Annotated in this window: 105 protein-coding genes and 2 pseudogenes (2 of these 107 only partly in view); 64 read left to right on the top strand and 43 right to left on the bottom strand. The window is 50.0% G+C overall.

The window, feature by feature from the left end; all coding sequences use genetic code 11:
* Positions 1-456: the 5' end (the start) of an MlaE family ABC transporter permease gene (locus tag O4H47_RS13960; RefSeq protein ID WP_269394616.1), read on the bottom strand. It extends 702 nt beyond the left edge of the window; the window shows 456 of its 1158 coding nt (coding positions 1-456); its start codon is at positions 454-456; its stop codon lies beyond the left edge, outside the window.
* A gap of 617 nt (positions 457-1073) precedes the next feature.
* Between O4H47_RS13960 and O4H47_RS13965 the strand changes: the two genes are divergently transcribed.
* Positions 1074-1523, top strand: coding sequence for a MarR family winged helix-turn-helix transcriptional regulator (locus tag O4H47_RS13965; protein WP_269394617.1), 450 nt, complete (start codon positions 1074-1076; stop codon positions 1521-1523).
* A 23-nt stretch (positions 1524-1546) separates the two neighbouring features.
* A complete protein-coding gene (locus tag O4H47_RS13970; RefSeq protein WP_269394618.1) occupies positions 1547-4765 on the top strand; it encodes a reductive dehalogenase in 3219 nt (1072 codons plus the stop codon).
* A 51-nt stretch (positions 4766-4816) separates the two neighbouring features.
* On the opposite strand, the gene hpt is transcribed toward O4H47_RS13970, so the two are convergent.
* The 3 genes from hpt to O4H47_RS13985 all read right to left on the bottom strand — a co-directional run bounded on the left by hpt (position 4817) and on the right by O4H47_RS13985 (position 7589).
* On the bottom strand, positions 4817-5359 hold the full coding sequence (gene hpt, locus O4H47_RS13975) for a hypoxanthine phosphoribosyltransferase (protein ID WP_331283684.1): 543 nt from the start codon (positions 5357-5359) through the stop codon (positions 4817-4819).
* An 82-nt stretch (positions 5360-5441) separates the two neighbouring features.
* A complete protein-coding gene (locus O4H47_RS13980) occupies positions 5442-6662 on the bottom strand; it encodes a TIGR03862 family flavoprotein (protein WP_269394619.1) in 1221 nt (406 codons plus the stop codon).
* 54 nt (positions 6663-6716) lie between these two features.
* Positions 6717-7589, bottom strand: a complete 873-nt coding sequence (locus O4H47_RS13985; RefSeq protein WP_269394620.1) for a MurR/RpiR family transcriptional regulator — start codon at positions 7587-7589, stop codon at positions 6717-6719.
* 121 nt (positions 7590-7710) lie between these two features.
* Here O4H47_RS13985 and O4H47_RS13990 point away from each other — a divergent pair, with 121 nt between their 5' ends.
* From O4H47_RS13990 to O4H47_RS14020, 7 genes are all read left to right on the top strand, one after another.
* Entirely contained in the window at positions 7711-8505 is a 795-nt protein-coding gene (locus O4H47_RS13990; RefSeq protein WP_269394621.1) for an N-formylglutamate amidohydrolase, read from the top strand.
* A 2-nt stretch (positions 8506-8507) separates the two neighbouring features.
* Entirely contained in the window at positions 8508-9011 is a 504-nt protein-coding gene (locus O4H47_RS13995; protein ID WP_419719635.1) for a TRAP transporter small permease subunit, read from the top strand.
* The gene (locus tag O4H47_RS14000) at positions 9012-10334 is read left to right on the top strand and encodes a TRAP transporter large permease (RefSeq protein ID WP_269394622.1); all 1323 of its coding nucleotides are present in this window, start codon (positions 9012-9014) and stop codon (positions 10332-10334) included.
* 57 nt (positions 10335-10391) lie between these two features.
* Positions 10392-11423: a TRAP transporter substrate-binding protein gene (locus tag O4H47_RS14005; protein ID WP_269394623.1), complete on the top strand. Its 1032-nt coding sequence runs from the start codon at positions 10392-10394 to the stop codon at positions 11421-11423.
* A 75-nt stretch (positions 11424-11498) separates the two neighbouring features.
* The gene (locus O4H47_RS14010; RefSeq protein WP_269394624.1) at positions 11499-12863 is read left to right on the top strand and encodes a glutamine synthetase family protein; all 1365 of its coding nucleotides are present in this window, start codon (positions 11499-11501) and stop codon (positions 12861-12863) included.
* A gap of 2 nt (positions 12864-12865) precedes the next feature.
* Positions 12866-14248 (top strand): aldehyde dehydrogenase family protein, encoded by a 1383-nt coding sequence (locus tag O4H47_RS14015; RefSeq protein WP_269394625.1) that lies wholly within the window; start codon positions 12866-12868, stop codon positions 14246-14248.
* 5 nt (positions 14249-14253) lie between these two features.
* A complete protein-coding gene (locus O4H47_RS14020) occupies positions 14254-15399 on the top strand; it encodes an iron-containing alcohol dehydrogenase (protein ID WP_269394626.1) in 1146 nt (381 codons plus the stop codon).
* A 234-nt stretch (positions 15400-15633) separates the two neighbouring features.
* Here the strand turns inward: O4H47_RS14020 and O4H47_RS14025 are convergent, their stop codons facing one another.
* The 6 genes from O4H47_RS14025 to O4H47_RS14050 form a co-directional block, all read right to left on the bottom strand.
* Positions 15634-16488 (bottom strand): ABC transporter permease, encoded by an 855-nt coding sequence (locus tag O4H47_RS14025; RefSeq protein ID WP_269394627.1) that lies wholly within the window; start codon positions 16486-16488, stop codon positions 15634-15636.
* A 1-nt stretch (position 16489) separates the two neighbouring features.
* On the bottom strand, positions 16490-17353 hold the full coding sequence (locus O4H47_RS14030) for an ABC transporter permease (protein ID WP_269394628.1): 864 nt from the start codon (positions 17351-17353) through the stop codon (positions 16490-16492).
* A 1-nt stretch (position 17354) separates the two neighbouring features.
* A complete protein-coding gene (locus O4H47_RS14035; protein WP_269394629.1) occupies positions 17355-18473 on the bottom strand; it encodes an ABC transporter ATP-binding protein in 1119 nt (372 codons plus the stop codon).
* A 68-nt stretch (positions 18474-18541) separates the two neighbouring features.
* Positions 18542-19609 (bottom strand): extracellular solute-binding protein, encoded by a 1068-nt coding sequence (locus O4H47_RS14040; protein WP_269394630.1) that lies wholly within the window; start codon positions 19607-19609, stop codon positions 18542-18544.
* Between the two features lie 305 nt (positions 19610-19914).
* Entirely contained in the window at positions 19915-20994 is a 1080-nt protein-coding gene (locus O4H47_RS14045; RefSeq protein ID WP_269394631.1) for an ABC transporter ATP-binding protein, read from the bottom strand.
* The gene (locus O4H47_RS14050; RefSeq protein WP_269394632.1) at positions 20991-22013 is read right to left on the bottom strand and encodes a substrate-binding domain-containing protein; all 1023 of its coding nucleotides are present in this window, start codon (positions 22011-22013) and stop codon (positions 20991-20993) included. Before O4H47_RS14050 ends, O4H47_RS14045 begins: the two co-directional genes overlap by 4 nt.
* A 325-nt stretch (positions 22014-22338) precedes the next feature.
* Here O4H47_RS14050 and O4H47_RS14055 point away from each other — a divergent pair, with 325 nt between their 5' ends.
* The 6 genes from O4H47_RS14055 to O4H47_RS14080 all read left to right on the top strand — a co-directional run bounded on the left by O4H47_RS14055 (position 22339) and on the right by O4H47_RS14080 (position 31147).
* Positions 22339-24030 carry an alpha-glucosidase gene (locus O4H47_RS14055; RefSeq protein ID WP_269394633.1) on the top strand — a complete coding sequence of 564 codons (1692 nt, stop codon included), beginning with the start codon at positions 22339-22341 and terminating at the stop codon, positions 24028-24030.
* A gap of 31 nt (positions 24031-24061) precedes the next feature.
* Positions 24062-25237, top strand: coding sequence for a maltose/maltodextrin ABC transporter substrate-binding protein MalE (malE, locus tag O4H47_RS14060; protein ID WP_269394634.1), 1176 nt, complete (start codon positions 24062-24064; stop codon positions 25235-25237).
* Between the two features lie 60 nt (positions 25238-25297).
* Positions 25298-26875: a maltose ABC transporter permease MalF gene (gene malF, locus O4H47_RS14065; protein ID WP_269394635.1), complete on the top strand. Its 1578-nt coding sequence runs from the start codon at positions 25298-25300 to the stop codon at positions 26873-26875.
* Positions 26872-27762: a maltose ABC transporter permease MalG gene (gene malG, locus O4H47_RS14070; RefSeq protein ID WP_269394636.1), complete on the top strand. Its 891-nt coding sequence runs from the start codon at positions 26872-26874 to the stop codon at positions 27760-27762. The genes malF and malG overlap by 4 nt, the downstream gene beginning before the upstream one ends.
* 47 nt (positions 27763-27809) lie before the next feature.
* Positions 27810-29195, top strand: a complete 1386-nt coding sequence (locus tag O4H47_RS14075) for a flavin monoamine oxidase family protein (protein WP_269394637.1) — start codon at positions 27810-27812, stop codon at positions 29193-29195.
* Between the two features lie 269 nt (positions 29196-29464).
* The gene (locus tag O4H47_RS14080) at positions 29465-31147 is read left to right on the top strand and encodes a DUF4214 domain-containing protein (protein ID WP_269394638.1); all 1683 of its coding nucleotides are present in this window, start codon (positions 29465-29467) and stop codon (positions 31145-31147) included.
* A 59-nt stretch (positions 31148-31206) separates the two neighbouring features.
* Here the strand turns inward: O4H47_RS14080 and O4H47_RS14085 are convergent, their stop codons facing one another.
* On the bottom strand, positions 31207-32379 hold the full coding sequence (locus O4H47_RS14085; RefSeq protein WP_269394639.1) for a hypothetical protein: 1173 nt from the start codon (positions 32377-32379) through the stop codon (positions 31207-31209).
* A 222-nt stretch (positions 32380-32601) separates the two neighbouring features.
* On the opposite strand from O4H47_RS14085, the gene O4H47_RS14090 reads away from it, so the two are divergent.
* Positions 32602-33282 (top strand): YczE/YyaS/YitT family protein, encoded by a 681-nt coding sequence (locus O4H47_RS14090; protein ID WP_269394640.1) that lies wholly within the window; start codon positions 32602-32604, stop codon positions 33280-33282.
* A 32-nt stretch (positions 33283-33314) separates the two neighbouring features.
* On the opposite strand, the gene O4H47_RS14095 is transcribed toward O4H47_RS14090, so the two are convergent.
* From O4H47_RS14095 to O4H47_RS14115, 5 genes are all read right to left on the bottom strand, one after another.
* Positions 33315-34238 carry an ABC transporter ATP-binding protein gene (locus O4H47_RS14095; protein WP_269394641.1) on the bottom strand — a complete coding sequence of 308 codons (924 nt, stop codon included), beginning with the start codon at positions 34236-34238 and terminating at the stop codon, positions 33315-33317.
* Positions 34239-35045, bottom strand: coding sequence for an ABC transporter ATP-binding protein (locus O4H47_RS14100; RefSeq protein WP_269394642.1), 807 nt, complete (start codon positions 35043-35045; stop codon positions 34239-34241).
* Positions 35042-35956 carry an ABC transporter permease gene (locus O4H47_RS14105; RefSeq protein ID WP_269394643.1) on the bottom strand — a complete coding sequence of 305 codons (915 nt, stop codon included), beginning with the start codon at positions 35954-35956 and terminating at the stop codon, positions 35042-35044. The genes O4H47_RS14100 and O4H47_RS14105 overlap by 4 nt, the downstream gene beginning before the upstream one ends.
* 3 nt (positions 35957-35959) lie before the next feature.
* Positions 35960-36937, bottom strand: coding sequence for an ABC transporter permease (locus O4H47_RS14110; RefSeq protein ID WP_269394644.1), 978 nt, complete (start codon positions 36935-36937; stop codon positions 35960-35962).
* Positions 36938-37042: 105 nt separating this feature from the next.
* Positions 37043-38695: an ABC transporter substrate-binding protein gene (locus tag O4H47_RS14115; RefSeq protein WP_269394645.1), complete on the bottom strand. Its 1653-nt coding sequence runs from the start codon at positions 38693-38695 to the stop codon at positions 37043-37045.
* A gap of 292 nt (positions 38696-38987) precedes the next feature.
* Between O4H47_RS14115 and O4H47_RS14120 the strand changes: the two genes are divergently transcribed.
* From O4H47_RS14120 to cueR, 4 genes are all read left to right on the top strand, one after another.
* Positions 38988-42347 carry a response regulator gene (locus tag O4H47_RS14120; RefSeq protein ID WP_269394646.1) on the top strand — a complete coding sequence of 1120 codons (3360 nt, stop codon included), beginning with the start codon at positions 38988-38990 and terminating at the stop codon, positions 42345-42347.
* A 130-nt stretch (positions 42348-42477) separates the two neighbouring features.
* Entirely contained in the window at positions 42478-44853 is a 2376-nt protein-coding gene (locus O4H47_RS14125) for a heavy metal translocating P-type ATPase (RefSeq protein ID WP_269394647.1), read from the top strand.
* A 25-nt stretch (positions 44854-44878) separates the two neighbouring features.
* The gene (locus tag O4H47_RS14130) at positions 44879-45004 is read left to right on the top strand and encodes a hypothetical protein (protein WP_269394648.1); all 126 of its coding nucleotides are present in this window, start codon (positions 44879-44881) and stop codon (positions 45002-45004) included.
* Positions 45001-45402, top strand: a complete 402-nt coding sequence (gene cueR / locus O4H47_RS14135) for a Cu(I)-responsive transcriptional regulator (RefSeq protein ID WP_269394649.1) — start codon at positions 45001-45003, stop codon at positions 45400-45402. The genes O4H47_RS14130 and cueR overlap by 4 nt, the downstream gene beginning before the upstream one ends.
* Here the strand turns inward: cueR and O4H47_RS14140 are convergent.
* Positions 45388-46686: an NAD(P)/FAD-dependent oxidoreductase gene (locus O4H47_RS14140; RefSeq protein WP_269394650.1), complete on the bottom strand. Its 1299-nt coding sequence runs from the start codon at positions 46684-46686 to the stop codon at positions 45388-45390. The genes cueR and O4H47_RS14140 overlap by 15 nt on opposite strands.
* Before the next feature lie 15 nt (positions 46687-46701).
* The gene (ltaE, locus tag O4H47_RS14145; protein ID WP_269394651.1) at positions 46702-47754 is read right to left on the bottom strand and encodes a low-specificity L-threonine aldolase; all 1053 of its coding nucleotides are present in this window, start codon (positions 47752-47754) and stop codon (positions 46702-46704) included.
* A gap of 226 nt (positions 47755-47980) precedes the next feature.
* Here ltaE and O4H47_RS14150 point away from each other — a divergent pair, with 226 nt between their 5' ends.
* The 6 genes from O4H47_RS14150 to O4H47_RS14175 all read left to right on the top strand — a co-directional run bounded on the left by O4H47_RS14150 (position 47981) and on the right by O4H47_RS14175 (position 52555).
* A complete protein-coding gene (locus tag O4H47_RS14150; protein ID WP_269394652.1) occupies positions 47981-49012 on the top strand; it encodes an AbrB family transcriptional regulator in 1032 nt (343 codons plus the stop codon).
* Positions 49013-49075: 63 nt separating this feature from the next.
* Positions 49076-50092 (top strand): P1 family peptidase, encoded by a 1017-nt coding sequence (locus O4H47_RS14155; protein ID WP_269394653.1) that lies wholly within the window; start codon positions 49076-49078, stop codon positions 50090-50092.
* Complete coding sequence (locus tag O4H47_RS14160; RefSeq protein WP_269394654.1) at positions 50089-50418, top strand: ArsC/Spx/MgsR family protein; 330 nt, start codon at positions 50089-50091, stop codon at positions 50416-50418. The genes O4H47_RS14155 and O4H47_RS14160 overlap by 4 nt, the downstream gene beginning before the upstream one ends.
* A gap of 87 nt (positions 50419-50505) precedes the next feature.
* Complete coding sequence (locus tag O4H47_RS14165) at positions 50506-51105, top strand: sigma-70 family RNA polymerase sigma factor (protein WP_269394655.1); 600 nt, start codon at positions 50506-50508, stop codon at positions 51103-51105.
* A complete protein-coding gene (locus O4H47_RS14170) occupies positions 51102-51791 on the top strand; it encodes a ChrR family anti-sigma-E factor (protein WP_269394656.1) in 690 nt (229 codons plus the stop codon). Before O4H47_RS14165 ends, O4H47_RS14170 begins: the two co-directional genes overlap by 4 nt.
* Before the next feature lie 2 nt (positions 51792-51793).
* A complete protein-coding gene (locus O4H47_RS14175) occupies positions 51794-52555 on the top strand; it encodes an SDR family NAD(P)-dependent oxidoreductase (protein ID WP_269394657.1) in 762 nt (253 codons plus the stop codon).
* 32 nt (positions 52556-52587) lie between these two features.
* On the opposite strand, the gene O4H47_RS14180 is transcribed toward O4H47_RS14175, so the two are convergent.
* Together O4H47_RS14180 and O4H47_RS14185 are read right to left on the bottom strand one after the other, a co-directional pair.
* The gene (locus O4H47_RS14180) at positions 52588-53373 is read right to left on the bottom strand and encodes a DUF1365 domain-containing protein (protein ID WP_269394658.1); all 786 of its coding nucleotides are present in this window, start codon (positions 53371-53373) and stop codon (positions 52588-52590) included.
* The gene (locus O4H47_RS14185) at positions 53370-54698 is read right to left on the bottom strand and encodes an NAD(P)/FAD-dependent oxidoreductase (protein WP_269394659.1); all 1329 of its coding nucleotides are present in this window, start codon (positions 54696-54698) and stop codon (positions 53370-53372) included. Before O4H47_RS14185 ends, O4H47_RS14180 begins: the two co-directional genes overlap by 4 nt.
* A gap of 126 nt (positions 54699-54824) precedes the next feature.
* On the opposite strand from O4H47_RS14185, the gene O4H47_RS14190 reads away from it, so the two are divergent.
* The 4 genes from O4H47_RS14190 to O4H47_RS14205 all read left to right on the top strand — a co-directional run bounded on the left by O4H47_RS14190 (position 54825) and on the right by O4H47_RS14205 (position 58737).
* The gene (locus O4H47_RS14190; RefSeq protein WP_269394660.1) at positions 54825-55232 is read left to right on the top strand and encodes a DUF2177 family protein; all 408 of its coding nucleotides are present in this window, start codon (positions 54825-54827) and stop codon (positions 55230-55232) included.
* Positions 55233-55378: 146 nt separating this feature from the next.
* Positions 55379-55921, top strand: coding sequence for an RNA polymerase sigma factor (locus O4H47_RS14195; protein ID WP_269394661.1), 543 nt, complete (start codon positions 55379-55381; stop codon positions 55919-55921).
* Between the two features lie 4 nt (positions 55922-55925).
* Complete coding sequence (locus O4H47_RS14200) at positions 55926-57875, top strand: vWA domain-containing protein (protein ID WP_269394662.1); 1950 nt, start codon at positions 55926-55928, stop codon at positions 57873-57875.
* Between the two features lie 88 nt (positions 57876-57963).
* On the top strand, positions 57964-58737 hold the full coding sequence (locus O4H47_RS14205; protein ID WP_269394663.1) for a pentapeptide repeat-containing protein: 774 nt from the start codon (positions 57964-57966) through the stop codon (positions 58735-58737).
* Between the two features lie 5 nt (positions 58738-58742).
* On the opposite strand, the gene O4H47_RS14210 is transcribed toward O4H47_RS14205, so the two are convergent.
* The 3 genes from O4H47_RS14210 to O4H47_RS14220 all read right to left on the bottom strand — a co-directional run bounded on the left by O4H47_RS14210 (position 58743) and on the right by O4H47_RS14220 (position 61962).
* Positions 58743-59969 (bottom strand): MFS transporter, encoded by a 1227-nt coding sequence (locus tag O4H47_RS14210; protein WP_269394664.1) that lies wholly within the window; start codon positions 59967-59969, stop codon positions 58743-58745.
* A 90-nt stretch (positions 59970-60059) separates the two neighbouring features.
* Positions 60060-61217 (bottom strand): N-methyl-L-tryptophan oxidase, encoded by a 1158-nt coding sequence (solA, locus tag O4H47_RS14215; RefSeq protein ID WP_269394665.1) that lies wholly within the window; start codon positions 61215-61217, stop codon positions 60060-60062.
* Positions 61218-61266: 49 nt separating this feature from the next.
* A complete protein-coding gene (locus tag O4H47_RS14220) occupies positions 61267-61962 on the bottom strand; it encodes a cyclic nucleotide-binding domain-containing protein (RefSeq protein WP_269394666.1) in 696 nt (231 codons plus the stop codon).
* A 258-nt stretch (positions 61963-62220) separates the two neighbouring features.
* Between O4H47_RS14220 and O4H47_RS14225 the strand changes: the two genes are divergently transcribed.
* The 10 genes from O4H47_RS14225 to O4H47_RS14270 all read left to right on the top strand — a co-directional run bounded on the left by O4H47_RS14225 (position 62221) and on the right by O4H47_RS14270 (position 75333).
* Complete coding sequence (locus O4H47_RS14225; protein WP_269394667.1) at positions 62221-63636, top strand: MFS transporter; 1416 nt, start codon at positions 62221-62223, stop codon at positions 63634-63636.
* Positions 63637-63719: 83 nt separating this feature from the next.
* Positions 63720-65336 (top strand): antiporter, encoded by a 1617-nt coding sequence (locus O4H47_RS14230; RefSeq protein ID WP_269394668.1) that lies wholly within the window; start codon positions 63720-63722, stop codon positions 65334-65336.
* A gap of 69 nt (positions 65337-65405) precedes the next feature.
* Positions 65406-69143, top strand: a complete 3738-nt coding sequence (locus O4H47_RS14235; protein ID WP_269394669.1) for a nitrate reductase subunit alpha — start codon at positions 65406-65408, stop codon at positions 69141-69143.
* Positions 69143-70672, top strand: a complete 1530-nt coding sequence (gene narH, locus O4H47_RS14240; protein ID WP_269394670.1) for a nitrate reductase subunit beta — start codon at positions 69143-69145, stop codon at positions 70670-70672. Before O4H47_RS14235 ends, narH begins: the two co-directional genes overlap by 1 nt.
* 13 nt (positions 70673-70685) lie before the next feature.
* The gene (gene narJ / locus O4H47_RS14245) at positions 70686-71390 is read left to right on the top strand and encodes a nitrate reductase molybdenum cofactor assembly chaperone (protein WP_269394671.1); all 705 of its coding nucleotides are present in this window, start codon (positions 70686-70688) and stop codon (positions 71388-71390) included.
* Between the two features lie 11 nt (positions 71391-71401).
* Complete coding sequence (gene narI / locus O4H47_RS14250; protein ID WP_269394672.1) at positions 71402-72097, top strand: respiratory nitrate reductase subunit gamma; 696 nt, start codon at positions 71402-71404, stop codon at positions 72095-72097.
* Between the two features lie 61 nt (positions 72098-72158).
* Positions 72159-73028 (top strand): peptidylprolyl isomerase, encoded by an 870-nt coding sequence (locus O4H47_RS14255; protein ID WP_269394673.1) that lies wholly within the window; start codon positions 72159-72161, stop codon positions 73026-73028.
* Positions 73029-73032: 4 nt separating this feature from the next.
* A complete protein-coding gene (moaA, locus tag O4H47_RS14260; protein WP_269394674.1) occupies positions 73033-74043 on the top strand; it encodes a GTP 3',8-cyclase MoaA in 1011 nt (336 codons plus the stop codon).
* A 4-nt stretch (positions 74044-74047) separates the two neighbouring features.
* Positions 74048-74575 carry a molybdopterin adenylyltransferase gene (gene mog / locus O4H47_RS14265; RefSeq protein ID WP_269394675.1) on the top strand — a complete coding sequence of 176 codons (528 nt, stop codon included), beginning with the start codon at positions 74048-74050 and terminating at the stop codon, positions 74573-74575.
* Between the two features lie 17 nt (positions 74576-74592).
* Positions 74593-75333, top strand: a complete 741-nt coding sequence (locus O4H47_RS14270) for a phosphotransferase enzyme family protein (protein WP_269394676.1) — start codon at positions 74593-74595, stop codon at positions 75331-75333.
* Here O4H47_RS14270 and O4H47_RS14275 read toward each other — a convergent pair.
* Positions 75330-76292: a DUF2332 domain-containing protein gene (locus tag O4H47_RS14275; protein WP_269394677.1), complete on the bottom strand. Its 963-nt coding sequence runs from the start codon at positions 76290-76292 to the stop codon at positions 75330-75332. The genes O4H47_RS14270 and O4H47_RS14275 overlap by 4 nt on opposite strands.
* 121 nt (positions 76293-76413) lie before the next feature.
* Between O4H47_RS14275 and O4H47_RS14280 the strand changes: the two genes are divergently transcribed.
* Both O4H47_RS14280 and O4H47_RS14285 read left to right on the top strand, forming a co-directional pair.
* Positions 76414-77334 (top strand): carbohydrate kinase family protein, encoded by a 921-nt coding sequence (locus O4H47_RS14280; protein ID WP_269394678.1) that lies wholly within the window; start codon positions 76414-76416, stop codon positions 77332-77334.
* A 144-nt stretch (positions 77335-77478) separates the two neighbouring features.
* On the top strand, positions 77479-77901 hold the full coding sequence (locus tag O4H47_RS14285; RefSeq protein ID WP_269394679.1) for a hypothetical protein: 423 nt from the start codon (positions 77479-77481) through the stop codon (positions 77899-77901).
* Here O4H47_RS14285 and O4H47_RS14290 read toward each other — a convergent pair.
* From O4H47_RS14290 to sseA, 4 genes are read right to left on the bottom strand one after another with little or no spacing between them, the layout of a single operon-like run.
* Complete coding sequence (locus O4H47_RS14290; RefSeq protein WP_269394680.1) at positions 77898-79382, bottom strand: ArnT family glycosyltransferase; 1485 nt, start codon at positions 79380-79382, stop codon at positions 77898-77900. The two genes, O4H47_RS14285 and O4H47_RS14290, sit on opposite strands and share 4 nt — an antisense overlap.
* A 10-nt stretch (positions 79383-79392) precedes the next feature.
* Positions 79393-80301 carry a pseudouridine-5'-phosphate glycosidase gene (locus tag O4H47_RS14295; protein ID WP_269394681.1) on the bottom strand — a complete coding sequence of 303 codons (909 nt, stop codon included), beginning with the start codon at positions 80299-80301 and terminating at the stop codon, positions 79393-79395.
* 1 nt (position 80302) lies between these two features.
* A complete protein-coding gene (locus O4H47_RS14300) occupies positions 80303-81400 on the bottom strand; it encodes a PfkB family carbohydrate kinase (RefSeq protein ID WP_269394682.1) in 1098 nt (365 codons plus the stop codon).
* Positions 81401-81455: 55 nt separating this feature from the next.
* The gene (gene sseA / locus O4H47_RS14305; protein WP_269394683.1) at positions 81456-82301 is read right to left on the bottom strand and encodes a 3-mercaptopyruvate sulfurtransferase; all 846 of its coding nucleotides are present in this window, start codon (positions 82299-82301) and stop codon (positions 81456-81458) included.
* Positions 82302-82387: 86 nt separating this feature from the next.
* Here sseA and O4H47_RS18180 point away from each other — a divergent pair.
* From O4H47_RS18180 to O4H47_RS14320, 5 genes and pseudogenes are all read left to right on the top strand, one after another.
* Positions 82388-82819, top strand: a pseudogene (locus O4H47_RS18180) (ATP-binding cassette domain-containing protein); the annotation flags it as partial.
* A 39-nt stretch (positions 82820-82858) separates the two neighbouring features.
* Positions 82859-83674, top strand: a pseudogene (locus O4H47_RS18185) (ATP-binding cassette domain-containing protein); the annotation flags it as partial.
* Between the two features lie 189 nt (positions 83675-83863).
* Positions 83864-84196, top strand: a complete 333-nt coding sequence (locus O4H47_RS18190) for an ABC transporter C-terminal domain-containing protein (protein ID WP_419719636.1) — start codon at positions 83864-83866, stop codon at positions 84194-84196.
* Positions 84197-84326: 130 nt separating this feature from the next.
* Complete coding sequence (locus tag O4H47_RS14315; protein ID WP_269394685.1) at positions 84327-84860, top strand: response regulator; 534 nt, start codon at positions 84327-84329, stop codon at positions 84858-84860.
* A gap of 51 nt (positions 84861-84911) precedes the next feature.
* Complete coding sequence (locus O4H47_RS14320; RefSeq protein ID WP_269394686.1) at positions 84912-85853, top strand: DMT family transporter; 942 nt, start codon at positions 84912-84914, stop codon at positions 85851-85853.
* On the opposite strand, the gene O4H47_RS14325 is transcribed toward O4H47_RS14320, so the two are convergent.
* Positions 85850-86242 (bottom strand): DUF3224 domain-containing protein, encoded by a 393-nt coding sequence (locus O4H47_RS14325; protein WP_269394687.1) that lies wholly within the window; start codon positions 86240-86242, stop codon positions 85850-85852. The two genes, O4H47_RS14320 and O4H47_RS14325, sit on opposite strands and share 4 nt — an antisense overlap.
* A 77-nt stretch (positions 86243-86319) precedes the next feature.
* Between O4H47_RS14325 and O4H47_RS14330 the strand changes: the two genes are divergently transcribed.
* Positions 86320-87126 (top strand): AraC family transcriptional regulator, encoded by an 807-nt coding sequence (locus O4H47_RS14330; protein ID WP_269394688.1) that lies wholly within the window; start codon positions 86320-86322, stop codon positions 87124-87126.
* Here O4H47_RS14330 and O4H47_RS14335 read toward each other — a convergent pair.
* Positions 87123-88280 carry a trans-sulfuration enzyme family protein gene (locus O4H47_RS14335; protein WP_269394689.1) on the bottom strand — a complete coding sequence of 386 codons (1158 nt, stop codon included), beginning with the start codon at positions 88278-88280 and terminating at the stop codon, positions 87123-87125. The two genes, O4H47_RS14330 and O4H47_RS14335, sit on opposite strands and share 4 nt — an antisense overlap.
* Before the next feature lie 259 nt (positions 88281-88539).
* Here O4H47_RS14335 and O4H47_RS14340 point away from each other — a divergent pair, with 259 nt between their 5' ends.
* The 4 genes from O4H47_RS14340 (at position 88540) to O4H47_RS14355 (ending at position 91588) form a co-directional block, all read left to right on the top strand.
* The gene (locus O4H47_RS14340; protein ID WP_269394690.1) at positions 88540-88707 is read left to right on the top strand and encodes a hypothetical protein; all 168 of its coding nucleotides are present in this window, start codon (positions 88540-88542) and stop codon (positions 88705-88707) included.
* A gap of 71 nt (positions 88708-88778) precedes the next feature.
* Positions 88779-89690: a polysaccharide deacetylase family protein gene (locus tag O4H47_RS14345; protein WP_269394691.1), complete on the top strand. Its 912-nt coding sequence runs from the start codon at positions 88779-88781 to the stop codon at positions 89688-89690.
* A 49-nt stretch (positions 89691-89739) separates the two neighbouring features.
* Positions 89740-90255, top strand: coding sequence for an adenylate kinase (locus O4H47_RS14350; RefSeq protein ID WP_269394692.1), 516 nt, complete (start codon positions 89740-89742; stop codon positions 90253-90255).
* Between the two features lie 49 nt (positions 90256-90304).
* A complete protein-coding gene (locus O4H47_RS14355; protein ID WP_269394693.1) occupies positions 90305-91588 on the top strand; it encodes an MFS transporter in 1284 nt (427 codons plus the stop codon).
* On the opposite strand, the gene O4H47_RS14360 is transcribed toward O4H47_RS14355, so the two are convergent.
* The gene (locus O4H47_RS14360; protein ID WP_269394694.1) at positions 91585-92244 is read right to left on the bottom strand and encodes an RluA family pseudouridine synthase; all 660 of its coding nucleotides are present in this window, start codon (positions 92242-92244) and stop codon (positions 91585-91587) included. The genes O4H47_RS14355 and O4H47_RS14360 overlap by 4 nt on opposite strands.
* On the bottom strand, positions 92241-92810 hold the full coding sequence (locus O4H47_RS14365; protein WP_269394695.1) for a gamma-glutamylcyclotransferase family protein: 570 nt from the start codon (positions 92808-92810) through the stop codon (positions 92241-92243). The genes O4H47_RS14360 and O4H47_RS14365 overlap by 4 nt, the downstream gene beginning before the upstream one ends.
* Positions 92811-92928: 118 nt before the next feature.
* Between O4H47_RS14365 and O4H47_RS14370 the strand changes: the two genes are divergently transcribed.
* Complete coding sequence (locus tag O4H47_RS14370) at positions 92929-93774, top strand: AraC family transcriptional regulator (protein ID WP_269394696.1); 846 nt, start codon at positions 92929-92931, stop codon at positions 93772-93774.
* 5 nt (positions 93775-93779) lie between these two features.
* Entirely contained in the window at positions 93780-94427 is a 648-nt protein-coding gene (locus tag O4H47_RS14375) for a GyrI-like domain-containing protein (protein WP_269394697.1), read from the top strand.
* A gap of 3 nt (positions 94428-94430) precedes the next feature.
* Here O4H47_RS14375 and O4H47_RS14380 read toward each other — a convergent pair whose 3' ends face one another.
* Positions 94431-94706: a MazG nucleotide pyrophosphohydrolase domain-containing protein gene (locus tag O4H47_RS14380; protein ID WP_269394698.1), complete on the bottom strand. Its 276-nt coding sequence runs from the start codon at positions 94704-94706 to the stop codon at positions 94431-94433.
* 144 nt (positions 94707-94850) lie between these two features.
* Here O4H47_RS14380 and O4H47_RS14385 point away from each other — a divergent pair, with 144 nt between their 5' ends.
* Positions 94851-96131 carry an MFS transporter gene (locus O4H47_RS14385; RefSeq protein WP_269394699.1) on the top strand — a complete coding sequence of 427 codons (1281 nt, stop codon included), beginning with the start codon at positions 94851-94853 and terminating at the stop codon, positions 96129-96131.
* A gap of 41 nt (positions 96132-96172) precedes the next feature.
* Here the strand turns inward: O4H47_RS14385 and O4H47_RS14390 are convergent, their stop codons facing one another.
* Positions 96173-97201 carry a dipeptidase gene (locus O4H47_RS14390; RefSeq protein WP_269394700.1) on the bottom strand — a complete coding sequence of 343 codons (1029 nt, stop codon included), beginning with the start codon at positions 97199-97201 and terminating at the stop codon, positions 96173-96175.
* 144 nt (positions 97202-97345) lie between these two features.
* Here O4H47_RS14390 and hemN point away from each other — a divergent pair, with 144 nt between their 5' ends.
* Positions 97346-98695 (top strand): oxygen-independent coproporphyrinogen III oxidase, encoded by a 1350-nt coding sequence (hemN, locus tag O4H47_RS14395; protein WP_269394701.1) that lies wholly within the window; start codon positions 97346-97348, stop codon positions 98693-98695.
* A gap of 470 nt (positions 98696-99165) precedes the next feature.
* On the opposite strand, the gene acs is transcribed toward hemN, so the two are convergent.
* The 6 genes from acs to O4H47_RS14425 form a co-directional block, all read right to left on the bottom strand.
* Positions 99166-101106 carry an acetate--CoA ligase gene (acs, locus tag O4H47_RS14400; RefSeq protein WP_269394702.1) on the bottom strand — a complete coding sequence of 647 codons (1941 nt, stop codon included), beginning with the start codon at positions 101104-101106 and terminating at the stop codon, positions 99166-99168.
* Positions 101107-101233: 127 nt separating this feature from the next.
* Entirely contained in the window at positions 101234-101998 is a 765-nt protein-coding gene (locus tag O4H47_RS14405) for an ABC transporter ATP-binding protein (RefSeq protein WP_269394703.1), read from the bottom strand.
* Complete coding sequence (locus tag O4H47_RS14410) at positions 101998-102768, bottom strand: ABC transporter ATP-binding protein (RefSeq protein WP_269394704.1); 771 nt, start codon at positions 102766-102768, stop codon at positions 101998-102000. Before O4H47_RS14410 ends, O4H47_RS14405 begins: the two co-directional genes overlap by 1 nt.
* A 20-nt stretch (positions 102769-102788) precedes the next feature.
* The gene (locus tag O4H47_RS14415; protein WP_269394705.1) at positions 102789-103952 is read right to left on the bottom strand and encodes a branched-chain amino acid ABC transporter permease; all 1164 of its coding nucleotides are present in this window, start codon (positions 103950-103952) and stop codon (positions 102789-102791) included.
* 4 nt (positions 103953-103956) lie between these two features.
* Complete coding sequence (locus O4H47_RS14420; RefSeq protein ID WP_269394706.1) at positions 103957-104985, bottom strand: branched-chain amino acid ABC transporter permease; 1029 nt, start codon at positions 104983-104985, stop codon at positions 103957-103959.
* A 103-nt stretch (positions 104986-105088) separates the two neighbouring features.
* Entirely contained in the window at positions 105089-106435 is a 1347-nt protein-coding gene (locus O4H47_RS14425) for a substrate-binding protein (protein ID WP_269394707.1), read from the bottom strand.
* 201 nt (positions 106436-106636) lie between these two features.
* Between O4H47_RS14425 and O4H47_RS14430 the strand changes: the two genes are divergently transcribed.
* From O4H47_RS14430 to O4H47_RS14445, 4 genes are read left to right on the top strand one after another with little or no spacing between them, the layout of a single operon-like run.
* Positions 106637-108274 carry a helix-turn-helix domain-containing protein gene (locus O4H47_RS14430; RefSeq protein ID WP_269394708.1) on the top strand — a complete coding sequence of 546 codons (1638 nt, stop codon included), beginning with the start codon at positions 106637-106639 and terminating at the stop codon, positions 108272-108274.
* Between the two features lie 57 nt (positions 108275-108331).
* Positions 108332-108709: a response regulator transcription factor gene (locus tag O4H47_RS14435; RefSeq protein WP_269394709.1), complete on the top strand. Its 378-nt coding sequence runs from the start codon at positions 108332-108334 to the stop codon at positions 108707-108709.
* A gap of 7 nt (positions 108710-108716) precedes the next feature.
* Positions 108717-108965 (top strand): hypothetical protein, encoded by a 249-nt coding sequence (locus tag O4H47_RS14440; protein ID WP_269394710.1) that lies wholly within the window; start codon positions 108717-108719, stop codon positions 108963-108965.
* Positions 108962-111685: an ATP-binding protein gene (locus O4H47_RS14445; protein WP_269394711.1), complete on the top strand. Its 2724-nt coding sequence runs from the start codon at positions 108962-108964 to the stop codon at positions 111683-111685. The genes O4H47_RS14440 and O4H47_RS14445 overlap by 4 nt, the downstream gene beginning before the upstream one ends.
* A 7-nt stretch (positions 111686-111692) precedes the next feature.
* Here the strand turns inward: O4H47_RS14445 and O4H47_RS14450 are convergent, their stop codons facing one another.
* Complete coding sequence (locus tag O4H47_RS14450; RefSeq protein WP_269394712.1) at positions 111693-112340, bottom strand: YitT family protein; 648 nt, start codon at positions 112338-112340, stop codon at positions 111693-111695.
* Positions 112341-112445: 105 nt separating this feature from the next.
* Complete coding sequence (locus tag O4H47_RS14455) at positions 112446-112682, bottom strand: hypothetical protein (RefSeq protein ID WP_269394713.1); 237 nt, start codon at positions 112680-112682, stop codon at positions 112446-112448.
* Positions 112683-112777: 95 nt separating this feature from the next.
* Here O4H47_RS14455 and O4H47_RS14460 point away from each other — a divergent pair, with 95 nt between their 5' ends.
* The 4 genes from O4H47_RS14460 to O4H47_RS14475 all read left to right on the top strand — a co-directional run bounded on the left by O4H47_RS14460 (position 112778) and on the right by O4H47_RS14475 (position 114795).
* Positions 112778-113671, top strand: a complete 894-nt coding sequence (locus O4H47_RS14460; protein WP_269394714.1) for a LysR family transcriptional regulator — start codon at positions 112778-112780, stop codon at positions 113669-113671.
* Between the two features lie 137 nt (positions 113672-113808).
* Positions 113809-114012, top strand: coding sequence for a hypothetical protein (locus O4H47_RS14465; RefSeq protein WP_269394715.1), 204 nt, complete (start codon positions 113809-113811; stop codon positions 114010-114012).
* 63 nt (positions 114013-114075) lie between these two features.
* On the top strand, positions 114076-114285 hold the full coding sequence (locus tag O4H47_RS14470) for a hypothetical protein (RefSeq protein WP_269394716.1): 210 nt from the start codon (positions 114076-114078) through the stop codon (positions 114283-114285).
* 81 nt (positions 114286-114366) lie between these two features.
* Complete coding sequence (locus O4H47_RS14475; RefSeq protein WP_269394717.1) at positions 114367-114795, top strand: hypothetical protein; 429 nt, start codon at positions 114367-114369, stop codon at positions 114793-114795.
* Here the strand turns inward: O4H47_RS14475 and O4H47_RS14480 are convergent.
* A protein-coding gene (locus tag O4H47_RS14480) for a helix-turn-helix domain-containing protein (RefSeq protein ID WP_269394718.1) crosses the window boundary here: on the bottom strand, positions 114780-115343 show its 3' portion. 852 nt of this gene lie beyond the right edge of the window; only the last 564 of its 1416 coding nucleotides appear in the window; its start codon lies beyond the right edge, outside the window; the stop codon is at positions 114780-114782. The two genes, O4H47_RS14475 and O4H47_RS14480, sit on opposite strands and share 16 nt — an antisense overlap.

The raw sequence follows: 115343 nt of genomic DNA on the forward strand, positions 1-115343 counted from the left end.
CGAGACGATAATTTGACCTTGCACCGTGACAAAGTCGACGCCCTCTTTTCCCGCCTCAACGATAATGCGACCCAGCGTGTCAATTGGCAGGGTGCGCCGCACATTTTTTACAGGCTCTGGGGCTTTATCCAGTTCGATAAGCTTTTGAACGAGTTCCAAGTGGCGGTGTTCACCGCCTTCAAATGTAATGGAATAGCCCAATTTGCTCAGTTTTTTGTACTGTGCTGCCAAGGCAGTTGCGCCAAATGTGTCTAGTTCGGCGACGTTGGAAAAGCTCCAAACCAACGCTGTTGGTTCGTTTAGATCTATTTGAAGAAGTGCGCCAGGCAATTTTGGTTGCGTGTTGACCAACTCATTTGCGGTCCAAGCGCCAACAATGCCGAGCTCGTTATTTTTCAGCGATCCAAAGCTTGGCTTTGGTCCGCTTGGCATTTTGTCATTTGATGTATGTGACAATTCTTTTTGCTCAACTTCACTTGGTGCCCAAAATGGGGCGTTTCTTAATAACACCTAAACGCAGAAGAATAAAATGATTAATCCTTACGCGGCTAAGGAATTTCGTCGATTGTTGGCGACTGACTTTTGTTTGAAAATGGCATTGTCTGGAAACTGAAATGGAAAGCGAACTAGGGCTTTTTTAGAAGCAGTAGTTCCATTGTAATGTGTCTATTCCGCTAGTTCTTTTAGCAACTTAGTTGTTGCCATAATCCCTTTAGCAACCGTGCCATTGTTTGGAATTTGATTGGCGGGAATGCCTTTTGGTATTTCAATAAGGGCGCGGGCGAGACGTTTTTTGATGTTGCACGCAGTTTCGCGACCTCGATTGGCGCGGCGTTTCGCGCGCAAATCTATGTCGGGAACAATTTGTTCGGCTGCAAGGTGGCTCTGTTTTCACCGTTCACTATGAGCTTGGAAGGGTCACAGCCATAAAGGCAGAACCAGCATTTTTCGAACGCGGTTTTCGCTTGTTCCCCGACTGTGAGTTCAATTTACTTAACATTGATAGTTATCTATGTTAATTATATATCCTCATGTGCTATGGTGTCTTACTAGGTGATCGGTGGAGGCACGTTTTGGCTAAAGAATTTACACTGCACAATCGGGTTGGTTTTAAGGTGACACGGTTGGCTCGGATAATGGAGGCGCGGCTAGAAAAGCAGCTGTCAGTTCATGGCGTCACACGACAAATGTGGTGTGTATTGCGTGGGGTGGGCATGGAAGATGTCAACACGCCTTCTGGTTTGGCGGATTATGTTTGTATTGCGCGGCCGGCTGTCTCTCGACTGCTAAAGCAGATGGAAGCGCGGGGATTCGTGGAACGCAGTGGCATTTACGATGACAAACGGTACACCGAGGTCGTGCTAACGGAATTGGGCGAAGAGAAAATGAAGGTGTGCCATGTTTTGGTGCGCGAACTCAATGACCACTTCGCCAATAAGTTGGACGCCAATACCTATGACATTTTGATGGATGCCATTGATGTTTTGACAGACGGTGAAGACGTAAAACTGATGCGTCTCTAGTTGCGAACTCGGCTTGGGGAACTGTGAAACTTTTTTCTGATAAAAATCGACCCGTCCACTTGGGGCCTTATCCGCTTGAGCGGTTGATACGCCGCGAAGATGGCGCGTTTGACTATGTGAACACACCTGCATTTGAGCAGTTGAGTTTTGATAATCAAAAATCCCCGCAAAATATTGTGAACGCCATGAGTGAGGCTCAGGCAATGCTTGACGCTATTCGTGACGGCTTAATCAATAGGGCCGTGGCGCAGGTGTCGGATGATTTAGTGGAGCGGCAGAACCATTTGAAAGCTTTTGGCTATTTTTCCGATGTTTCGATGGCTGCGAGCTGCGCCCTTCGCCCAGAAATGATTTTGGATCAGCCATTTAGAAATCCCAATATTGATGATCTGGCGCACAAATTGCGCACGCAGCAGACTAAATCGTTAGCCTCTGGGGTCGATATGATTATGGCGGATTTGCGTGACGCAATGAATGCGCCGCCAAAGCATATGCATGGGCATAAGCACGCATTCGTGTTTTTGGTGGAGCAACCGCGTGACGCAAGAAAAGACGAACCTGGCTATGATTGGCTTAGCGGCGCAAATCACCACCGCTCAGCATTAAGAGCTATGGAAGCCGCTGTCGTGATTGCCCAATATATTCGTTTGTTGGGCCATGAAGCGCGGGCGCACAGCCATTCCACCTCAGACGTAGACCTTAATCATTTGGCTGTTGCTTCGGGTTTGGCGACGGTCGAAAATGGTGAGCTGTTCAACCCATATCTTGGTACGCGCTTCTCCATAGCGGCAGTTACGACTGAGTTTGAATTTGCTCATGACTTGCCATTGGTTCCATTTGATGTGCAGCCGAAATCTAAAACCCATGGCATTGCTTGGCAATTGGGGGCAGGCACTGCAAAAAGTGCGCAAAATATTGACCCTTATAAAAACAGACGGTTTGTTGATGGGGCGCATCCGTTTGAAACGCTCAAGCGGATAGATAGCCCAACAACTTATATTGATGAAGATCGCGTGCCTAGGGTGCCAAAACGGACCGATATGTTTGCGCGTTCTTTGTTTGGCGATATGGGACCCAAAAACCAGCAGGCGTCGCGCAATGGTCAATATGTGCGCAAATCTGCACCTTCTATGGCGCAACGGCGCGGGCTCGGCGCTTTCGTTTTGCTGCAGGATGGGGGGCAAGAAGCCAAGGCATCGGCTGCAACAAATGATCCGCACACCAACGCTGAAAACATCAAAGCCATGTCCCATTTTTTGGGCGTGGATGCGGTGGGCATTTCGCGTTGCCCAGATTGGACTTGGTATTCGCACGATGCGACGGGTGAGCCGATTGTGCCGCCCCATGATCAAGCAATTTCGATGGTGATTGATCAGGGGTATGAAACCATGGAAGGGGCGTCGGGCGATGATTGGATCGCTGTTTCCCAATCTATGCGCGCTTACCTCCGGTTTTCAATATTTGGAAGCATTGTTGCCAAACAAATCAGACGCCTTGGCTATAAGGCCAAAGCCCATACGGTGATGGACGGTGAGGTGTTGCAACCACCGCTTTTGCTGTTGTCTGGGCTTGGCGAAGTGAGCCGTATCGGGGAGGTGATTCTGAACCCATTTCTTGGGCCACGCCTAAAGTCGGGTGTGGTGACCACCGACATGCCGATGGCGCATGACAAACCGATTTCTTTCGGTTTGCAGCAGTTTTGTGAAAGCTGCAACAAATGTGCCCGCGAATGCCCTTCGGGTGCGATTACCGCGGGTCCGAAGTTAATGTTCAACGGCTATGAGATTTGGAAGTCTGACAGCCAAAAATGCACCACCTATCGCATTACCAACGAAGGGGGGGCGATGTGCGGAAGGTGCATGAAAACTTGCCCGTGGAATTTGGAAGGCATTTTTGCTGAAGCGCCCTTCAGGTGGGCGGCGATGAATGTGCCCAAAGCCGCACCCATTTTGGCAAAGCTTGATGATGTGGTGGGAAATGGTGAACGAAACCTCGTCAAGAAATGGTGGTGGGATCTCGAATTATCGGACGATGGTGCCTATCGCCCAACCCAGCACAAGGTCAATGAACGTGATTTGCAAAAGGATTTGGACCTGAAGTTTGAGGATCAGACCTTAGCGGTCTATCCGGCGAACTTGGCGCCGCACCCTTGGCCTTTCCCATTTCCTATGGATAGAGAAAAAGGCATCGAAGCTTATCAGGCGATGATTACTGCTGATCAATATAAAGCCAAACTTGCGATCGGTGAAACAGAGGGCTTGGCGCACGAATATAAGATTGAGGGCGATGCCCCAGTGGTGCGCGTTGAGATCACCAAAGTTGAGCCAATGAGCGAGGGTGTAACGAAGTACGAGTTTTCTTCGATCATTGGCGAAGATTTGCCTGAATGGACAGCCGGGGCGCATTTGGACATTGTGGTGGCGCCGGAATTCTTGCGCCAATACTCGATGAGCGGAGATCCGGCCGACCGGTCAACGTACCAAATTGGTGTGTTGCGGGAAGATCAGGGGCGCGGTGGCTCGCAGCTCTTACATCGGATTTTCACGTTGGGGCGCAAGGTTTTCATTTCCAAGCCAATCAATCATTTTTCATTGGAAGAAGATGCTAAAAAGACGTTTCTGATGGGGGGCGGTATCGGCATTACCCCCATGATCGCGATGGCACATCGATTGCATGCAATCGGCGCCGATTTTTCGATGCATTACTCTTGTTCGTCGCGGGCGAGTGCTGGGTTTTTAGACGACCTATCTAGATTTGAATGGGCCGATAGGGTTCATTTGCACTTTAGCGATGAGGGCAGTCGCGCGGATTTGAACGCGGTGCTTGGCGCATATGAGGATGGTTGTCATGTTTATACCTGTGGGCCAGAGCGGTACATGCAGTCTGTAATGGAGGCAGCAGAGCGACAGGGTTTTACTGACGATGAACGACATATTGAATATTTCAATGTGCCAGAGTTGCCTGAATATCAAAATCACCCTTTTGCGCTAAAACTTGCGCAATCGGGAAAGGTCTTGCAGGTGCCTGCGGACAAAACTGCAACTGATGTTTTGGCCGAAAACGGTATTCATATTGATGTGAAATGTTCGGATGGCATTTGCGGAGTGTGCAAATGCGGTTTGATTTCGGGTGAGGTTGAACACCGAGACTTTGTTTTGTCGAAAAAGCAAAAAGAGAACTCAATCATTCTTTGTCAGTCGCGTGCAGCGGCACCTGGCGCAGAAATTGAAATTGATTTGTAAGCAAGCGCAAAGGTTTCGTTCGGCGTTCAAAAGAACACCACAGGACGGCCCTTATTCTGAAAGGAAGCGCACCTTGCCAATGTAAGGCAAATTGCGGTTGCGCTGCGCGTAATCAATGCCGTAACCAACCACGAATTCATCGGGAATTTCAAAGCCAGTCCATGTGGCTTTGATGTCGACTTCGCGGCGCGAAGGTTTGTCGAGCAAGGCACACACCTCAAGTCGCTTGGGATTGCGGGACTTTAAAAGGTTGGTCACATGGGTCAGGGTGTACCCTGTGTCAACGATGTCCTCGACCACCAAAACGTCGCGACCTTCAATTTCCCCGCGCAGATCTTTTAGAATGCGCACTTCACGAGAGGATTCTGTGCTGTTGCCATAAGAGGATGCTTCAAGAAAGTCGACTTCAACGGGTAGTTCCAATTCACGCACCAGATCAGAGATGAACACAAAAGAGCCGCGCAGAAGCCCCACAACGATCAATTTGTCGGTATCAGCAAATTTCTCAGAGATTTCCGCCGCCAAATCTTCAACGCGGGCCGCAATCGATTTGGCCGAAATCATTTGATCGATGACGTAGTTTGAATGGTCCATGCATTTTCTCCAACCTGCGAGCTGAACTTAGCAGCAAAAATGTGAATGCCACGAGGGCGCTAAAGGGCAATGTGGCAGTTGCTCACAGATCGTTTGTTTGGGTGAGCCAATTCTTGGCGCCTGCGCCTGCTGCGCGGCCGGTTGCTAAACATGCGGTGATCAAATAGCCGCCGGTGGGGGCTTCCCAATCAATCATTTCCCCCGCAACGAATACGCCAGGCATCTGCTTGAGCATATAATTTTCGTCAATTTGGTCCCAAGCGACGCCACCCGCGGTTGAAATGGCTTCATCGATTGGTCGGGTGCGCAAAAGCGGCAATTCTAGCGCTTTAAGGCGCTGCCCCAACTCTTCTGGTGTGGCTTTGTTTGCTTCTGGGTAGAGTTCGCGCACGAGTGCCGCTTTCACCCCGGTCAATTTTGCGCCCTTGCGCAATCTATTTGAAAGGCTGTGTTTTGGGTTTTGGCGGGCAAGCGCATCGGCGATCTGTTCAGCTGTTTTGCCCGGCACCAGATCAAGCTGCAATGTGGCTTGATTATTGGTCTCTAGCTGATCGCGCAATTGGGCGGAAAAGGCATAAATCAAGCTGCCTTCGACACCGCTTTTGCTAATGACAAATTCACCTTTGGTTTTTTTGTCACCCAATGTGATCTCAACTGTTTTAACCGGTGCGCCCGCAAATTTTTCTACTAAAAATTCACTCCATTGCACGTCAAATCCACAGTTTGCAGGTTGAAGCGGGGCAATGGTGACGTTGTTCTTGGTGAGGTGCTTTTCCCATTCAGCCGTTGAGCCAAGCCGTTGATAGGATGCACCACCAAGCGCCAAAATCACAGCGTCAGGTTTTATGTTGATTGTGCCGTCCTGCGTTTCGAACATGAGCTGATCACCGTCAAATCCACACCATTTGTGGCGGGTTTTCAGCTGCACACCCGCCGCTTCAAGCTCTGCAAGCCAAGCGCGCAATAGCGGAGACGCCTTCATTGCTTTGGGAAAAACGCGACCCGAAGAACCTATGAATGTCTCAACACCCAGTTGTGTGGCCCACGCTCGAATGTGATCTGGTGTGAATTGTTCGAGTGCTGTGGAAAGGCGCGCATTTGCGGCACCGAACCGGGTTTGGAATGTTTCAAATTGCTCAGCATGGGTGATGTTGAGCCCTGATTTTCCGGCCCACAAAAACTTGCGCGCCGGCGTTGGCATTGCTTCGTAAATGGTAATGTCGTGCCCGAGCCCCGAGAGGGCTTGGGCCGCTGCCAATCCCGCGGGACCGGCGCCAATGATTGCAATCTGCTTTTTTGTCATGGGCGTGGTGGTGCCACATACACGCAATGTGCGCAATTGGTGGCTCGGGTTTTCTTATGTGAATTTTCTAAAGAAGCGGGTGCGATCAAACATCACTTCAAGTTCTTCCATACGCTCGCGAGTTTCAGGCCAAGTGCGTTTTTGCACGTCAGCGATGATGGTTTCCACCAACAGCATTGTGGTGACAGAACTATCCCACGCCGAAGGCACAACGATTTTTAGACTGAATGTATGATGGGCCAATTTGCTGATCGGCGACAACCATTGATCGGTAAACAGGATGATTTTTGCACCGGCTTCGGCGGCCATTTCGGCAAGTTTTAGGGTCGAGTTCTCATATCGACGCACGTCGAAAATGACAACCACATCGTCTTTCTTGATGTCCAACAGATAGTGTGGCCATGCGTTCGAAATTGACTGGATATGGGTAACGTCTTTGCGCAAGACTTGCATGTGAAGGAAGAAGTAATCGGCCATCGCACGGGTGATCCGGCCGCCAACGATAAACAACGAGCGGTTAGTGTCCGCCATCAGTTCACAGGACTTTTCGAACGTATCGATATCCAGTTGCCCAAGCGAGTGGCGGATATTGTCGATCACCGCTTCGGTGAATTTATTGACGATATGTTCGTTCGGCGCCTGATCTGCCCATGTCTCGTGTTTGGCGATCGGGTCAGAAATTGTGGCTTCAACTTCCTTGCGCAGGGCGGCTTGGAATTCTGGGAATCCTTTAAAACCGATCTTCTGCACCATGCGGGCCACCGTGGGCGTGGAAACGCTTGCGTTTTGGGCAACGGTCGTGATCGAGCCGAGGCCCGAGACGGGATAATTTTCCATCAATGAATGCGACAATTGCCGCTCGGCGCGGGTGAGGTTGTCAAAATTGCTTTGCAGTAATTCCGCAACGGTGCTGGCGTTTTCGGACAATGTTAAGTCTCCAATTTGTCTCGGTTTACCAACAATTTGAGCAAATATGAAGAAAAAGTTTCAGAAATGATATTGACAGGCCGATCCATTCTGAAGAAATATGTACAAAACGGGAGGGGTTGTGAATATTTCTACAGAACAGTCAAAAATGCAGAGTGAAAAATTCGCCGCTGTTGAGTTGCTCAACCAAAGCGGCGTTTCGCCTGTTCTGTTGATTTGTGAGCATGCATCAAACTTTATCCCAGCCGAGTATGCCGATCTTGGTCTGACCGAGGACGTGCAAAAAAGCCATATTGCATGGGACCCAGGTGCGCTTGGGGTGACCCAACATTTGTGCGAGATGCTGAACGCACAAGCTGTTGTGGGACGTGTGTCGCGATTGGTTTATGATTGTAATCGCCCGCCGCACGCAGTTGATGCGGTGCCTGCACGCAGCGAGATATTTGACGTGCCAGGAAATGCTCACCTGTCTCCAGAACAGTATCAGCATCGTGTGGATCAATGTTTTGTGCCCTTCACCGAAATGTTGGCCAAGACGATCCGCTGGAGCCAAAAGGCCCGCGTATTGGTGACCCTGCACAGTTTTACGCCAATTTATAACGGCGAAAAACGGGATACAGATATTGGCATTTTGCACGACACGGACAGCAGATTGGCTGACGCAATGCTGGACGCCGCTGCCAAATTTACAAATTTGAGAATTGAACGGAACAAGCCCTATGGACCTGAAGATGGCGTCACCTATACGCTGAAGGCTCAAGGGATGGAAAACGGGCTTCTTAACGTTATGATTGAGGTGCGCAATGATTTAATTGCCACTCCAGAGCAACAAAAAGATATCGCAAAGCTTTTGTGCGACATGCTCAATCACTCCCTTGCAACGCTTGATGCAATCAGCAGCGGGGGGGGAAACTAGTGCTGTCTTTTATGGGCAAATATGTCCGAATAGTTGATGCGGTCAATTACCGAATGGGCCGGATCATGATGTATTTCATTTTTGTGATGGTCGCGATCCTCTTGTGGTCGTCTATTTCCAAAACATTCTTTTTGCCGTCTTTGTGGACGTTGGAAATCGCGCAGTTTGCGATGGTCGCTTACTACGTGTTGGGTGGACCATATTCCATGCAGCAAGGCTCACATGTGCGTATGGACCTGTTTTACGGGGCATGGTCAGACAAAAAGAAAGCGCAGATCGACGCGATCACGGTGCTGTTTTTGATCTTTTATCTCGGGGTCATGTTGTACGGGGCCTATGACAGCACCAGCTACTCCTTCCAATATGGTGAGCGCAGCCCAACGGCTTGGCGACCTTACTTGTGGCCAATCAAAGTAATCATGTGTTTCGGCATCTTTATGATGCTTTTGCAATCGATCTCTGAGTTGTTCAAAGACATTGCCACACTCAAAGGGGTGGACCTGTAAATGTCTTATGAAATGATCGCACTCTTCATGTTTGCATCGATGATGTTGATGATGTTTACCGGACAACGTGTTTTTGCCGCCATTGGCGCGGTCGCGGCTGTCGCTGCCATTTTCCTTTGGGGAACTGGTGGTTCTGATATTCCGTTTTCATCCGCCATGAAGCTGATGAAATGGTACCCACTTTTGACGCTGCCCATGTTTATTTTCATGGGCTACATCTTGTCTGAGAGCAAGATCGCGGACGATCTTTATAAGATGTTTCACGTTTGGATGGGTCCGGTACATGGTGGCTTGGCCATCGGCACTATCGGGTTGATGGTTTTGGTTTCTGCCATGAACGGCTTGTCTGTTGCTGGCATGGCCATCGGTGCAACGATCGCTCTGCCAGAATTGCTGCGCCGAGGCTACGACAAACGCATGGTCACGGGGGTTATTCAAGCGGGGTCTTCGCTTGGGATTTTGGTGCCGCCATCAGTGGTGCTTGTGCTGTACGCAATGATCGCGCGCCAACCTGTTGGCCAGCTGTGGCTCGCCGGGGTGTTCCCTGGGCTTTTGATGGCCGCACTGTTTATTCTTTACATCTATATCCGCTGCAAAATCCAACCTGAACTCGGGCCGGTGTTGCCAAAAGAAGAACGTAATGTGCCAACTGGCGAAAAGCTTCGTTTGCTTGGTGCGGGCATTCTGCCACTTACGATTTTTGCAGCCATGATGGTGCCTTTCATCAACGGTTGGACCAGCCTTGTTGAAAGCTCAGCAATTGGCGCGATGACTGCCTTTGTGGCTGCTGTCCTTAAGGGCCGGATGAACCGCAAAGTGTTCGAAGTCTCTGTGCGCCAAACACTTCTGATCTCGTGCATGTTCATGTGGATCATTCTTGCGGCACTTGGTTTTGGAGCCGTGTTTGATGGTTTAGGTGCAGTGCGTGCAATCGACAATCTGTTCACTGATCAATTGGGACTGAACCCATGGGTCATCCTGATTTTGATGCAGCTTTCGTTTTTGATCATGGGCACGTTTCTTGATGATACCGCGATGTTGGTCATTGTGGCCCCGCTCTACGTGCCACTTGTCCACGCGCTTGGTTTTGATCTGATTTGGTATGGCGTTCTTTATACGATTACCACGCAGATTGCTTATATGACGCCGCCATTTGGCTACAATCTATTCCTGATGCGCGCGATGGCGCCGCCAGAGATCACTCTCAAAGATATTTACGGCTCCATTTTGCCGTTCGTATTGGTGATGCTCTTTGCGCTGACGCTCATAACCCTATTTCCGCAGATTGCGCTCTGGTTACCCAACACAGTTTACGGAAAATAAATCCACAAAAAGATCCAAGAAAATTGGGCAAGAAACGCTATACACAAGGAGAAGGAAATGACGACTAGACGTAAGTTTTTGACCGGCGCTGCACTGGCCCCGGCCGCGGTACTTGCCACTCCGGCGATTGCCCAATCCAAAATCCGTTGGCGGATGCAAACATATGCGGGCTCAGCGTTGGGCGAGCATGTGATTAAGCCAGCCATCGACAGCTTTAACAAAATTGCTGGCGATGAAATGGAAATCGAACTGTTCTATGCTGATCAGTTGGTGCCAACTGGCGAGTTGTTCCGTGCCATGCAAAAGGGCACAATTGATGCCGTGCAGTCAGATGATGATTCAATGGCATCGCCAACCGAGGTAACGGTGTTTGGTGGGTACTTCCCATTCGCAAGCCGCTATTCGCTTGATGTGCCAGTATTGTTCAACCAATATGGTTTGAATGAAATCTGGGACCGCGAATACTCCAAAGTTGGTGTTAAACATTTGTCTGCTGGTGCATGGGATCCATGTCACTTTGCAACCAAAGACCCAATTCGTTCCCTTGCCGATCTTAAAGGCAAACGCGTGTTCACATTCCCAACAGCTGGTCGTTTCTTGAGCCAGTTCGGTGTTGTTCCCGTAACACTGCCATGGGAAGACATTGAAGTTGCAGTGCAGACCGGCGAACTCGATGGCATTGCGTGGTCAGGCATTACAGAAGATTACACTGTTGGCTGGGCCGATGTGACCAACTACTTCCTCACCAACAATATTTCTGGTGCTTGGGCTGGGTCATTCTTTGCCAATATGGACCGCTACAACGAGCTGCCACCACACCTTAAAGAGTTGCTTCAGTTCGCTATGGACAGCTCACACTACTACCGTCAGTGGTGGTATTGGGGTGGTGAGGCTTCACTGCGGGTCAATGGACCTAAGATGGAACTAACTTCAATTCCTGATGAAGAATGGGCAACAGTTGAAAATGCTGCGCATAAATTCTGGGATGAAATCGCTGCGGAATCTGAAACCAAAGCAGAAGTTGTGAACATCTTCAAAAAGTACAATGCGGACATGCAAAAAGCTGGCCGTCCGTACCGTTACAGCTAATATAACTGGTCTCGGGATGGCCTTAGGGCTGTTCCGAGACATTTTTGACAACTGAATTTAAATTGGACGACGTCTATGCCGGGAAATCTCTCTTTTGAAGACCTAAAGAGCCAAGTGCAACGCGGCGAAGTGGACACCGTTTTGGTGACCTTCCCCGATATGCAGGGTCGTCTGATGGGTAAACGTTTTCACGCTCAGCATTTTGTGGATAGCGCATGGGAAGAAACCCATTGCTGCACCTATTTGCTGGCGACAGATTTAGAAATGTACACGGTTGAAGGGTATGCTTCGACGAGCTGGCAGACTGGTTATGGCGACTATGTAATGAAGCCTGATTTGACCACGTTGCGGCCTGTGCCTTGGCTTGATGGCACCGTAATGGTTTTATGCGATGTGCTTGACCATAAAACCCACAAGGAAGTGCCCCATTCGCCACGTGCGATGCTTAAGAAACAAATCGCTCGCCTGACCGAATTGGGTTTTGATGCGATGATGGCCACAGAGCTGGAGTTCTTTTTGTTTGAAAAGAGCTTTGACGAAGTGCGAAAATCTGGGTTTCGCGATTTAGATCCGATCAGCGGATACAACGAAGATTATCATATTTTGCAGACCACTAAAGAAGAGGGTGTGATGCGCCCCTTGCGCAACCATCTTTATGCTGCTGGGATCCCCATTGAAAATTCGAAGGGCGAAGCCGAAGCGGGTCAAGAAGAATTGAATATCCGCTACGCTGCGGCATTGGATTGCGCGGACAACCACACGATTGCCAAACATGCGACCAAAGAAATCGCTTGGCAACAAGGGCGGTCTGTAACGTTTTTGCCCAAATGGCATAGGGATCGTGTCGGCAGCTCATCCCATGTGCACCAATCGCTTTGGAAAGACGGGAAAAACGCATTTTTTGATCCTGACGCTGAATTGGGCATGTCGGAGATGATGCGGCATTATATGGCTGGGCTTATCCATTATGCGCCTGATTATACCTATTTCCTTGCGCCATACATCAATAGCTACAAACGTTTCCAAAAAGGCACTTTTGCGCCAACCAAAACGGTGTGGTCGGTGGATAATCGCACGGCGGGCTTTAGGCTTTGTGGCGATGGCACCAAGGCTGTGCGCGTTGAGTGCCGCATTGGCGGTTCTGATCTTAATCCACATCTTGCGCTGGCTGTTCAATTGGCCGCAGGCATTAAAGGGTTGGAAGAAAAGCTGGAATTGGCTGCCCCATCAACGGGTGACGTTTATGCCGATAAAGACGCCCGTGAGATTCCGCAAACGCTGCGTGATGCTGCGGTGACTCTGGGGAATTCGGATATGCTGAAACAGGCGTTTGGCGAAGAAGTTGTTGCCCACTATGTCCATGCGGCGAATTGGGAGCAGGAAGAATTTGACCGGGTTGTAACCGATTATGAAATCGCCCGGGGATTTGAAAGAGCTTAAGAATGACAGATAGTGTGAAATGTATCTCACCCATTGACGGGTCCCTTTATGCTGAGCGCGAAACGCTGAGCGAAGTCGATGCAACAGCAGCAGTTGAGCGCGCAAAGTCGGCGCAGGTGGCGTGGGCCGCCCGTCCTCTGAATGAGCGGATTGCGTTGGTGCGGGCCGGCGTTGAAAAAGTCGGTCAGATGAACGAGAAGATTGTAGAAGAGTTAGCTTGGCAGATGGGTCGCCCTGTACGTTATGGTGGCGAGTTTGGTGGTTTTAACCAACGTGCCTCGCATATGGCAGACATAGCAGAAGACGCATTGGCTCCGATCGTGGTTGAAGATAGTGGTGAGTTTAATCGCTATATCAAACGCGTGCCGCATGGCGTTGTGTTGGTGGTTGCGCCTTGGAATTATCCCTATATGACAGCGATTAACACTGTCGCTCCGGCATTGATTGCGGGCAATAGTGTTTTGCTCAAGCATGCGTCGCAAACACTATTGGTTGGCGAGCGTTTGGCCGAAGCCTTTCACGCAGCGGGCATTCCGGCGGATGTGTTCCAGAATGTGTTCTTAGATCACGGCACAACCTCTGCGCTAATTGCGGCAGGTTCGTTTGGTTTTGTAAACTTCACCGGATCTGTTGGTGGGGGACAAGCAATGGAACGTGCCGCTGCCGGCACCTTCACCGGCGTTGGCACAGAATTGGGCGGCAAAGACCCCGGCTATGTGATGGATGATGCGGATGTTGATGCGGCGGTTGAAACGCTGATCGATGGCGCCATGTTCAACTCGGGCCAATGTTGTTGCGGCATTGAGCGGATATATGTTGCTGAAAACCTATTCGATGAGTTTGTGGCAAAGGCTGTGAAAATTGTTGAAGGCTATAAGCTTGGCAACCCGCTGGATAAAGAGACCACGATTGGCCCTATGGCCCATGTGCGTTTTGCCGATGAAGTGCGCGCGCAAACCAAGGAAGCGATCGCCGCTGGTGCAAAACCTTTGATTGATCCGGCACTGTTCCCACAAGACGATGGTGGCGCTTATTTGATGCCGCAAATACTGGTGGATGTGGATCATTCAATGCGCGTGATGCGGGATGAAAGCTTCGGCCCAGTTGTTGGTATCATGAAGGTCAAAGATGACGCTGAAGCAATCAGCTTGATGAACGACAGTGAGTTTGGCCTAACCGCATCATTGTGGACCAAAGATGTGTCGCGTGCGCAGGCAGTTGGCGATCAGATTGAGACCGGAACGATCTTCATGAACCGCTGCGATTATCTTGACCCGGCTTTGTGCTGGACAGGGTGCAAGAACACCGGGAAGGGTGGCGGTTTGTCCGTCATTGGCTATCACAACCTTACTCGACCAAAATCATATCATTTGAAGAAGGCGTAACGACGATGTTGTTGCAAGGAAATTGGAACTATCCGACCCCGATCCGTTTTGGCGCTGGTCGCATCTCAGAAATTGCTAACGCATGTGCCGCAGTTGGCATCAAAAAACCCTTGCTCGTGAGTGACAAGGGCTTGGCCAATTTGCCGATCACCACCAGCACGCTTGATCTGCTGGAGGCTGCAGGCCTTGGCCGTGCGATGTTTTCTGATGTGGATCCAAACCCTAGCGAATTGAATGCTGAGGCTGGATTAAAGCAATATCGCGAAGGCGGCCACGATGGCGTTATTGCGTTTGGCGGTGGTTCTGCCCTGGATTTGGGTAAAGTGATCGCCTTTATGTCTGGTCAAACCCGCCCCCTTTGGGACTTTGAAGATGTGGGTGACTGGTGGACGCGCGCTGATGTTGATGGCATTGCGCCCATCGTTGCGGTGCCAACGACAGCGGGCACTGGATCTGAAGTTGGCCGTGCCTCAATCATCACCAATTCGGTGACACATGAGAAGAAGATCATCTTCCACCCAAAAATCCTTCCTGGTGTGGTGATTTGTGATCCCGAGCTTTCAGTAGGTATGCCTAAGTTCATTACGGCGGGTACCGGCATGGACGCGTTTGCCCATTGTTTGGAAGCATTTTGTTCGCCCCATTATCACCCCATGAGCCAAGGTATTGCGCTTGAAGGTCTGCGGTTGGTGAAGGAGTATTTGCCACGAGCATACGCAGACGGATCAGACATTGAAGCGCGCTCGCATATGATGTCGGCAGCGGCGATGGGCTCAACCGCCTTTCAAAAAGGCTTGGGCGCGATCCATGCACTCTCTCATCCGATTGGTGCAGTGCACAACACCCATCACGGCACAACCAATGCTGTGGTTATGCAACCGGTTTTGACCTTCAACCGTTCAGCCGTTGAAGGTCGATTGACCGACGCTGCGAATTATCTTGGTATCGCTGGCGGCTACGAAGGTTTCTACAATTATGTTGGCGAATTGAACGACAGCCTCGGTATTCCAAAAAATCTCACAGAATTGGGCGTGACAAATCCGGATATGGATCAACTCACCAAATCAGCGCTACAAGACCCGAGCACGGGCGGTAACCCCATTGAAATGAATTACGAAAACACGTTGCAGTTGTTGAAAGCTTGTTTCTAGTCAATATCCCTGGTCGTTTCCCTTAAACGACAAACTTGAAGCCGATCCGTTTTGGATCGGCTTTTTTTGTGCGGTTTACATGTCGACAGAAATGAGCAGATCGGCAGGGTTTGCGCTTGCTGCATCTGTGGCCGTGCAATCCAAGCTTGGATGCATTTTCTCGGATTGCGACGTTGCTTAAGCCCAATGTGAAGGCAGCTGGAATTGGGTGGTGGTGAGCTGACGCAAGGAGCGTCAGCCCTCTTTCTTTTGAAACAAGAGCGATGCGATGCCCAACAGGGCCGAAACCACAATCAGCAACAGTGATACCGCGTTGAGCACTGGTGTTGAACCTTGCTTCAAACGGTCAAACATAGTGATGGTTAGCGGTGCATCGGAGCCAACGAGCATCAGTGTTGTGTTGAAGTTTTCAAAGCTCATCAAAATTGCAACCACAGCGGCGCCTGCGATGGCGGGCATTAAAAACGGCAAAGTGATCTGACGGACAGCGCCCCATTTGCTCGCGCCTAGATTTAGGGCCGCTTCTTCAAGCGAGCGGTCGAATTTTTCAAGTCGCGCCGAAATAACCAGCGTTGCAAAGGTGGCGATAAAGCTGAATTGGCCAAGGATAACCAGCGGTAAACCGGGGCGTAGCCCATCGAACCACATGCCCGTTGCGTCTTCTAAATTGTTGGCGACGGTGTTGGAGAACACCAGAATTGATATGCCCAAAATGATGCCGGGAATGATGAGCGGTAACAGCATCAAAATGTACAAAAACTCTTTGAACTTAAAGTCGTAGCGTACGAACAGAAATGCGTTGGAGGTGCCAACCGCGATCGAGAGCATTGAAACCCAAAAGGCGACAAATAGTGATGTGCCTATCGACTTTATGATCGAGCGTTCGTTGAAGACGCCGATATACGGTGATTCATCACCAAAGAACCATGCCCATGTGAACCCTTCCCAAGGAAGGGATGGGAACACACTATCATTGAAGGCGAACGCGCAAACAACTGTTAGCGGCAGTGCCAAATAGATGAAGAACAGGGTGACATATACGCGATATGTCCATTTGAACGTTTTGGATTGTGGGATCGTTGCTATCATTTTACCGCCCCACTGTATCGGTTAAGGATTGGCGTGAAAGCTTAAGCCCTGCCCACACAATGGCCGACGATAGACCTAGCAACAAGAAGCCAAAGGCGGAACCCAACTCCCAGTTAAAGCGCGTGATGAATTGGCTATAAATCAAGCCCGTGAACCACAGGCTATCTTTACCGCCCAGCAGGATGGGCGTGAGGTAATTGCCAAGCGAAAGCATGAACACCACGATACAGCCCGACACAATGCCGGGCATGGCGTGGGGGATGATGATTTCGCGCAAGATTGAAATGCCATTGCCGCCCAAATCGTAGGCGGCTTCGATGTAGCTATCATCAAGGCTATCAAGGGTTGTGACCAGCGGCACCACCATGAACAACATGGATGTGTAAACCAACCCGATCATGATCGCGGCATCATTATAAAGGAATTCAACCGGGCCTGAGAGCACACCGATATATTGCAGAAAGCTTGAGAATATCCCGGTTTCCCGGAGCAAAATCATCCAGCCAAATGTGCGCACAAGTTCGCTGACCCAAAAGGGGATCAGGCACATCAAAAACAGAGTGGTTTTGGTGCGGCCACGGGTAAGTTTGGCGATGTAGTAGGCAACAGGAAAGCCGACCACCAAAGTCAGGAACGTTGCGGCGATGGACATAAAGGCGGTGCGGGCAAATGTGTTCCAATATAGGGGTTCGGTGAAGAACACCATATAGTTGCCCAGGCCCGTCACATATTGGCGAACCCCGGTTTTAACGCTGATGGAAACCAAAAACATGCCGATATGCGGCACAATGATCAGGAGCAAAAGCCAGAGCATTAGCGGCGTCATCAACAGATAGAGGCCGAGGCGAGATTGGGCTTGCGTCATCTTATGCTCCCGCCGCGTAGCAGCGGGTTTGTGCCGCTTCCCAGCCGATAAATATTTTGTCGCCTTTGTTCAGATCGCGGAACTCGCCGGTTTGGGGAATAGCGACATTCATTTCGCCGCCAGACTTTTCTTCGCGTAAAATGATGTGGCTGTTCGCGCCGTTAAACAGGATGTTTTCAACAATGCCGGTGTTTAGGTTTTCAATGCCGCCAAATTTATCGGCTTCTGTTGCAAGTCGCACCGCTTCTGGACGCACGAACACTTCTGCCTTATCGCCTTTTTGCATTTTGGCGACTGGGCTGATGCCTTTGAGTTCCATACCGTCTTGGGTAACTAAGGTTACCGCGTCGCCAAAGGCAGCGTCTACGGTTGCCGTGAACTTATTGGCTTCGCCAACAAAGCCGGCCACAAATGCGGTGTTGGGGGCATAGTAGAGTTCGCGGGCGCTGCCCACTTGCTCAAATTCACCATGGTTCATCACCGCAATTTGGTCGCTCATCACAAGCGCCTCAGATTGATCGTGGGTGATGTAAACAAAGGTGGTGTTGAACTCTGATTGTAAGGTTTTCAACTCAATTTTCATGTGTTCGCGCAGCTTTAAGTCAAGCGCGCCAAGCGGTTCATCGAGCAGCAAAACATCGGGTTCTAGAACCATGCAGCGGGCAATGGCCACGCGCTGTTTTTGACCGCCAGAAAGCTGGCTGATTTGGCGTGATCCAACACCGGGTAAGCCGACCCGGGCAAGCACGGTTTCAACCCGTTTGGCTATCTCTTCACGCGGGACACCTCGTTGACGCAGGCCGAAACCCACATTTGCTTCGATGTCCATCATGGGGAACAGTGCTAGATGTTGAAACACCATAGAGACTGGTCGCTTGTTGGGGGGCACCCCAATCATTGAATTGCCTTTGATCAGCAAATCGCCGCTTGATGCTTCTTGAAAGCCAGCGATCATGCGCAAAAGTGTGGTTTTGCCACAACCTGATGGGCCTAAGATGGAGAAAAATGTGCCTTTTGGCACGCCAAAACTTACGTCTTTTACGGCTCTGAACCCGCTAAAGTCTTTGTTGAGTTTGCGGCATTCAAGATCGAATTGTGCGTCAGCGTCCGTCTGGGTCATTTGTGCTCCAACAATATGAGAAGAGGCGCGAAATCGCGCCCCTTCAATTGGTTTGCCTGAAAGTGAGGTTACTTGGCCGCGTTAACGCGATCAAGCACTGCACCTTCGAGCGTTTCAAGATTTGCTGGAACTGTTGGGTACCACTTGATGTTGTCGATTGCCGCTTGTGGGAAGCTTGCTTGGTAACGGGCTTTAAGTGCCTCATCCACGCCTGCATCGCCACCCTGAGAAGCGGTGAAATTGCCTGCAGCTGTTGTGATCATTGCAGCAATTTCAGGTTGCATTACAAAGTTGATCCAAGCGTATGCAGCTTCATCTGCGCGGCCACGTTTTGGCATTGCAAATGTATCGATCCAACCCAAAGCACCTGCAGTTGGTGCAACAAAGGTGATGTCAGCATCGTCTGCATTCAAAGACCAACCGCCTGTATCCCAAGCCATGGCTGCAACCACTTCGCCTGAGCGAAGAAGGTTTTTGATCTCGTCGCCGCCACCCCAATAGGTTTTGACGTTTGACTTACATTCGATCAATTTTGCTTCAACTTGAGACAGGATGTCTTTGTAAGCTGCTTCGTCATTATAGGCTGCGAATGGGTCAAGACCCATTGAGAATGCAAAGCCGATCAGTGTTGGGCGCTTCAAGCGATAAGACACTTTGCCGGCAACAGAGGCGTCACAAAGATCCAAATAGTCTTTAACTTGACCAGCTTTTGCGGTGTTGACCACAAGGCCAGATGTGCCCCAAACGTGTGGTACGCCATATACATCGCTGCCGATCATGGTGTTGCCTTTTGTGGCTTCCAACATGGATGGGATGAATTGGCTTGCATCGATTTTTGAAAGGTCGATCGGTTTATAAATGTCGAACTCGGCTTGTGCGCCAGCAATTCGGTCTTGGCTAGGCTGAGCAAGGTCAAAACCGCCGCCATTGGTTGCGCGCAGCTTTGCGACCATTTCTTCGTTGTTTGATTTGGTCACTTCAACAGTGTGGCCGGTTTCTGCTTCAAACAATGCAACAACATTTTCAGGTGCATAGCCGCCCCAGGTCAAAAGACGCAATGTTTCCGCTTGTGCGGCTGATGCACTCAATACACCAGCGGCAAGCAAGGCGATGCCTGATGATAGAATCTTGTTCATGATTTCACTCCACTTAGGTCAGGCTTTCAACGCTAGGCAGAATTGCCGCGCGAGCCCCTTTTTGTTCTCGTTGCGCCACTTGAAGCGCGGGTGGAGAGATAAACTTCTACCTTTGCACTTTTGTGACAATCTGAAGAGTTTCATTCAAGTATCTGTGTGTTGTCAAGAATTTATCAGAACTTTCTCTACAGAACCTGTGGTTGTGTTCAATTTGTTTCAGGAAACTGAGTGTTTGGACAAACAAAAAGGGAGGCCGCTGAAAATCAGCGCCTCCCATTGCGTCTTTTCGTTTTGATTGATTTTACTTAATTCAGCCGAAGGCCACTTTTGGCATCAAACAGGCTAATCGCGTCTTGGTCGAAATCAATATTGAACTGATCGCCAACCTCAACGCGTTTGCGGGCGGCTTCGCGGATGGTGAAACTATGTTCGCCAACCTTTGCGGTAATATATGTGTCTGATCCGGTGCGCTCAATGGCTGTTGCTGTGACGGGTTGGCTGAGCATTCCCTTGTCTTTTGCAACAACACGGATTTCTTCGGGCCGAATGCCCAAAATGGCCTCGCCATCAAAACTGAGATCGGCTTTAGATAGCTGGCTGTCGTCTCCAGCAATAGAAATTTTGTCAGCGCCTTTTGACACGACTGGTAAAAGGTTCATCGGCGGTGAACCCATAAAGCCAGCTACATAGGTGTTTGCTGGCTTATAGTACACCTCGTCTGGGGTGCCGATCTGTTGGATATGCCCGTCTTTTAGAATGCAAATGCGGGTGGCCAGTGTCATGGCTTCGATTTGATCGTGGGTCACATAAACAATTGATGCGTTGACGCGTTGGTGCAGGCTTTTGATTTCGGCGCGCATTTCAACGCGCAGTTTTGCATCCAAGTTGGAAAGCGGTTCATCGAACAGATAAAGCTTTGGGTTCCGCACCAGGGCGCGGCCCATGGCGACGCGTTGGCGTTGGCCGCCGGAAAGGGCGCTTGGTTTGCGGTCGAGCAGTTGGTCGAGCTGTAAAATCTCAGCGACGCGCTGCAGCTGCTTTTGCTGTTCTTTTTTAGCAGTGCCGCGCACTTTCAGGCCAAAGGTGATGTTTTCGCCAACCGACATGGTTGGATAAAGCGCATAAGATTGAAACACCATGGCAATGTCGCGTTCGCCCGGCGGGGTTTGCGTCATGTCTTTGCCGCCAATTTTGATCGCGCCTTCATTGATCGTTTCAAGGCCCGCAATGCAATTGAGCAATGTGGATTTGCCGCAGCCCGAAGGTCCCAGCAGGACTAAAAACTCGGCTTCTTCCATCTCAATATTGATATCGTGTAGCACTTCAACTGAACCATAGTTCTTTTTGAGGTTGCTGATTTGCAGGACCTTTTTGGGATCGCTCACGATCTGCTCCTTTTTGGGGCGCTGGTTGATGTTCTGACGATCAGATCAACCGGTACGACTTTTTGCAATTGGTCAATTGGGGTGCCGCGGATCAGATCAATCACCATTTTGGCGATTTCTGTACCTGCGTCGCGAATGGGTGCGCGCGTAACCGTCAGGGCAACCGAAAAGTTCTCGGTTTTTAGCGAGGACAGTCCATCGTCGTGGGTGATGATGGAAATGTCTTTGCCAATTTCCAAGCCCATTTCGCGGATGCGGCGCTGTGCGCCAACTGTGACCAGCGTTGAAGAACACAAGAATGCAGTTGGCCGGTCATCAAGTTCGAGCAAGGCTTGGGCATGGCGGTAGCCATATTCCTCAGTCATGTGATCGTGATGAATGAGCTGCGGTGTGGTTTTGAGGCCAAATTCTTTGTGTGCACGCGTATAGCCGTCCAAACGTTGCTTGGCGAACATCAAATCCGCCGCGCCGTTTAACAAGCCGATGCGCGTATGCCCCAATTCGAGCAGCAGTTTTGTCGCATCATAAAACGCGCCTTCATTGTCGATGTCGTAGAAGCCATAAGGCAGGTCGGTTTCGCAGCGACCATGTACAATAAAGGGGAAGTTGAGTTTTGATAGAACTGCAATGCGTTCGTCGTGTGCTTTTGGCGCGGAAATCACAAAACCATCTACTTTGCCGATTTGGGCAAAGCGCTGATAGGTTTGTGGGTTGTCTGCTGCGGTTAGCACCACATCATTGTCGTAGGTTGCGAGCTTTTTGGTGAAGGCGGCAAGGAAATCGGCAAAGTGCGGATCAACCAGCAAATCGTCGTGGTGGGGCAAAACAATGCCGATGGCATCGGCGCGGCCTGTGGCCAAACGCCTGGCGCTTGAATTGGGTCGATAGTTGAGCTTTTGCGCCGCTTCAAGCACCCGCGTGCGGGTGGCTTGATTGACCGTAGAATAATTGTTCAACGCCCGAGAAACCGTGGCCTGCGAAAGGCCAAGATGTTCTGCCAGTGATTTTAGATTTGCCACAACGTCCTCCTTCCTCCACGACTCCCATTTGGCGATCAATTGCGCAATCATTGAAAGCGCTTTCTAAGCCATTTCATATTTCTGAATTGTTGTTTTGGCAAGCCCCGACAAATGTCAATTTTTGATCCTATCTGAATTTTTGTAAAATTAGATTGTAAAATCAACATTTTATCGAATTCATATCTAGTTGTTCATGATTGTGTTCTCGGACAAGATGAAAATTCCTTCTTGACAGAAATGGATTCATTTACAATTGTTGAAAGCGCTTTCAATGATTGTTTGGCCGAATCCATTTGCGGGTTTGGAAATTTGAGTAGGGATGAGAATGAGCGAAGCACTTGCTGTCAAAAATGTTGGAACTGGCGCAGCTGAAGGATTGGATGCGCAGCAGGATTGGTGGCGCGGTGCGGTGATCTATCAGATTTACCCGCGTTCTTTCCAAGACAGCAATGGCGACGGCATTGGCGATTTGGTCGGCATCACCGAGCGCTTGCCCTATATCGCCGACCTTGGCGCAGACGCGATTTGGCTATCGCCGTTCTTTAAATCCCCCATGAAAGACATGGGATATGACGTTTCAGACTATTGTGACGTTGATCCAAGCTTTGGCACGTTAGAAGATTTTGATGCGATGACGGCCCGGGCGCATGAGCTTGGTCTAAAGGTGATGATTGACCAGGTATTGTCGCACACTTCTGACCAACATGTTTGGTTTGAACAAAGCCGTAAAAGCCGCGATGGCGACATGGCTGATTGGTATGTTTGGGCAGATGCGAAGCCAGATGGCACGCCGCCAACCAATTGGCAGTCTGTGTTTGGTGGGCCCGCTTGGAGCTGGAACCCAAAGCGGCGCCAGTATTATTTGCACAACTTCCTCCCCAGCCAGCCGGACCTGAATTTCCACTGTGAGGCGGTGCAAGACGCTTTGTTGGAAACGGTTCGGTTTTGGCTTGAGCGTGGGGTGGATGGGTTCCGTTTGGACACGGTGAACTTTTATGTTCACGATCAAGAGTTGCGTGACAATCCGCCGGTCACCAGTGGCGGGTCAAATGATGTGCCGGACCTTAACCCATACGGGTTCCAAGAGCATATTTATGACAAAACGCGACCTGAAAATATCGGGTTCTTGGAAAAGTTCCGCGCTTTGCTTGATGAATACCCCGGTGCGTCGTCTGTTGGTGAAGTGGGGGATGGCGACCGATCGTTGCGCACTATGGCTGAATATACAGCAGGCGATGATCGCCTACACATGTGTTATTCGTTCGATATGCTTGGCCCCGACTTTTCGGCGGCGCATTTCAAAAAGTGCATCACAAAGTTCGAAGATGCATCTCAAGAATTTGCGCAGGGCAACAGTTGGCCGTGCTGGGCATTTTCCAACCACGATGTGAACCGCCATATGACCCGCTGGGCGGATTTGGCGAACGACAAACAACAATTTGCAAAACTGGCTGGCGCATTGCTGTTGAGCCTTAAGGGGTCCGTTTGCATTTATCAGGGCGACGAACTTGGTTTCACAGAAGCCGAAGTCGCTTTTGAAGATTTGACCGACCCTTATGGCATTACCTTCTGGCCCGAGTTTAAAGGGCGGGACGGGTGTCGCACGCCTTTTGCTTGGTCTTCAACCGCGCAAAATGCTGGGTTTTCAACTGCTGACAAAACATGGCTTCCCGTGGCACCCGATCACCAGGCAACGGCGGTAGACCTGCAAGTGGCCGACGACACTTCTGTCCACGCGCAGTTCAAACGTTTTTTGACGTTCCGCAAGCAGTTGCCAGCTTTGATTTCTGGCGAACTTACGTTTTTGGAATGGAATGTTGAGGGGCTGGCATTTGTGCGCGGCAGCGGCGCAGACGCGGTGCTGTGTGTCATCAATTTGAGCAATGATGCTGTGACATATGAATTGCCCGCAAACATGAGCGCAACAGCTTTAGAAAATCACGGATTTGAATTTGGGTTTGACGGTAAAACCGTCAGCCTTAATGGCCATCAGGCCTTTTTTGCTGCTTTGGCTTAAGCAGATAATCGGTAGTCGGGAGGATTACGACATGAAGAAACTACTCACCCTTGCAGCAAGCGCAATTGCGATTTCTGCGGCTTCAATTTTGCCAACATATGCGTTGGAAGAAGGCAAACTTGTCATCTGGATCAATGGTGACAAGGGCTATAATGGCCTTGCTGAAATTGGCGCTAAATTTACGGAAGAGCTTGGCGTTGAAGTGATTGTTGAGCACCCAGAAGGTGTTACAGACAAATTTCAACAAGCTGCGGCCAATGGCCAGGGCCCTGACATTTTTATCTGGGCGCACGATCGTTTTGGCGAATGGGCTGCAGGCGGTTTGATTACGCCGGTCGATCCAAGCGATGCGGTGAAAGCCAACACATTTGATTTTGCTTGGGATGCGGTAACATCTGACGGCAAAATTTGGGGTTATCCCGTTGCTGTGGAAGCGGTTGGCCTGATCTACAATAAAGACTTGATCCCAACACCGCCTACAACGTTTGAAGAAATTGCCGCCATGAAAATCGACGGTATCGAGCACCCCATCATGTGGGATTACAACAACACTTACTTCTCTTTCCCATTGCTCATGGCTGGCGGCGGTTACGCGTTTGAGAAAAAAGACGGTGCTTATGATGCCACCACAACCGGTGTTGCCAATGCCGGTGCGATTGCTGGTGCGTCCATGATTAAGTCTTTGATTGATGGCGGCGTGATGCCAAGTGGTGTTGATTATGGTGTGATGGATGCAGCGATCAACAAAGGCGAAACAGCCATGGTGATCAACGGTCCTTGGGCTTGGTCAAACCTTAAAACATCAGGCATCAACTTCGGTGTTGCACCAATTCCATCTGTTGATGGCAAACCAAGTAAAGCATTTGTTGGTGTGTTGGCTGCAACTGTTAATGCGGCAAGCCCGAACAAAGATATCGCCAAAGAATTCATCGAAAGCTACATGCTTACTGATGATGGCTTGAAAACAGTGAATGACGATGTGCCTTTGGGCGCGGTGACCTCTGTTTCGTTTGCGAAACAAGTTGAAGCTGATGCGAATATCGCAGCGACTTTGGCCAATGCGCAAACCGGCATTCCAATGCCATCAATCCCTGCAATGGGCAAATTCTGGGCAGCAATGGAGCCGGCCCTACGTTCAATCACCAACGGCCAATCTTCTGTTGAAGATGCTTTGGCTGGTGCTGAAACGCGTATCTTGGCAGAATAATTAAGTTCGGGGCATCGCCAGAATTGGCGGTGCCTCACCAAAATTGCAAAGGCCAGCGCCATGTCTGTTATGACTGATGATCGTGATCCACAATCCAATTTGGTGGAAAGCTCTATGATCCGCACTGTCTATGAAACGGTAAAACCGTTCATTCGACTTGCCAGTTTAACCGCCATCGCCCTAGCCTTTTTGTATGTTATCTGGGGTCTCTACCTTGCAGGGGAACCCATCTTTGCCGTTGTGGCTTTCGCCATTGGCATTTCAATTGTCATTCTGTTCGGCTGGGCGCGGTTTTACACGTGGCGCTTTGTCTTTCCCGGTGTGGCGGCGATTGCGGTGTTCATCGTTTTGCCGGTTCTTTATACCTCGGGCATTGGTTTCACCAACTATAGTGCCTCCAACATTTTGCCGTTTGAGCGGGTGCAGCAAATCCACTTGGATAAGATGGTCAAAGCGCCAGATAGTGGAAGACCTTTTGCCCTCACGTCAGATTCTTCATTGTTCTTCCCTGCAGACAGTGGTCGGCCCGCGCTGATCACAGCGCCGATTGGCGAAGCTGTTGATGGTCGTTTAGTCGCAATGGTTCATCAAGGGGGTACGCCTGAAACGCTTAGCGTAAAGGCGGTTTTGCAAAATCGCGCAGCTTTGCAACAGATTAGTATTGACCTGCCTGAGGGTGGGGCATTGACCATGGATGGGCTGCGCGAATTCGCATCGTCTGCGCCATTTTACACGTTGGAAGAAGAGGATGTCCTTGTTGGTGCGGACGGCACGAAATTGGTGCCAAATCACGAAAAAGGCTTTTATCAGGACGATGCGGGCGAGCTGGTGACACCGGGATGGCCAGTGGGTGTAGGCTGGGCGAACTTTACCAAGGTTTTGTTTGCAGATGGCATTCGCCAGCCCATGCTTGAGATCTTTATTTGGACTTGTGCCTTTGCGTTTTTGTCGATGATTTTTACGTCTGGTTTGGGCACTGCACTGGCTGTGGTTTTGGAGTGGGAGCATCTGGCGCACAAAGGTATCTACAAGCTCTTCCTGATCTTGCCCTATGCTGTTCCGGCCTTTATTTCGATCTTGGTTTTTCGGGGCCTTTTCAACCAAAACTTTGGTGAGATCAATTTGATCTTGGGCGGTTTGTTTGGGCTGGAGCCGGACTGGTTTACCAACCCGACATTGACCCGATCCATGCTGTTGTTGGTGAACACCTGGCTTGGTTTCCCCTATTGGATGTTGATTTCAGCCGGATTTCTGCAAAGCGTGCCGCGCGACCATTTCAAAGCCGCCGCGCTTGAAAACTCAGGTCCAGTGCGCAACTTTTTTGCGATCACCTTGCCGCAAATTATGCCGCCGATGGTGCCGTTGCTGATTGCCAATTTTGCCTTCAATTTCAATAATATCGTACTTGTGCTGCTGCTTACGCGTGGTGGGCCGGACATTCCCGGCACCATCATCCCGGCAGGCTCCACTGACTTGCTCGGCTCGTTTACGTTCCGTATTGCGTTCCAAAATTCTGGGCAAGATTTTGGCTTGGCCGGTGCCATTTCGACGTTGATCTTTATCATCACGGGCATTATCGCCTTTGTGAATTACCGGGCCATGCAAAAACTGGCTGCCAAAAGGAGTGCACGCTCATGATGGTTGAAAACAAACGGTCTCTGTTTTGGCGTAAGGTTGCGGCACACACATTTCTAATCTGTTTTATCGCACTGATTTTGTTCCCATTTTTGATGGTCTTGTCGATTTCCTTTCGCGAAGGGAATTTTTCGACGGGAAGCATTTTCCCCGAACGGCCAACGCTTGAACATTGGGCTTTGGCGCTTGGGTTTGAATATACACGGGCCGATGGCACCGTTATTTTGCCGCCATATCCGGTTTTGCTGTGGCTGTGGAATTCGGTCAAAATCTCCATCATTGCCTCTGTCGGCATCTTGGTATTGTCGACCACTTCTGCTTTTGCGTTTGCGCGGATGCAGTTTAAGGGCCGGGTTGGCTTGCTCGACACCTTGCTGATCGTTCAAATGTTTCCAGCGGCTCTAACGGTTATCGCCGCCTATGCGATTTTTGATGCTTTGGGCCGTGTGGTGCCTTGGCTCGGGATCGATAGCCACCCGGCGTTGATCTTGTCCTATCTATCTGCAATCACACTACATATTTGGACTATCAAGGGCTATTTTGACAGCGTTGACCCGGCGCTGGACAAAGCCGCAATGATTGATGGGGCTACCCCTTGGCAGGCGTTCCGCTTTATCTTTTTGCCTTTGTCAGTGCCGATTTTGGCGGTGGTTTTCGTGCTGTCCTTCATCTTTTTGATCAATGAATATCCGGTCGCTTCTGTTTTGTTGCGCAATACCGATCAGATGACATTGGCGGTTGGTGCGCGGCAATATCTGTATGAACAGAAGTATCTTTGGGGCGATTTCGCTGCTGCTGCTGTGCTGTCTGGTTTGCCTATTACCATTATCTTTTTGTTTGCGCAGCGCTTCTTGGTGTCAGACCTTGGTGATGGCGCTGTAAAAGGATGACGAAGTCATAATTGCAATGTAACCTCCGAGCTGAAACGGGAGGGATTATGTCAGACACAAGCAAGCGGAATGGCCTTGGAACGCGACGCAGTTTTCTGAAGAAGTCAGTTGCAACGGGCCTAGGGGCTGGGGCTGTAGCTTTGACAAAGGGCGCTTTTGCAAGTGAGAAAACCGACTTTGATGTCATAATTGTTGGTGCAGGTATCGCCGGGCTAACCGCTGCCAAACTGTTGGTGGGCTGGGGCTATGAAGTTGGCGTTTTGGAAGCGGATCGTGAAATCGGCGGTCGGATTAAAACGGACAATTCGTTGGGAGCCGCATTCGACCTGGGTGCGGCTTGGGTTCATGGCCCAGATGGCAATCCAATTTCAAAACTTGCGCAGAGTGTTAAGGCCGATACATATCTGACAGATGACGACAGCTATAGAGTTTTTGATGCATCAGGTAGTGTTGTGCCAAAAGCGAAAATTGCTCGTTATTACAAAGATTTGCAAGAGATTTTTGGTCGCGTAGATGCTGCTTTCGACAATGATCAGCCGTTAACCGACGCCCTTAAAAAGGTTTCGCCTGGCATTGAAAATGACGAAGTGTTGCAGTGGATGCTTTCTGCTTATACGGAGTTTGATACTGGCGGTCCATTGGACAAATTGTCGGCATATTACTTTGATGAAGACGAAGCTTTTGATGGTGAAGACGTTGTTTTTTCAAAGGGTTATGCGCCCATATTGAAACCTTTGGCCGCCGGACTAGATGTGCGGTTAAACGCTCAAGTGGACAGAATAGAATATGAAAAGGGAGAGGGTGCCTACGTCTATGTCGGCGATCAACGATTTGAATCGTCTTTTGTTGTTTGCACCGTTCCACTGGGTATTCTGCAGCAAGAGAAAATTGAATTTGAGCCCGCTTTGCCAAAAAAATTGCGGAGTTCGATCGACAAAATTGGTATGGGGAATGTGACCAAACTCGCCTTAAAGTTTGACGCGGCGTTTTGGCCCGAGGACATACAATATTTTGGGTTGATGAATGAAAAAAGAGGGCGTTGGAATTACTTCTTAAACTACCGTACTTTTTCCAGCCAAAACATATTGGTCGGGTTTTGTTTTGGCGATCATGCCAAGCAAGTTGAAGCACTTGACGACACTGATACGCTGGCAGATTGCATGGATGCGGTGCGCACCATGTTTGGCGATCAAGTACCTGAACCAACAAAGATTTTACCAACAAGATGGTCGAAAAACTCGTTCAGCGGTGGTGCGTACTCTTATTCAAAAGTCGGGGTGAAACCGGCAGATTTTGACGGGCTGGGTACACCGATCGAAGATGTTATTTTGCTAGCGGGTGAACACACAACGTTTAAGCATCACGCAACAACGCATGGCGCATATTTGAGTGGCATTCGTGCGGCACAATTGATCGAAGAGAAATTAGCTTAAGGGCAAGTCTTTGGCTGGCGTGACCGGGGATAAATTGGGTGAAATGTGCCTGTTTGTGCCGGGTCTGTCCCAACTTGTTTCACGATTGTGCCAAGACAGTGCCATAGTGTTGCAGCGTTAGTGATCTGGATGGTGTTTATTCGCTGTTTCAAGTCACAGCGACTTGCGGGATGGGTGAGTTTTCTTGGCTTGTCACTGGACCAAACCAATTCTGTGTGTTTTGATTTTGAGGAACCTTTCATCCCAAATGCCGTTAGGGGAGGAAACACATGGCATTTCCGACAGCGACCGAACAATATATGCTGGAGCTTATCAACAAAGCTCGGAGCGACCCGAATGCAGAAGCGGCGCGCTTGGGTATTGACCTCAACAAGGATTTGACCCCCGGAACGATCAACGGAAATGCGAAAGCACCTTTGGCATTTAGTACGTTTTTGAATGTCTCTGCTGACAAGCATTCAGTATCGATGATCAACGACAATTACTTTAGTCACACAGGAAGCGACGGAACCTCACCCACCAACCGGATGTTTGCTGCAGGGTGGACCAGCTCGAACGGTGGATACAGTACTGGTGAGAATATTGCCGGGGCGTTCGGTTCGATTTACGGATATAACGCTTTCACAATGGGTGTTCATCATGACGGACTTTTCAAGTCGTCGGGCCACCGTAAAAATCTGATGTCCGAAACATTTTCCGAAATTGGTATTGGTCAATTTGTTGGCGCCTATAGTGATGCTCAAATCAGTGTAAATACCGCTTCAATGGTTACACAAAACTTTGCTCATGGCGGGCGAACGTTTTTAACTGGCGTGGTGATCAATGATGCGGATGGCGACAATTTTTATGACATTGGTGAGGGACAAGGGGCGGTTAGCGTAAAGGCGGTGGGCGCCAACGGCACTTTTTCGACCATGACCTGGGATGCGGGTGGCTACAGTCTGCAGGTGCAAGCAGGCACTTACGAACTTGAGTTTAGCGGCGGTGGTTTAAACGGTACCATCAAAAAAACAGTGACCGTGGGCGCGGCTAATGTGAAAGTTGATGCGCGTACCGCCGAAGCAGTTGTTGATGGCAATAAAACCATCAACGGAAATGCAAGTTCTGAAGTGCTTTTGGGGGGTGAGGGGAACGATACCATCACCGGTGCTGGTGGCAACGACACAATTAATGGTGGTGCTGGTGTGGACACGGCCAAATATGCCGGTGCAGCGACGCAATTCTCTTTAACAATAACCAAAGGTGCGGCGACCACAGTGCAGGACCGTAAAGGCACTGAAGGTGTGGACAGCCTGACAGGTATTGAGAATATTGATTTTTTGACGGGCACCAAAGACGTCAATTTGGATGCGCTTGATGGGGTGGTCAATGTTTCCGCTGCGGATCTGACCGTTTTCATTGAGATGTATATTGCCTATTTCAACCGCGCACCGGATGCTGAAGGTCTGTTCTATTGGGGAACCCGTTTGAGCGAGGGTATGCAGCTGAGCCAAATTGCCAAAAGCTTTTTTGTTCAACCTGAAACGGTGGCGCTTTATCCTGATCCAAATGATACGACTGGGTTTGTGACTGCGGTTTACAACAATTTCCTTGGCCGTGCGCCAGACACCTCAGGGTTTAACTATTGGGTGAGTGAACTGAATTCGGGTTCTGTTTCTCGCGATGTCTTTATGCTGGCGATTATTAATGGCGCCAAAGCTGCAACGGGCAACCCAAATGATGTTGATTACATCACAGGCAAGGCCAAGATTGGCACTTATTTCTCCGTAATCAAAGGGATGGGCGACAAAGGCAACGCTAAATCTGCCATGGCTTTGTACGATGGCAGTGATGCAGGACTAGCTGCGGCGAAAAACGCTGTGGACGCTCAATATACAGCTGCGCTTGACCCGAATAGCGGTGAGCTTCTGATCAATCTTGTTGGCGTTATGGACGATCCGTTTACAATTTAAGAGAGTACGCCGCCCTGTGGGGCGGCGCTTCTGATTTCATTGGGTTTTAACCAGCTGCTCTATGCCAGCCGATCAACCTCGGCGGCCACGTCTTCGTGGAACTGTTTGTTGATCGTGCGGCCAACATAGGCGAACAGGATGCCGCCTAAGCCGATAAAGCCGATTAACAGGCCGATCAGCCAACCAATGAAGGGGATGAGCCCCAGGATGAAGGCAAGGATGATGCCGGCGACCATGGCAATGGCGCGTTTGGCCAATGTGTCACCTTCAAAGCCAAAGGCTTCAAGCACCCTTGCGGCAAGGAACCATGCACCTGCGATATAGCCCAAAAACACAGACACGATCATCATAACAATAGCGACTGGGATCAGTGGGATTCCGATGAGGGTTACGCCCAAAACTGGAATGAGACCGATGAACATGGCTACGCCCAACATGCCAAAGAAGATGGATTTGAACGGTTTGGCGATGGCCACTTCATAAGCGATTTGGCTGCGTTTGGGAAATAGTGCCAACCAGATTATGCCAACGATGGGCAAGATCAACAGCAACAGCATGGCAGACACCCATGCGATCAGCAAGCCTTGGGTGGTTTGTTTGGCCACATCGCCCATACCGGACACCATTTCTGGCTGGGTGATTTTTTCAATGGTGACCCGGTCGGCCGAAGCGACAGAGGCGGGCACTTTGATGTCGTCTCGTGTGGAGCGAATGGTTAGGGCGCCATCAACTTTCGCCCCCTCGCCAAAACTTATCCGGTCACCAGAAAAGCTGACGTCGCCTTTAACATTTGCATTGAGGTCAAAACGTGCAGCGCCGATCAAAACCGAACCTAAAACGGGGGCATTGATGGTCACGTCCGCGCCCGCTGCGCGCACATTACCGCCCACTTCACCGTCAATCCGAACGCTTGAGCCGGACGAGGTAACGTCTTTGGCCGTTGCGCCATTGATGCGAACCATATTGCCAAAGGCATAGGTGTTGCCCATGACGTCGCCATCCACGATAACTTCAAAGCCTGCGGCATGCACATCGCCGTTTACGGTGGCGCTAACGGTGGGTTTGTAGCCTGTGGCAAAAACATCATTGGCTACAGTATTTGTAATTTCGGGGCTTTCAGCGCCGATATAAATATCACCGCCGAAATCTAGTCGTTCTTCTTTGGATTCTTGGGCAAGTATTGGGGTGATCAATATTGCCAGAAATGCCAGTATTAAGGAGGTAAATCGCATGATCGTCTTCCCTGTTTTTTAAAGAGTGCAAATTTAAGACTAATCATGGTGCGGCCAAGCGCCTTGATCAAGATCAGGATGGTAAATAAATCCCTAATTGATGTCTTGTACTTTAGGTTATCAGTTGCATCATCAAAGCAATTGCTGGTTTCGCCAAAGGTTGAAAAGCTGTAACAAGCATAGCAGAACGATAAGCATCAACCTTCCGCGGGAACATTTCCAATGCGCATGAATCTGAAGTTTCTTTCCGTGAAGGAAGTCCCACGGCTTTTTTGGAGTGCGCCCAAAGCCCTAACGTTTCGGCCGCCAGCCATTTCTTTGGCTTTTTTGGTTGTTGGATTATTTCTGTTCGGGCTTGGTGAAGCACTTATTATTGCTGGGGCTGTTGGGCTTAGCCCATGGACGGTTTTTGCGGAGGGTGTAACCAAAATCACCGGTTGGGATATTGGGCTCGCCAGTTTTGTCATCAGCGTTGGTGTGCTGATTTGTTGGATTCCACTAAAGCAAAGCCCGGGCATTGGCACCTTGTTGAATGCGATCATTATCTCGCTGGTGCTTAGTTTTGTGCTGCCGCATTTGCCAACCTTCGACAATATTTTTCTAAAGGTATCGGAGGCCGTGTTTGGCTTGTTGGTCACAGGCTTTGGTGGAGCGCTTTATTTGATCGCCAATTTGGGGCCGGGCCCGCGCGACGGATTGATGACCGGTTTGCAAAGGATCACCAACTTGCCCATTGCCTGGGTACGTAGCGGCATTGAACTTGGGGTGATTGCAATTGGCTGGAGTTTGGGCGGTGGTGTTGGCTTTGGTACCGTCATGTTTGCTTTGGGCATTGGCCCATCGGTTGCGTTGAGTATGTACGCGCTTATGCAAATTTTTGGCCGTGCTAAGGTTCCATCCTAAATTCACGGCCGGCAGAAGAATGTGCAAACGCGCTAACTTCTCATCATGCGCCCTTCGCCGATGCTGGCCAAGGGCGCTGTGCTGGCTGCCGTGGCTTTTCGCACTTCATCAGCGAAGTTTGAAAAGTCTTTGGCATGTTCAAAATTCGCGTCAATTTTTGTTTTGGCGCTGGGGACTGAGGAAAGCAACAGCTTTGAATAAGCGTGTTGTGGATCACGCACGATTTGGTCGGACGGGCCATATTCAACGATGCGGCCGCCAAACATAACGGCTGTGTTTTCCGTTAGATAGTGGGCCGTTGCGAGATCGTGGGTGATATAAAGAAACGTGATGCCGCGCTCGTCTTTTAAGCGTTTCATTAGGTTCAAAATAGAGCGGCGGATGGACACGTCAAGCATCGAGGTTGGTTCATCCGCGATGATCAATTCAGCCCCCACGGCCAAAGCACGGGCCAAGTTGATGCGTTGGCGCTGACCGCCGGAAAGCTCGTGCGGGTATTTTTCTAACGTGGCTGCTGGGTCCAGCTCAACATCGGTCAAAGTGCGGTGCAGTTCGTCTTCTAGCGTGGAATCTGCTGGCACGCGCTTGTGTAGTTTTAGGGGCCGTTCAAGGTGGTGGCGCACGGTGTGCGTGGGGTTCAGCGAAGCGAATGGGTCTTGGAAGACCATTTGCACTTTGCGGGCGGTTTCACGCTTTTCTTTCGAGGTGTGCGCTGTGGCGATGGGTTTGCCTTCAACGCAGATTTTTCCGCTGTCGATTTGGAACATGCCCGCCACGGCGCGGCCACAAGTTGATTTGCCTGATCCGCTTTCGCCGACCAGCGCGAGGGCTTGGCCTTTTTGTAGCGAGAAGGAAATATCTTGCAGTGCTTTAACCTGTTTGGTGGGGCCAAACATGGTTTTAAGCGTGTAGGTCTTATGGACCTGATCGAGGGTTAGAAATGCTGGTGCTGACATTTACGCCACTCCCTTTGTATCATCAAAACTGGGCATCGCTTCCCATAGTTTCTTGGTGTAGTCGTGCTGCGGGTTATTGACGATTTCTTGTGTGTCGTTCACCTCAACAATTTCGCCTTCCAGCATGATGGCAATTCGATCGGCGAACTGGGCCATGAGGGCCAGGTCGTGCGTGATGAAGAGGATTGAAAATCCGAATTTGGCTTGCAAACCAGCGATTTCCTGCAAAATTTCACGTTGCACCACCACATCAAGCGCCGTGGTTGGTTCGTCCATGATGATCATTTGCGGCTCAAGAATGAGGGCATTGGCCAGCACCACCCGTTGGCGCATGCCGCCAGATAGTTGATGTGGGAAATCGTCCAAACGGGCAGGGTCAATGCCCACAAGCCCCATCAGTTCGATTGCACGGGCGCGCGCTTCGGCCGTAGATTTACCTGTGTGGCGGTGGTAGACGTCCCGGAATTGCTCAAAGATGGTGAGCACAGGATTGAGTGCATTCATGGCGCTTTGAAACACCAAAGAAACCTTGCTCCAACGCCATTGGTTCAGTGTCTCTTCGTCAAAGGCCAACACATCTTCACCGTCTACGGTGATTGAGCCACCAGAAATGAATGCGGGGGGACGGTGCAGGCGCATCAAAGCATAGGCAATGGTTGATTTCCCGCAGCCGCTTTCGCCGGCAAGGCCGAGCACCTCGCCTTTGTTGATGTGTAGATCGACGGTTTTGACCGCGCGGAATGGGCCGTCCAACGTCATGTAATCAACCTCAAGGCCTTTAACGTCTAGGAACCGATCTTCACTCATGAGGTGGCCCCTTTTGCGTTCTTGTAGTTCTGGTCGAATTTCTTTTGCGCTTTCACGGCTTTGTTGATGGCGCCTAGGGTGCGCAGGCGTGGGTTGGACATTTCGTCGATGCCAAAGTTGAGCAGCGACAAGCCAACACCAATCACCACAATGGCCATGCAAGGGGCAAAGACTTCCCACCATGCGCCAACCGCGATGGCGGACGAGGTTTGTGCGTTATAAAGCATTGTGCCCCAAGAGACGGCGAGCGGATCACCAAGGCCTAAGAATTCAAGCGTTGCTTCGGTGATGATGGTGTAAACCACCGAACCGATGAAATTAAAGCCGATGATCGACAAAAGGTTTGGCATCAATTCAACACAAATGATGCGCCAGCTGGGTTCGCCGATTTGCTCGGATGCTTCAATGAAGTCGCGTTTGCGCAGGGTCAGGGTTTGAGCGCGGGTCACCCTTGCCCCCCACGCCCAAGACGTGAGGCCGATAATCATGGCGATCATAAAGGGATCGGATTGCCCAATGAAGGCGGCAAGCACCAACAAAAGCGGCAGTTGGGGGATGACCAAGGCTATGTTGGTGATGAAGTTGAGCGTTTCATCAATCCAGCCCCCGAAATAGCCAGCGGTGACGCCGATCAGGGTGCCAATGACCGTGACGATCAGCCCGGCGGCAAAACCGACGATCAGCGAGGTGCGGGTGCCCCACACAAATTGGGTGTAGACGTCGCGGCCCATGCGGGTTGAACCCATGGAATGCTCAACAGTTGGCGCTTGGTGGGGGCGGGCGACGCGTTTGAGCGGATCGTGACTGGTGATCAGCGGCGCGGCCAAGGCAATGCCGATATAGGCCAGAACGATCAACATGCCGGCGGTGGCTTTTTTGTTGCGCAGAATAATCGAGAAGAATTTGAGCATGGTTTAAGCCTTCCGCAGCCGTGGATCGAGGAAGATATAGATGAAGTCGATGAGCAGATTTGCGGTCAGCATGGCCAAGGTCATGATGATCAATTGGCCTTGGATCAGCGGATAGTCACGCGCGATAATGCCTTGAAACAAGAGATTGCCAAGGCCGGGATAGTTGAACACGATTTCAATAATCAGCGACCCACCCATGACAGAGCCCAGACTAAGCGCAAATGCGGTCATTGAAGGCAAAAGCGCATTGCGAGCGGCGTAATTGTAGCGCACGCGGCTGTCTGTTAGGCCCTTCGCGTGGCCCATAACCACATGTTCTTCTCCCAGCTGCCCAATCATATTATTGCGCATGGTGATCAAGTAGCCCCCGAGCGACACAAAGGCGAGGGTGCCGACGGGCATGATGGCGTGATAGGCGATTGAGCCGAAATAGGACCAGGTCCAACCCGGATCAAGCGCTGGCGCATAGGCGTATCCCGTGGGGAGCCATTGCAGCACAAGGCCGAAAACGTAAAGCGTTGTAATGGCGACCACAAGGGCTGGCACAGATTGCACCGCAAGCGCGGAAGGGGACACCAAACTGTCGAACCAGCTGCCCCGTTTCCACGCGGCATAAACGCCCAACATGGAGCCAATGCAAAAGGCCAAAATGACGGAGGTGCCAGCTAGGAACAGGGTCCAGGGCAAGGCCATCATCAAGACGTCGAGAACGGTGAGCGGGTAGTACTTGATGGAGATGCCAAAATCCCAAGAAAAGACGGACTTTAGATAGATGAAATACTCTTCGTACAGCGGACGTTCCACAAAGCCGAACGTTTCAGCGAGCGCTTTTTTCGCTTCAGGTGGCAATGTATTGCCTGCATTGGCGAACATAATGTCGATGGGGTTGCCGGGCATCAGGCGGGGCAACATGAAGTTGATAGATGCGGCCACCAAAAAGGCAACGATGTAAAAGAGAATGCGACGCAGAATAAAAGACATATGTTCACCCAAGATTTAGAGAATGGGCGACGCTATGCTGTGCGCCGCCCACCTGTTCATGCTTTCAACCGGGAGGGACTAAGCCCTCAAGGCTAGTGTCAGGATCTAGCTTTTGGGCTTTATTGAAAGCAGGTGCAGAATACGTTCTGGGTTGCCATCGTGTACGGTTGGTACAGCTTGGTCGTTGTCGGCAGAGAAGAAGCCTTCAAAACGTTTCGTTGAATATTGGTACCAATATGGGTTGTTGAACACAGCAACGTGCGGCATATCTTTTGACAAAATCATTTGCACGTCGTTCATGATGGCACGCTGTTCGGCTTCATCAGATGTTTTGAAGAAGCTATCAAGCAACCCGTCCAACTCTTCATTGGTGTAACCAGTTACTGAGAAGCGGCTTGAGCCCACTTTTGACGAATGGAACGTATCGAACGCCATGTGTGGTGTAACGCCGACAACCAAAGCGTTGATACCGGCTTGGTAGCTGCCATCAAGCAAGCTTTGTGTCCATGCAGCAGCTTCAGGGGTTGCAACACGCGCATTCACGCCGGCTTCATGCAGCCCTTCAACAGCCAATTGCACGGTGTTCACCCAGTCAGTCCAGCCGTTTGGCACGATCAGATCAAACGAGATTTGTTTGCCTGATGGTGTTTCAACAAAACCGTCACCATCGGTATCTTTGTAGCCAGCTTCTGCCAACAATGCTGCTGCAGCTTCTACATTATATTCGGTGAACTTGCCATATTGTGCATCAGCTTCTGGATTGTTCCAAGCGTGGTAACCACGGCCAAGACCAGATGGATATTGGTTGATTGTTGGGTAACCGTAACCTGCAATATCAACCATTGCTTGGCGATCCATTGACATGGAGAACGCGCGACGGAAATTAACGTCGTTAAAGGCTTCTTTGTTGCCCTCTTCGGTTGCATTCATGTTCATGTTGAAAATGACCAACGAGCCACCAGGGAACCAGTATTTGTGGTTTTCTGGGTCTTTTGCAACGTAGGTTTTTTCAATGTCGGGCAGGAATGAGCCAAACCAATCCAACTCGCCTTTTGCGGCTGCTGTTAGGGCTTGGTCGTTGTTGGCGATTTGTGGGAAGCGCATGCAGTCAACTGCAAGATCGTCATTCTGGAAATAGAACGGGTTGCGACACTGCACATATTCTTGCGGTGTAAAGCGACGGATTTCTGTAAGCGGACCAGAACCAACCGGGTTCAAGTTCAAGCTGCTCACAGGATCTTCAATTGATGACCAAATGTGTTCAGGCACCGTGTGCAAACGTGCCACATCAAAGATCAGGCCAGTGCTTGCTTCTTTGTAGTTCACTTTGACAGAGGTGGCGTCGACTTTTTCAACACTATCCAATTTTTCCCAAATCGCACGAACGTCGAGCGCTGGGTGTTCTTTGATCAGGTTGAAGGTGAATACCACATCGTCAGCGTCAAGCGCTTCGCCGTCCGACCATTTTAGGCCATCGCGAAGCTTGAACGTTACTGACTTAAGATCGTCAGAATATTCAAAGCTTTCTGCCAAACGGTATTCAGCGCGGCCACCTTGGATGCGGTTGAAGACAACGAGTTGCTCGTACATGAAGTCACGTACAGAGCGCAAAACAGTTGTTTGGTTGAATGGGTTGTAGTTTTCGATGTGCGCCGTAGTTTGGTGCGGCACGGCTGTCAAAATCGCTTCGGCTTGAGCACCTGCTGTTGTCAGCATAAGCGCAGACGCAATTGCGGGCAAAATCATGCTAGAACGCATGGGGTTTCCTCCTAAAAATATTCCTCATAATCTGCAACATCATTGATTGCGCTGCAAATCCCTCGTTCCGGATCGGTGCCAAAAATGAAACTTGACCTGGCCATCAATACCGGAAATCCTATACAGAACCAATTTAATACCTAGAGTCACTTCAACGGTTCTGAAAAATGTGCCGTAAAATCGTCAAAAGTGATGGTTGTCTTGTTATTGGGATAGAGAACAAGAGACGAAGTTGGGCAAAGTTTGGCTGGGACAAAAAGGGCGCTTTGGCGTTGTTTTGAGGGAGTATTAGGTGAATTATTTCGGCATCGACATTCTGGCGCCCAAAGGTTTGCATGCGCGCCTTTTACTGGCCTTTGCAGGCATATCGTTGATCCCCTTGCTTATCGTCAGCGCGACTTTCTTCTACGTGCTAATCCGCAATGTTGAAGGGGAAAATTTTGCCAAACTTGAATTTGTAAACGAAGCAAAACGTTCCGAGATCAGGCAATATATTCAGTTCGCTTCACGCCAAGCCGACAGCCTGAGCCAGACCAATATTGTGCGCTATTCAATTGGCGAATTTTACGGTTTTAGCTACGGGTTTCGCGAAATATCTACCGAGCCAGAAGAAGCTGCACGGATATTGCGCGGCGCGTTTGGAATCGGCGCCGGTGAAAATGCCATCAGTCGTGACGATCTAATCAGTTCTGCGTTGATTTACGACAATATGCATACTCAGTTCCACGGCGAATATGAGGCTTTTTTGGCCTCCTCAGAATATGACAATCTTTATCTCGTGAATAATGGTGGCCGCATTGTCTATTCGGTTGAAAAAGACAATTACCTTGCGACCAGCATATCCGGGGCGGTGTCCAATTCGCCTTTGGCAAAGGTTGCCCATGAGGTGTTGAACGGGGAAACTGATCAAGGCATCGTTTTTGGCGATTTTGAACATGACCCCGTGACTGGTGAGTTTGTTGCCTATGTGGCGGTTAAGGTGCGGTTTTATTCACGCCCGAGCGGGGCCGTGATCTTCCGGCTGCAAACGGATGGAATTGAGCGGATCGTGCAATCTGAAACGCGAGAGGCGGGGCAAATCTATTTGTTGTCCTCGCGTCGGCAGGTGCTGAGCCAGCCCTTGGATGGCATATATGCGATTGGGGAAAGACCGGCGATTGATCGAGCGACATTACCAAATTCGGGGACCGCGAAAATTGACCGGGGTCTTTCGAGCAGTGCGGCTTTGGCGGCCTTTGGGGATGTGCCCGTGTTCGATGCGAACTGGCTATTAGTGAGTGAAGTGCCGTCGGCCCAAGCTTACTCAACGGCCAATACTCTAATTGGGACTGTGACAACCATTGCCCTTTTGGCGATCCCCATATTGTTTTTGATTGCGGCGCGGCTGGCACGCAGTGCCACCAATCCAATTTTGCGGATCACAAACACCGCTGAAGCGATTGCGGCAGGGGACCTTAATCGCTCGATGCCACGGATTGAGAAGCCAATCGAGTTGAAACGGTTAGCGGACAGCTTTGGCCGCATGCGCGATGCCGTGCGCGAACAGCTTAGCCAAATCAATGCCAACGTTGAGGCGATTGGCGAAAAAAACGCGCAGCTTGAAGAAGCTGACCGGATGAAGGACACGTTTTTGGCCAATACTAGCCACGAGTTGCGCACCCCTCTGAATGGCATTGTTGGTATATCCGAAACCTTGTCCGCTGGTGTGGCTGGGGACTTGAGCGAGCGACAGCGCAGCCAGTTGCAGCTTATAACGTTTAGTGCGCGAAAACTGTCGCGCTTGGTTGATGACCTGCTCGACCTTTATCGTATTCGGCAAGGGCGAATGCGGCTGGATATGCACCCGGTTGATGTGGCAACAAGTGTGCGCAATGTTTTGCAGCTGTCTGAGCCTTTGTTGCAGGGCGAACCGGTTACCTTGCGGGTGGATATTGAAAAGGATACGCCGTTGGTGATGGCTGACCCGGTGCGGCTTGAGCAGATTTTGCACAACCTTGTTGGCAACGCGATCAAATATACTGAAGCTGGCTCCATCCGCATTTTTGCAGAGGCAAAAGACGACTGGGTGGATATTTCAATTGTTGATACCGGCGTTGGCATTTCGCAAGAAGATTTGGGCCGCATGTTCCAGCCGCTGGAGCAGGCCGATGATGGGGTCGATACGGCACGCAAAACTGGAGGCACTGGGTTAGGGCTGACCATTGCGCGCCAGCTGGCGACCATACTTGGTGGACGGTTAACTGCCACAAGTGCATTGGGTGAAGGGTCCAATTTTTCACTGAGGTTGCGGTCTGCCACGCAACAAGATTTTGAACATGAAGGCGTGCCCGTGGTGGCGGGATTAGAAGATGGATATCATGAAACGCTAAACAGTTTGGACAATCTGGCCCTGACTTATGAAGCGCCCAAGAAAAAGGGTGCGCCGGACATTTTGGTGGTGGATGACGAACCCATTAATTTGCAAGTTTTACGCAATGTTTTACTGCCCCAAGGATTTGGCGTTCGCACTGCAGACAGCGGCAAAGCCGCGCTTGAGATGATTGAAGCCGCGCAACCACAGTTGATTATTCTGGATGTAATGATGCCCGATTTGAGTGGGCTTGAAGTGGCGCGACGATTGCGTGAACGGTTTGACCGGTTGGAACTGCCCATTATTATGGTCACGGCACGTAGTCGAACGCGCGATATTATTGCAGGGCTTGAAGCAGGGGCAAACGATTATGTGGTGAAACCGTTCGTCAAGGACGAACTGCTGGCCCGGATCAGTACGCTTTTGGAAGCGCAAAAAGCGCGCCAAGCAACGGCAGAAAACGCGAAATTGCACAATGAAATGCAGCGTCGCATTCAGGTGGAAGATGCATTGCGTTTGTCACAAAACCGAATGGCTGGGTTGTTGGATACGCTCAATGTTGGTCTTTGGTGTGTAGATGAAAGTGGGCGTTTGACCTATGCGAACCGATTTGCGCTCAATTGGATTGGCACCGATGTTGAAGGCGTAGATATTTCATCGCGCATGCCAGCGGGATTCTTTCACTCCCTACTTGAGGACTGCAATGCTAACGGGCAGGCGGAGCCCAGAACCCTTTCAATGGCTGGCGTTGGTGAGGTCACGGTTTTTGCGTTTGAAATGGACCAAGAAGCCGGTGGCGGGTTGAGTTTGGTTTTGGTTCCAGAACAGAGCAACGAGACTGGTTCGAAAACGGCCGATATTGCAGCACTGCAAAAAGCACTGGAAACAATTGAAGTGCCAATGGCTTCTGTGCCGCCAAGACTGTCCATGGTTTCAGCAGTTGATGATCAACCCGACCGCGTTCACTATCGCAAAACCACAGTTCGTTTAATGAAAAGCGTGCTTTGTGTGTGGCAAGACCATACGAAATCCAACAAGTTTGAATTTGCGGAAAAAAGCGGGATTTGGCGTGTTCATTTGGATCGTTCTTCGCTGCAAACGCGAACGCTTGATAAGTACTTCAGTGTTGAAACCTTGCCAACTCATCCGCGTTGGCGTGATGTTGTGGCAAGTGCTGAATATGTGCTCGAGCACTGCGCGGACTACGAGGACCAAGCGGAATTAGACAAGTTGAATGACTTGCGACAGGAGTTTGTGCAATTGGTGCGCGATGGCGCTGCAAAGTGGGGCGATAAGTCTTAGCCTTGCACTGTTCAATATTTTTTGGTGCCAGATGTTCCTAAATGTCGCAGCTGCTATGCGTCCTTGACCTTCCAATTACTGTAAGGTTTATATATGCTGTCAAGTTCAACAATTGACGGTGGATCGCCCAATGTCCGAGACGACAATCGATAGCAAATCTAATGAAAAAACATGCGGTTGCGGGCATGATCATGCACACGAAGGTGGAATCACACCTGATAGCGTGATTGACCCAGTATGTGGGATGACGGTGAAATTGGGTGCGGGTAAGCCACATTTGACCCATGAGGGAAAAGAATATCACTTCTGTAACCCTAAATGTCATGCCAAATTTGAGGCTGATCCATTCTTCTATTTGTCAGGTGCGAACAAACGAAAAGCGAAAGCTGCGCCCAAGACGGCAATGTACACTTGCCCAATGGATCCTGAAATTGTGCAAGAAGGGCCGGGGACGTGCCCGATTTGTGGGATGGCGCTTGAACCAATGGATGGGGTGCCAGAGGGGGAAAACCACGAGTTGGTTGATTTCACCCGTCGGCTATGGGTCAGTATAGCGGCGGCTATTCCTTTGTTGATATTGACTATGGGACCTATGGTTGGTTTGCCGATCCGGCATTGGATTGGCGAAAACATCGCGGTATGGATTGAACTTGCGTTGGCGACGCCTGTTGTCTTGTGGGCGGCATTCCCGTTTTTTGAACGGGGTTGGATGTCTTTGCGCACCGGCAATTACAACATGTGGACGCTGATTATGCTCGGCGTTGGAGCTGCGTTTGGGTTCAGCGTTGTGGCGACAGTGGCGCCGCAAATCTTCCCGCCTGAAGTATTGATGGGCGGACATGCGCCAGTTTATTTTGAAGCGGCGGTGGTGATTATTGCGCTGGTATTCGTGGGCCAGGTTTTGGAACTGCGGGCGCGTGAGCGCACCGGCGATGCGATTCGGGCTTTGCTTGATCTCGCGCCAAAGAAAGCGCGTCGAATAAATGCGGATGGTTCTGAGTATGATGCTCCGCTCGAAAACATTCTGTCCGGCGACAAATTGCGCGTGCGTCCAGGTGAAAGCGTGCCCGTAGATGGGGTCGTGCTTGAAGGCAAAACCAATATTGATGAGAGTTTGATTACTGGTGAACCGGTGCCGGTTGAAAAGACCATTGGCGCATCGGTAACTGGCGGAACGATCAACAAGAATGGCTCGATTATCATTGAAGCCAAAAAAGTTGGCGACCAGACAATGCTTGCAAAAATTGTGGCGATGGTTGCAGCTGCACAACGTTCTCGTGCACCCATCCAAGGCTTGGCCGATAAGGTTGCTGGCTATTTTGTGCCAACGGTGGTTGGCGTGGCAGTGATTGCGTTTTTTGTTTGGCTATTTGTTGGGCCACAGCCCGCAATTGTTTTTGCAACGATAGCGGGGGTTTCAGTGCTGATTATTGCGTGTCCTTGTGCGCTTGGTTTGGCGACGCCTATGTCGGTGATGACAGCAACAGGACGCGGTGCGCAAGCTGGGGTTTTGGTGCGTGAAGCTGAAGCACTTGAGCGCATGGCCGAAGTGGATGTTGTGATTGTTGATAAGACCGGAACGCTTACCCAAGGGCAGCCGCACTTGACCGATATTTTGCCAGCACCAGAGGTTGATGAAGAGCAACTGCTCAGCATTGTTGGGTCGCTCGAGAGCGGCTCTGAACATCCGCTTGCCGAAGCAATATTTGAGGCGGCGAAAGAAAAAGGTGCTCAAATTCAATCTGTTGACGGATTTGAGGCGATCACCGGTAAAGGTGTTGCGGGCAGCATTGAGGGAAAAGCTGTGTTGTTGGGCAATCAGGCGCTTATGGATGGCGCTAAGGTAGATGTAGCGGCAATGGCGGATGCGGCAAATGAGCTTCGTTCAAAAGGCAAAACTGTGATGTTTGTTGCTGTTGAAGGTCAATATGCTGGCATGATTGCGGTGGCTGATCCGATAAAACCCACAACCAAACAAGCAATTGATGAACTTCATCGTCAGGGCCTCAAAGTGGTTATGGCCACGGGTGATAATGAAGCGACCGCAAAAGCTGTTGCGGAACAATTGGGCATTGATGAAGTTTATGCTGATGTGTTGCCTGAAGGTAAAAAGGATTTGGTCGAAGCTTTTCGTGCGAAAGGCCATAAGGTGGCGGTTGCGGGCGATGGGGTAAATGATGCGCCCGCTTTGGCCGCTGCCGACGTTGGTTTGGCCATGGGAACGGGCGCGGACGTGGCGGTTGAAAGCGCGGGGATTACCCTTTTGAAGGGCGATCTGGTGGGCATCGTGCGGGCCCGCAAGCTGTCCAAAGCAACCATCAACAACATCAAGCAAAATCTGTTTTTTGCCTTTGCTTACAATACCATTGGTGTGCCGATTGCCGCGGGTGTTCTGTTTCCGCTAACGGGGGCTTTGTTGTCCCCCATGCTGGCGGCCGCTGCCATGAGCTTGTCATCGGTTTCTGTTATTTCAAACGCACTAAGATTGCGCGGGCTAAAGCTTTAGCCGCAAGAAAGAGAAGGAAACACACATGTGTCCTGTTGAGAAAAAAGAGTTCGAGCATATGATCGAATTGGCGCAAAAAATTGGGTTTTCGGAAGAAGACATCAAAGAATTGGTGGCCACCTATGGATGCCGTGAAAAGGCCAAGCGATGAATATTGGTCAGGCAGCGGATCGTTCGGGTTTGCCCGCTAAAACGATCCGCTACTACGAAGAGATTGAGCTGGTTCGCCCTAGTCGGGCGGACAATGGCTATCGCGACTATTGCGAAGAGGACATTCATCGATTGTGCTTTTTGCAACGTTCGCGCAGCCTCGGGTTTACCATTGAAGAGTGCCGCGTGTTGCTTTCGCTTTATAACGATGAGCAACGCGCTAGCGCCGATGTGAAAGTTATTGCCAAGAAAAAGATCGCATTGATTGAGCAAAAGATCAAAGAACTCAATTCTCTCAAGTCAACCTTGTCGGTTTTGATCGACAATTGTCATGGGGACCACCGGCCAGATTGCCCAATTTTAGATGATTTGGCGGGAAAGCGCTTAGCGTCCGATTAGGCTGCGCCCTGCGGCAAACGAAGCGTGGGTGAGAACTGATCCTGTTTCGTAATAAAGACCTGCCATTTTGGTGAATTGCTCTGAGTATTCGCTAATAGGGGGCATCGGCAGGTGGGTTTCGTCGCCTGTGGCAATCATTTGTGCCAGTGATGTGCCAAAAACAGTGCCAGGGCCAATGCCCCGCCCTGAATAGCCAAATACGGAATAGGCGTTGGGGCCAAATTCGACCAGTTTTGGCAAATGATCGTGAGTCATGGCAATGCGCCCATGCCAGGCATGATCAAGCTTTTTGTGGGCGAGTTGAGGGTAAATCGCAGCCAATTTCTTTTGCGCCCAAAACTCGTGGGTTGTAGAGGCGGCGTGGTCCAATGAGCCAACAGAGCCAACCAACAGCCTGCCATCTCGATCATAGCGGAACGAAGACATGACCAATGCGGTGTCCCAACAGCCCTCAAGGTTTGGCAGAACGGTTTCGCGTTCTTTGTCAGTTAAAGGTTCAGTTGCGAACTGAAAATAATGAACAAGTGTAAAGCGGGCTTGTTGGCCGAGCAGTTGATCGTTTGAATAGGCGTTGGTGGCCACGATCAGGTTTGGTGCTGTTGCCATTCCGTTTTGGGTTTTTACCTGCCATTGTTCGAGTTGTCGTTCAATGGAAAGGGCTGGGCTGTTCTCAAACAGTTTGGCGCCCTTTGTGATGGCGGCTTGCGCTAATCCTTGACAATAGCTCAAGGGCTGAATAGTGCCCGCACGCGGATCAAACAGAGCCCCTTCAAAAGTGTCGCTGCCGGTGCGTTGGCAGGTGGCGTCTCTACTGATCAATTCAACTGGGGCGTTGCGCTTTTTTTGTTGGGTAAACCGGGAGTGTAAGTCTTTCAAACCGGGTGATGAATGCGCACAATGCAGGGTGCCGTTGCGCACAGCGTCGCAGTTGATTTGGTGCTTCTCGATTAGAGAAAACACCAAGTCGGGGGCGCTGGCGAGAGCGGCGTTTAGCTTTTGTCCTGCCGCTTGTCCCAAAGTGCTTTCAACATCGTCTGGCGGGGTCCAGAGCCCTGCATTGACCAGTCCAACATTGCGGCCAGAGCCGCCATATCCGATGGATTGTGCCTCTAATAGAACAACGGACAGGCCCCTTTGTGCCGCTTCGAGCGCTGCAGCGCACCCGGTAAAGCCGCCACCAATGATGATGAGGTCAACGTTCAGTTCACCCGTGAACGCGTCGAGCGCCAAGGGTGCAGCTGCTGTGTTGGTCCAAAGGTTGTTGTTGTATTTTGGCGCGATCATTTGGGGTCTCTGAAATTAGCTGTAATAGCTTTTGAACCCATCGATAATGCGCGTCAATCCGTCATCGTCAATATCCAAATGCATTACAATGCGGACGGGGCTGCCGCCACCCATATTGATGCCTCGCTCGCCCAGATGTTGGCGCAAGGGTTCAATATCTTTTGCCGCTGGTTCAATATAGACCATGTTGGTTTGATTAGCTTGATAGGTAACTTTGAACTTGTTCAGTGCAGTTAACTCATTTGCCAAAGTGGCAGCGCGATCATGGTCGTCTTTTAAGCGGCGAACGTTTTTGTCGAGCGCATAGATGCCTGCCGCTGCGATCAGCCCAGCTTGCCTCATGCCGCCACCGAGCATTTTGCGCCAACGGCGCGCAGCAGCAATGGTAGCTGCTGAGCCAACCAGCACCGCGCCAACTGGTGCGCCAAGGCCCTTGGATAGGCAGATGTTGATGCTGTCAAAACGGGACGCTAAGTCGGTGGGAGAAATGCCAAGTTTTGTGATCGCATTGAAAAAACGGGCGCCGTCCAAATGTTTGGTTAGTCCGTGCTTATCTGCCACATCAAGACATGCGTTGATGCGGTCTAAGGATACCGCTTGGCCAGTGTGGGTGTTTTCAAGGCTTAAGACGCGCGACATGGGAAAATGTGGGTCGTCAGGCTTAATTGTTGCATCAATGTCATTTGGCTCTAGGCCGCCGTCCAACGCCACTTCTAATGGATATGGAAATGCGCCGCCCAAAACTGACGAGCCGCCCGCTTCATATTTGAAGATGTGGTAACCGCGGCCCACAATGATCTCTTCGCCGCGCTGGGTGTGGGCCATCATTGCAGCTAGGTTCGACATGGTGCTTGAGGGTAAAAACAACCCGGCTTCTTTGCCCAGCAGTGCTGCAGTTTTCGCTTCAAGCGCGTTGATGGTCGTGTCATCGCCATAGACATCATCACCGACTTCAGCATCCATCATAAAGGCGCGCATAGCGGGGCTGGGTTGGGTGACCGTGTCGGAGCGCAGGTCAATCACGCTCAAGTTGGATTGGGCGGCAAGGCCTGACATATTCTGGTACATTTAGTCACCTTTTTGAGGCATTTGTGCGTTTTGGAGGGATCTGCAGGTTGGCACATTCTGATTTTTTCGCCAAGTGACAAGATAAGTCGGATTTGCAGAAAAATGATCTTGTCGTTTCGCTTTTATCTGCTTAATCTTTAAAGACTTAACTCGTTGAGTCTTGCCAATCGTCCCACACATGTTCGGCACACGCGGGTTATCGTTCGAACAGTTTGTGGTGAATTATATGACAGATTTCGCATTGTGGCGAAAAACCGCGCTTGCGCTTGCCATTGGTGGTGTTGGTGCGCTTATTGCGTTTTGGATCAACTTGCCGGCCCCAGCGCTAACAGGCCCTTCAATTGCGGTTACCTTAGCAGGTTTATTGGGCTTGGACTTGGCGTTTGAAACGCGGGTGCGCGACGTTTCATTTTTGGTCATCGGTCTATCAATGGGGACCAGTGTAACTCCTGAGGTTTATCAAACGGCCAAACAGTGGCCATTGAGCTTGATCGCTGTAGTTTTGGCGGTGACTTTGGGGTTCTTTTTAAGCCAATTTGTGCTGAAACGATTTTGGAAATATGACGCGAAAACAGCCGTGCTTGGGGCTTCGCCCGGGCACTTGAGCTTTGTGATTGGGCTTGGTGTAGATTCGGGAGCCGACATAAGACTTGTTGCAATTGTTCAGAGCATCCGTGTGTTGGCACTTACCCTTGTGGTGCCGATGTTGGTGGTGTGGTCTGGCTTGGCTGCAAACGGATTTGTTGTTCCCACCACGTTTATGGATTTGCGTTGGGTGGCCTTTAGTTTGGCCATGGCTGCGCTGGTTGGTTTGGCGTTCAAAAAATTTAGGGTGCCAGCCGCATTTGTGTTGGCGGGCATGATTGTTTCGCTCATTTCCCATTTGTCAGGTTTGGTTTCGGGGCATATGCCGCAATGGCTTACTTTGCCGGCGCTCACGATTTTGGGGTCAATGATTGGCACACGGTTTTCTGGCGTTTCTTTGGCTGAATTGCGCAAAGCGTTTGGGGCTGGCATGGCGATCACATTGGTCGGCGTGTTCGCTGCCATTCTTTTTGCGGTGTTGTTGGCGCAGCTAATTGATTTGCCAATTGCCCAACTGGTGGTGGCATTTGCACCGGGGGGCGTTGAAGCAATGGCGGCGATGGCCTTTGCGCTGAACTTGGACCCAACATTTGTCGCGACACACCATATTGCACGCTTGTTCTATCTTAGTTTTTTCATGCCCTTCGCTTTGATGTGGTGGGGAAAAGACTAATTGGTGATTGCATGTGATGGTGTTGGTCTTCAGCATGCACGCACTAATTTGGATGGATCGAGTATGCGGAACAACACATTGTTTGAACAATTGAGCGGTGGCTGGTGGACATTGCCATGCGGTGGGCTGAATTTGATTTCAGATGTGGCTGGGGTAACCGTTGGCCATGCCACAATGCTCGATGGAACGGCCCGAACTGGGGTAACCGCGATAAGGCCACATGCGGGTAACCTATTTACCAACAAGGTTGAAGCAGGTGTTGCAGTGCTAAACGGTTTTGGCAAAAGCGTTGGCTTGGTGCAGCTTGAAGAATTGGGGCAACTTGAAACGCCAATTCTGTTGAGCAACACATTTGCGATGCCGGTTTGCACGACCACCTTGATCAAGCGCGCTATTGATGAGAACCTAAAAATTGGCCGCGGGTTACCTACGGTGAATGCGGTTGCGCTTGAATGCAACGACGGGCAATTGAACGATATTCAAGCATTTCACGTGACTGAAGAATTGGCGCGCGTGGCGCTTGATACCACAGACGTGGAGTTTGCTTTGGGTTCAATCGGTGCGGGCACCGGCATGAAGAGTTTTGGGTATGCAGGGGGGATTGGCAGTGCGTCACGGCTCGTTGAAATCGGTGACGATCGATTTACTTTGGGCGCTTTGGTGCTCTCAAACTATGGCGCACAATCAGAGTTCCGCTTTTGTGGGAAAAAATTGTCGGCAAATAGCGATCACACACAAAGTCCGGACAAAGGATCTATTATTATTGTGTTGGCAACAGATGCGCCATTGGACGCACGACAGCTAAAGCGGGTCGCTAAGCGTTCTGGGGCGGCGTTGGGACGAACCGGTAGTTATTTGGGAAATGGCAGTGGCGATATTGCCGTGGCGTTTTCAACGTCGGGACCTTTAGGAACCCGTTTAGACGAAACTTTGTTGGACGGCTTGTTTTTGGCGGCTGTTGAGGCAACAGAAGAAGCCATTTTGTCAGCCATGTGGCACGGTGTTTCGCGCAAGGGATATGATGGTCTGGTTCTACCATCACTTTATGAGAAACTACAAAAAAGGGGAGATTTAACATGAAACTCTACGGTTTGAAAAACTGCGACAGTTGCAGGAAAGCCAAGAAGACGCTTGAAGCTAATGGCAACACTGTTGAGTTTGTCGATGTGCGTCAAACCCCCTTGGATGATGCGGCTTTGTCTCGTTTTCTGCAAGAGTTTGGTGAAGAGAAATTGGTGAACAAAAAGTCCACCACCTGGCGCCAGCTTGATGAGGCTTCGCGCGCTTTGCCTGCGATGGAGTTGCTCAAAGCCAATCCATCATTGATGAAACGGCCAGTGCTGCAAACTGAAGATGGCTTGTTTTTGGGGTGGGCGAAAGACGTTCAGGCCCATTTCGAGCAATAAGTCCTACGTAATTTCAACTATTTTTGAATTGCAGTAATCCACTCGACGTTCCCATGCGTAACGCTTATACAATTGGGAGACTGCAATATGCGAACGGCGTTAAAACTTGTGAGTAACAACGACCACAATACCGCTATTGAACTTGCGAAGCATCATCGGCATTTGATTGCCTTGGTGGGTTCTAAGCAAGATCGTGCCGCATTTCAGGCTCTCTTCGAACATTTTGCACCCCGTATCAAAGCCATGATGCTTAAAGGGGGTGTGAACATGATGCAGGCAGAGGACTTGATGCAAGACGTAATGATGACGGTTTGGAGAAAATCATCTCAGTTTTCGCCCGACCGCGGCACCGTTGGTGCTTGGATTTTTACCATCGCGCGGAACGCGCGGATTGATCTGTTTCGCAAGGCATCGTCACGTCCATATGATGATGTGTACGAAATGGAAATTGCGGATGATGGGCAATCCAGCGACGATGCAATGTTGCAGGTAGAACGCGAAGAATGCGTGAGTGCTGCCATGAAAGAGTTGCCGCAAGACCAACGCGACGTCATTCAATTGGCGTTTATTGCGGACATGAGTCAAAGCGAAATTGCTAAAAAGCTATCGCTGCCCATTGGCACGGTTAAATCAAGGATGCGACTTGCCTATGGCAAGCTAAAAGGAAAATTGGAGGCGGTGCGATGAAACTCACTCATCACCTCGACGATGCGACATTGGTACGTTACGCCGCAGGCGATTTGGATGAAGCCTTTACGGTTATTGTCGCCTCACATATCGCGATGTGCCCACAATGCCAAAAAGCGTCCCATAATGCTGAAGAGCTTGGCGGACAATTGCTCGAAGCAGCTGAAGAAGTCGCAGTTGAACAAGATGCTTTTGCCAAATTAATGGGCGCAATTGACAATCAAAACAAAGCGAACTTCGACGGTGTAGATGCGCAGAATGTGCACCCATTCCCTAAACGGCGCGCAAAGATTGCCGGGGATGTGCCTTTGCCATTACAACGGTTTCTTGGTGCACAAGTTGCTGATATTGAATGGAAAAAGGTTGCGCCTGGTATCTCGAAACATGACATTGTTTTGGACAAAGATGTGCCATCTTCGCTTTATCTTTTGAATATTGCTGAAGGACAGGCCGTGCCAGAACATGGGCATGGCGGTATGGAAATGACGCTGATTTTGTCTGGCGCCTACAATGATCGGTTTGGTCGGTTTGGGCCAGGTGATATTGCGGATTTGGATGAGCATGTGGAACATCAACCAATTGTTGAGCCAGGTGGTGGCCCATGCATTTGTTTGGTCGCGACGGAAAAACCGACCAAATTCAAAGGAATTATTGAACGTCTTTTGCAGCCGATTATCGGGATATAATCATGGATCATCATCATCACGACGAGAAGCGCCGGATATGGATTACCGGCGCTAGCTCGGGCATTGGCTACGCTTTGGCCGAACGATTGGCCGGGCAGGGTGACAGTGTTGCGATTTCTGCGCGTTCAGAAGGTAAACTCAACGAGTTGGCGAGCGCTAGCTCAAACATTGCTGCCTACCCGTTGGACGTTACCGAGCAAAAGCGCGTGCATGAAGTGATCGAGGCTATAGAAGCCGACGGTGCAATTGATATTGCTGTTCTAAACGCCGGGGCTTGGGCCTTGATGGATGCGGATGAAATGGACGTTGGCAAAATCCGCAACGGCTTTGAGGTCAATTATATGGGCGTAATTTATGCGCTGGAAAAATTGATCCCCCTGATGAAGGCACGCGGCCACGGGCATATTGCTATTATGGCTTCTGTGGCTGGGTTTCGCGGGCTTCCTCGTTCTATGGCTTATGGGCCAACAAAGGCTGCGCTGATCAACTTGGCTGAAACGCTAAAGCCGGAATTGGAAAAGTTCGGCATACATGTGACGGTGATTAACCCTGGGTTTGTGGATACGCCGGCAACCAAAGACAATCCGTTCCCGATGCCAGACCTTATTACAGCGGATGAAGCGGCGCGTTTTATTGCTGAAGGGCTGGACAAGCAAAAGGTGGAGATCATCTTCCCCTGGCGGTTTGCCTTGATTATGAAGGCATTACGGGTATTGCCCTACCGCCCATTTTATTGGGCGATGCGACGGATAATGGGGCAGTAGAGCCCCATTTCTTTTGTGTAAATCTGCTGATTTTATTCGGCGGGTTCGGTTTTCTTTTTCACAAACTCGATCGCACTGTTAGGCGCATCAGGGCGTGGTTTTAACTTCACGCCTTTCACCCAAAGTTTGAGCGCCTCTAGGTGAATGCCAAGCATTACCTTGGCGGTCATCCAGCCGGTGCCGACGATCGCCTTTATCAATTGGCTATCTGTGAGCTCTTGCCGTTGCCCTGCAAAAAAGGCGTTGAGCAGCGGACCCTCGTCATCGCGCAGCGCGACACCGACAGTTAGTTTTTCACTAATTGGGGTGACGTGAAACGTGTAGTTGCCGCTAACATCGTTGAAGGGCGACACATAAAACTGCTTGTCGCAATTTTGCCAGATCATGCCGTCTTCGCGTTGTTCTGCGGGGATCACATAGGTATGGCGCTGCCCAAAGGTATTATTGACCTCATAGATCATCAGGCGGGTTTTACCTGCCTCATCCAGCCCGAAATAGACTGTAATGGGGTTAAACGCGTAGCCAAAAATGCGCGGGTAGGTAAGCATCTTGAACTTCGTTATCGAAAGGTCAGGCACAGCCTTTTGGGCAAGCGTTTGCAGATAAGCCTTGATGTTTTTGCTATCGCCAAAGTCTTTGTCGTAAAGGCTGACAATGTTTGGCTTGTTGTGAGAAAAGAACTTGAGCTTTTTAGCCAGCTGTTCAATTTCATCGCAATCTACAAGCAAGTTGAACACACCATAGCTCAGCCCATGTTTAATGGGGCGGAGCCGCTTGTGTGTTACTGTGCCTTTGTAGATTGCATTGGGGATCGTCATTGGGCGGCCACAGTTTCTTTGGGTGTTTGGACGTGAATGCGTCCAGACTGTTTTGGGACAGTCCAAGGGCGTCGTTCCCCACCAAGTTGTTCAGCAACCGCGAGGCCAGATTGAATGCCATCTTCGTGGAAGCCATAGCCAAAGTAAGCACCACAGAACCATGTGCGGTTACGGCCTTGCAACGACCAAAGCGACTTTTGCGCTTCGATGGCGTTGGCATCAAAAACAGGATGCATATAGTCGTACTCGGCATAGATTTCATGCTCGTCAATTTCGCCCGTAGGGTTCAATGTAACAAACAGATCTTGTTTGGTTGTGAGCTGTTGCAGTTCATTCATCCAATAGGTCACACAAAGCTTATCTTCACTTTGTGTTTGGTCTTTCATGTAGTTCCAGCAAGACCATAGGCGCTTGCGTTTTGGCATCCAGGCTTTGTCGGAATGCAATACCGCTTTATTCAACTGATATGGAAAATTGCGCAATAGACCCGTTTCAAGTTCGTCGGGTTGGTCGAGCAATTGCAGTGTTGTGTCCGCGTGGGTTGCCATCACCACCTGATCGAAGGCGCGCAAGACCCCGTTGCTATCAACAATGTGCACGTAATTCTCGTGCCGAACAATGGATTGAATGGGGTTGTTGAGTTGGAAATCAAAATCACCAGTTTCAACCAAACGATCCACATAAGTGCGACCGCCACCGGCAACAGAGCGCCAATCTGGCTTCTGCTTGATTTTAAGCAGCGCGTGGTTGGCGTAAAAATCGATAAAGGTTTTGGCTGGGTAAGCCATCATTTCCGCAGCGTCAGTGGACCAAATGGCCGCGCCCATTGGGATGACGTGGTTATTGATGAAGAATTGTGAGAATTTTTCGGCCAGCAAATAGTCGCCCAACGAGATATTGTCGTTGTAGGCGGTTATGCGCTCAGGTGCGGTTTTGAAAAACCGCATCATATCGTTGAGTTGTTGCCAATGATTGGGGTTGATGACATTGCGACGTTGACCGAAAAAGCCGTTCGCTCCAGAGCCTGAATATTCGTAGCGGCCCTCGTTTGTTGAGAAGGCGAAGCTCATATCTGTGTGATGAGACTTAATGTCTAGATGATCAAAAAGCGCGGTTAGATTTGGATAATTGGGTTCGTTATAAACAATGAAGCCAGTGTCGACGGCGGTTTTGCCGTCAAATGTTTCTACATCAACCGTGTTGGTGTGGCCCCCTAGGTAACTGCCGGCTTCATAAATTGTTACATTATGATTTTTAGAAAGAAGCCAGGCAGCAGATAGTCCAGAAATTCCAGAACCAACAATTGCGATGTTTTGTTTTTGCATTATGTCACTCGCGTTTAAAACCCATTATAGTTCAAACGGTTCAGAAAGGCACATGGATCACAATAAAACTAATGTGAACCGTTTTGGCCGCTGTTGCGTTATCAAGGGCAACCAAGGGGATTTAAAATGACACAGTATCTGGTTGCCTATTTTGGAACGCTTGTGGTGTTCTTAGGCATTGACTTCATCTGGCTCAGCTTTGTGGCGCGCAAATTTTATTTTGAACGCTTGGGGCCATTGCTGCTTGATCAACCAAATCTAGGGATCGCGGCCTTCTTTTATCTGTTCTACGTTATGGGCATCGTACATCTGGCGATCATACCGGCGTTAAAAGACGGGAACGCCACCATTGCAGTTGTAAATGCGGCTGTGTTCGGTTTGCTGGCCTATGCCACATACGACATTACCAATATGGCAACGCTCAAGGGCTGGTCGTGGGAAGTTGCGGCCGTTGATATTGTTTGGGGCGGCGTGCTTTCGGCGGTATCAGCCTATGCTGGATACACGATTACAAGAATGATTTTGCAAAGCTAAACGCGGATTAATTGACTATCCTCAACTTGGCGGCTTCGGGCCGCCATTTTTTTTGAGGTTTTTGCCAAGGATTTTGATCTTACAATCGTCTTATAGTTGTTTGATACCCAATGGGTGCGCAATTGGATGTTTGTTTGGAACTGAATTTGACTTTAAACCAGACCGAAAATGATCCACCGATCAGCGAATTGGTGAAACTTGCCGCGGGGGGTGACCGCGACGCATTTGCCGCTGTGGTGGACGCGCAATATGACTATATATTCCGCATCGCGTTCAAGTGGCTTGGTGACAAAAGCGATGCTGAAGATGTTACGCAAAACGTGGTGATTAAACTCGCCAAATCCATCCAACAATTTGACGGGCGATCGCAGTTTTCCAGCTGGCTTTATCGAATTGCGCTGAACGCAGTGCGCGACCATCAAAGGGCATCAAACCGGCAGGGGCGCAATGTCGTAGCGCTGAGTTTGGTCAGCCCCACCTCTGCCCCTTCAAACCAAGAAGATGATGTGACAATGAACGAGGTTTGGAGTGCGGTGCGCCAATTGCCGGAAAAGCAGCGCGATGCGGTTTTGATGGTCTATGGAGAAGACATGAGCCATGCCGACTGCGCCACCATTATGGGGTGTAAGGAAAGTACCGTTTCTTGGTATGTGCATGAAGCGAAGAAATCTTTGAAGGGGCTTTTGTGATCCGATGAGTGATATGGAAAAGAAACTAAAGCGCCTGAAATCGCTAGAAACACCAGCCCCGAGCAGCGACGCCAAAAAGCGTGCCGCAGCCTTGGCTATGGCCGCTTTTGATGAAACTGCAGAAAAAACAACAAATGGTTCCCAAGGATTATCTTGGGGGCAGCGTCTTATGTCCATCGTTACGCCTTTGAAAGGGATTAGATTGATGGATATTCGTATTCCGGCCACCGCTGCCATTACCGCTTTGCTGATTGTGCCGATCAGCTGGCAGTTGATGAACAATACGTCGCTGACGCCGCCGACATTGGGAGAGACCATTGTTGCACCAACGGAACAAAAAGACGAGTTGGGCAAGGGCGTTGTTGATGGCGTGATCTCACAGCAAGAAACTGAAAATGACTTGGCGGCGATTGTTATACCTGCGCCCGAAATGGAAGCGCCCATGGTTTCACCAAATGTGAGTGCTTCGAGCAAGGTTGCGACCCGTACAATGGGCGCGCCGGCTCCGATGCGGGATCAACTCGGTTATTTACAAAGCGGCGATCAATTTGAGCGATTTGATGATGCCAACATCAAATTGACGGGTGACCAGCCCGTTTCGACATTTTCAATTGATGTAGATACTGCGTCATATGCCTATGTTCGCCGCGCGATTGAAAACGGTCGCTTGCCGCAAAAGGATGCGGTGCGGACCGAAGAACTGATCAATTATTTTGATTATAACTATGCTACACCGCCAAGTGCTGAGTTGCCTTTTGCGCCAAAGATTTCGGTTTATCCGGCGCCTTGGAATGCTGAACATCAGCTTATGCATGTGGCGATCAAAGGTTATATGCCTGAGAATGTGATGGCACAGCCTTCCAACCTTGTGTTCTTGATTGATACGTCCGGTTCCATGAATGATACGGACAAATTGCCGTTGCTCAAACGAGCGTTCAAATTGCTGGTCGAGCAGATGGACGAGCAGGACACGGTGTCCATTGTCACTTATGCTGGAGCGGCAGGTGTTGTGCTGGAGCCAACTAGTGGTGCAGAAAAGCGCAAGATATTGGACGCGTTGGATAATTTGACGCCGGGTGGTTCAACTGCCGGTGCGGCAGGCATTGAAACCGCTTATCGCTTGGCAAATGAGGCGAAAAACAACGATGGCGTAAACCGCGTGATCCTAGCGACCGATGGTGATTTCAATGTGGGGATTTCTGAGCCTGAGGCGCTCAAAGATTTCATCAAGCAAAAGCGTGACAAGGGCATTTCACTTTCGGTGCTTGGATTTGGTGAAGGCAATTACAATGATGCGTTGATGCAGGCTTTGGCGCAAAATGGTGATGGCAACGCCAGCTATATTGATAGCTACACTGAAGCGCGCAAGGTGCTGGTGAATGAGATTGGTGGCACATTGCAAACCATCGCGCGAGATGTGAAAATTCAGGTGGAGTTTAATCCAACCCAGATTTCGGCCTATCGTTTGATCGGGTACGAAACCCGTGCACTCAATCGCGAAGACTTTAACAACGACAAGGTTGATGCGGGCGATGTGGGCGCAGGGCACACTGTGACAGCTATCTATGAATTGACCCCCGTTGGTGCGGCACAACCCGTTGACCCGCTGCGCTTTGGCGAAACAACACAAGTGGATGCAGCATCAAAATCAGATGAATTGGCGTTCTTTAAACTGCGCTACAAATTGCCCGGAGCTGATGAGAGTACGCTCATAGAAATGGCTGTAACCAACGACAATGTGGTGAACAATATTGCTGACTTATCCAATGAAATTCAGTTTGGCACCTCGGTAGCAGCTTTTGGTCAAAAATTGCGTTCTAACGCTGAAATAGGCACATTTGGATTTGATGAGATTTCAGCACTGGCACAAGCTTCGCGTGGTGAAGATAAGTTCGGCTATCGGGCTGAGTTTATCAATTTGGTTGAAGCAGCAAAGTCATTAGCCAAGAACTAAAAGCACCAGATTCACTTTTAGAAGCGGCGGGTTGTCCTGCCGCTTTTTGCCGTTAAGATGGCGTCTCTTCCCCTTCGAGATTCTTGATATGACTGACTATCGCCAAATTGATCAAGCTGAATTGGATCAGCTGCTTGAAGACCGAGCGCCACTTCGTGAGTTGGCAATCGATGGTTTGGAGTTTGACCCTGACCGTTTGGAGGAGTTGGACGTTCGTCGCGTCAAATTCAGCAATTGTCGTCTGATCGAATGTGACCTTACGGGTTCCCAGTTTACCGAATGCCAGTTCATCACGTGCTCTTTTTCAAGCGCGCAAATGAGCGAAGTGAAATTTGACCATTGCGTTTTCTTTGATCCCGAAGGGGGGAGTGGAACAGATTTTTCGTTTGCTAATTTGCGAGAGGCTAGTTTTGTAAGCTGCAATTTGGTGGCGAGCAAATTTGTCGGTGCGGACATGTATGATGTTACGATCAAAGACTGCAAGGCAAATGGTTCGGATTTTGGTACGGCGACATTTACCCGAACCTACGGTCGAAAACAGCGGGTCACTCGCGCAAACCTTCAGGCTACAATTTTTGACGACTGTAATTTGTCAGATCTAGATCTTGAAGGATGCAACTTAATCAGTTCAAGTTTTCGGTATGCAGATTTGCGTTCTTCACATTTAATCGACGCTGACCTGAGCGAATGCGACTTGGCCGGTGCGCAGTTGCAACGCGCAAACTTTGAGCGCGCTGACCTGCGCGGCGCGCGGCTCGAGGGGTTCTCGTTGGGGCTATTGTCCGGCTACGATGGCATGAAGATTAGTAAAGATGAGCAGCAAACTATTTTGACCCATCTGGGGATTAAAGTTTACCCTTAGCGGCTTTAGTCATCCATTTGGATTTGTGTTGCTTCAGGGGTGATGGTTGATGCAATTGGGACGATGTCGCGCCCGTCGACCACCTTTTTGTCGCTCAATAGTACACGCTGAATACCGGTGCCGGCCAATGTTGCGGCAACAACGATGTACATCATGAACATGCCGTTTGCGCCCGCATTGTCCAATGCAAATGACCCCACAATTGGGCCAAGCACCATGCCGGCGGCAAATACCAAAATTAGCGTGCTGGAGGCCGCGACCATTTGGCTGGTTTTGAGGTGGTCATTCATGTGCGCCATGCAAATCGAGTAAATCGGCAAGGTGAAACCGCCGATAAGCAAAAAGCCGCCAAAAAGCGTGACGGTGTTTGTTTGAGTGGTTGGAAAAACCAGCATGGTGATGCACACGATGAGCGTGACAGACGATGCGCCTGCGATGACAATCCGTCGATCGATTTTGTCAGAAAGCGAACCAAGGGGGAATTGCATGAGCAATCCACCCAGCGTTGTAACCGCCAACAGATAACCTGTGGCGGTGATGCTTAGCCCCACGCTTCGTGCGTAAAGGGCTGTGACAAACACAAGGCCACCATTGGCGACGCCTGTGGCAAAACCACCGATGAGTGCCATGGGTGAGAAATTAAACAACTCAACCACGGTGATCCGTTGCGGCTCATCATTTGAGGGCTGGGTTGTTGCGACGATGAGTATGGGGACCAGTGCGATGGAAAGCAGCACTGATACAAAAATGAACAGGCTTATATCGCCCGGCCGCGATAGGCCAAGCATCATTTGTCCAACCATATATCCAGCGGTTTGCACCACAAAATATGTCGAAAGCAGCGAGCCACGGTTTTTATTGTCTGAAAGGGAGTTGAGCCAGCTTTCAGCTACGATGTAAATCCCCGAAAAACAGAAGCCCGAAAGTATGCGCATTGCACCCCAGCTTATGGGGTCGAAGGTGATCAAATGCACAAGCGCGGATGTGCTTGCGATTGAAACCAGGGCTGCAAAGACCCGCACATGGCCAGATTGTGCGATCAACAGCGGGGTGATGAAGCAGGAAAAGATGAAGCCAATTGGATAGCCAGATTGCATCAAGCCGATCACGGTTTCGGAAAAGCCAATTTCCTGCGCCTTGATGGTGAGAATTGTCGATAGAAGCCCGTTGGAGATCATCAGCAAAACCATGCCAATAAATAGGGGCCACGCTGACCGAACTGTACGCCACATAAATTTGCCCTATTCGACTTTCAAATCACCAATCAAGACAGACCCTAGCAGGGGCGTATTGCTGGAAGCAACCAAAGATAAGACGCGTCTTTAATCTTTGAATCTGGTCATATTAAAGGCAGAAATGTCGATAGTTGAGGTGCCGTCAATCAATTGCTGGGCAACCGCCTCGCCAATGGCCGCGCTATGTTTGAAACCATGGCCCGAACAGGCGGACACAACGAAGGTGTTTTTATGGTCCATATGCCAGTCGAGTATGAAATCACTGTCCGGTGTGACCGTGTAGATACAGGTCACAGATTTGTGCGCCTGCGGTTTGATGCCCATTAATCGGCCCTTCAGGTGTACATCAAACATTTCTGTTTGTTCTTTTGGGTCAACGTCTCGATTAACGGCATCCGGTGCACTTGGTTCGCCGTAATTCGCATTAGCAACCTTGATCAAAGTTGGGTCATCAAGCGAGGGTAGCCCATAATAGCCTTCACCTTCGCCGTGAATCCAAATGAACACTGGGTGGTCTTTCCACTCGTGCATAGCGTTTTGGGCTATTGGATACCAGTGCAATACTTGCCGGGTTGTGGTGAGCTTTGTGTCGTAAGGCGCGCCCAGAAGTTCCTTCACCCAAGGGCCCGCGCAGACAACCAGTTTTTTGGCGTGGATTGGGTTGCCGCTGGTTGCGAGTTCAACATGCTCGTTGGCGTGTGAAATTGAATGAACTTTTGTATCAATCAACAAATCTGCGCCCAGTTCAACCGCACGGTTCAATTGCGCTGAAACACATTCTTCAACCTTTAGGTATCCCGCACCGGGTTCATAATATGCCTTGTCCTGATCATTTGTTGCAAAACTAGGGAAGCGTTGGCGCGCTTGCAGACCGCTCAAGACTTCATGTGCAATGTTGAACTGTTTCGCGGTGGAAATGGTTGTGTCCAAAAAGTTTGCGCTGCCATGTACGCTGCCGCCACCAAGCGCACTTTCAATCATCAATGCCCCTGTTTCAAACAGCAATTGCTCGCCAGTTTCATTGCCGAGTTCTTTCCATATTTCATGGGAGCGTATGGCAAATGGCACATATTGATGGCCTTCGCCGATGGCGCAGCGCGTAAGGCGTGTCTCGCCGTGGGTGGAGCCATTGGTGTGAGGTGGGTTGAACTGGTCAATGCCAATGGCGTTGATGCCGCGTTTGGCAAGCTGGTAGAGTGTGGCTGCGCCCATCGCGCCCAAACCCAACACGGCGACGTCATACATAGGTTGTTTCCTCTGGTTCAGCCACGATCGTGATGCGCGCTTAAGTGTATTAAACCGATTGGTCGTCTATTAGTTTGCTGGGTTTTGCAAATTTGGCAAGCTGTTCGACATCTGAAAGCGTGATCTTGTTGCCTTCAACTTTAACGCCATAGGGCTTTAGCGTGTTGAATGCACGCGATAGGTTCTCCGGCGTCATACCCAAGTTCGATGCGAGGATCTTTTTGTCGTAGGGCAATGTGATTTGATCGTTTTGTTGTTTTTGCCGATAACGAAGAATACGGTTCGCAAGTCGTTCAACCGACGTACGCAGCTTGAGGTTCTTGTGTTCTTTGACCACACCACGATAACAGCTTGAAAGCTCGATCACCATCGCCTTGGAAAATGCGGGGTCTGTGTCAAACACGTGCCGAACACTGACGGCAGGTATCATCAATACACGAGATTTCTTGTTTGTGCGCGCTGACATAAGATAGACAGCATCCTTCATGATGGCTGCCAAAATGAACGAGCTTACGGGATAGACCATGGCCATGGTGCTTTCGCGGCCATTGGATTGGGCAAACAATTCCACACAACCTTCAACAACCACATGCAAGAAGTCCGCTGGCTCACCTTCTTCGATGAGTTCCATTTGGGCGGGAAATGTCTGGAGAAAAGACGCGCGCATTAGCTCGTCAAAACTCTCCTCTGATATGCCCTTAAAGATGTTGAGCTCGCGAATCTGGGGCAGATCATCAGGACGCATACGGATATTGCCTTACAATTGATATTTATCAAGACACTGTTTGATCATTTTCGTGGAGTTCTTGCAACCCCTAATCTGCAGCATAACAATTGTTTCGTGCGCGCACAAATTATGGATTCTGCCCACTTGTTTTGTCTACAAAACGACGGATCTTGATCTGGATCAACCTAGCGAACCCTCTTTTATCACTTCTTTGCTGCAACGAACCGCGTTTTCGGTGGTTCATCGGCTATTTAGGACTGCATAAGGGGGCTTCTCATGGAGCTGCAAAATAAAGCAACGAGCCTTTGGGGTAACTTTTTCAAGATTACAATGGTTCAAATCAGAACGTTCCACATGACGTGGTTTGCGTTCTTTTTGTGTTTCTTCGCTTGGTTTGGCATCGCACCTTTGATGGTTGTGGTGCGGGATGAGCTTGGCCTGACCAAAGATCAAATTGGTTGGATCATCATCGCGTCAGTGTCAGTGACCATATTCGCTCGATTGCTGATCGGTTGGTTGTGTGACCGGATCGGCCCAAGATTGACTTACACTGGGCTTTTGATGCTTGGCGCTCTTCCTGTTATGGGCATTGGTCTTGCACAAGACTTTCAAACATTCCTTATTTTCCGATTGATGATTGGCGCAATCGGCGCGTCGTTTGTTATTACCCAGTACCATACCTCTGTAATGTTTGCGCCAAACGTTGTTGGGCAAGCAAATGCGACGTCAGCGGGTTGGGGTAACCTTGGTGGTGGCGTAACTCAGTTCGCTATGCCGATGATTTTCTCAGTTTTCGTTATTGGGTTTGGCTTTTCAGAGTCAGTTGGCTGGCGTCTTTCAATGATGGTGGTTGGTGCCGCGATTTTCGTGACAGGGATTGCCTACTATTTCTGGACACAAGATGCACCGGACGGCAACTTCGCTGACTTGCGTGCACAGGGCAAAATGCCAGCTAAGCAGAAAGTGACAGGCAATTACTTTGAAGCGCTCAAAGATAGTCGCGTGTGGGTTCTATTTGTCATCTACGGCGCATGTTTTGGGATTGAGCTGACTGTTAACAATGTGGCGGCCCTCTATTTTGCCGACTACTTCGAGTTGAACTTGGTAACCGCTGGCTTAATGGCCGCTTCGTTCGGTCTCATGAACATATTCGCCCGTACATTGGGCGGCATTTTTGGTGACAACTACGGTGCGCTGTGGGGACTTAAAGGGCGGGCATTCTGGCTGTTCATCTGCCTCTTCTGCGAGGGCCTTGCATTGATGCTCTTTTCGCAAATGCACGTATTGTTCTTGGCCATGCCAACGTTGATCGTGTTCTCTTTGTTCACTCAAATGGCTGAGGGCGCAACATACTCAGTTGTTCCGTTCATCAACAAGAAAGCACTTGGTGCGGTTGCTGGCGTTGTTGGCGCTGGTGGTAATGCTGGTGCGGTGCTTGCAGGCTTTTTGTTCAAAGGATCAATCGATTGGTCTCAGGCGTTCTTCATCATGGGCGTTGTTGTAACATTAGCTTCATTCCTTGCCTTCTTCGTTCGGTTCTCAACTCGGCAAGAAGATGAAGAGCGGGCAAATTTCGCTGTTGCTAACATTCAGACAATCAAAGCCAAAGCTGACAAAGCGAACGCTGAGTTGGAGGCTGCCATTGAGGCGGTTGCCGCAAAACGCGCCGCGGAAGCTGCTGGCACAAATTAAGTCAACTTTGCGGATTGGAGAACGCCTTCAATCCGCTTCAGAAACACTCTTGGGGGGTGTTTCTCAACTAAAGGAGAAATATCGTGGGTCAAGACCTTCGCGATTGGAACCCGGACGACGAAGCCCAGTGGAAAGCCACTGGTAAAGCAATTGCAACACGCAACTTGTGGATTTCGATCCCATCGTTGCTATGTGGTTTCGCTGTTTGGCTATATTGGGGCATCATCACTGTTCAGATGGTGAACTTGGACTTTGGGTTTGCTAGCTCTGAGCTGTTTACCTTGGGCGCGATTGCGGGCCTTACTGGTGCAACGCTTCGCATTCCGTCGACATTCTTCATCCGTATTGCGGGTGGCCGGAACACCATCGTGTTTACAACAGCACTATTGATGATCCCCGCGATTGGCGCAGGTTTTGCCTTGCAAGACCCAGGCACACCGCTTTGGTACTTCCAAATGCTTGCTTTCTTGTCTGGTATTGGTGGCGGCAACTTCTCGTCTTCAATGTCCAACATTTCTTTCTTTTATCCGAAGAAAATTCAGGGTTATGCGCTTGGCATGAACGCTGGTTTGGGCAACTTTGGTGTGACCACCATGCAGATCCTGATCCCGTTGGCCATGACAATGGGCTTGTTCGGCGGCGCTAGCCGTACGCTGGTCAACACTTCGGGTACACTAATCGGCAAAATCCCAGCGGGCACTGAAACATACATTCAAAACGCTGGCTTTATCTGGTTGGTTTTCTTGGTGCCTTTGGCGTTCCTTGGTTGGTTCTTCATGAATAATATTCGTGATGAGCATGTTTCGCCAAAAATCCCAAACTTCTTTGGTTCAGCAGGCATTATCCTTGGTATGCTCGCGATCGGACTAGCAACTTCAGCTTTTGGCATTTGGTTATTGTTGCCGGGCGTTGAAGGTGGCATGCCCACATCTGGTTTGGCCCTTTCAAAATGGATCGTGCTTCCAATCGTTATCATCTTGACTGTCTTGGGTCTGAAAATGATCCCGGGTGCCGTTGGTCAGAACTTGAACCGCCAATATAAGATCTTTGGCAACAAGCATACTTGGGCAATGACAGTGATCTACACCATGACTTTTGGTTCGTTCATTGGCTTCTCAGCTGCTTTGCCGTTGACCATTAAGGTTGTGTTTGGCTTCAGCCACGTTGAAGTTGACGGGGTTATGACCCACGATTTGGCCAACCCAAATGGTCCATCCGCACTCATGTTTGCATGGATGGGCGCATTTATTGGCGCTTTGATCCGCCCAATCGGCGGCATGTGGGCCGATAAAATGGGTGGCGCGAAAGTAACTCAGATCATTTCTGTTGTGATGGTTGCCAGTGCACTGGGCGTTGCTTACTTCATTCAGCAAGCCTACTCATCTGCTACTCCAGAAATCTACTTCTGGCCTTTCCTAGGTCTCTTCCTGATTTTGTTCGCCGCCACTGGTATTGGTAACGGTTCGACATTCCGTACCATTGCGATGGTGTTTGACAAGGAACAAACCGGCCCAGCGTTGGGTTGGACTGCAGCTGTGGCCGCATATGGTGCCTTCATTATCCCGAAGGTATTTGGCGAGCAGTTGGGCGCCGGACACCCTGAGTACGCTCTGTATGGCTTTGCAATCTTTTATGCGGTCTGCATTGCGATCAACTGGTGGTTCTACCTTCGTCCGAACGCCTACGTTCAAAATCCATAAGAGCCGATTGAAACACGTCGGGGTGTCGGCAGGGCACCCCGCACTATCCTTATTCTAGGGGGAATTGAAATGAGTAATCTACTTGATCGTCTCAACTTCTTGGCGCCGAAGGAAAAATTTTCCAATGGGCACGGGGTGACGACGAATGAAAATCGGGGCTGGGAGGATGCTTATCGCAAGCGCTGGCAGCACGATAAGATCGTTCGCTCGACACATGGTGTGAACTGTACGGGTTCATGTTCATGGAAGATCTACGTTAAAGGCGGCATCGTTACTTGGGAAACCCAACAAACAGATTATCCACGTACGCGACCTGACCTTCCAAACCACGAACCTCGTGGTTGTGCGCGTGGCGCAAGTTATTCTTGGTACATGTATTCTGCCAACCGCGTGAAGCATCCTTTGATCCGTTCACGTTTGGTCAAACTGTGGCGCGACGCTCGTGTGATGCGCGAGCCAGTGGCGGCCTGGGAATATATCCAGCAAAATGAAGAGGCCCGCAAATCCTACCAAGAAGTGCGGGGCCATGGCGGTTTTGTTCGCGCTGATTGGGATGAAGTAAACGAGATTATTGCAGCGGCAAACGCTTACACAGCAAAAACATATGGCCCTGACCGGATCTTTGGCTTCTCGCCAATTCCAGCTATGTCCATGGTGTCCTATGCTGCGGGTTCTCGCTACCTTTCATTGATGGGCGGCACATGTATGTCGTTCTATGATTGGTATTGCGATTTGCCACCAGCGTCGCCAATGACGTGGGGTGAGCAAACCGACGTTCCTGAAAGTGCTGACTGGTACAATGCTGGGTTCTTGATGCTTTGGGGTTCAAACGTTCCTCAAACTCGTACGCCAGATGCTCACTTTTATACAGAAGCACGCTACAAAGGCACGAAGTCTGTTGTGGTCTCCCCCGACTACTCAGAGGCTTCAAAGTTTGCTGATTTGTGGTTGCACCCAAAACAGGGCACCGACGCGGCGCTTGCGATGGCAATGGGTCACGTTATTCTTCGTGAATTCCACCTGGATCGCCAAGCGGAGTATTTTGAAGATTATTGTCGTCGTTACACCGATATGCCGAACCTTGTTCGTTTGGTCGAAAAAGATGGCAATCTGATCCCTGAGCGTTTGCTTCGGTCTTCTGATTTTGCCGACAATCTTGGCGAAAAAGAGAATACTGAATGGAAAACAGTAGCTGTTGACGGCAAAACCAAAAAAATCGTTGTGCCACAAGGTTCAGCCGGTTTCCGTTGGGATGACAGCAAACAGTGGAACCTTGAAGCCAAAGACAGTAAGGGCAATGACACCGAGCTAGATATGAGCTTTGTGCTGGATGGTGAGCATGATCAAGTTGCTGATGTGGCGTTCCCATATTTTGGCAACCGTGAGCACGATCACTTCCAAGGCACAGACCACGCCAGCGTTTTGGTGCGTTCTGTTCCTGCCAAAAAGGTAAAGCTAAAAGACGGCGAAGCGCTTGTTGCAACTGTGTTTGATTTGTTCGTTGCCAACTACGGCCTTGACCGTGGTCTTGGCGGTGAAAATGTTGCGACCAGCTATGATGATGAAACGCCTTATACACCGGCTTGGGCTGAAAAGATCACTGGTGTGCCCCGCGAACACATCATCACAACAGCCCGTGAGTTCGCTGACAATGCTGAGAAAACAAATGGCCGTTCAATGGTCATTCTTGGCGCTGGTTTGAACCACTGGTACCATATGGACATGAACTACCGTGGCATCATCAACATGTTGGTGATGTGCGGTTGTATTGGGCAATCTGGTGGTGGTTGGAGCCACTATGTGGGTCAAGAAAAACTGCGTCCACAAACCGGTTGGCAGCCATTGGCCTTTGGCTTGGATTGGAGCCGTCCACCACGTCACATGAACTCAACCAGTGCTTGGTACGCGCATACGGATCAGTGGCGTTACGAGACTGTGACCGTTGATGAGATCTTGTCACCAACGGCCCCTGATGGCCCTTGGGATGGCACCATGATCGACTATAACATTCGCGCAGAGCGGATGGGGTGGTTGCCATCAGCGCCTCAATTAAAGACAAACCCATTGACCATTGCGGCTGAAGCAAAAGAAGCTGGCATGGACCCTAAAGACTATGTTGTTCAACAACTGAAGTCTGGCGATCTGGAAATGTCATGTGAGGACCCAGATGATCCAGCAAACTGGCCACGCAACCTATTCGTGTGGCGCTCAAACTTGCTCGGGTCGTCTGGTAAAGGTCACGAGTATTTCCTCAAGCATTTGCTTGGCACCTCACACGGTGTGATGGGCAAAGACTTGGGCGAAGAAGGCCGTGCGCGGTCAACGGAAGCCAAGTGGCATGACAAAGCGCCTGAAGGTAAGCTTGACCTTTTGGTTACGCTTGATTTCCGAATGAGCACAACTTGTGTTTATTCAGACATCGTTTTGCCAACAGCGACTTGGTATGAAAAGGACGATCTGAACACCTCAGATATGCACCCCTTCATCCACCCGCTTTCAACAGCGGCAGACCCTGCTTGGGAAGCGCGTTCTGACTGGGCAATCTTTAAAGGATTGGCCAAGAAGTTCTCTGAAATTGCACCAGAAGTTTTGGGTGTGGAAACAGATATCGTTACTCTTCCCATTCTACACGACACACCTGCCGAAATGGGGCAGGCGATGGAAGTTCAAGATTGGAAGAAAGGCGAAATTGACGCCATTCCAAACAAGACCATGCCAAACATTCTTGTGGTCGAACGTGACTATCCGAACTTGTACAAAAAGTTCTCTTCGCTTGGCCCATTGATGGACAAAATTGGCAACGGTGGCAAAGGCATTGCTTGGGACACCAAGCACGAAGTGCATTTGCTGCAAGAGCTAAACGGCGTCGTGTTGGAAGAGGGCATTTCAAAAGGCCTTGCGAAAATTGACAGCGCCATTGATGCCTGTGAAGTGATCTTGAGCCTAGCTCCTGAAACAAACGGCGAAGTTGCTGTGAAAGCTTGGGCCGCGTTAGAGCAGATCACAGGTCGCGAGCATCAACATCTCGCACTACCAAAAGAAGACGAGAAGATCCGGTTCCGTGACGTGGTCGCGCAACCAAGAAAGATCATATCTTCTCCGACATGGTCAGGTATTGAAAGCGAAAAGGTTTGCTACAACGCTGGTTACACCAACGTGCATGAGCTTATTCCTTGGCGGACATTGACTGGTCGTCAACAGCTGTATCAAGATCACCTGTGGATGCGGGCGTTTGGTGAAGGCTTCTGTCTCTACCGCCCTCCAATCGACACAAAAACCATCACACCGGAATTGGACGCACGTTCAAACGGCAACAAGCAAGTGGTGTTGAATTTCATCACACCGCACCAGAAATGGGGGATTCACTCCACCTATTCTGACAACTTAATGATGCTAACGTTGAACCGCGGTGGACCAGTTGTTTGGTTGTCTGAAACAGACGCTTTGAAAGCGGACCTTGAAGACAATGATTGGGTCGAAGTTTACAACTCCAACGGGGCACTTACTGCCCGCGTGGTGGTTTCTCAGCGGATGAAAGAAGGCACAGTCTTCATGTATCACGCACAAGAGAAAATTGTGAACACACCGGGCGCTGAGACTACTGGCCTTCGTGGCGGTATCCATAACTCGGTTACCCGTGCAATCACCAAACCAACCCACATGATTGGCGGCTATGTGCAGCAATCTTATGGTTTCAACTATTACGGCACTGTTGGTGCGAACCGCGATGAATTTGTGGTTGTGCGCAAGATGGACAAGGTCGAATGGCTCGAAGGGCCATACAAAGGCAAGCAGGAGGCGAAATAATGCGGATTCGTGCACAAGTCGGCATGGTGCTGAACCTGGACAAATGTATCGGGTGTCACACATGTTCTGTCACCTGTAAGAACGTTTGGACGAACCGTGAGGGCGTTGAATACGCTTGGTTCAACAACGTTGAAACCAAGCCAGGTATTGGTTACCCAAAAGATTGGGAAAACCAAAAGAAATGGAATGGTGGTTGGACCCGTAATTCAAACGGCAAAATCACCCCCAAAATGGGTGCAAAGTGGCGGGTATTGGCGAAGATTTTCGCCAACCCTGATCTACCGGAAATTGACGACTACTATGAGCCGTTCGATTTTGATTATGGCCATTTGCAAACTGCCAAAGAAAGTGAGGCGTTCCCAACAGCACGTCCGCGCTCTTTGATTTCTGGCGAGCGAATGGAAAAGATCAATTGGGGTCCAAACTGGGAAGAAATTCTTGGTGGTGAATTCTCCAAGCGGGGTAAAGACTACAACTTTGAAGGCATCGAAAAAGAGATTTACGGTGAGTTTGAAAACACCTTCATGATGTATCTGCCACGGTTGTGTGAGCACTGCTTGAACCCAACGTGCGTAGCGGCTTGCCCATCTGGTGCAATCTATAAACGTGAAGACGATGGCATTGTGTTGATCGACCAAGAAAAATGTCGTGGTTGGCGCATGTGCGTATCTGGTTGTCCTTACAAAAAGATCTATTACAACTGGTCTTCAGGCAAATCAGAAAAATGCACATTCTGTTACCCACGGATTGAAGCTGGTCTGCCAACTGTTTGTTCTGAAACTTGCGTTGGTCGGATCCGTTATTTGGGCGTAATGCTTTATGATGCGGACAAAATCGAAGAGATCGCATCCACACCAGACACCAAGGATTTGTACGAGAAACAACTCAAAGTGTTCCTTGATCCAAATGATCCTGAGGTCATCGCTGAAGCACGTAAGCAAGGCATCCCTGAGGACTGGTTGATCAGCGCTCAAAAGTCTCCGGTTTACAAAATGGCGATGGACTGGAAAGTGGCGTTCCCACTTCACCCAGAATATCGGACCCTTCCAATGGTTTGGTATATTCCACCACTATCTCCACTGCAAAATGCAGCGGCAGCTGGCAAAATTGGTGTTGATAAAAACAACATGCCAGATGTTGATAGCATGCGTATTCCGGTTCGCTATCTCGCCAACTTGTTGACTGGCGGTAAGGATGAGCCAATCGCGCTTGCCCTAAAACGGATGCTGGCTATGCGTGGCTATATGCGTACCAAAACCATTGACGGTGTGATTGATGACAAGTTTGCGACTGATGTGGGGCTAACCCCTGAATTGATCGAAGACATGTACAAGATCATGGCGATCGCAAACTATGAAGATCGGTTTGTTATTCCAACGTCACACCGTGAAGAAGCTGAAGATGCTTACGACCTTCGTGGATCATGTGGCTTTAGCTTTGGCAATGGCTGCTCTGGCGGTAACTCAGAAGTTGATCTGTTTGGGGCGAAAAAGACCAAAACAGTGACAACACCAACTGACGTCTTTTGATCGGAGAATGAAAATGGCTAATGCATTGAAAATCATATCAACGCTGCTTTCTTATCCCTCAAAGGATTTAAAAGATGCAGCGATAGAACTAAAGGCCGCCGTTTTAGACGACGGTCTGACAGGGGAGCCTGAAAAGGCTCTCCTCAACCAGCTGATCGACGATATTGCCTCGCTTGATGTTTACGAAGCGCAAGAGCGTTATGTGGAATTGTTTGACCGCACACGCACTTTGTCTTTGCACCTGTTTGAACATGTGCACGGGGAAAGCCGTGACCGTGGGCAAGCAATGGTAGACCTCAAGCAAATGTATGAAGCGCAAGGGTTTGAGCTTTCAGTCAGTGATTTGCCTGATTATCTGCCCATGTTCCTTGAGTTTGCGTCCATTCAAATTGAGAATGAGCGTGAGGAATTGCTTGGGCAAACCGTTCATATTCTGTCTGCTTTGCGCCAGCGTTTGGAAAAGAAAAAGAGCATTTATGCAAATGCTTTTCAGGCACTTGAGGCAATCATTTCAACCCAAGCTGACCCTGCGGTTGTTGCTGAGATCTTGAGCGTGCCGGATGATGATCCGAACGATCTTGAAGCGCTTGATGCTGTTTGGGAAGAAGAGGCTATCACCTTTGGTGGCGGCCAAGGTGAAGAAGATTGTGGTCCTGACCGGTTGAGCCGTCAGATGCGCGCTGCGAAGCGTCCAGCACCGCAACCAACGGTACAGTAGGGAGAAGAGAGATGAAGGAATTTCTCAATTTTGCAGTGTTTGGGGTTTACCCCTATATCGCATTGGCGACCCTGGTATTGGGCTCTGTGCTGCGGTACGACAAGGACCCATATACTTGGAAAGCAGGCTCGAGCCAATTGCTGCGCCGCAAACAATTGGTGCTTGGCTCTGTTTTGTTCCACGTCGGTGTTTTGGTGATTTTTGTAGGCCATTTGGTTGGTTTGTTGACACCGATTTGGATTTTTGATGCCTTGGGTATCAGCCACTCCGCTAAGCAAATGCTGGCGATTGTGGCAGGTGGTATTGCTGGTGTTGCTGGCATTATCGGGGCGACATTGCTCATTCACCGTCGTTTCTTCGATGCGCGGGTACGGGCGTCATCAAGCTTCTCTGATAACCTTACAATCCTGATCTTGTGGGTTCAGTTGGCGCTTGGTTTGGCGACTATTCCAGTGTCGCTGAAGCACCTTGATGGGCATGAAATGGTGAATTTCATGAACTACTGTCAGGGTATCTTCACCTTCAACTTCCAAGCATCAAGCTACATCATTGATGCGAGCCCAATCTTTAAGGCGCATATGTTCTTGGGTCTAACAATTCTATTGTTGTTCCCGTTCACCCGCCTTGTGCACATGCTTTCTGTTCCGGTTCGCTATATGTGGCGTCCGGGATATCAGGTTGTGCGAAGCAAGAAGAAACGCACTTAATTTGCGAAAAAGGTGGGGCGTTTGCGCCCCACCGACCACAAGATTTTGATAGGGAAGTATAATGGCTACACTCATCGACAATTCCATGCCAAAAATGGCAAATGGCGACGCTGTAAAAGTTGATCCAAAACCAAAGTCACCAGAGATTTTTGTAAACGGTGTTGAAATTACGCTGGAAGCCATTCAGCAAGAAGTGCAAAACCACGAAGCTGAAACACCAAAAGACGCTGTCCTCAACGCGGCGCGGGCATTGGTTATTCGTGAATTGCTTTTGCAAAAAGCAGATGCCTTGGGCTTAAGCGCTGAACCGATGGAAGATGCACAAGGTCGTCGCGAAACAGACGAAGATGCCAAAGTGCGTCAACTGCTCGAGCAAGAAGTGGATGTGCCGCGCGCTGGCGAAGAAGAATGTCAGCGCTATTTTGACCAGCATCAAGACAAATTCTCATCGGACACGATTTATGAAGCCCGACACATTCTCTTGGCTGGGGCATTGGAAGATCCTGTTGCGCGCCGCAAAGGCATGGTCAAAGCTGGGCAAATCATTGAATCGCTAAACAAAGCACCCGATCGCTTTGGGGAGTTTGCACGCGAGTTTTCCCAGTGCCCTTCAGCCAAAGAAGGCGGCAACTTGGGTCAATTGACTAAAGGCCAGACTGTGCCAGAGTTTGAAACTGTTTTGTTTGAACTTGAAGAAGGGCAAATGAGCCCAACGCCGGTACCAACACCCTTTGGCTATCACATCATTCAGCTGGATAGGATTATTGAAGGGCGTCAATTGCCATTTGATCACGTGAAGTCCAAGATTGCGGCCTTCCTTGAGGCATCGAGCTGGAGCCGTGCGGTTGCCCAATATATCGGTATTTTGGCTGGTGAAGCTGAGATCAAGGGCATTCAAATCGACGGTGCCGACAGCCCGTTGGTGCAATAGACCTATGCAAGATCAACCCAGTTCTCAATTGGTAGATCAGTTTGGTCGGCAGGCGAGCTACCTGCGCTTGTCGATCACAGATCGATGTGATTTGCGCTGCACCTATTGCATGTCCGAACACATGACGTTTTTGCCGCGTAAAGAAGTGCTTTCTTTGGAGGAGCTGGAGCGGTTGGTCACGGCCTTTGTTGACAATGGGGTGCGCAAAGTGCGGCTTACCGGCGGGGAACCATTGGTCCGACGCAATGTGATGAGCTTGTTTGAAGGCTTGTCTCGACACCTTGCAAGCGGTGCGTTGGATGAGCTAACGCTGACCACCAACGGCACTCTGTTGGGCAAATATGCCAAACAGCTGGTCGATTTTGGCGTAAAACGCGCCAACGTTTCACTTGATACGCTGTGCCCTGAGAAATATGCGGAGATTACCCGCTGGGGCCGGTTGGAACGTGTGCTCGATAGCATTGAAAAAGCGCAAGATGCTGGGTTGCACATCAAGATCAACACGGTGGCGGTTAAAGGCAAGATCGAAGAAGAGATCGATGATCTGATCAATTTTACGCATGGCCGTGGGATGGATTTGACACTAATTGAAACCATGCCACTTGGTGACGTGGGTATTGACCGAAATGATCAATATGTTTCCCTTTCTGACTTCCGTCAGGATTTGGCACAACGTTGGACCATGGCCGACATAAACGACACAACGGGTGGTCCTTCGCGCTATGTGCGAGTGGGTGAAACGGGCGGGCGTTTAGGTTTTATAACCCCGATGTCGCACAATTTCTGTTCCACCTGCAATCGCTTGCGCGTTTCCTGCACAGGCACGCTTTACACCTGCATGGGGGCTGAAGGGTCGGTTGATCTGCGCGATGCATTGCGCGCATCGGAAAGCAATGCGCCGGTTGAAGGGCTTATTCGCGAAACGGTGTTTGCAAAACCAGAATGCCACAATTTCTCCATTGATGAGAACGGTACATCTGGTATCAAGCGGCATATGTCGTTTTTGGGTGGATAGCTTTATGACCGTTAAAATTGGGATTGTGACCATTTCGGACCGCGCTAGTCGGGGCGAATATGAGGACAAAAGTGGCCCAGCGCTTGAAGCGTGGTTGAACGAGGTCATTTCGTCTGAATGGCTTCCTGAAAAACGGGTCATCGAAGATGGTATTGCTTCGGTTGAAGCTTGCTTGAAAGACCTTTGTGACAATGTTGAAGTTGATCTTATTCTAACCACTGGCGGCACAGGGCCTTCACCGCGCGACCTAACACCTGAAGCCATGGCTTTGGTAGTGGAAAAAGAGCTATTGGGCTTTGGCGAGTTGATGCGCAAAGTCAGCCTTGAACAAGTGCCAACCGCCATTCTTTCGCGCCAAACCGCAGGCATTCGCGGCAAAACGCTGATCATCAACGTGCCAGGCAAACCCTCAGCAATTGATGTATGCCTATCCGCGGTGTTCCCGGCCGTTCCCTATTGTCTTGATTTGATTGGGGCGGGTCACATTGAAACTGAAAAAGACAAAATCGATAGTTTCCGCCCGAAGAAATAGCGTTTAGTTTGCATCTCATGGCTGATGCTGATCTCATTGCAATTCTTAATCTCTGGGGCGACTTTGAGCTAGTGGGGCGACTTGCAGGAGGCCATCGCAATTGTGCCTATCAGGTGCGTGGTGCGGGTGGAAATTTCGTCCTCAAATCTACACGCCGTGAAGAAACTGCAATCGATTGGCTACTTGCTGTGCACCAAGTTGCACAAGAACAAGGGATTGTCGTTCCGTCCCTTCAGCACGGCAAAAACGGCTGTTTGGTGCAAGAAGGGTGGACACTTGAGGCCTTCATAGAGGGCAAGTATCCTGAAAAGCTGCCGATTGATTGGCTGCAGGCCGTTATGCCAAAGTTCCACGATGCAACATGCAACTTTTCTCAGAGGCCCGGTTTTGCATCCTCTCTGGATTTGTTGCGCATTGAAACCGGCGGCGACGTCGACCTGAATAAAATGCCCAATGAACTTGTCGACGCGCTTCGAAAGGCTTGGCGGGACGCTTCGAGCTCGCCACAAGCGGTAGTACATGGCGACATTAATGTGTCCAATCTCGTTGAAGTGCAGAATGGCGGCTTTGCATTGCTAGATTGGGATGAGACGCGGGTGGATTTCAGCTTCTACGATGAAATGCAGTTTGCGGCTGCCCAGCACAATGATGCAGCTGAACAGGCAGCCAAAGCATACGAGATCGCTTGTAGTTGGCTCGTGGAACCCAAATATGCACGACGTCTTGCACTATCGTTTTTGGCCTCAACTTATACTTAAATCCAACTGATTGACTTGCCGTGTGGATGTGTCCACGCGGTTGGGATGGTGTTGATGCTCAACAAGAAATCTTTTGCATCAGCAGTTTTTCTTTCCGGTGCATCAATGCAGCTAAAGATGCGCGCTGCCTCGTTGCTGATCCAGTAATCTGATAGTTGTTGGGCAGATGCGGCGAAGTTCTCACGGTCTTCTTGTTCAGCAACATAGCTCAAGACCGCTGTGTGGAAAATGATCAGGGTTGCGTCTTTTGGCGCTTGGTTGGCCAGCTCGGTTAGGTCTGTCAGCAAATTGCCTTTTACGACGTGTGGCGAATGTCGATTTGCGGTTTGAATGGCCAGTTCAAGGTTTTTCGCGCGCTCCTTATGTTCTGGCCAAATAAGTGTTTTAAGCCAGGCAACGTCATCGTCATTTTTCAGATCTAAAGGATTGAGATCAAGGCCGCGACGCCAGACGATATTTGGAAGTCGGGTGGGGATTGGTGTGTTGGCGGACGCCTCGCAAACGAATTGGGGCGTTGTTGATTTATCGCAGTCTGAAGGGGCTATTGAGGTCTGTGCGTAGGCGTAGGCATATTTATCTGGCAGAAGGCAAAGTCCAGCGGATGCGCCGACTTCAATCAGCGCGATTGGCCCCTTTATTCTGGCAAGAAGGGGCAATAAAACAGCGCATCGCGCAGGTTCATTTGTTTGCGTAGAGCGCCTCAACATTGTTTGGCGAACCGCGTCTTCGTTCTCAAATAAAGCCCGCTCAAACTCATCTGCGTTTGTCTGTAGTCCGGCAACATGTCGAACTGCGGCGAACAGCAGGTTTGGCTGCCGTTTCTCTTCTGGCAGTGCCGCAAGGAATGTTAGCAGCTGGTGGCTTTTGGCAACATGCCGTGCCAGTGTTTCGTAGAGTGGAGAGGAGCCTTGCGCTTCAATATCTGCGAAGCGTTGGTATCGTTGTGCGAGTAAATGCATAAAGTTTTTTCGAATAAATCTACGTGAACAATGGGACAGAAGTGGCGGATTAGTACTTGCGACTTTAGTCTAATATTGAATAGATGGCGTCAAATTATTCTATGTCCGAGGAAATTGTTGAATGATCGTTTGTTGTGGTGAAGCGCTGATTGATATGTTGCCGCGTGAAATTGCGGGTGAAGGCATGGGGTATCTGCCAGTTTCTGGTGGTGCGGTTTTCAACACAGCGATCACGCTAGGACGTTTGGGGGAGAAGGTTGGATTTTTCACCGGCCTTTCAACCGACCTATTTGGCCAGCAAATTGACGACAGTTTGGCTCAATCCAATGTCGATGCCAGTTTTTGTAAACGACACGATTTGCCCACCACTTTGGCATTTGTGAAGTTGACAGATGGTCACGCGGAATATGCGTTTTACGATGAGAACAGTGCGGGTCGGATGATCACTCAAACAGATTTGCCCGTGCTTAGCGATGACGTGACTGCCCTGCATTTCGGCGCTATCAGCCTTATTCCAGATCCATGTGGATCAACTTATGAAGCTTTGATGGTGCAAGAGGCTGCGCATCGTGTGATTTCGTTTGATCCAAACATTCGCCCGACTTTTATCAAGGATGAGCCAACCTATCGGGCGCGGATGGAGCGGATGCTGAAGCTTGCCGATATCATCAAAGTGTCGGATGAAGATTTGGCTTGGCTGATGCCTGGTGTTGGCTTTGCAGATGCAGCCAGATCCTTCATCGAGACTGGTGCGTCGATCGTTTTGATGACCAAGGGTGGTGAAGGCGTGGACGCTGTGACCAATGAAGGGCAGATATCGGTTCCCGCAACAAAGGCCGAAGTTGTGGATACGGTGGGCGCGGGCGATAGTTTCAATGGTGGGTTTTTGACGGGACTTAATCGGCAAGGACTATTGAATAAAGAAAAACTTGCTCGCATTCAAAACGACCAACTTGAAACCGCGTTGCGCTTGGCGGCAGACGTTTCTGCAATTACGGTTTCACGGGCTGGGGCGAACCCGCCTTGGGCGTCTGAATTGTAGTTCTTGTTTCAGTTAATTTGAATTGGTCACAATAGTGCCGCATTTGAGCGGTTGTTGGCGCCTCTTGAATTCTAAAGGTTGAATTTGAGTTCCCTTTGACCAGAATGAGCTGAGTTTGGCGGTACTTTCCGCCCCAAAATCCCCATGAAAAAATTCTTTGCGATTATCTTATGCGCGACCGCGCTTGCGGTCAGCAGCACTGCCCTTGTGACGCCTGCAAACGCCAAAAACTTGATTAAACTGATGGAAAAGGACCTTGGGGGGCGCCGCCCAAAAGGTTGTCCCAACAAATGGTGTGCCTGCTATATGGATAAGATTTTGGCCAAGGCCGGTTTTGATACGCGGGGGTCTTATCGTGCGCGAGATTTTGCGAAATACGGCAAGAAGGCCAATCCTGTTCAGGTCGGCTCCATCATGGTGCTGCCAAACCATGTGGGAGTCGTCATGGGAAAATGCGACGATGGTCGCGTCAAAATCATCTCGGGGAACTATTCAAAAAAGGTCGCTGTTGGATGCTATAGCGCCAAAAAAGCAATTGCTTGGCGTCTGCCGGTGAAGGGCAACTAGCCTTTAAATCCTAATGCTAAATAGAAATGGCGTTTTTCAACTAAATAGCCGCTCCTTTTGATTTCAAGCACATCGATTTGCTCTACGCTGTTGAAACGCTGTTCGAGCTCTATGGGTAGTGCATTTGCATGATCGGTCACCACTAACGCGTTCTGCCCAATGTGCTCGGCTGGTTCAAACCAGAATTGATATTGTGAACGTTGTGGCCCCAAGTCGGTAACATCTGCGTCTTGCATGGCAAACCCAAGCGGTGCTGAAATAGTATAGTGTGTGCCCGCGACGAAATCGACATTAAACTCGTCCCTAAGTTGTTCGGTTTTTTGTGCCGTTTCGTCCCAGCCGAATGCTCGGGCAGAAAAATAGTCTGCGGAGCTGAAATAGGTGCGCAAAGGTAGAATTGAGAAATTGTATGCGATAAGCCCGGCCACGATGATGCCGAACAGCATATGCGCCAACAAGAGCCAATTTGCGCGAAAAAATAGTCCAAGAAATGGCAATATGCCCACATAGGCCACCAAGTTCCAATGGAACATGATGTCGGTTGTGAAAGAAAGTCCCAAAAACACCAGGGTCGACGCCCAAAAGATTGCGCGGCCAAGCGGCAAATGGTTGTTGTTGCGCTCACTTGATTTGAACAGTGTTTTGATGAGCGGCCAAATTAGGAATGGTGACAAAAAGGCAATCATGCCTCCAGCAAACCCTTTCACGCCATCCAAATTATTGTCCGTGGGCAAGCCGGCATGCCGGTCTTGTAGGATAAAGGTGACTGAGGAAGCCTTAGTTGAAATGTTCCAATAGATCTCCGGGGAAAGCACAAGCAGAAAAAGCGCGAACGCGGCGTAACTCTGCCAGTGTTTGAAAATGGCGCGGGTTTGTTGATTGTAGAGCGCGAAGGCAAACACGCCCACCCCAAGTAGCACGGCGTTATATTTGGCAAGAGTTGCAAAACCCAAGAATATGCATGCAAGATAGAGGGGCGACCAACGCCGAAATGTTTCAGGAGTATTGAAGAACTTTATGAAAAAATAAAGGCTAAGCAACAGGCACAAGATCAACAAGTGATCGGGGAGCGCGAGCATGCTCATGGTGAGAAAAATGGGTGTACTCAGAAATAAAATAGCGGTGACTATAAAATCGGATTTGGGCTGGTCGCTAATCAGTTTGGTGATCAACCACAGGACCCACAGATCCGCAAAAAATGTAAGCACCGGGACAATGCGCAGCCCAAATATATTCCAGCCAAACAGTTTTGATGAAAGCCACAAAGACCAAGCATTTAGTGGGGGGTGATCGTAGTAAGAGATCGCTGGGTGCTGCGACCACATCCAATAATAGGCTTCGTCCGGCAAAATGGTGCCGCTGGTCCAAAACCACATCCGCAGCGAAACAAGTATGGCAATGCCAATGCCCGCAGCTATCCAAAAGGGGCTTTTTAGCAGCAAGACATTTGAATTTTGCTTCACATGTCTTGCTGTGTTCATCCGTTTGCCTTTATTGGGTTGCCCGTACGGCGATTTCGCCAGCCGTTTTTGCGTTGTTAATCAATAGCGCAATGTTTGCATTTAGTGAACGGCCATTGGTAAGTTCAACAACTTTTCCCAAAACATAGGGCGTAACCGCGGCACCATGGACGCCGTCCGCATCGGCCGCTTTGATGGCCGTATCGATGACTTTTTCCATTTCATCATTTGTGAGCGCTGCGTCTTCTGGAACCGGCACGGTGAAGAGCATGCCATTGTTGCCCAACAATTTGCGCCAAGCCGTTAGAATGCTTGCCGCTTCATCAACATTTGCCACAGAATGGGGAACAGCAATTGAACTATCGCGCGTGTAAAAGGCCGGTAGATTTTTGCACCCAAAGCCAATAACTGGCACGCCTTGTGTTTCCAAAACCTCCATGGTGAGGGGAAGGTCCAAGATTGATTTTGCGCCAGCGCAAACCACGGTGACCGGCGTTTTGCCTAATTCTAACAAGTCCGCTGAAACATCAAAAGGGTGACCACGGTGCACGCCGCCAATGCCACCCGTTGCAAAGACATCGATTGATGCCGCCGCAGCCAAAATCATGGTGCCCGCAACGGTCAATGAACCACTTTTGCCCAAGCCAATAAGCGCTGGGAAATCGCGTCTCGAGCATTTGGCAATCGAGCCGCGTGGTGATTTGGCAAAGGCGCGCAATTGTTCTTCGCTCATGCCAATCACAGGTTGACCGTCCACAATGCCCAAACTAGCTGGGCAAGCACCTGCGTCACGCACGGCCTGTTCCATGGCCAGTGCTGTGTCTATGTTGTGCGGATAGTCCATGCCGTGGGTTACAACGGTGGTCTCCAGCGCCACAATTGGTTGGCCAGACATTTTGGCCTTGAGTACATGCGCACCAAACTGCAAGTCAAAATTCATTTTATGTCCTTTGGATCTCTATCATTTGTGCGTTCTGAGCGACAACTTGTGCGGTTAGGTCTGGGCTGTTGCGCATTTCGCTTTGTACCGTTAGGCCTGCCGCGACAACGCCAGCTTTTGTGGCTTCAATTGGGTCTTTTTCGCCCAGTATCGCGTGCATAAATCCGGCCACAAACGCATCGCCAGCGCCTGAAACGTCTACAATATCGGTTTTTGGGATTTGCACCATGGTGATGCCGCTTTCACAAAGACACGTCACCGGTCTTGCGCCGTCGGTAATCACCACGTTCTTTGCCCCGCGCAAGTGCAATTGCTGCGCCAACGCTTGGGGGGACAAATCACCGTGCACTGATTGGGCCTCATCAAGATTGCAGAACAAAAACTCTACGCCCTTGAGGTTGTGGGGTAAGCGCCTGAACTTTGGAATTGAAACAGCGTCAATGGCCAACAAAATGTCATTGTGTAAACATCTTTTGATCAGGACTGACAACAAGCTATCAGAACAATTGGTGTCGGCGAACACCAGGCGCGATGAGACAATATGTTGCCAATCTCTATCGATCACCTGCGCATCCAAATGATCAATTATGCCCATGTCTGCAACGCCTAAATAAAGTTCACCATCTGGCTGCATTATGGCGGTGTAGGTGCCCGTTACCCCGGTGCTTTTTCGTTCAACTAGGCTTGTGTCAACGCCAATGGCGGATGTTGCTTCAATTACGGATCGCCCCGCATCATCGTTGCCAACCACGGAGATCAGTTTGACGATTTCACCAAGTTGGGCAAGATTTTCGGCTACATTTCTGGCCACGCCGCCGCGCGTTTCCGAACTTGTGCCGGGCTGCGATGTATGAGGTATGCCGTATTCATCCAAGCGCAAAATGCGATCTAGAACTGCGCCACCAATACAGGTGACGGCAGGGCTTTCCGCAAACACATAAGCGCGGCCCAAAATGAGCCCCTTCGATTGTAGTCGATCTACGTAGTTTGCAACGCTCGCCCGGGAAATCCCCAACGCTTCGCCAAGCTCTTTTTGGGTCGCAAAGGGTTGCGATTTGATCTGCGCGAGCAGTCGAGTTTCAAGATTGGTGAGGGACATATATTGCACATGCTGGTTGGCCTGACAAATGCAATAACTTGAATTGTCCAAATGGTCAATCTATTTCGACTGGCGTATCGCTCAGGCTACCCCATTCGGCCCAAGACCCGTCGTAAAGTCGGGCGTCAGTTTTGCCGATTAATTCAAGAGCGAGCAAAATAATTGCTGCGGTGACCCCTGAACCGCATGTTGCAATGGTTGGTGCGCTTAGGTCGAGACCTTGATTTGAGAATAGGACACTCAACTCTTCGTTTGATTTAAACGTACCGTCATCGTTCAAAAGGGTGGAAAAGGGCACATTGGTTGCGCCTGGCATGTGGCCAGAGCGGGTGCCAGCTCTTGGTTCAGCTTCTTGGCCAAAAAAGCGCCCTGCGCCTCGGGCGTCAAGGATTTGACTTTCGCCAGCCTTAACAAATTCGCGCATTTGGGGGAGGGGGACAGTTTGATCTTTGTTGAGCTGTGCCACAAACTCAACTCGGTTTGGTGATGGTTTCTTGTCGGTCACGGCAAATCCGGCGCTTTTCCAGGCTGGCAGTCCACCGTCTAGAACCCGCACATTTTGTGCACCATATGATTTTAACATCCACCACACCCGGGCAGCGGAAAACATTCCGGCCGCGTCATAGACCACGATTTCGTCGCTGTTTGAAATGCCCATGGCACCGACGCAATTGGCGAAATGCTCGTTTGTGGGTAGGGTATGTGGCAATCCCGACGAGCGGTCCGCAATTTCATCTATGTCAAAGAAATGGGCACCTTCAATGTGCCCGCTTGTATATTCAAAAAATGGATCCCGATTGGCGTTGGGCAAATGCCAGCTTCCATCGACAATCGCAAGGTTTGGATCGTTCAGTTTGGCATGAAGTTCGTTTGCACGGATCAAAATTGGGCGATTAGACATTTCCTGACACCATCTAATTGATTGACCTTTTGCGTTACAATGCTAAAGCCAAGCTCAAATCTAATCCAGTCCAAAGATGAGACCCGATGGCCGCTGCGCTTTTAAGCTTAAAAGATGTTCACTTAACCTTTGGCGGTACACCGCTTTTGGAGGGCGCAGAACTGTTTGTTGGGCCCGGAGAGCGCATTGCGCTGGTGGGTCGAAACGGTTCGGGTAAGTCAACACTGCTAAAAATCGCTTCTGGCGATGTGGAAGCAGATAAGGTTGAGCGTTTTGTGCAACCAGGGGTTACTGTGCGGTATTTGCCGCAGGAACCAGACCTGTCTGCATATAAGACGGTGTTGGAGTATGTTGAAGCCGGGTTGGCTCCAGGCGACGAGGATTATCGGGCGATCTATTTACTTGATCAGCTCGGTGTTGCGCATGACGCGGACCCAGCGTCTTTATCGGGTGGTGAAGCGCGTCGTGCGGCACTGGCCCGCACTTTGGCGCCTGAGCCTGACGTATTATTGCTTGATGAGCCTACCAACCATTTGGATTTGCCCGCTATTGAGTGGTTGCAAGCTGAACTGTCTTCGATGAAATCTGCAATGCTGATTATTTCGCACGATAGGCGGTTTTTGTCGGATTTGACGCGCTCAACCATTTGGCTTGATCGTGGGGTAACCCGACAAACCAGCAGAGGCTTTGCACATTTTGAAGAGTGGCGCGATGAGATATTGGCGCTTGAAGAATTAGAACAACATAAGCTAGATCGCCAGATCGTGCGTGAAGAGCATTGGGTGCGCTATGGCGTGACCGCAAGGCGCAAACGCAATGTGCGGCGAATGTCAGAGTTGGCCGATTTGCGCCAAAAACGGGATGATCACCGTGGGCCAACCGGCAGCGTAAAGCTGAGCGTTTCGGATGGTCGTCAATCCGGCGCTATTGTTGCTGACATTGAAGAGGTCTCAAAGGCTTTTGGCGACAAGCAGATTGTCAGCAAGTTTTCGACCCGGATCATGCGTGGGGATCGCATTGGTATTGTTGGACCAAACGGCGCGGGCAAAACCACGCTGATCAAAATGATCATTGGCGAACTGGCGCCAGATAGCGGCAAAGTAAAGCTTGGGACAAAGCTTGAAGTTGCAACGCTTGACCAAAAACGCGCGCAATTGGACCCAATGACCACGCTTAAGGATGCGCTGACCGGCGGTGGTGGCGACAATGTTGTCATCAACGGGCAAGCCCGCCATGTGGTTGGTTACATGAAGGATTTTTTGTTTCTACCTGAGCAGGCCAACACAGCTGTTGGAAAACTCTCTGGGGGGGAACGTGCGCGGGTGATGATTGCGCGTTCGATGTCTTTGCCTTCAAACTTTTTGATTTTAGATGAGCCGACCAACGATCTTGATCTTGAAACGCTTGATTTGTTGCAAGAAATGATTGCTGACTATGACGGTACGGTGCTGGTGGTTAGCCATGACCGTGAGTTTTTGGATCGTGTTGTAACTTCTACCATTATTGCAGACGGTGATGGGGTTTGGACCGAATATCCGGGCGGCTATTCGGATATGGTGCGGATGCGTGGTTATGGCGTGACCAAACCTAAAGGTGGGGTAAAAACGGTCAAGCCGAAGGCCCAAAAAACAACATCAGCTGCAAAGCCGAGTGCGAAAAAACTCTCGTTTAAACACAAGCATGCGCTTGATACGCTGCCAGGCGAAATAGAAAAACTTGAAGCTGAAATTGTTAAATTACAGGCTGAGTTGGCCGATCCAAACCTATATGCCCAAAATGCTGAGAAGTTTCAAAAGTTGAGCGACCAATTGTCTCAGATACAGCGAAAGTTGGACGAAAAAGAAGAGCAGTGGCTTGAAATTGAACTGCTCAAAGAAGAAATAGAAAACAGCTGAAATGCTGATTCACTGAGTTTTAGAAAATGAGACGCTCCGTTCACGTCGCGTGCAGGGGGGCAATCTACTCGAAATATTTAAGGTCAGGGCTTATCCTTTATTTAGGTTGGCCCATTTTTTTGAGGTGCACATGTCCAAGTACCATACTCGACAGGTGGTTATCGTCGCTGAACAGCGGTTGATCATTGATTGTGTGCGAAGCGCGTTGCGCGCAATGGGTATTAGCAAAATTACGCTTTTTACAAAGCCGAAAGAGGCGATGACACACATGCAGACCAAGTCGGTGGATGTTTTGGTGCTCGATGACAGTTTGAGCACCCAAAATCCGCTCGAATTCGTCGCCAAGTTGCGAATGGACAAGGCGGTTGTGTCTCGCTTCGTGCCAGTCATTCTTATTTCGGACAATGGTATGCCCAAAACCATAATGCGGGCAATCAAGGCTGGGGTGGATGAGGTGCTGGTGAAGCCAGTTGCTGAGAAGGCCGTAAGGCAACGCATTGAGAAGACCATTGATAATCCGCGTGCATGCATTTCAGTGCCATCGGGTTATGTTGGGCCTGACCGGCGTCGGTCAATTAAAGAATTCATGGCTGGGGATGATCGCCGCACAGAAAACAAAGCCGATGTTTTACAACGTAAATCTGGTACTGTGCCCGAAGAATAAATCTTCGTTCTCTTAATGCATCTTGCTTCGCTGCAATGATATGGGATAGCTTTGAACGATCTTGGCATGTCGTGTTCTGCGACATCAGCATTCAAACTTGGTGGTTCTATGCGCAACTTGGGTGCCGCGCAGGCGCTTTTTCTGGCTACAGGCGGCGTCGCTGTTTTGGCCTTGATGGATGCGTTAGTGAAAAGCTTGTCGGGCGGTTTGCCGACCATTGAGATTTTGTTCTTTCGACAGATCGGGGCGGCCGTCTTGCTCGGCATTTTGGTGCTCGTCACCGGAGCATCATTGCCCCATCCTAGCCGGTTGAAAACCCATGTTTTGCGTTCGCTGATGATCGGGATGACGGCATTCGCCTTCTTTTATGCGCTTGGTGAGTTGCCGCTGAGTTTGGTAACCGCAATTTCGCTTACCGCGCCGATTATGGTGGCGGTGCTTGGCGTTGTGGTTTTGAAGGAAGAATTGAACAAAACGCTGGTCGTTGCATCCTTGTTGGGGTTTGCCGGTGCCATGATTGTTACGTTCGGTGGCAATCAAACCCCGATCAGTGAAGGCGGGAGCATTTTGGCGTGGGCCGCCGCAATCATTAGCCCGATCACCTACGCCATCAGTATTATTATTCTGAAAAACCAAACCTCGCAGTCCAGTGCGCAGGTTATCACTTTCGTTCAGGCCGGACTAATTGCTATGTTTTGTCTTCCGTTTTTGATGGGCAATTTTGTTGTCCCGGTGGGGGACCAGATTTGGCAGGTGGCTGCGCTTGGTTTGCTTGGTGCAGTTGGTTTTATGCTTTTTGTGACAGCACTCAAACACGTGCCCGCATCAATGTTTGCCATGGTCGACAATACAGCGCTGATTTGGGCAGCACTATATGGTTTTTTGTTCTTTACCGAAGTGCCGCACCCAACTTTGTGGGTTGGTGCGGCAATGATTGTTTGTGCTTGCCTTTTGGTCGCTAGACGCCATGTGCGAAAAAGCCCAAAGCGTTAAATACCTTCAACTTCTAGCGAAAAGTTAACTGCCCTGTCCGTTGCCGCATAGCTGCCGGCACCCACGATTTTCGCAAAATCTCCTTGCCCTGAACCCTTAATTATTGTCCAAGCTGTTTGCGCAATATCGTTGGCAAATGTGCCCGTTTCTTGCAGAAAAAATGTACCTTCCAATCCACCAATTGTGCCGGTGAATTGTAAAGCGCCGCAATAGGATGCAGTTTGCTCGTTCTGGTAAATCAACAGATATTTGCCTGACAATTGTCCTTTTAGATCTCCGCTCACACTGTAAACAATATCGGCTTCATTGGCTTTTGCTGGACCGCTTACCTCTAGGAAGCTTTTTTCTTCCCATTTGGCGATTGTGAATTCACCTGCTAAAATGCGCATATATTCTCCTTTTTGCTATAGCTTGCACAGACAAGGGGCGAAGGAATTGTAATAATGCGACAGGGAACGGCTATAAAATGGGTCGTGCAAAACCTAATCAGCCCAAGGGCTTGATTGAAAAACACGTAAGCTTGCAACACTTTGATCTGACTTTGGTGACACCAAGTGCAGCGCTTGAGCAGGTTGTTGCCAATTATTGGATCATTGAGTGGGATTTGCCCAGGGGCCGCGCCTATGCGCAAGAAAACCTGCCCCATGCCAGTCAACATTTAGTGTTGGATCCTCAGTATCAGTCGGGCGTATTTGGCCTAACGAGCGGTGCTTTTACTTATCACCTACAGGGTAAGGGACGTGTTTTTGGGGTTAAGTTCCATCCCGGACAGTTTCGTCGATTTGCGGCGCATGATATGCGCAATTTGACCGATCACTGTGTGCCAGTTTCTTCATATTTTGATGTTGATGATAATGAGCTTTTACGCGGCTTTTGCGCGGCCAAACATTGTGCAGATTTCGCGCCGGCGATTGAGCATATGCTGCTGAACTGCGAAATCAAAGAGGACGCGAAGGCCAAACTTGCGCAAGAGGTGGTTGAGTTTATCGAGGTGAACCGCGAGATATTTGAGGTGGCGGTTGTTGCCCAGCATTTCCACGTGTCCCCCCGCGCATTACAAAGGCTATTTGCAGAATATGTGGGCATTGGCCCCAAATGGGTGATCGAGCGCTACCGGATGATCGAAGCGATCGAGGCGCTGAACAATTCAAGCCATATTTCGCTGACTGAATTGTCCCACGCGCTGGGGTATTTTGATCAGGCGCATTTTTCCAGGGCTTTTAAGCGCCTGACCGGGCGTCGTCCAACCGAAATTGGTTTGCCTCCGACTTAGGAAAGGGCCTCATTGAGGTCGCCGATGAGGTCTTGGATGTGCTCGATGCCGACGGATAGCCGGATTAGGTTTTCAGGCACACCTGTTGCATCCCCTTCAATCGAATGGCGATGCTCGACTAAGCTTTCAACGCCGCCGAGCGATGTCGCCCGTTTAAACGTTTCCAATTTCGCACAGACTGCAAGCGCAGTTTTGGCGTCGCCTTTTACTTGAAAGCTCAACAGCGAGCCATAACCATTTGGCATTTGCTTTGTGGCAAGCTCGTGTTTCTCGTGAGAAGTAAGGCCAGGGTAAAGGACCGCTTCGACCTTTGGATGGTTTTGCAAGAAGGTTGCTACGGCCATCGTGTTTTCGCACATACGTTCCATACGCAAGGGAAGGGTGCGCATGCCCCGGATCAATAGCCAGGCTTCAAAGCTACCCAACACCGCGCCAGCGTCATGACGGTCCATAGCGATGGCTTGCCAAATTTCGCTTTGTGCGTCGTTTGTGGCCAAAAAGCCTGCCAGAACATCTGAATGGCCGTTGATCGATTTGGTCGCCGAATGCATCACGATGTCTGCGCCAAAAGCGAGCGGGTTGCTTAAAACAGGGCTAGCGGCGGTTGAATCAACAACCAGTTTTGCGCCCACCTCGTGGCTAAGCGCTGCAGCTTGTGCAATGTCTGTGACACGCAACCATGGGTTTGATGGTGTTTCCACAAATACGAGATCAGGCTTTGCGGTGCCAATTGTCTTGGCCAAAACGTCCATATCGCTGCATTCGATTTCGTGCAGGTTGATTTCACGACGGGCGCAGAAATCGCGTACCCATTTGGTGGTGCCCCAATAGATTTGAGACTGCAAGATGATGGTGCCATTGTTTGGCACTGTGCGCATCACAGCTGCGATCGCTGCCATGCCCGAAGGGAATAGGAGGCCTGCATCAGCATTTTCTGCTTTGGCCAAAATGTCTTCGCCCAAGCGCACCAAATCGTCATCGTCTCGCGCATAGAGGTGATTAGGGCTGATTTGCGAATAATCAGAATTGCGCGCAAATGTTGTTGAAGACTGGATTGGTGGCACAACCCCGCCAGTTTGGGGATCGATCGCTCCGTTGGCCTGAACCATGCGTGTGGTGACGTGTTGATTGGCGCGCTTTTGCTGTTCAGCCATAAATGCCTCGCAATGGGGAAAGAAATTGCCGGAGTCGGCAGTTGTAATCATGATATTTGTGCTGTTTAAATTCTTCAAGTCCATAAAACGAGTTGCCGTACCATTCGGTACATTGTTTAGTTAAAGTAAACAGACTGACGCTTACGTAAATTGTTGGTGGTATTGGTTGCAAAACTGTGGTTAACACCACCGCTAAGTATTGCGTGCCGAAAACAATCGGCGAAAAAAATGTTATTGCTAGGCGACAGAGGCCGTTTAAATGAAGAACCAAATTTTGCTCACCGCGCTTTCGCGCGTGGAGACCCAATCCGTTTATGCCCCATCTGGGGAAGAGATGTTGGTGATTAGCCGACGTGACTATGAACGACTTATCAATATACTTGAAGGTGTGGAATTCTTAATCAAAGATGAACATATTGCGTGCTAAGTTGTTGGAAGTAAATAATTAACCATAACCGATGTAAAAAACCTATAGTTTCATAGTTGTAGGTTTTGTACATGTTGTGCGTAAGGGTTGTGTTGGCGTCTGTCTGTCTGTGTGCGTGGCTAACGGGTTGTGCAAAGCCGCCACAAAGACTAGATCAGTCAGCAACCCCAACATCACAACAGCTGGCTTATGCCGCACAAAACAAAGTCACTAGCCCGCTGGCCGTTCAAACCGCTAATCCTGAAATTGATACAAAGATTAGAACTGCATCGATAAACAATGATGCTGGTTTGAACTTTAGTTTGCGCCGTGGTTTAACTGGTCGTGATCTAACCATAGAGACGCAAGCCGACGTGAAGCTGGCCGCTGGTGAAGTGGTGATAACGTTTGACGATGGACCAAGACCGGGCAAAACCGACACAATTCTAGATATCCTGGATCAGTATAACGCCAAAGCGACGTTCTTAATGCTGGGGCAGGCGGCGCAAAAACATCCGGGTCTGGTCCGCGAAGTGGCCAAAAGAGGTCACACGGTGGGTTTGCACACGCACACACATGGCGACCTCACCAAAGTCAATTTGGTTGCGGCATTGGCAGAGATTGAGCGCGGGCGGCAGCCCTTGGTTGCTGCTCTGTCACCGATCAACAAGGCACCAGCACCATTCTTTAGGTTTCCCTATTTGGCGCAAAATCAAAAGCTGCGCCGTGCTGTCAACAATGCGGGTCTTGTGATCATGGATGTGCAAATAGACAGCAAAGATTATTACAAAGCGAGCTCCGCTGAGGTCTTGCAGCGCACGCTGGCTCGGCTGGATCAACAAGGTAAAGGTATCGTATTGTTCCACGATATCCATCAGCGTACTGTCGATATGCTGCCAGATTTCTTAGCCGAGCTGAAATCTCGTGGCTATAAAGTTGTTGCTCTGGTGCCAGATCAGCGATTGCAGTTGCGCTCCAATACCCTACTTGCCCAAAACAATTAAACCAAGTATACCGCGCGTCCTTAACTTTGTTGATATTGGGGAAGCGCAGATGAAACGTGTCTTAATTGTTGGGTGTTCTGGATCCGGAAAATCAACTTTGGGCCGACGTCTGGGCAAACTTCTTGGCTTGCCGGTTGTTCATATGGATCAGCACTTTTTTCACCCCGGATGGGTGGTGAAGGAGGGTGAAGAGTGGACCAATATCGTTGCAGATTTGATTGCGAAAGAGAGTTGGGTCATGGATGGCAATTACTCCAACACACTGGCCACTCGGATCAAGCGTGCGGATACTGTCATCTTCTTAGATTTTCCAACATGGTTTTGCTTTTACCGCGTTATCAAGCGTTTCATCACCGCATTTGGCACGGCGCGTGAAGATGTTGCACCGGGGTGTGTAGAGCAACTTGATCCCGAATTTTTGGGTTATGTGTTGAACTACAATCGGCGTTCTCGCCCAAAGATGCTTAAAATCATGGAAGCCTTTGAAGGCGATTTCATAACCCTAAAATCAGTCAAGGAGATTGATGGTTTTGTGACACAGTTGGGCGAAAAGGCCGCAGCATAAGCGTTTGCCCAATTGCCAGCAATAGCGTTTTGTGAATAGTAAGCGCTATATGATCAATTCAAATTTCTTTAAACTTTTTCTCGCCAGCGCCGCATCGAATTTAGGAGACGGGATCGCACTCATCGCGTTTCCATGGTTTGCCTCACTGCTGACCCGTGACCCATTTCTGATTGCACTGGTGCCCCTATTTGGGCGCGCGCCATGGCTACTATTTTCCTTACCCGCAGGCGTCATTATCGATCGGGTTGATCGTCGACGTTTGATTTTTATGACAGATATCGCCCGTGCTGCCTTAACCCTGTTGGTATGCGGCGTTGTTTTAGCCTCTGTGAATGAGGTAGGTGCAGATTTGGTTGCTGCTGAGCATTCAATCGCCGCACTGGGCGTGCTTTATACATGCGCACTATTGATCGGGATTGCGGAAGTTTTGCGCGACAATGCGGCTCAAACCATTCTGCCTTCGGTTGTGCCGTCGGTGCAATTGGAGAACGCAAACAGCAAATTGGCAACCGTTGAGTTGGTGATGAACTCACTATGCGGCCCACCGCTGGCCGGCTTCCTCATTGCTCTATCGTTGGGGTTAGCGTTTGCTGTAAATGCCGGTGTTTTGTTTCTCGCCGCATTGTTGGTGTTTTTGATTGCTGGGCAATACCGCACCACAAAGGCGGATGATTATGTGCCTGTTCATTGGATTGTCGATCTGAAAGAGGGATTGGGATGGCTGTTCGGGCATACACTATTGCGCGACCTAGCATTCTTGCTTGGTTTGACCAATGGCGCCTACATGATGTCGTTGGCAACACAAGTTTTGTTTGCGCAAGAGATCCTTGGCTTGGACGCAGCTGGGTTTGGCTTGCTGCTCACCGGGGCTGCATTTGGCGGCGTTATTGGTGGGCTCGCTGCGCCCCATCTTGCTAAAAACTTTAGATCGGCAACTTTGTTGCGCGTGTCTTTGTTGTTGTTTGCAACAGAGTCGATCATATTTGGCCTCACTAGCCATCCAATCATTGCTTGGTTCACCCTTTTCCTTGGCTCAGCTGCGGGCATCGTGTGGAATGTAATCACCGTCACGCTGCGCCAGACCATAATTCCGGACAGGCTGATGGGGCGTGTGAATAGCGTTTATCGGTTTTTCGGCTGGGGCATGATGCCCGTAGGCACTTTTGTTGGCGGTGTCTTGGTCAGCGTTGCCCAGTTAAGTATTGGGCGCGAGTGGGCATTGCGAATTCCACATCTGTTGGCTGGAGCTTTGATGTTGGGTGGATTGGTGGTCTTGTTCTATCGACTAACCCATCAAAAAATTGATGCCGCTCGGGCGCATGCGAAAGCCTAGAACGGCAATTCTGCATCAAATGTCACGCGTTCCCCGCCTCTTGGATGATGAACGGTGAGCGATAGGGCGTGCAATCGTAAACGGTCCGCAGCATCAAGCGCTTCGCCCAAAGCGTAAAAGCGATCACCCAAAATGGGGTGGCCAAGGGCCAGCATGTGCACACGCAATTGGTGGGAGCGCCCGGTGATTGGCGTTAATTCCATTCTTGTCCAATTTTCATTTCGTTCTAAAATGGACCAATTGGTTTGCGCGTTGCGCCCCTGTTCGTGATCGACCATTTGCTTGGGTCTGTTTGGCCAGTCACACCGTAGGGGCAGGTTTACGGTGCCGTCGTCGCCTTCCACCTTGCCAAATACGTCTGCGACATAGGTTTTTGCCGTGTGTCGGCGCTCAAATTGCAACCCCAAATGGCGGTGTGCTTCTGGGTTCATGGCCATAATCACGACGCCAGATGTGTCCATGTCCAGACGGTGGACAATGCGGGATGTCGGGAACTTGCTTTGGGCGCGTGCCTCCAAACAATCTGCATGTTCTGCGGCTTTTCCGGGGACCGTCAGTAAGCCAGAAGGTTTGTTGAGGACCAGAATTTCATCGTCTTGGTGGATGACGTCGAGAAAGGGATCTGTTGGTGGTGCATAGACGAAATCGCCAATCATGCGCCCGTTTTTTCGATCAGGTGTCCAAATCCAGACTTGTTGAGCAACATTTCCGCTTCCAGTTTGCCTTCGCGTACTTCGTGCGGGTCTGGCATGTAGGGATGTTGTGCCAACATTTCTTGGTGGTGGAGCGGCAAGCCGTTTTCAATGGCGCCAGATAGGCAAAGTGCCCAATACCAATGATAGGGGTGGGGCGGATTTGGATGTGGTTCAACCATATAAGTGACAGTCTGGAGTTTCTCGCCGGTTGGTGTTTCCACTAAAAGATTGGGTTCGCGGGTATATTTCATCGGGCGATCCCAGTCTAAACCCTCAAACTTGTCGAGCACGGGCGCTTCGCTGATTGCCATCTCGTAGACCACGCCGTGTACTTGGTCGTTGCCATTTTCGGTTCTAAACATAGCCATTTTGCCAGATGCACCATGATCATCATCGGCCACCATGCCATAATTGATCGCGTGGCCGCTTACACTGGCGATCGCCACAGGCTTGGCTGATGCGCACCGGTTTTGCAGCCGGGCGTTTAGCAAATTGGAGCCATAGGCGAAATAGTAAAAGCTGCTCATGATGTTCCCGAGTTTTTTGCAATTGTTATTTGATATGGTGATCTGCACCAAATTCAGCAAGATTTGTCAATTCAGGATATGTTTATCTTCGTGCATAAATTGGAAGGACTTTGATTAATTGGCGGTAAATAAGATCAAATATCAGGATCGTCTGGATCGTGTCATCAACTATATTTACGACCATTTGGACGAGGACATCGATCTAAACCGACTGGCGGAAATTGCTTGTCTGTCACCTTATCATTGGCATCGCGTTTATCGGGGTATGAAAGGTGAAAGTATTGTCGCCACAGTTAAGAGGTTGCGCTTGCACCGCGCTGCAACCCAGTTGGCCAATACTAAACTACCATTGGAACGAGTGATTTCTCGTTCTGGCTACAGTAGCGCATCTGCGTTCTCGCGAGCCTTTTCGGATCGATATGGCATGCCACCAGCAAAATTCCGCGAGTGCGGACGTCCTTCCAATCTTATTCAATATGTTGCTGAGGGAAATGCACAAATGCACGAGGTTGAGATTAAGAGATTGGATGAGATCGTTCTTGTAGGGTTGTTTCATCAAGGCTCCTATCATGAAATTGGAAAGGCCTTTGAAAAACTCAATGTATTTGGCCGGGCCAAAGGTTTGATGGGGCCAGATATGCGATCGTTTGGGGTATATTTTGACGATCCGGACGTTGTGGAAACGGGCGAGTTGAACTCGTTCGCCGGTATTGTCGAGACCCAAGAAACCTTCCCTGAAGACCCGTTTGAACGGGTTCAATTCTCGGGTGGGCGGTTTGCTGTGATGCGGTTTAAAGGCCCCTATGCCCAGCTTCCATCGGCCTATCACTGGTTTTATGGCACTTGGCTTGTTCAAACAGAACAGATTTTGCGTGACGCGCCGTGTTTAGAGGCCTATTTAAACGATCCGCGCGAGGTTGCGCCTTCAGATTTATTGACCGACATTTTCATGCCAATTGAGTGAGCTACATGAGCAAAAAGAACAAAATCGACTTCAAACGCCAAGATGCGAAGCTTTACAGCGGAAAGGTCGAACGCTTTGATTTGGTCAAAGTGCCGCCGATGAATTACCTGATGATTGATGGGGATGGTGGCCCAGGAAGTGAGAGCTATCCGGCCGCAATTGCTGCCCTTTATGCGCTAAGCTATGGGTTAAAGTTCTTTTCCAAGATCGAGATGGAAAAAGACTATGTGGTTGGTCCCCTAGAAGGCCTTTGGTGGGCCGATGATATGGAAACATTTATCACGCGGGAAAAAGACAAGTGGAAATGGACCATGATGATCCGGCAACCAGATTGGTTGCTTGGCGAACATCTTGATCAGGTTCTTGAAACTTCAATTGAAAAGAACGGTGCAAAATCAGATGCGCCAACGGATGAGGCTACATTGCGTTCTGTTCGTCTTGAAACCTTGGACGAGGGCGATTGTGTGCAAGTTTTGCATGTTGGCGCCTATGATGACGAGGGGCCAGTTCTAGCACAAATGCATAATGAATATGTGCCACAGAACAAAATGAAGATGATCGGTAAGCACCATGAGATCTATTTGAATGATCCGCGCAAAGTGACGCCGGACAAACTTAAGACTATTTTGCGTCAGCCTGTTCATTTGCAGTAGCGTTCATAGGCTTGAATAACTTTGTTTGCGCGCCATAGCGCACTCAATCATTTCTTCGCTTGGCGGATCAATTGCTCCGTGCTTTTCTGCCAAGCGAATTACCCCAAGCAAATCCGCAAGTTCCTTTGTAAGTGCAAAACCGTTCTTTTCACCGGTATCTGCGTTTGTTGTATCCACACCAAACCGCTTGACTTTGGAAACAGCTTGAATGATTTCCGCGCACTCTTCTACGAGTATTGTTAGAGCTTCTAACTTTTGATCTTCACTAACCGTCATCATCCCTTAGTGCCACTCAGGCACGATCCTACGTAGAATCTCCAGTTGTTTATCTTTATGGCATTATCACATTAGATTGACGGGAACGCATTATCTTGACAGTGGAAAGATATAGCCCTATCTATGTGCCACTATTGAGGAGTGATAATGATGAAACTGCCAAAAAATCGAGACTTACGACGAATCCTAATGGCGCAGGTGCCAGCGGATTTTGCAGATTGGCTTGACTATGTGGCGATCATCTCACTGTTTACCTACACTTGGTCGGTTGAGCCGATCTATTTTGCTTTCTTTGCTTTGGCATTTTCGCTGCCCTATTTGATTGTGGGTCCTTTTTCTGGCGCCTTGGTGGACCGGTGTGACTTGAAAACCGTTATGGTTTGGTCAAATCTTGGTCGCGCAGCGTCAACCTTTGCTTTGGCTTTTGCCGGCCAGCCAGAACTTGTGCTGGTTTTGGTTTTCATACGATCCTCAGTGGACAGTTTTTTCAGTCCTGCCAAACAGACTGCCATACAAGTTTTGGCGGAAAAGTCTGAATTGATGGCGACGAATTCTCTGAGCCAAATACTCAATCAAGCCTCCAAAATTGTTGGGCCCGCCGTTGGTGGAGCGCTATTGATCTTTGTTAGCAGCCAATCGGTTTTTGTGGTCAATGGATTTGTGTCTTTGCTGGCTCTGGCCATTTTGCTCTGGCTGCCAAAGGGATTGCGTCCAAAAAACTCAGGTGAAACCGAGGCAGGTGCCACCGATCAAAAGAAAATGGGCATATTTGCGGAAATCGCTGAAGGCTACAAAACCGTCGGGCGCATCCCCGCGCTCTGGGTCACCATTGGGCTTGGCGCATTTGGTTTTTTTGCGATCTTTTTGCACGACACATTGATCGGGCCTGTGACAAAACTATTGGGGTTTGATCAGTCGATTTTGGGTTTAACCGTTACGGCGGTTGGGGCCGGTGGTGTGCTTGGTGCATTGGCAGTTGGTAGTATCAAGCGACCAATCCATCCTTATGCGCTGATTGGGCCGGGCATGTTCATTGCCTCGCTGTTTACACTGCTGCTGGGCTTTGCGGCCACAAATATGTGGGCATTTCCGCTTTGGATTTTTGTGCCCGGCGCCTTTGTGATTGGCTTTGCGAGTTCGGGCATATTTGTGCCCATGCGCACGGTTTTGCAGCTTGAAACGCCGCCAGACAAAATGGGACGTGTAACCGCAGTCAGTGAAGCCGTAACAGTGACGGCGATGATGGGAGCGCCATTTATTGGGGCAATGTTGGCCACCAATTATGGTCTTGGCGTGCCATTTGTTATTGGCGGTGGCCTGTCATTGGTTTTGGGATTGGGCACGATCGCTTTAATCCCTTTTATCAAATTCAAAAAAGCGGATGAGCAGCCCGATAGCCAAGAAGCCGAACTGGCCAACGCAAGTTGAACGTTTGGCGACGGAGCTGTGTTACTCAGATTGGGAAGGGGCTATTCGCCCCAGGTTTCTTCTAGAACACGCAGCCAATTGGCGTGGCAGATTTTGTTGAGGGCTTCATCGTCATAGCCTGCGTCACGCAAAGCACTGGTCAATGTGGGCAGTTTGGCGGTGCTATCAAGATCATAGGGTGGGGGCGCGCCGTCATAGTCAGACCCTAAACCAACATGGTCGATGCCCATGATATCCACCATATGGTTTACATGTTCGACCAATGTGGACATGGGTACATCTTGGTTTTTCGCCCCATCTTTGCGCAAGAAAGCAACGGCAAAGTTTAGGCCCGCAATCCCGTTTGTGTCTTTGATCGCTTTGAGCTGATTATCGGTTAAGTTGCGTGTGGTGGGGCAAAGTGCATGGACATTTGAATGGCTGGCAATGAGCGGTTTAGTTGAAACGCGTGCGACGTCCCAGAAGCCTTTTTCGTTGATATGCGATAAATCTACAGCAATACCCATTTCATTGCAGGCTTTGACCAACTCTATGCCATCATTGGTTAAGCCCGGCCCGGTGTCTGGTGAGGCGGGGAACTTGAACGGCACGCCATGTGCGAAGGCATTTGAACGGCTCCACACGGGGCCGATGGAGCGCAAACCATCGTTGTAAAAGGCTTCAAGGTTTGAAAGGTCCGGCAATATGGCTTCAGCCCCTTCAATGTGCAGCACGGGTGCCATTTTGCCATTTGCCATAGCGGAGCGGATGTCTTTGACGGAACGGCAAATTTCAACCTTTCCATTTGAGGCGGCCGCAATATCGCGCAGCAAGGTAATCATGTTCATGGTATAATCGCGGGCGAATTCTTGTCCCGGGGTTGTGCGGAAAGACTTGCCATCTTCTGGCGGAATAAACATGGCAAATAATCCGCCTGCAAAGCCACCACTCTGGGCAGATTGCATATCGATATGCTGGCCAGCGCGGGGCTCAAAAAATGCCTCTACAGAATTGTCGGGGCACTCTTCGATGAGTTTGAGCAAAATGTCGTTATGGCCATCAAAGATTGGAATTTGTGGGGTGTTTGTCATAAATATCCGGAAAAGATAGTGAGTGATTTGCTTGTGATTGTTGCACGGTGATTGGTGGTTGCCAATGCGCAATTGCTTTGATTTCGATCAAGGTAGAATGTGTTTGGATCAATAATGTGGCACCCATCAGAGATAGGGATTTTGATGGACCACGCAATCATCGAGAAATATGCAGCACCTGTGCCGCGTTACACGAGTTATCCAACTGCGCCACATTTTTCGAGCGAAGTTGATAATGCTACTTATTCGTCTTGGGTTGAGGCGCTGGGCGAGGGGGACCGTCTGTCGCTTTATGTCCATATCCCATTTTGCGATCGTCTTTGCTGGTTTTGCGGTTGTAACACCAAGCAAACGCTCAAATATGCCCCGGTTAAATCTTATATGAAACGGGTGCACAAAGAGATTGAGATGGTTGCCAAACTGGTGAAACCGGGTGCACGTGTTACTGCCGTTCATTTGGGTGGAGGGTCGCCGACTTTGCTTGAGCCGGACGATCTGGAATTGCTGGGCAACAAATTGCGCGCCGCCTTTGCGTTTGCAGATGACGCGGAGATTTCAATTGAAATTGACCCAAGCGATGTAACGCCTGAAAAGATTGAGGGCATGGTCGCCTTTGGCATGACCCGCGCTTCGATTGGTGTGCAAGATTTCTCAGAAAAAGTGCAGGAAGCGATCAATCGCCCGCAGAGCTTTGAACTAACACGTGACGTCGTATTTGCATTGCGTGATGCGGGGATCAAATCCATCAATTTAGATGTGCTCTATGGTTTGCCGTTTCAAACGACTGAGCGGTTGATGGAGACGATTGATAAAACAACTTCTTTGCGACCTGATCGCATCGCCTTGTTTGGCTATGCCCATGTGCCGTGGATGAAAACTCATCAGAAGATGATTGATGAGGACGCCTTGCCCGACACAATCGAGCGGTTTGAACATGCCATGATGGCCGGGGACCGATTGGCAGACGCAGGGTATGATCGGATCGGTTTTGACCATTTCGCCTTGCCCTCAGATTTTATGGCGAAAGCGGCGGCGGACGGGACGTTGCGCCGCAACTTCCAAGGCTACACGGTTGATAATTCTGATGCATTGATTGGCTTTGGTGGTTCAGCCATTGGGCAAACGAAAAACGGCTATGTGCAAAACATTGTTGCCACAGGGCAGTATCAAGCTGCCATCGACAGTGGTGACCTAGCAATTGCCAAGGGTTTTGAATTGTCAGATGTGGACAGGGCACGCGGATGGGTGATTGAGAAACTCATGTGCGATTTCAAGTTCGATGTGGATGAGTTCATACAGCGATTTGGCGATTTGGCTCCAACCATCATGAACGATGCAGGATATATTGCAGCAGCGGATCAAGATGATTTTGTCTACAGCACGCACGACACATTTGGATTAACCGAAAACGGCAAGCCTTTTGTTCGTGCGATTGCGGCAAAGTTCGACACATATTTTGGTCAGGGTAATGCGCGGCATTCAAAAGCTGTTTAACTCTAGTGTGCGACGCCTATGACGAATGCTCTGACTATCATATGCTTTCTTGGCTGCCTGACAGCTGCGGCGTTTCTTGCTTACACATTGCTCAATCTTGATGCGCTTGGGATAGGGCTTTTCCACCCAAGGGTGCTGGTTGAGTTTGGGTTGGTCGTGCTCTTTGGGTTGTTTGGACTGATAACACTTTTTCTGGCCTGACTTGCGACGCACAGACGCAGAATTGTTTTGCGAAGTTAATCAGGTGCGAAGCTGCGACAATCAACCGTGTGGTGCTGATGCCAAGACATGTGCAAATCGGGCCCGTGCTTCGTGATCCCAATGGAATTGGATTTTCGACCGTTTTGACCACATCGGGCTTGGTTTCGTCGAATGGTGAGAAGCCAACTCAACAGGGGATCGGAAAGAATTAGGGGTGCCCTTTGAAAAAGGACACCCCGAATTACGACTTAGAGGTTGTGGGGACGGGTCTAAGTCGATCTGTTTTGGCGGTTCTCGATCAGCTTTTCGACCACTGAAGGGTCAGCAAGCGTGGAGATGTCGCCTAAGTTGGAGAATTCGTCCTCGGCAATCTTACGTAAGATGCGTCGCATGATTTTGCCCGAACGGGTTTTGGGCAGGTCCGGTGCAAATTGGAGCAAATCCGGTGTTGCAATCGGCCCAATTTCCTTGCGCACCCACGCGCGCAGTTCTTTATAAAGCTCGTCGCTCGGCTCATTGCCTGCCATAAGGGTGACATAGACATAAATGCCTTGGCCCTTGATGTCATGGGGATAGCCAACCACAGCGGCTTCTGACACTTTGTCGTGTGCCACCAATGCGCTTTCCACTTCAGCGGTGCCCATGCGGTGGCCAGACACGTTCAACACGTCATCGACGCGTCCAGTGATCCAGTAAGCGCCATCTTCGTCGCGTTTGCAGCCGTCGGAGGTGAAATATTTCCCCTTATAGGTGGTGAAATAGGTGTCCACGAACCGTTGATGATCGCCATAGATGGTGCGCGCTTGTGCGGGCCAACTATCCAAAATGCACAAATTGCCTTCGGCTGCGCCTTCAAGCACATTGCCTTCATTGTCAACAAGTTGAGGTTTGATGCCAAAGAAAGGCGCTGTGGCGGCCCCAGGCTTAAGCGCATGCGCGCCGGGCAGTGGGGTCAACATGCAACCACCGGTTTCTGTTTGCCACCATGTATCAACAATCGGGCAACGGGCTTCGCCCACAACGTGGTAGTACCATTCCCATGCTTCTGGGTTGATCGGTTCTCCAGCCGTGCCCAAAAGCTTGAGCGAAGAGCGGCTGGTTTTGGTGACAAATTCATCACCTGCGCCCATCAATGCGCGAATGGCAGTTGGGGCGGTGTAGAACTGATTGACCTGATATTTGTCGATGATTTGCCAGAAACGCGAAGCATCTGGGAAGTTTGGTACACCTTCAAACATCACCGATGTGGCACCATTTGAAAGCGGTGCGTATAGGGTGAAACTGTGCCCAGTGATCCAGCCCAAATCAGCGCCGCACCAGAAGATATCGCCTTCTTCATAGTTGAAGACGGCGCGGTGAGCGAAGTTGATATAAGTGAGGTAACCGCCAGATGTGTGGACCACGCCTTTTGGTTGCCCGGTTGAACCAGACGTATAAAGGATGAACAAAGGATCTTCTGCGTTCATAGGTTCGCATTCGCAGAACTCATCAACCCCAGCTGCTGCTTCATGCCACCAGACGTCGCGCCCACCCTTCATGGTGATGTTTGCGCCAGTGTGCTCAACCACCAATACTTTTTCGACACCCAAAGCGTGCGGCATGGCGTCGTCGACATTTTTCTTTAGTGGAACGGTTTTGCCACCACGGCGTCCTTCGTCGGCGGTGATCACAACGGTACTGTCGCAATCATTGATCCGGCCCGCAAGCGCTTCAGGCGAGAAGCCCGCAAAAACGACAGAGTGAGCAGCCCCAATGCGCGCGCAAGCAAGCATGGCATAGGTGATTTCTGGGATCATGGGCAGATAGATGGTGACCCGGTCGCCCTTTTTGACGCCCAAAGATTTGAGCACATTTGAAAACCGAGAAACCCGCTCGTGCAGCTGGTTATAGGTGATTGTTTGCCCGGGTTGATCTGGATGATCTGGCTCCCAATGGAACGCCACGCGATCACCATTTTCTTCCAAATGTCGGTCGATACAATTGTAGGCAACGTTCAGCACACCATCTTCGAACCATTTGACCGACACAGGGTCGAAACTGGTGTTTTTGATGATGGTTGGCTCTTTGATCCAATCCAAGCGTTTTGCTTGTTCTGCCCAAAATCCATCGGGATCTTTGACAGACCGATGATACATCTCTTGATATGTGTCCGCGTCAATTAGCGCGTTGGTTGCCCAATCTGAAGGGACTGGATAGATTTTCCCGGACATAGCTCTCCTCTTGTCCGCCAACAGCAATGACAGCCGGCGAACCCTTTTTGAAACCTTCAATGTTAATTGGCCGGTCCCTACCGTGCCCGGTCTCTTGGAGGCTTGCGCCCCCAATCTTTGCTATGAACTAAATCGCGAGATACTCGTGACGAAGTTCTTCGTTATCCAAGACCTCTTGTGCGGTGCCGGTAAAGGCCACCTCACCAGTATCAAGAATAACCGCCCTATCGGCGAGACGAAGCGCGGCAACCGCGTTTTGCTCAACGATAATGGTCGTGATCCCAAGAAGCTTGATTTCTTGCAGGATCTTTTCAATCTCTTGCACAATCACTGGTGCCAAACCTTCATAGGGTTCGTCCAATAGCAAGAGTTTGACATCCCGTACCAATGCACGGCCAATGGCCAGCATTTGCTGTTCGCCACCAGAAAGGGTCACGCCTTCTTGGTTGCGGCGTTCAGCGAGGCGTGGGAAACGCTCGTAAACTTGTTCGATGGCCCAGCCGTGTCCCGGCGCCACTTGGGCAAGGGTCATGTTTTCTTCAACGGTTAGGCCTTGGATGATGCGCCGATCTTCTGGCACCAGTTGTAGCCCGGCAAGGGCTGCTTCGTGCGAACGCATTTGGTGCAATGGTTGACCATCCAGCCAGATTTCACCCTGCTTTAGCTGCGGGTCATCTGTGCGGGCGAACGAACGTAATGTTGATGTTTTGCCCGCACCGTTTCGCCCCAGCAGTGCCATGATTTCGCCCTTGGGCAAATCCATTGATACACCTTGCACGATATAGCTTTCGCCATAATAGGCGTGAACATTTTTAACCTGGAAAAATGGGCGTTCTGTGCTTGCGGCGCTTGCGCTATTTGTAATGTCAGTTTCAGTGTTCATGGCGTTCATTAGTGAGCTCCCCCAAGATATGCTTCTTGCACTTTCGGGTTGTTGCGCACCTCCTCCGGTGTTCCCTCGGCGATAATGCGGCCACCCGCCAGAACCGAGATTTTGTCAGCCAGTGAAAACACAACATGCATGTCGTGCTCGATAATGACTTTGGTCATCCCACGTTCTTTGATCTTCTTCAGCAAGTCAATTGTGGTATTTGTATCGTGTCGTGACATGCCAGCTGTTGGCTCATCCAACAAGAGCAAACGCGGGTGCTGGATAAGGCACATGGCCAGCTCCATGCGACGTTTGTCCCCGCGTGACAATGAGCCTGCTAGCATGTCTTTGCTTGCAGTCATGCCCACATCTTCAAGCATATGCTCGGCTTCTTCACGGATTTCAGTTTCATCGTCAATTGACTTGAAGAAATTGAGCGTAAAGGAGCCATCGCGCCGTGCAAAGGCGGGGGCCATCACATTTTGGATCACTGTAAGGTCTGGAAAGATCTCGGGTGTTTGGAACACACGTGCCACACCGACTTGGTTGATCTCATGTGGTTGCTTACCCGTCAAAACTTGCCCGTCAAATACCACCGCGCCGCGGGTTGGGGCCAAACGGCCCACCACCACATTGAGAAGTGTTGATTTTCCGGCACCGTTTGGGCCAATGATGGCGTGGGTTTTGCCTTCTTCGATTTGCAAATCGATATCGCTTAGGGCGTGCAGTCCACCAAAGGTCTTGTGCACATCAGCGACGTGAAGAACAATATTGTCTTTTTCTGTCGTCATTTCAAATGTCCTTTCAAGACCTATTCAGCGGGTGCTGGGGCTGGTGCTGGTTCATCGGGTTTTGCCTTGTCGCCGCCATCGCGGTTAAACAGGGAACCAATGCGCCTAAAGCCTTCCATCATGCCGCCGGGCAAGAAGGTCACGACAAGCACGAAGATCAAGCCAAGTGTTAAGTGCCAGCCTTCACCCACAAACATTGAGGTGACGCTAACCACAAAGCTTTCCACGTTGTCTGGCAAGAAGCTGAACAGATTGTGCAACACGCTTTCGTTGAACGAGGAAAAAATGTTCTCGAAATATTTGATCAACCAAGCGCCAACCACGGGGCCAATGAGCGTGCCAACACCACCAAGAATGGTCATTAGTACGATTTCGCCCGATGCGGTCCATTGCATACGCTCAGCGCCTGCAAGGGGATCCGTTACAGCCATCAGACCGCCAGCAAGACCGGCAAACATGCCAGAGATCACAAATGCTGTCAGGGTATAGGGACGGGTGTTAAAGCCCGTATAGTTCATGCGGGTTTGGTTGGACTTGATCGCACGTAACATCATGCCAAATGGTGAAGCGAAGATGCGTTGAGTGATAAAGAAGCCGATGATCAAGAAGACCGCACAGAAGTAAAAGCCCGAGATGCCGCTCATATCCACAAGGCCAAACAGATTGGACACGGGCAGAGAGCCGTCGTTGACGCCACCAAATGCGCTGTCGACAATTCTTGGATCATCTAGGGTCAGCTGCAAACCTGTTTCACCGTTGGTGATTGGCGTTAGCACTGAGTAGGCTAGATTGTATGACATTTGCGCAAATGCAAGGGTCAAGATTGAAAAGTAAATGCCAGAGCGCCGCAAGCTTACAAATCCAATGGCCAAGGCGAATATGCCTGAAATGACCACCGCAAGGATAAGAGCGGGGATTGGGTTCATTGAAAACAGCTTAAACGTCCAAACTGCAGTATATGAACCCACACCAAGAAATGCGGCATGGCCAAAGCTGAGGTAGCCGGTTAGGCCAAACAGGACATTGAAGCCAATGGCGAGAATGCCAAAGATCGCAAACTTTTGCATCAAATCAGGATATGCGGCACCAAATGGCTGAAGCCAAATCGGCATCAACAGGACTACTGCAGCAAACAATACAAAGGTAATGACGTCTTTGCGTGACATTGAGAATAGGGCGTTCATGTTCTTAACTCTCCATCACGCCACGGCGACCCAGAAGACCACGTGGACGAACCAATAGAATAATCACGGCGACCAGATAGATAATGATTTGGTCGATACCTGGAATGATGGCTTTGATTTCCGTCATCGAGGCGAGAGATTGGAGTATGCCAAGCAGGAAGCCTGCGGCAACGGCGCCGGGCAATGAACCCATTCCGCCAACAACCACCACCACAAAGCTAAGGACCAAGAAGTCCATGCCAAGGTGATAATCAGGCGGAAGCAACGGCGTGTACATGACACCGGCCATACCTGCGACCACGGCTGCTAAACCAAACATGGCGGTAAAGCGCTTGTCGATGTCGATGCCAATCAAACCAACAGTTTCTCTGTCAGCCATACCGGCGCGCACCACCATGCCAAAAGTTGTGAATTGAAGGAAGGCAAACACAGCGCCAATAACAACAACTGAGAATGCGAAATAGATGAGACGCCACCAAGGATAAACAATGACGTTCGGATCCATGCCCATTGCTGCACCAATATCTGCGGCGCCACCAACGACAGAAGGCATCGGCTGCGGAATTGGGTTCGCGCCGAAGTAGTGTTTGATGATTTCTTGCAAAACGATCGCTAGTCCGAAAGTTACAAGGATTTGTTCCGCGTGAGGACGACGATAGAAGTGCTTGATCAGACCGCGCTCCATGACGATGCCGATGACCAGCATGACGGGGATCGCGAGCAATATCGAAAATGGAACCGAATAGTCCACCATGAATGAACCAAAATCGCCGAACCATGCTTCAACATAGGGTGTGCGAATTTCAAGCGGTGTGCCCCAAGCCGTGACCTTTTCGGGGTCGGTTGCAATCATTTCCAGTGTCAAAATTTTGCGCACTGTGACGGCACAAAAAGCACCAAGCATAAACAATGCACCGTGGGCAAAGTTAACAACGCCCAATGTGCCAAAAACAAGGGTAAGCCCCAAAGCGATCAACGCGTATGCGCCGCCTTTATCCAGTCCGTTCAAAAACTGTAGAAAAATCGCGTCCATCATTCCTCCCAAGCAGCATAGTTGGCTGCAAATGCTTGCGGTTATAGCTCTTTAGAACCGCCGATGCCGGGGTGGTGAACCACCCCGGCACCAAAGTTTAAACTCAACTAACTTCGTATGGGCCTAGATCGCCGCCGAAGATCGCAGGATCATATTCCACTTGTGCCCGTGGAGTTTGTTGAACCACATTGAGCAAATCGAATTGAGAAGTTGGGTTTTCGTTACCACGCACAACCAATACGTCTTTAAAGCACTGGTGATCTGCTGCACGGTAGTGTGTAGGACCATTGCCCATTCCATCAAAATCCCAGCCCTCAAGAGCTTTAATGACTTCTGGTGGATAGAATGTGCCTGCACGCTCGCACGCGTCGGCGTAAAGCAAGGTTTGCACGTAACAAGTATGTGCAGCCATTGATGGTGGGAAGCCGTACTTGGCGCCGAATGATTTCACAAAAGCTTGTGAACCAGCGTCTTGTAGTGACCAGTTCCAGTTTGCTGAACCCAAAATGCCTTTAATGTTTTCGCCAGCACCCTGCGCCATAAGGCGAGAGAACAATGGCACAACAATTTGGAAGTCTTTGCCGTTGACTTGCTTGTCACGTAGACCAAACTGAATTGCTTGGGTTAGTGAGTTCACCATGTCGCGACCATAGTGGTTCAAAATCAGAACGTCAGCGCCTGAATTGAGAACCGGTGTGATGTACTGAGAAAAATCGCCTGCGCCCACTGGTGTTTTAACCGTTTCTGCAGTTTGCCAACCCAATGCTTCAGTAGCATTGCGCATGGATTCTTCTTGCGTCCAACCCCAAGTATAGTCAGCTGTGAGGTGATATGCGCGACGGTCTGTACCATATTCTTGACCAAGCACTGGACCAAGTGCTGCACCAGACATGTAGGCGTTAAAGAAGTGCCTAAAGCCATAGCGTCGCTTGTCTTTACCCGTTGTATCGTTGGAGTGGGTCAAGCCAGCCATAAAGATGGTGCCCATTTCTTGGCACAAACCCTGCACAGCAACAGCCACACCTGAAGATGAACCACCAGAAATCATCAGTGCGCCGTCTTTTTCAATCATCCGTTTAGCGGATGCGCGGGCTGCGTCAGATTTGGTTTGTGTATCGCCGGTAACGTAGGCAACTTTCTTGCCTAGTACGCCATTGCCGCCCAAAGATTTGGGTTGCATTGTGTTGAGCATCCCGCCGTCGCCTTCACCATTAAGGTGTTCAACAGCAAGTTGGAATGCGCGAAGCTCATCAGCACCCTCATCGGCGTAAGAGCCGGTTTGTGGCACGTTAAAACCAAGAGTTACCGTGTCGCCCATAGGCTTGTTGCGGTATTCTTGGCCAAAAGCAGAGCTTGTCAAAATTGTTGGCGCAACACCTGCGGTCACAAGACCAGCTGCGGCACCTTTGAGAACCTTACGACGGCTAGGGCCATCTTTACGTTCGCTCATAAATTCTCCTCCTTTTTGGGTGATGGGCGTCGAATGCACTGACGCTACACATCGCGAGAATAATAGTGTATAAATGAAAACTTAAGCAATAGTACGTTGTAATATAACGATAATTTTGTCAAAAACGCGACAGTTTCTTGTAACTTATTGTAAAATATTTTACAAGTCGGCAAAATATAAAAGAGTGAAAAGGTCAAACATATGCGCTCGCCTATAGGGTTGAAAATCCGCAACCTGAGGAAATCACTTGATTTCTCACAATCTGGGTTTGCGAAGATGGTTGGCATTTCGCCGTCCTATCTAAACCTAATTGAGGCCAATAAGCGCGATGTCGGTGGCATCTTGTTGCAACGAATTGCGGAAAACTTGAACGTCGAGTTGGATTTGTTAACAGGCGACAGTGAACAGCGATTGATCAATGATCTAGAGGAAGTGTTTGCGGACCCGCTGCTCGAATCGTTAAATTTGGGACCTGACGACGCACGCAACGTGGTGGCAACAAACCCAGATGCAGGGGCCGCACTTTTTAGGATTTATCGTGGATTTTTGGACGCGCGCGCTGAAGCAAAAGCCATGTCCAATCGCTTGCGGTCTGACCCTTTGTTCTCTGAATTATTGCATCAGATGCTCTCCCAAATCACAGCGGTTAGGTCCGCAGCAGAAATCTTGGCGGATGTGCCCGACCTAGAAAGCGATCAGCGCAAACGGTTCCATGTCTCTTTGTCGCGAGACAGCCGCACGCTATCCGATGTTGCTCAAACCCTTATTGGCGAATTTGATCGCGAAACGGTGGCGCATCATTCGGTCTCGCCCATGCGAGAAGTTGACGATTTGATTATCGATGAGAAAAACCATTTTGGCGGACTGGAGGAACTAGGTCGTGAACTTCGGGGTGAGGTGCTTGCTTTTGGTGGTTTTGGGGAGGCCAGTCTTGATCTGGCGCTACAGCACAAATTTGGTGTGACCGTTGAGCGCGCTGGGCAAGTGGAAGCCGGTGGCGAAGAAGCGCCGGGGCAGTACCGATATATAGAAGACCAAAAGCGCATGTGGTTTCAGGGCAATTGTACCATGTCCACGCGCCAATTTCAGCTATCCCGGCTGTATGCGGAATTGTCTGGGGTCGACACGCTGAAGCAAATGGCTAAAGACAAACGGCTAACCTCATCAAACTCTCAACGGCTCGCTTATCGTGCTCTCGGGTCCTATTTGGCTGGCGCTATTAGTTTGCCGTATGACGATTTCTTAAAGGATGCTGAGGAGCACAAGTATGACATTGACTATCTTGCGCAAAAATACACAGCCAGTTTTGAACAGGTTGCGCATAGGCTGGTGACTTTGCGCGCGCCGGGGCGCGAAGGTATTCCTTTTGGTTTTTTGCGTTCCGACCCGGCGGGGCGGCTGACAAAGCAGTTTCCATTGCCCGGGCTCCAATTGCCAAACGCGGGTCATGCCTGTCCGCTTTGGGCAATCTATAGCGCGTTTCGGCGGCCAAATGACGTTGTCCGTCAGCTCGTTACTTATCCTGACGGGTCTAGGTATTTGTTTTTTGCGAAATCAATGTCCAAACGGGCAGCGGCTTATTCTCAGGTGCCTTTTTACACGTCTGTCATGCTTGCCTGTGACATTTTTTATGCGGATAGGACGGTTTACGGGGAGGGTATGCGGTTGGATGATGGACAATTGGATGTGCCGGTCGGCCCAACATGTCACATGTGTATTCGGCGTGATTGTGAGCATCGGCAAGAAGAAGTTTTGGCCAGCGTTGATGCGATGCACTCGGTGCGTATGCCGCTTGTAAACACAAAGTTCAGTGTTGGCGAGACGGATAAAAGTGCATAAGGTGTGGCGGTTGGTATCGGCAAGAGGGGCCGGTCTCAGCACGCGGGAGGAATATACGTGTCTGTAGACGTTTTGATTGTCGAGGATGAGCCAAGCATCCTTGATTCGCTGGATTTTATTCTCAAACGGGCGGGCTGGAACATCAGCGCGGTAACAGATGGGGATGCCGCTATTGCGGCGGTTGGTGAGTTGCGCCCAAAAGTTGTGGTGCTCGATGTTATGCTGCCCAAGAAGTCTGGGTTTGAAGTGCTTAAACATTTGCGCGGGCAACCCGGTACAAAGGATTTGCCCATATTGATGTTGACGGCGAAAGGGCAACAGCAAGATCGCCGGATTGCAGAAGAATTGGGTGCAAATGGGTTTGTCACCAAGCCCTATTCAAACAATGAAGTGGTGGAAGCGGTGCGCCAGCTGATGGAGCAAGCAGCCGCTTGAGTGCGTAATGGCCGGTCGTAAACGTAGTGAAGGATTTGCGTTTTTTCTCCCCGTCGTTGGGGCGATGTTGGTTATGCCGCCTATTGTTATGCTGTTTGATGTGGACGTTAGTGTCTTTGGTTTTCCACTGATCGTTGCCTACATGTTTTTTGTTTGGCTGTTTTTGGTGGTCGCTTCTTGTGTTCTGACACGCGGGTTGCCACGCGCGGAAACTGAAGTGAAAAAAGCTGACACACATGCGGAAACTAAGCCATGATTTCCGCCAATCTTGTCATCCTTATTGCGGTCGGTTATGTGGTGCTGCTGTTCGCACTCGCCTATTTTTCCGAACGTTGGGCAGAGGGTGACCGGGGCCATTTTTTGCGTTCGCCATTGGTTTATACGCTGGCTATTTCTGTTTATTGCACCAGCTGGACGTTTTATGGAGCTGTTGGGTCGGCCGCGAGAAGTGGACTTGAGTTTTTCGCCATTTACTTAGGACCGACCTTAGTTTTTGTGGGGTGGTGGTTTGGTTTGCGCAAATTGGTGCGCATCGGCCGCAATCAGCGCATTACCTCAGTTGCTGATTTGATTTCATCGCGCTTTGGCAAAAGCAACCGGTTGGCGGTTTTGGTGACATTGATCGCGGTCATTGGCACAACGCCCTACATTGCTTTGCAGCTTAAAGCGATCACCACTAGCTTGTCGGTGATCTCGTCCGACAGTATTTTGGCGGGTGTGGGAGATCGCACAGACGACAACCGCCTGGCGCTTGGTGTTGCTGCTGGAATGGCGCTTTTTACCATCCTATTTGGAACACGGAATGTGGATGCCAAGGAACAACACCATGGCGTTGTGGCCGCCATTGCGTTTGAAGCGATCGTAAAACTGGTGGCACTGATGGCCGTTGGCATTTTTGTTGTATTTGGAATTGGTGGCGGATTTTCGGAAATCTTTTCGCGGGCGGAAAGCGTTGGGGTCAATGTTTATGACAACGGTGGGTTTGGAACCCGCTGGGTGACAATTTTGGTGCTTTCTGCTGCAGCCATCATATGTTTGCCACGACAGTTTCAGATCACAGTTGTCGAAAATTCTGACGAAAACCATTTGCGCACTGCCAGCTGGCTTTTCCCCCTATATTTGTTGGGCATGAGCGTGTTCACCTTGCCTATTGCCATCGTGGGGTTGAACTTGCTTCCTGCTGGGACAGACCCTGATATGTTTGTGCTGACCCTTCCGCTGGCCCATGACCAAGAGTTGCTTGCCCTTTTTGCCTTTATTGGAGGGTTTTCGTCCGCCACATCAATGATCATTATCGCTTCCATCGCGCTTTCTATAATGGTCAGCAACCACATTGTTATGCCTATTGCGCTTAGAACGCCATGGATCGCTGATTCAGGCGATGGACAGGGGGTGACGAACTTGCTGCTCAATAGTCGGCGCGTTTCAATCTGCGCTGTGTTGGCACTTGGGTTTTTATATTTTTGGCTCACAAATGGGTCCGGTGCGCTGGCTCGGATCGGCCTAATTTCGTTTTCAGGCGTAGCTCAGTTCTTACCATCAATTATTGCAGCTCTTTATTGGCGCGATGCGACGTCAAAAGGCGCTGGCGTGGGACTGTTCGTCGGCTTTGCTGTTTGGGCCTATACTTTGTTTTTGCCGAGTTTTGTTGAAACGGGTGGCATAGTTGCCCAGTGGGTGGAAAATGGTCCCTATGGCATCAGTTTCTTGCGGCCTGAGGCCTTGTTTGGGCTTGAAGGTATTGATCCGCTTGTGCATTCGGTTTTTTGGAGCTTATTGGCCAACGCGGGACTTTTGGTGTTGGTTTCGCTTTCCACCAGCCAGTCCGCACTCGAACGCATTCAGAGCACTTTGTTTGTGGACGCGTTCCGGCGGTTGCCCGGTACTGAAACCCGGTTTATGCGCTCCTCAGCGGCCGCGAATGATTTGTTTTTTGTGGCACAACGTGTGCTAGGTGCTGAGCGCGCAACAGCCATATTTGATGACTATTTGAAACGAGAGGTTGGCAGTCGCGCGCAGTTTGAGCCAACGCCAGATTTCATAGCGCATTTGGAAAAAGAGCTTGCGGGCTCCATCGGGGCTGCATCGGCCCACGTTATGCTGTCGCAGGTTGTTTCAGGAGACAATATATCGCTGCAAGAGGTGATGCAGATCGCTGATGAAACTCAGCAAGTGATCGAATATTCGCAACAGCTTGAACAAAAATCCGAGGAATTGAAACAGACCGCTGAAAAGCTGCAGGATGCCAATGAAAAACTGCGTGAGCTTGATCAGGAAAAGGATGATTTTCTAAGTCAGGTCAGCCACGAAGTGCGCACGCCCATGACATCAATCCGCTCATTCTCTGAGATTTTGCTTGATCCTGAAGGCGTGACCAGTGAGCAACGGGCCCGGTTTTTGTCGACCATTCACACAGAGAGTTTGCGCCTTACCCTATTGCTCGATGAGATTTTGGACCTTAGCGCTTTGGAGCGCGGAGAAAAAACATGGGTAAATGAGCCTGTAGATGTCACTAAGGTGCTGCAGCGCGCTGCTTTAGTTTGCGACCCATTGGCGAAATCGTCCGGCATCAAAATGCGATCTTTAGCAATTGCTGATGCGCCTTTTGCTGATGCAAATGGTGACCGGCTCTGCCAAGTGTTTATCAACCTAATTTCAAACGCCATCAAATATAATGACAGCCAAAATCCTTATGTGGAATTGAGTATGAAACGGGTGGGGAAACGGCTACAAATTGAGTTTCAGGACAATGGGCCAGGCATTGCCCTGAAAGATCGTAAGCGCGTATTCAACAAGTTTTCGCGGGGTCATCGCGGTGTGTCCAATGCGCAAACCGGGTCTGGGTTGGGTTTGGCCATTAGTTCGCAAATCGTTGGCCATATGAACGGTAAATTGGATTTGGTGCGCGGCAACGGTGAGGGCGCGTGTTTTAGGGTCACCCTCAATCTCGTACCGTCACCTGAAATCAGCGATTAGCTTTTGATTACTTTTTGCTGTGTTTTTCTGCCACAAAAGCGCCTGAAAACCCAACGTAGCGGCCGGGTCTAAAGTTCATCGCGATCACGAGATTGAGCACCAATGCACCAACAATTGAGAGCATGACTTTATCTATGGGTAGCACAAAAAACGCACCCACAAGAATTGCCATATCGATACCCATCTGCAAATAACCCGCGCGAATGCCGTAGTTTTCTTGCAAGAAAACCGCCAAAATATTGACGCCGCCCAGACCTGCTTTGTGGCGGAAGAGGATCAATAATCCTGTGCCCATTAGGATGCCGCCAATGATGGTCGCAAAATAGGGGTTTAAGTGCTCAAAGCTGATCCACGTTGGGGTGACCTGTACAAGTACAGAAACAAGCGCAACCGCGCCGAATGTTTTGATCGTATAAGAGGGCCCAAGGCGTTTCCACGCCAACCAGTAGAAGGGCAAGTTGAGCACGAAGAACAAAGCGCCAAAGCCAAATGGGGTCACATAGTTGAGCAAAAGTGCAAGGCCGTTGATGCCGCCAGTACCCAATAGGGTATGTTTGTACAAGGTGACGCCTAAAGCAACCAACAGGGTTCCAGTAACAATGGCAATTACATCTTCATGCCACTTGTGTTGAATGTCCGTTGCTGGCTCTACCATTTGCCGATTTCCATTTTCTTTGAATTTGCTGGCCAAGGGCTATCGGCATTGTGCACTTTTGGCAAGCGCTTTGCGGCGCGGCGGGTGACCGCGCCACAATGGATGTTATTGAATTTTTTCAATAAAGCTGTTTGCTGCGAAGTTAAATATAAGCGCAGAAACAACTGCAAGTGGAATGGCGTAAGGGGCAACTTGGCCAAGTGCGTTTCGCCACGCTGGCCAAAAGGGTGCGCCTTCAGGAATGATTTGCAGCACCAAGATTGCTGGCAAGCATGTGACCATCACGATCATTATGCCCAAGCCAACAATAGGTTGGCGCAGGCGGGCTGGTAGTTTTTGCATTGGGTCTCTCCAGAATGTTGCAAGTTTCATTCTTCCTGTTTAATGTTTCAATATTGTTGGGTATATATTGAAATTGGTAAGTTGAAATTGCATTTATGAAATCATTGGATTTGAACGCTTTAAGCTGGTTTTGCGAGATGGTGGAAGCTGGCAATATGACCTTGGCCGCTAAGCAGCTTGGTGTGTCGGCACCCACTTTGTCGCGCAATTTGGTACAACTTGAGGAGCGCGTGGGCCAAAAGCTGTTGCATCGCAGTGCCAAGCGTTTTCAGCTCACCACGGCTGGCGAGCGCTATTATAATGCGCTAAGCGCTGGATTTTCCCATTTGCAAGAACAGATTTCACTGCTGAGTGACGATGGGGAAACCTTGCGTGGTTCCATTCGGGTGTCTTGCCCAGAATCAATGGCGATTGACTATTTACATGGCTGGGTAGTGGAGTTTTTAAAGTTGCATCCAGAAGTGGATATCAATCTTAAATTCGCGATCAATGATCAGCAATTCATTGATGAACAATTGGATTTGTCGTTGGTTGTGTTGCCGCCGACCCAGCCCGGGTTGGTGCAAAAGAAAATCTTTGACACAGAAATGTGGGTGGCTGCGTCGCCAGAGTATTTGGCAAGCCACGGCGCACCAACGGTGCCGCAAGATTTGCCAAAGTTTGATTTGCTCACTTCGGACCCGGCCAAGGGGTGGGGGTTTATCACACCAAATGGGCGTTATGAATTAACCCCTACGCCGCGCTATGTCATCAGTTCAATTCGTGGTGTGGTTGATGCGGCTGTGAATGGTTTGGGGATCGTTTATGGTCCAAGGTTTTATCTGCAAGCGCCCGTAGATGACAAACGTTTGGTGCGTTTGCTTACCGACTTTAAGACCGAGTTGCGCCATGTCTACATGGTCTATGCGGACAAAAGGTTGATGCCGACGCGAGTGCGCGCATTTAAGGCTTACGTTGAGGAGCGCTTGATGAAATTCTCAATGCTATAGTGCGTGCGACCAGGTTGGGTTTCTTTGGTTTCCGGCTTATTGCCACTTCCTCTACAATTTGAACAATCATTCTAACTGGGCCTTATTTCGGGTTTGGTAAAGTGCTCCTTGAAGTTTTGAATTCAGGGAGAAGCGGCATGAGCTCGCTTTCAAGCGTTGGGCGCGGATATTCCATCACCCAACCAATTGAAGATCAGATGAAAGTCACCATCGCCAAAGCGAAGCTGAGCGCGGTGGAGGCGGCCAATACCGCAAAATTGACCGCGCTAAATCAGGTGGTGGAAGAGTTGCATCTTACCGACACCCAAGGCGTCGGCACACTGCTGGATATTGATGTTTAGTTTTTGAGAAAGTGCCTTAGTGAATGTGTTGCTAAGGCTGCAACCTTATAGGAGGGAAGATATATGAGTGCAGTAACAGGTTTGGGCTTGGCCCCAGTATATGAGCGACCGGATCCGGTTAAACAACATTTGGATGTGGCGCGCGAAGGCGAAAAACGCGAAAAAATTGAAGCCACGGACAAAGAAAATATCCAAGTGCTGCAAGAACGGCGCGAGCAGATCAAAGCGCCTGTGAACAAAGGTGAGGGCACATTGGTCGACAAAGAAGTCTAGCCTATACCCAATGCGGGAATTGAATTGGCCTAACGGCTCGATCTAAAGACGGACCAGTTTCAACAAAGGAATTGGTCCGCAATGACGAAGTTTAATCAAAGATTTGTCCGCGCATTTTGCATCTATGACTTTATGGGGCTAGGGCTTTTTGCGCTGCCGATTGTCAGTAGTCAGCAAGTGGTTACTTACAGCTATGCCAATCAAATGTTGGGCGGCATGCCCCTAAGCGTTGAAGACCCATTTGCCCAACTCAGCCTGTGCTTGCTTGGGTTGTTGGTAATTGCGTGGGGAATATGGCGGTGGATGGATGCCTCGCCACAAATTGCATTTTTCGAAGGCTGTTTGCGGTTTGTCTATGGCCCGGCCATGCTCTGGTTCGGCATTCAATTTGATATGCCCATATTTGCTCTTGCTGGAATTGCTGACCTAGCGATTGGGCTTGGTCATATGTGGAGCGCAAAGCGCGCTGGTTTCTCGTTTGGCAGGGCGTTCGTTCAAACAATCTCATAAGGCACAACGTTTCGCTCATCTGGCGAGATAGAAATCTCTGCGGCGATGGGGGGAACGGAGCGTTGGGAGCAGTTGCGGCGTTCGCAGATGCGGCAGGAAATACCGATGGGATCGAATGCAGCGGTGTCAGAAATGTCCAAGTCTTCTGAATAAATCAGTTTATGTGCATGGGTGATTTCACACCCCAAGGCATAGGCATAGCGACGCGTTGGTTGGCGATATCCACCGGCGCGTTTTTCGTTGATCCAAGCAAGGCACAAATATCGGTTGCCGTCGGGCGTTTCAGCGCGTTGGCGGATAATTTCTGTTGGGAATTCAAAGGCGCGGTGCACGTTCCACAAGGGGCACGCGCCGCCAAAGCGGGCGAACTGCAAAGCGGTTGCGGAGTGGCGTTTGGTGATGGTGCCTGCTTGGTCAACCCGCGCGAAGAAGAACGGTATGCCGCGGTGTTGGGGGCGTTGCAATGTCGATAGGCGATGCGCCACTTGCTCTAAGCTCGCGCCAAAACGGTTTGCCAACACCTCAATATCGTAACGTACGATCTCGGC

It is taken from the genome of Maritalea porphyrae, from assembly GCF_027213965.1.
Lineage (GTDB): Bacteria > Pseudomonadota > Alphaproteobacteria > Rhizobiales > Devosiaceae > Maritalea > Maritalea porphyrae_A.

Coding starts and splice junctions, on each gene's coding strand:
- O4H47_RS14200 (WP_269394662.1), top strand. CDS start 55,926: ATGAGTGATATGGAAAAGAAACTAAAGCGCCTGAAATCGCTAGAAACA.
- O4H47_RS14420 (WP_269394706.1), bottom strand. CDS start 104,985: ATGGACGCGATTTTTCTACAGTTTTTGAACGGACTGGATAAAGGCGGC.
- O4H47_RS14460 (WP_269394714.1), top strand. CDS start 112,778: ATGAAATCATTGGATTTGAACGCTTTAAGCTGGTTTTGCGAGATGGTG.
- O4H47_RS14115 (WP_269394645.1), bottom strand. CDS start 38,695: ATGCGTTCTAGCATGATTTTGCCCGCAATTGCGTCTGCGCTTATGCTG.
- O4H47_RS14025 (WP_269394627.1), bottom strand. CDS start 16,488: ATGATAGCAACGATCCCACAATCCAAAACGTTCAAATGGACATATCGC.
- narJ (WP_269394671.1), top strand. CDS start 70,686: ATGGCTAATGCATTGAAAATCATATCAACGCTGCTTTCTTATCCCTCA.
- O4H47_RS14225 (WP_269394667.1), top strand. CDS start 62,221: ATGGAGCTGCAAAATAAAGCAACGAGCCTTTGGGGTAACTTTTTCAAG.
- O4H47_RS14295 (WP_269394681.1), bottom strand. CDS start 80,301: ATGAATTTTGACTTGCAGTTTGGTGCGCATGTACTCAAGGCCAAAATG.
- O4H47_RS14455 (WP_269394713.1), bottom strand. CDS start 112,682: ATGCAAAAACTACCAGCCCGCCTGCGCCAACCTATTGTTGGCTTGGGC.
- O4H47_RS14030 (WP_269394628.1), bottom strand. CDS start 17,353: ATGACGCAAGCCCAATCTCGCCTCGGCCTCTATCTGTTGATGACGCCG.
- O4H47_RS14300 (WP_269394682.1), bottom strand. CDS start 81,400: ATGTCCCTCACCAATCTTGAAACTCGACTGCTCGCGCAGATCAAATCG.
- O4H47_RS14140 (WP_269394650.1), bottom strand. CDS start 46,686: ATGATCGCGCCAAAATACAACAACAACCTTTGGACCAACACAGCAGCT.
- O4H47_RS14000 (WP_269394622.1), top strand. CDS start 9,012: ATGTCTTATGAAATGATCGCACTCTTCATGTTTGCATCGATGATGTTG.
- O4H47_RS14270 (WP_269394676.1), top strand. CDS start 74,593: ATGGCTGATGCTGATCTCATTGCAATTCTTAATCTCTGGGGCGACTTT.
- O4H47_RS14210 (WP_269394664.1), bottom strand. CDS start 59,969: ATGTGGCGTACAGTTCGGTCAGCGTGGCCCCTATTTATTGGCATGGTT.
- O4H47_RS14425 (WP_269394707.1), bottom strand. CDS start 106,435: ATGAGCGAACGTAAAGATGGCCCTAGCCGTCGTAAGGTTCTCAAAGGT.
- O4H47_RS14040 (WP_269394630.1), bottom strand. CDS start 19,609: ATGAACAAGATTCTATCATCAGGCATCGCCTTGCTTGCCGCTGGTGTA.
- O4H47_RS14165 (WP_269394655.1), top strand. CDS start 50,506: ATGCGAACGGCGTTAAAACTTGTGAGTAACAACGACCACAATACCGCT.
- moaA (WP_269394674.1), top strand. CDS start 73,033: ATGCAAGATCAACCCAGTTCTCAATTGGTAGATCAGTTTGGTCGGCAG.
- malG (WP_269394636.1), top strand. CDS start 26,872: ATGATGGTTGAAAACAAACGGTCTCTGTTTTGGCGTAAGGTTGCGGCA.
- malF (WP_269394635.1), top strand. CDS start 25,298: ATGTCTGTTATGACTGATGATCGTGATCCACAATCCAATTTGGTGGAA.
- acs (WP_269394702.1), bottom strand. CDS start 101,106: ATGTCCGGGAAAATCTATCCAGTCCCTTCAGATTGGGCAACCAACGCG.
- O4H47_RS14100 (WP_269394642.1), bottom strand. CDS start 35,045: ATGAGTGAAGATCGGTTCCTAGACGTTAAAGGCCTTGAGGTTGATTAC.
- cueR (WP_269394649.1), top strand. CDS start 45,001: ATGAATATTGGTCAGGCAGCGGATCGTTCGGGTTTGCCCGCTAAAACG.
- O4H47_RS14285 (WP_269394679.1), top strand. CDS start 77,479: ATGAAAAAATTCTTTGCGATTATCTTATGCGCGACCGCGCTTGCGGTC.
- O4H47_RS13980 (WP_269394619.1), bottom strand. CDS start 6,662: ATGACAAAAAAGCAGATTGCAATCATTGGCGCCGGTCCCGCGGGATTG.
- O4H47_RS14130 (WP_269394648.1), top strand. CDS start 44,879: ATGTGTCCTGTTGAGAAAAAAGAGTTCGAGCATATGATCGAATTGGCG.
- O4H47_RS14290 (WP_269394680.1), bottom strand. CDS start 79,382: ATGAACACAGCAAGACATGTGAAGCAAAATTCAAATGTCTTGCTGCTA.
- O4H47_RS18190 (WP_419719636.1), top strand. CDS start 83,864: ATGCGTGGTTATGGCGTGACCAAACCTAAAGGTGGGGTAAAAACGGTC.
- O4H47_RS14350 (WP_269394692.1), top strand. CDS start 89,740: ATGAAACGTGTCTTAATTGTTGGGTGTTCTGGATCCGGAAAATCAACT.
- O4H47_RS14170 (WP_269394656.1), top strand. CDS start 51,102: ATGAAACTCACTCATCACCTCGACGATGCGACATTGGTACGTTACGCC.
- O4H47_RS14330 (WP_269394688.1), top strand. CDS start 86,320: ATGGGTCGTGCAAAACCTAATCAGCCCAAGGGCTTGATTGAAAAACAC.
- O4H47_RS14360 (WP_269394694.1), bottom strand. CDS start 92,244: ATGATTGGCGATTTCGTCTATGCACCACCAACAGATCCCTTTCTCGAC.
- O4H47_RS14415 (WP_269394705.1), bottom strand. CDS start 103,952: ATGAACGCCCTATTCTCAATGTCACGCAAAGACGTCATTACCTTTGTA.
- sseA (WP_269394683.1), bottom strand. CDS start 82,301: ATGTCTAATCGCCCAATTTTGATCCGTGCAAACGAACTTCATGCCAAA.
- O4H47_RS14235 (WP_269394669.1), top strand. CDS start 65,406: ATGAGTAATCTACTTGATCGTCTCAACTTCTTGGCGCCGAAGGAAAAA.
- O4H47_RS14385 (WP_269394699.1), top strand. CDS start 94,851: ATGATGAAACTGCCAAAAAATCGAGACTTACGACGAATCCTAATGGCG.
- O4H47_RS14280 (WP_269394678.1), top strand. CDS start 76,414: ATGATCGTTTGTTGTGGTGAAGCGCTGATTGATATGTTGCCGCGTGAA.
- O4H47_RS14080 (WP_269394638.1), top strand. CDS start 29,465: ATGGCATTTCCGACAGCGACCGAACAATATATGCTGGAGCTTATCAAC.
- O4H47_RS14175 (WP_269394657.1), top strand. CDS start 51,794: ATGGATCATCATCATCACGACGAGAAGCGCCGGATATGGATTACCGGC.
- O4H47_RS14380 (WP_269394698.1), bottom strand. CDS start 94,706: ATGATGACGGTTAGTGAAGATCAAAAGTTAGAAGCTCTAACAATACTC.
- O4H47_RS14325 (WP_269394687.1), bottom strand. CDS start 86,242: ATGCGCATTTTAGCAGGTGAATTCACAATCGCCAAATGGGAAGAAAAA.
- O4H47_RS14430 (WP_269394708.1), top strand. CDS start 106,637: ATGCGCTCGCCTATAGGGTTGAAAATCCGCAACCTGAGGAAATCACTT.
- O4H47_RS14180 (WP_269394658.1), bottom strand. CDS start 53,373: ATGACGATCCCCAATGCAATCTACAAAGGCACAGTAACACACAAGCGG.
- O4H47_RS14075 (WP_269394637.1), top strand. CDS start 27,810: ATGTCAGACACAAGCAAGCGGAATGGCCTTGGAACGCGACGCAGTTTT.
- O4H47_RS14205 (WP_269394663.1), top strand. CDS start 57,964: ATGACTGACTATCGCCAAATTGATCAAGCTGAATTGGATCAGCTGCTT.
- hpt (WP_331283684.1), bottom strand. CDS start 5,359: ATGGACCATTCAAACTACGTCATCGATCAAATGATTTCGGCCAAATCG.
- malE (WP_269394634.1), top strand. CDS start 24,062: ATGAAGAAACTACTCACCCTTGCAGCAAGCGCAATTGCGATTTCTGCG.
- O4H47_RS14335 (WP_269394689.1), bottom strand. CDS start 88,280: ATGGCTGAACAGCAAAAGCGCGCCAATCAACACGTCACCACACGCATG.
- O4H47_RS14390 (WP_269394700.1), bottom strand. CDS start 97,201: ATGACAAACACCCCACAAATTCCAATCTTTGATGGCCATAACGACATT.
- O4H47_RS14365 (WP_269394695.1), bottom strand. CDS start 92,810: ATGAGCAGCTTTTACTATTTCGCCTATGGCTCCAATTTGCTAAACGCC.
- O4H47_RS14085 (WP_269394639.1), bottom strand. CDS start 32,379: ATGCGATTTACCTCCTTAATACTGGCATTTCTGGCAATATTGATCACC.
- O4H47_RS14405 (WP_269394703.1), bottom strand. CDS start 101,998: ATGAACGCCATGAACACTGAAACTGACATTACAAATAGCGCAAGCGCC.
- O4H47_RS14160 (WP_269394654.1), top strand. CDS start 50,089: ATGAAACTCTACGGTTTGAAAAACTGCGACAGTTGCAGGAAAGCCAAG.
- O4H47_RS14470 (WP_269394716.1), top strand. CDS start 114,076: ATGAGTGCAGTAACAGGTTTGGGCTTGGCCCCAGTATATGAGCGACCG.
- O4H47_RS14450 (WP_269394712.1), bottom strand. CDS start 112,340: ATGGTAGAGCCAGCAACGGACATTCAACACAAGTGGCATGAAGATGTA.
- O4H47_RS14190 (WP_269394660.1), top strand. CDS start 54,825: ATGACACAGTATCTGGTTGCCTATTTTGGAACGCTTGTGGTGTTCTTA.
- O4H47_RS14340 (WP_269394690.1), top strand. CDS start 88,540: ATGAAGAACCAAATTTTGCTCACCGCGCTTTCGCGCGTGGAGACCCAA.
- O4H47_RS14345 (WP_269394691.1), top strand. CDS start 88,779: ATGTTGTGCGTAAGGGTTGTGTTGGCGTCTGTCTGTCTGTGTGCGTGG.
- O4H47_RS14035 (WP_269394629.1), bottom strand. CDS start 18,473: ATGACCCAGACGGACGCTGACGCACAATTCGATCTTGAATGCCGCAAA.
- O4H47_RS14105 (WP_269394643.1), bottom strand. CDS start 35,956: ATGCTCAAATTCTTCTCGATTATTCTGCGCAACAAAAAAGCCACCGCC.
- O4H47_RS14475 (WP_269394717.1), top strand. CDS start 114,367: ATGACGAAGTTTAATCAAAGATTTGTCCGCGCATTTTGCATCTATGAC.
- narI (WP_269394672.1), top strand. CDS start 71,402: ATGAAGGAATTTCTCAATTTTGCAGTGTTTGGGGTTTACCCCTATATC.
- hemN (WP_269394701.1), top strand. CDS start 97,346: ATGGACCACGCAATCATCGAGAAATATGCAGCACCTGTGCCGCGTTAC.
- O4H47_RS14055 (WP_269394633.1), top strand. CDS start 22,339: ATGAGCGAAGCACTTGCTGTCAAAAATGTTGGAACTGGCGCAGCTGAA.
- narH (WP_269394670.1), top strand. CDS start 69,143: ATGCGGATTCGTGCACAAGTCGGCATGGTGCTGAACCTGGACAAATGT.
- O4H47_RS14090 (WP_269394640.1), top strand. CDS start 32,602: ATGCGCATGAATCTGAAGTTTCTTTCCGTGAAGGAAGTCCCACGGCTT.
- O4H47_RS14440 (WP_269394710.1), top strand. CDS start 108,717: ATGGCCGGTCGTAAACGTAGTGAAGGATTTGCGTTTTTTCTCCCCGTC.
- O4H47_RS14155 (WP_269394653.1), top strand. CDS start 49,076: ATGCGGAACAACACATTGTTTGAACAATTGAGCGGTGGCTGGTGGACA.
- solA (WP_269394665.1), bottom strand. CDS start 61,217: ATGTATGACGTCGCCGTGTTGGGTTTGGGCGCGATGGGCGCAGCCACA.
- O4H47_RS14015 (WP_269394625.1), top strand. CDS start 12,866: ATGACAGATAGTGTGAAATGTATCTCACCCATTGACGGGTCCCTTTAT.
- O4H47_RS14110 (WP_269394644.1), bottom strand. CDS start 36,937: ATGTCTTTTATTCTGCGTCGCATTCTCTTTTACATCGTTGCCTTTTTG.
- O4H47_RS14220 (WP_269394666.1), bottom strand. CDS start 61,962: ATGCGTCCTGATGATCTGCCCCAGATTCGCGAGCTCAACATCTTTAAG.
- O4H47_RS14005 (WP_269394623.1), top strand. CDS start 10,392: ATGACGACTAGACGTAAGTTTTTGACCGGCGCTGCACTGGCCCCGGCC.
- O4H47_RS14410 (WP_269394704.1), bottom strand. CDS start 102,768: ATGACGACAGAAAAAGACAATATTGTTCTTCACGTCGCTGATGTGCAC.
- O4H47_RS14275 (WP_269394677.1), bottom strand. CDS start 76,292: ATGCATTTACTCGCACAACGATACCAACGCTTCGCAGATATTGAAGCG.
- mog (WP_269394675.1), top strand. CDS start 74,048: ATGACCGTTAAAATTGGGATTGTGACCATTTCGGACCGCGCTAGTCGG.
- O4H47_RS14315 (WP_269394685.1), top strand. CDS start 84,327: ATGTCCAAGTACCATACTCGACAGGTGGTTATCGTCGCTGAACAGCGG.
- O4H47_RS14375 (WP_269394697.1), top strand. CDS start 93,780: ATGAGCAAAAAGAACAAAATCGACTTCAAACGCCAAGATGCGAAGCTT.
- O4H47_RS14010 (WP_269394624.1), top strand. CDS start 11,499: ATGCCGGGAAATCTCTCTTTTGAAGACCTAAAGAGCCAAGTGCAACGC.
- O4H47_RS14020 (WP_269394626.1), top strand. CDS start 14,254: ATGTTGTTGCAAGGAAATTGGAACTATCCGACCCCGATCCGTTTTGGC.
- O4H47_RS14255 (WP_269394673.1), top strand. CDS start 72,159: ATGGCTACACTCATCGACAATTCCATGCCAAAAATGGCAAATGGCGAC.
- O4H47_RS14150 (WP_269394652.1), top strand. CDS start 47,981: ATGACAGATTTCGCATTGTGGCGAAAAACCGCGCTTGCGCTTGCCATT.
- ltaE (WP_269394651.1), bottom strand. CDS start 47,754: ATGTACCAGAATATGTCAGGCCTTGCCGCCCAATCCAACTTGAGCGTG.
- O4H47_RS14445 (WP_269394711.1), top strand. CDS start 108,962: ATGATTTCCGCCAATCTTGTCATCCTTATTGCGGTCGGTTATGTGGTG.
- O4H47_RS14465 (WP_269394715.1), top strand. CDS start 113,809: ATGAGCTCGCTTTCAAGCGTTGGGCGCGGATATTCCATCACCCAACCA.
- O4H47_RS14185 (WP_269394659.1), bottom strand. CDS start 54,698: ATGCAAAAACAAAACATCGCAATTGTTGGTTCTGGAATTTCTGGACTA.
- O4H47_RS14125 (WP_269394647.1), top strand. CDS start 42,478: ATGTCCGAGACGACAATCGATAGCAAATCTAATGAAAAAACATGCGGT.
- O4H47_RS14355 (WP_269394693.1), top strand. CDS start 90,305: ATGATCAATTCAAATTTCTTTAAACTTTTTCTCGCCAGCGCCGCATCG.
- O4H47_RS14095 (WP_269394641.1), bottom strand. CDS start 34,238: ATGTCAGCACCAGCATTTCTAACCCTCGATCAGGTCCATAAGACCTAC.